The sequence below is a fragment of the Embleya sp. NPDC008237 genome (genome assembly GCF_042956465.1).
Taxonomy (GTDB): domain Bacteria; phylum Actinomycetota; class Actinomycetes; order Streptomycetales; family Streptomycetaceae; genus Embleya.
Genome location: NZ_JBIBGL010000001.1, coordinates 646,738 through 762,080, shown reverse-complemented (window position 1 = coordinate 762,080; position 115,343 = coordinate 646,738). Strand labels below are relative to the sequence as shown.

General features: G+C 72.0%; 94 protein-coding genes (1 of these 94 running past the window's edge). 27 read left to right on the top strand and 67 right to left on the bottom strand.

Going from position 1 to position 115,343, the window contains the following annotated elements:
- The 11 genes from ACFZBU_RS03115 to ACFZBU_RS03065 all read right to left on the bottom strand — a co-directional run.
- Positions 1-61, bottom strand: partial view of a DUF3159 domain-containing protein gene (locus ACFZBU_RS03115; RefSeq protein WP_391581703.1) — the beginning only. The gene continues 692 nt to the left of window position 1, outside the view; 61 of the gene's 753 nt are visible here — the first part of the coding sequence; its start codon is at positions 59-61; the stop codon falls past the left edge of the window.
- 4 nt (positions 62-65) lie between these two features.
- Positions 66-467 (bottom strand): OB-fold nucleic acid binding domain-containing protein, encoded by a 402-nt coding sequence (locus ACFZBU_RS03110; protein ID WP_360312941.1) that lies wholly within the window; start codon positions 465-467, stop codon positions 66-68.
- Between the two features lie 90 nt (positions 468-557).
- On the bottom strand, positions 558-1,232 hold the full coding sequence (locus ACFZBU_RS03105) for a response regulator (protein ID WP_360312939.1): 675 nt from the start codon (positions 1,230-1,232) through the stop codon (positions 558-560).
- Positions 1,229-3,793, bottom strand: a complete 2,565-nt coding sequence (locus ACFZBU_RS03100) for an ATP-binding protein (protein ID WP_391581702.1) — start codon at positions 3,791-3,793, stop codon at positions 1,229-1,231. The genes ACFZBU_RS03105 and ACFZBU_RS03100 overlap by 4 nt, the downstream gene beginning before the upstream one ends.
- A 78-nt stretch (positions 3,794-3,871) precedes the next feature.
- Positions 3,872-4,606 carry a potassium-transporting ATPase subunit C gene (locus ACFZBU_RS03095; RefSeq protein ID WP_391581701.1) on the bottom strand — a complete coding sequence of 245 codons (735 nt, stop codon included), beginning with the start codon at positions 4,604-4,606 and terminating at the stop codon, positions 3,872-3,874.
- Between the two features lie 5 nt (positions 4,607-4,611).
- A complete protein-coding gene (kdpB, locus tag ACFZBU_RS03090; protein WP_391581700.1) occupies positions 4,612-6,726 on the bottom strand; it encodes a potassium-transporting ATPase subunit KdpB in 2,115 nt (704 codons plus the stop codon).
- Positions 6,723-8,387, bottom strand: coding sequence for a potassium-transporting ATPase subunit KdpA (kdpA, locus tag ACFZBU_RS03085; protein WP_391581699.1), 1,665 nt, complete (start codon positions 8,385-8,387; stop codon positions 6,723-6,725). The genes kdpB and kdpA overlap by 4 nt, the downstream gene beginning before the upstream one ends.
- Entirely contained in the window at positions 8,388-8,477 is a 90-nt protein-coding gene (kdpF, locus tag ACFZBU_RS03080; protein ID WP_391581698.1) for a K(+)-transporting ATPase subunit F, read from the bottom strand.
- 382 nt (positions 8,478-8,859) lie between these two features.
- Positions 8,860-9,678, bottom strand: a complete 819-nt coding sequence (locus ACFZBU_RS03075) for a DUF3710 domain-containing protein (protein ID WP_391581697.1) — start codon at positions 9,676-9,678, stop codon at positions 8,860-8,862.
- A 1-nt stretch (position 9,679) separates the two neighbouring features.
- Positions 9,680-10,207 (bottom strand): dUTP diphosphatase, encoded by a 528-nt coding sequence (gene dut, locus ACFZBU_RS03070; RefSeq protein ID WP_391581696.1) that lies wholly within the window; start codon positions 10,205-10,207, stop codon positions 9,680-9,682.
- Entirely contained in the window at positions 10,204-10,785 is a 582-nt protein-coding gene (locus ACFZBU_RS03065) for a PaaI family thioesterase (RefSeq protein ID WP_391581695.1), read from the bottom strand. The genes dut and ACFZBU_RS03065 overlap by 4 nt, the downstream gene beginning before the upstream one ends.
- Positions 10,786-10,883: 98 nt before the next feature.
- On the opposite strand from ACFZBU_RS03065, the gene ACFZBU_RS03060 reads away from it, so the two are divergent.
- Together ACFZBU_RS03060 and ACFZBU_RS03055 are read left to right on the top strand one after the other, a co-directional pair.
- Complete coding sequence (locus ACFZBU_RS03060; RefSeq protein ID WP_391581694.1) at positions 10,884-11,777, top strand: SDR family oxidoreductase; 894 nt, start codon at positions 10,884-10,886, stop codon at positions 11,775-11,777.
- Between the two features lie 32 nt (positions 11,778-11,809).
- Positions 11,810-12,259 (top strand): DUF3093 domain-containing protein, encoded by a 450-nt coding sequence (locus ACFZBU_RS03055; protein WP_391581693.1) that lies wholly within the window; start codon positions 11,810-11,812, stop codon positions 12,257-12,259.
- 279 nt (positions 12,260-12,538) lie between these two features.
- Here ACFZBU_RS03055 and ACFZBU_RS03050 read toward each other — a convergent pair whose 3' ends face one another.
- Complete coding sequence (locus ACFZBU_RS03050) at positions 12,539-12,835, bottom strand: DUF4193 domain-containing protein (protein WP_020555852.1); 297 nt, start codon at positions 12,833-12,835, stop codon at positions 12,539-12,541.
- Between the two features lie 248 nt (positions 12,836-13,083).
- Between ACFZBU_RS03050 and ACFZBU_RS03045 the strand changes: the two genes are divergently transcribed.
- The 3 genes from ACFZBU_RS03045 to ACFZBU_RS03035 all read left to right on the top strand — a co-directional run bounded on the left by ACFZBU_RS03045 (position 13,084) and on the right by ACFZBU_RS03035 (position 15,824).
- On the top strand, positions 13,084-13,602 hold the full coding sequence (locus ACFZBU_RS03045) for a gamma carbonic anhydrase family protein (protein ID WP_391581692.1): 519 nt from the start codon (positions 13,084-13,086) through the stop codon (positions 13,600-13,602).
- Positions 13,603-13,725: 123 nt separating this feature from the next.
- Positions 13,726-14,631: an ABC transporter ATP-binding protein gene (locus ACFZBU_RS03040; protein ID WP_391581691.1), complete on the top strand. Its 906-nt coding sequence runs from the start codon at positions 13,726-13,728 to the stop codon at positions 14,629-14,631.
- Positions 14,628-15,824 (top strand): ABC transporter permease, encoded by a 1,197-nt coding sequence (locus tag ACFZBU_RS03035; protein ID WP_391581690.1) that lies wholly within the window; start codon positions 14,628-14,630, stop codon positions 15,822-15,824. Before ACFZBU_RS03040 ends, ACFZBU_RS03035 begins: the two co-directional genes overlap by 4 nt.
- Before the next feature lie 75 nt (positions 15,825-15,899).
- Here ACFZBU_RS03035 and ACFZBU_RS03030 read toward each other — a convergent pair whose 3' ends face one another.
- The 3 genes from ACFZBU_RS03030 to ACFZBU_RS03020 all read right to left on the bottom strand — a co-directional run bounded on the left by ACFZBU_RS03030 (position 15,900) and on the right by ACFZBU_RS03020 (position 19,310).
- Positions 15,900-16,850, bottom strand: a complete 951-nt coding sequence (locus tag ACFZBU_RS03030; protein WP_391581689.1) for an acyl-ACP desaturase — start codon at positions 16,848-16,850, stop codon at positions 15,900-15,902.
- A gap of 217 nt (positions 16,851-17,067) precedes the next feature.
- Positions 17,068-18,648: a sensor histidine kinase gene (locus ACFZBU_RS03025; RefSeq protein WP_391581688.1), complete on the bottom strand. Its 1,581-nt coding sequence runs from the start codon at positions 18,646-18,648 to the stop codon at positions 17,068-17,070.
- Between the two features lie 8 nt (positions 18,649-18,656).
- Entirely contained in the window at positions 18,657-19,310 is a 654-nt protein-coding gene (locus ACFZBU_RS03020; protein ID WP_020555846.1) for a response regulator transcription factor, read from the bottom strand.
- Between the two features lie 331 nt (positions 19,311-19,641).
- Between ACFZBU_RS03020 and ACFZBU_RS03015 the strand changes: the two genes are divergently transcribed.
- Complete coding sequence (locus ACFZBU_RS03015) at positions 19,642-19,815, top strand: hypothetical protein (RefSeq protein WP_020555845.1); 174 nt, start codon at positions 19,642-19,644, stop codon at positions 19,813-19,815.
- Positions 19,816-19,958: 143 nt separating this feature from the next.
- On the opposite strand, the gene ACFZBU_RS03010 is transcribed toward ACFZBU_RS03015, so the two are convergent.
- The gene (locus tag ACFZBU_RS03010; protein WP_391581687.1) at positions 19,959-20,750 is read right to left on the bottom strand and encodes an inositol monophosphatase family protein; all 792 of its coding nucleotides are present in this window, start codon (positions 20,748-20,750) and stop codon (positions 19,959-19,961) included.
- Positions 20,751-20,771: 21 nt separating this feature from the next.
- The gene (locus tag ACFZBU_RS03005) at positions 20,772-21,905 is read right to left on the bottom strand and encodes a ferrochelatase (protein WP_391581686.1); all 1,134 of its coding nucleotides are present in this window, start codon (positions 21,903-21,905) and stop codon (positions 20,772-20,774) included.
- A gap of 150 nt (positions 21,906-22,055) precedes the next feature.
- On the opposite strand from ACFZBU_RS03005, the gene ACFZBU_RS03000 reads away from it, so the two are divergent.
- The gene (locus ACFZBU_RS03000; RefSeq protein ID WP_391581685.1) at positions 22,056-23,384 is read left to right on the top strand and encodes a D-arabinono-1,4-lactone oxidase; all 1,329 of its coding nucleotides are present in this window, start codon (positions 22,056-22,058) and stop codon (positions 23,382-23,384) included.
- Between the two features lie 22 nt (positions 23,385-23,406).
- On the opposite strand, the gene ACFZBU_RS02995 is transcribed toward ACFZBU_RS03000, so the two are convergent.
- Positions 23,407-24,375: a hypothetical protein gene (locus ACFZBU_RS02995; RefSeq protein ID WP_391581684.1), complete on the bottom strand. Its 969-nt coding sequence runs from the start codon at positions 24,373-24,375 to the stop codon at positions 23,407-23,409.
- A gap of 422 nt (positions 24,376-24,797) precedes the next feature.
- Here ACFZBU_RS02995 and sepH point away from each other — a divergent pair, with 422 nt between their 5' ends.
- Entirely contained in the window at positions 24,798-25,922 is a 1,125-nt protein-coding gene (gene sepH / locus ACFZBU_RS02990) for a septation protein SepH (RefSeq protein WP_391581683.1), read from the top strand.
- Positions 25,923-26,009: 87 nt separating this feature from the next.
- On the opposite strand, the gene ACFZBU_RS02985 is transcribed toward sepH, so the two are convergent.
- Positions 26,010-26,852 (bottom strand): sulfurtransferase, encoded by an 843-nt coding sequence (locus ACFZBU_RS02985; RefSeq protein WP_391581681.1) that lies wholly within the window; start codon positions 26,850-26,852, stop codon positions 26,010-26,012.
- A 110-nt stretch (positions 26,853-26,962) separates the two neighbouring features.
- On the opposite strand from ACFZBU_RS02985, the gene ACFZBU_RS02980 reads away from it, so the two are divergent.
- The gene (locus ACFZBU_RS02980; protein WP_391581680.1) at positions 26,963-27,742 is read left to right on the top strand and encodes a VOC family protein; all 780 of its coding nucleotides are present in this window, start codon (positions 26,963-26,965) and stop codon (positions 27,740-27,742) included.
- A gap of 438 nt (positions 27,743-28,180) precedes the next feature.
- Here the strand turns inward: ACFZBU_RS02980 and ACFZBU_RS02975 are convergent, their stop codons facing one another.
- From ACFZBU_RS02975 to ACFZBU_RS02965, 3 genes are all read right to left on the bottom strand, one after another.
- Positions 28,181-29,347, bottom strand: coding sequence for an alkaline phosphatase family protein (locus tag ACFZBU_RS02975; RefSeq protein ID WP_391581679.1), 1,167 nt, complete (start codon positions 29,345-29,347; stop codon positions 28,181-28,183).
- Positions 29,344-29,931 carry a DUF5998 family protein gene (locus tag ACFZBU_RS02970; RefSeq protein ID WP_020555835.1) on the bottom strand — a complete coding sequence of 196 codons (588 nt, stop codon included), beginning with the start codon at positions 29,929-29,931 and terminating at the stop codon, positions 29,344-29,346. Before ACFZBU_RS02970 ends, ACFZBU_RS02975 begins: the two co-directional genes overlap by 4 nt.
- A gap of 601 nt (positions 29,932-30,532) precedes the next feature.
- Positions 30,533-33,265 (bottom strand): GNAT family N-acetyltransferase, encoded by a 2,733-nt coding sequence (locus ACFZBU_RS02965; RefSeq protein ID WP_391581678.1) that lies wholly within the window; start codon positions 33,263-33,265, stop codon positions 30,533-30,535.
- 123 nt (positions 33,266-33,388) lie between these two features.
- On the opposite strand from ACFZBU_RS02965, the gene ACFZBU_RS02960 reads away from it, so the two are divergent.
- A complete protein-coding gene (locus ACFZBU_RS02960; protein WP_391581677.1) occupies positions 33,389-33,727 on the top strand; it encodes a VOC family protein in 339 nt (112 codons plus the stop codon).
- 30 nt (positions 33,728-33,757) lie between these two features.
- Positions 33,758-34,768, top strand: a complete 1,011-nt coding sequence (locus ACFZBU_RS02955; RefSeq protein ID WP_391581676.1) for a pseudouridine-5'-phosphate glycosidase — start codon at positions 33,758-33,760, stop codon at positions 34,766-34,768.
- A 58-nt stretch (positions 34,769-34,826) separates the two neighbouring features.
- Here the strand turns inward: ACFZBU_RS02955 and ACFZBU_RS02950 are convergent, their stop codons facing one another.
- A complete protein-coding gene (locus ACFZBU_RS02950; RefSeq protein WP_391581674.1) occupies positions 34,827-36,119 on the bottom strand; it encodes a four-carbon acid sugar kinase family protein in 1,293 nt (430 codons plus the stop codon).
- Between the two features lie 207 nt (positions 36,120-36,326).
- On the opposite strand from ACFZBU_RS02950, the gene ACFZBU_RS02945 reads away from it, so the two are divergent.
- Entirely contained in the window at positions 36,327-38,060 is a 1,734-nt protein-coding gene (locus ACFZBU_RS02945) for an AMP-binding protein (RefSeq protein WP_391581673.1), read from the top strand.
- Positions 38,061-38,157: 97 nt separating this feature from the next.
- Here ACFZBU_RS02945 and ACFZBU_RS02940 read toward each other — a convergent pair whose 3' ends face one another.
- On the bottom strand, positions 38,158-38,838 hold the full coding sequence (locus tag ACFZBU_RS02940; RefSeq protein WP_391581672.1) for a hypothetical protein: 681 nt from the start codon (positions 38,836-38,838) through the stop codon (positions 38,158-38,160).
- A gap of 174 nt (positions 38,839-39,012) precedes the next feature.
- Here ACFZBU_RS02940 and ACFZBU_RS02935 point away from each other — a divergent pair, with 174 nt between their 5' ends.
- Positions 39,013-39,423 (top strand): hypothetical protein, encoded by a 411-nt coding sequence (locus ACFZBU_RS02935; protein WP_391581671.1) that lies wholly within the window; start codon positions 39,013-39,015, stop codon positions 39,421-39,423.
- A 169-nt stretch (positions 39,424-39,592) separates the two neighbouring features.
- Here the strand turns inward: ACFZBU_RS02935 and ACFZBU_RS02930 are convergent, their stop codons facing one another.
- From ACFZBU_RS02930 to ACFZBU_RS02915, 4 genes are all read right to left on the bottom strand, one after another.
- The gene (locus ACFZBU_RS02930) at positions 39,593-42,061 is read right to left on the bottom strand and encodes an HAD-IC family P-type ATPase (RefSeq protein ID WP_391581670.1); all 2,469 of its coding nucleotides are present in this window, start codon (positions 42,059-42,061) and stop codon (positions 39,593-39,595) included.
- A gap of 78 nt (positions 42,062-42,139) precedes the next feature.
- Positions 42,140-43,504 (bottom strand): M16 family metallopeptidase, encoded by a 1,365-nt coding sequence (locus ACFZBU_RS02925; protein ID WP_391581669.1) that lies wholly within the window; start codon positions 43,502-43,504, stop codon positions 42,140-42,142.
- A complete protein-coding gene (locus ACFZBU_RS02920) occupies positions 43,501-44,835 on the bottom strand; it encodes a M16 family metallopeptidase (protein ID WP_391581668.1) in 1,335 nt (444 codons plus the stop codon). The genes ACFZBU_RS02925 and ACFZBU_RS02920 overlap by 4 nt, the downstream gene beginning before the upstream one ends.
- A 130-nt stretch (positions 44,836-44,965) precedes the next feature.
- Complete coding sequence (locus ACFZBU_RS02915; RefSeq protein ID WP_391581667.1) at positions 44,966-45,211, bottom strand: DUF2630 family protein; 246 nt, start codon at positions 45,209-45,211, stop codon at positions 44,966-44,968.
- Between the two features lie 250 nt (positions 45,212-45,461).
- Here ACFZBU_RS02915 and ACFZBU_RS02910 point away from each other — a divergent pair, with 250 nt between their 5' ends.
- Positions 45,462-47,930 (top strand): DNA topoisomerase (ATP-hydrolyzing) subunit A, encoded by a 2,469-nt coding sequence (locus ACFZBU_RS02910; RefSeq protein ID WP_391581666.1) that lies wholly within the window; start codon positions 45,462-45,464, stop codon positions 47,928-47,930.
- Positions 47,931-48,019: 89 nt separating this feature from the next.
- On the opposite strand, the gene ACFZBU_RS02905 is transcribed toward ACFZBU_RS02910, so the two are convergent.
- Positions 48,020-48,493: an HD domain-containing protein gene (locus ACFZBU_RS02905; protein WP_391581665.1), complete on the bottom strand. Its 474-nt coding sequence runs from the start codon at positions 48,491-48,493 to the stop codon at positions 48,020-48,022.
- 113 nt (positions 48,494-48,606) lie between these two features.
- Here ACFZBU_RS02905 and ACFZBU_RS02900 point away from each other — a divergent pair, with 113 nt between their 5' ends.
- Positions 48,607-49,557 carry a sucrase ferredoxin gene (locus ACFZBU_RS02900; protein WP_391581664.1) on the top strand — a complete coding sequence of 317 codons (951 nt, stop codon included), beginning with the start codon at positions 48,607-48,609 and terminating at the stop codon, positions 49,555-49,557.
- Here the strand turns inward: ACFZBU_RS02900 and ACFZBU_RS02895 are convergent.
- From ACFZBU_RS02895 to ACFZBU_RS02885, 3 genes are all read right to left on the bottom strand, one after another.
- Entirely contained in the window at positions 49,551-51,164 is a 1,614-nt protein-coding gene (locus ACFZBU_RS02895; protein WP_391581663.1) for a cation acetate symporter, read from the bottom strand. The genes ACFZBU_RS02900 and ACFZBU_RS02895 overlap by 7 nt on opposite strands.
- The gene (locus tag ACFZBU_RS02890; protein ID WP_391581662.1) at positions 51,161-51,541 is read right to left on the bottom strand and encodes a DUF485 domain-containing protein; all 381 of its coding nucleotides are present in this window, start codon (positions 51,539-51,541) and stop codon (positions 51,161-51,163) included. Before ACFZBU_RS02890 ends, ACFZBU_RS02895 begins: the two co-directional genes overlap by 4 nt.
- A 379-nt stretch (positions 51,542-51,920) precedes the next feature.
- Positions 51,921-54,041: a type IIA DNA topoisomerase subunit B gene (locus ACFZBU_RS02885; protein WP_391581661.1), complete on the bottom strand. Its 2,121-nt coding sequence runs from the start codon at positions 54,039-54,041 to the stop codon at positions 51,921-51,923.
- Positions 54,042-54,426: 385 nt separating this feature from the next.
- Between ACFZBU_RS02885 and ACFZBU_RS02880 the strand changes: the two genes are divergently transcribed.
- A complete protein-coding gene (locus ACFZBU_RS02880; RefSeq protein ID WP_020555816.1) occupies positions 54,427-54,657 on the top strand; it encodes a hypothetical protein in 231 nt (76 codons plus the stop codon).
- Positions 54,658-54,790: 133 nt separating this feature from the next.
- Here the strand turns inward: ACFZBU_RS02880 and ACFZBU_RS02875 are convergent, their stop codons facing one another.
- The 6 genes from ACFZBU_RS02875 to ACFZBU_RS02850 all read right to left on the bottom strand — a co-directional run bounded on the left by ACFZBU_RS02875 (position 54,791) and on the right by ACFZBU_RS02850 (position 62,766).
- The gene (locus ACFZBU_RS02875) at positions 54,791-55,564 is read right to left on the bottom strand and encodes a S1 family peptidase (protein ID WP_391581660.1); all 774 of its coding nucleotides are present in this window, start codon (positions 55,562-55,564) and stop codon (positions 54,791-54,793) included.
- 270 nt (positions 55,565-55,834) lie between these two features.
- Positions 55,835-57,451 (bottom strand): RNA polymerase sigma factor, encoded by a 1,617-nt coding sequence (locus ACFZBU_RS02870; protein WP_391581659.1) that lies wholly within the window; start codon positions 57,449-57,451, stop codon positions 55,835-55,837.
- A gap of 257 nt (positions 57,452-57,708) precedes the next feature.
- Entirely contained in the window at positions 57,709-59,346 is a 1,638-nt protein-coding gene (locus ACFZBU_RS02865) for a SpoIIE family protein phosphatase (RefSeq protein ID WP_391581658.1), read from the bottom strand.
- Between the two features lie 215 nt (positions 59,347-59,561).
- Positions 59,562-60,416 carry a FadR/GntR family transcriptional regulator gene (locus tag ACFZBU_RS02860; RefSeq protein ID WP_360312855.1) on the bottom strand — a complete coding sequence of 285 codons (855 nt, stop codon included), beginning with the start codon at positions 60,414-60,416 and terminating at the stop codon, positions 59,562-59,564.
- Positions 60,417-60,589: 173 nt separating this feature from the next.
- Positions 60,590-61,348 (bottom strand): hypothetical protein, encoded by a 759-nt coding sequence (locus ACFZBU_RS02855; protein ID WP_391581657.1) that lies wholly within the window; start codon positions 61,346-61,348, stop codon positions 60,590-60,592.
- Positions 61,345-62,766, bottom strand: a complete 1,422-nt coding sequence (locus tag ACFZBU_RS02850; RefSeq protein ID WP_391581656.1) for an ATP-binding cassette domain-containing protein — start codon at positions 62,764-62,766, stop codon at positions 61,345-61,347. Before ACFZBU_RS02850 ends, ACFZBU_RS02855 begins: the two co-directional genes overlap by 4 nt.
- Positions 62,767-62,955: 189 nt before the next feature.
- Between ACFZBU_RS02850 and ACFZBU_RS02845 the strand changes: the two genes are divergently transcribed.
- Positions 62,956-63,408, top strand: coding sequence for a hypothetical protein (locus tag ACFZBU_RS02845; RefSeq protein ID WP_391581655.1), 453 nt, complete (start codon positions 62,956-62,958; stop codon positions 63,406-63,408).
- Positions 63,409-63,550: 142 nt separating this feature from the next.
- On the opposite strand, the gene ACFZBU_RS02840 is transcribed toward ACFZBU_RS02845, so the two are convergent.
- From ACFZBU_RS02840 to ACFZBU_RS02825, 4 genes are all read right to left on the bottom strand, one after another.
- Positions 63,551-64,258, bottom strand: a complete 708-nt coding sequence (locus ACFZBU_RS02840; protein ID WP_391581654.1) for an NUDIX domain-containing protein — start codon at positions 64,256-64,258, stop codon at positions 63,551-63,553.
- Between the two features lie 118 nt (positions 64,259-64,376).
- Positions 64,377-66,320 (bottom strand): glycogen debranching N-terminal domain-containing protein, encoded by a 1,944-nt coding sequence (locus ACFZBU_RS02835; protein ID WP_391581653.1) that lies wholly within the window; start codon positions 66,318-66,320, stop codon positions 64,377-64,379.
- Between the two features lie 134 nt (positions 66,321-66,454).
- Positions 66,455-67,561 carry a DUF4192 domain-containing protein gene (locus ACFZBU_RS02830; protein ID WP_391581652.1) on the bottom strand — a complete coding sequence of 369 codons (1,107 nt, stop codon included), beginning with the start codon at positions 67,559-67,561 and terminating at the stop codon, positions 66,455-66,457.
- A 162-nt stretch (positions 67,562-67,723) separates the two neighbouring features.
- On the bottom strand, positions 67,724-68,704 hold the full coding sequence (locus tag ACFZBU_RS02825) for an aldo/keto reductase (RefSeq protein ID WP_391581651.1): 981 nt from the start codon (positions 68,702-68,704) through the stop codon (positions 67,724-67,726).
- 192 nt (positions 68,705-68,896) lie between these two features.
- Between ACFZBU_RS02825 and ACFZBU_RS02820 the strand changes: the two genes are divergently transcribed.
- Positions 68,897-71,044 carry a RecQ family ATP-dependent DNA helicase gene (locus ACFZBU_RS02820; RefSeq protein WP_391581650.1) on the top strand — a complete coding sequence of 716 codons (2,148 nt, stop codon included), beginning with the start codon at positions 68,897-68,899 and terminating at the stop codon, positions 71,042-71,044.
- A gap of 198 nt (positions 71,045-71,242) precedes the next feature.
- Positions 71,243-71,905, top strand: coding sequence for a hypothetical protein (locus ACFZBU_RS02815; protein WP_391581649.1), 663 nt, complete (start codon positions 71,243-71,245; stop codon positions 71,903-71,905).
- Positions 71,906-71,918: 13 nt separating this feature from the next.
- Here ACFZBU_RS02815 and ACFZBU_RS02810 read toward each other — a convergent pair whose 3' ends face one another.
- From ACFZBU_RS02810 to ACFZBU_RS02780, 7 genes are all read right to left on the bottom strand, one after another.
- On the bottom strand, positions 71,919-72,287 hold the full coding sequence (locus tag ACFZBU_RS02810) for a hypothetical protein (RefSeq protein WP_020554773.1): 369 nt from the start codon (positions 72,285-72,287) through the stop codon (positions 71,919-71,921).
- Positions 72,288-72,383: 96 nt separating this feature from the next.
- On the bottom strand, positions 72,384-72,971 hold the full coding sequence (locus ACFZBU_RS02805; RefSeq protein WP_391581648.1) for a hypothetical protein: 588 nt from the start codon (positions 72,969-72,971) through the stop codon (positions 72,384-72,386).
- 231 nt (positions 72,972-73,202) lie between these two features.
- Positions 73,203-75,782, bottom strand: coding sequence for a TerD family protein (locus tag ACFZBU_RS02800; RefSeq protein WP_391581647.1), 2,580 nt, complete (start codon positions 75,780-75,782; stop codon positions 73,203-73,205).
- Positions 75,783-75,945: 163 nt separating this feature from the next.
- The gene (locus ACFZBU_RS02795; RefSeq protein ID WP_391581646.1) at positions 75,946-76,857 is read right to left on the bottom strand and encodes a DUF2510 domain-containing protein; all 912 of its coding nucleotides are present in this window, start codon (positions 76,855-76,857) and stop codon (positions 75,946-75,948) included.
- Between the two features lie 78 nt (positions 76,858-76,935).
- Positions 76,936-77,622 (bottom strand): ribonuclease HII, encoded by a 687-nt coding sequence (locus tag ACFZBU_RS02790; protein ID WP_391581791.1) that lies wholly within the window; start codon positions 77,620-77,622, stop codon positions 76,936-76,938.
- Positions 77,623-77,886: 264 nt separating this feature from the next.
- Positions 77,887-79,392 (bottom strand): hypothetical protein, encoded by a 1,506-nt coding sequence (locus tag ACFZBU_RS02785; RefSeq protein WP_391581644.1) that lies wholly within the window; start codon positions 79,390-79,392, stop codon positions 77,887-77,889.
- Positions 79,393-79,645: 253 nt separating this feature from the next.
- Positions 79,646-80,170, bottom strand: a complete 525-nt coding sequence (locus ACFZBU_RS02780) for a winged helix-turn-helix transcriptional regulator (RefSeq protein ID WP_391581643.1) — start codon at positions 80,168-80,170, stop codon at positions 79,646-79,648.
- Between the two features lie 118 nt (positions 80,171-80,288).
- On the opposite strand from ACFZBU_RS02780, the gene ACFZBU_RS02775 reads away from it, so the two are divergent.
- Both ACFZBU_RS02775 and ACFZBU_RS02770 read left to right on the top strand, forming a co-directional pair.
- Entirely contained in the window at positions 80,289-81,665 is a 1,377-nt protein-coding gene (locus ACFZBU_RS02775) for an MFS transporter (RefSeq protein WP_391581642.1), read from the top strand.
- A gap of 82 nt (positions 81,666-81,747) precedes the next feature.
- Positions 81,748-83,352 carry a hypothetical protein gene (locus tag ACFZBU_RS02770; RefSeq protein WP_391581641.1) on the top strand — a complete coding sequence of 535 codons (1,605 nt, stop codon included), beginning with the start codon at positions 81,748-81,750 and terminating at the stop codon, positions 83,350-83,352.
- A 267-nt stretch (positions 83,353-83,619) separates the two neighbouring features.
- On the opposite strand, the gene ACFZBU_RS02765 is transcribed toward ACFZBU_RS02770, so the two are convergent.
- Positions 83,620-84,213, bottom strand: coding sequence for a TIGR00730 family Rossman fold protein (locus ACFZBU_RS02765; RefSeq protein WP_391581640.1), 594 nt, complete (start codon positions 84,211-84,213; stop codon positions 83,620-83,622).
- Between the two features lie 317 nt (positions 84,214-84,530).
- Between ACFZBU_RS02765 and ACFZBU_RS02760 the strand changes: the two genes are divergently transcribed.
- From ACFZBU_RS02760 to def, 3 genes are all read left to right on the top strand, one after another.
- Positions 84,531-85,076 (top strand): hypothetical protein, encoded by a 546-nt coding sequence (locus tag ACFZBU_RS02760; RefSeq protein ID WP_020554763.1) that lies wholly within the window; start codon positions 84,531-84,533, stop codon positions 85,074-85,076.
- A 155-nt stretch (positions 85,077-85,231) separates the two neighbouring features.
- Positions 85,232-86,851, top strand: coding sequence for a hypothetical protein (locus ACFZBU_RS02755; RefSeq protein ID WP_391581639.1), 1,620 nt, complete (start codon positions 85,232-85,234; stop codon positions 86,849-86,851).
- Positions 86,852-86,907: 56 nt separating this feature from the next.
- The gene (gene def / locus ACFZBU_RS02750) at positions 86,908-87,585 is read left to right on the top strand and encodes a peptide deformylase (RefSeq protein WP_391581638.1); all 678 of its coding nucleotides are present in this window, start codon (positions 86,908-86,910) and stop codon (positions 87,583-87,585) included.
- A gap of 173 nt (positions 87,586-87,758) precedes the next feature.
- Here def and ACFZBU_RS02745 read toward each other — a convergent pair whose 3' ends face one another.
- Entirely contained in the window at positions 87,759-90,611 is a 2,853-nt protein-coding gene (locus ACFZBU_RS02745) for a vitamin B12-dependent ribonucleotide reductase (protein ID WP_391581636.1), read from the bottom strand.
- A 120-nt stretch (positions 90,612-90,731) separates the two neighbouring features.
- Positions 90,732-91,235 (bottom strand): transcriptional regulator NrdR, encoded by a 504-nt coding sequence (gene nrdR / locus ACFZBU_RS02740; protein WP_391581635.1) that lies wholly within the window; start codon positions 91,233-91,235, stop codon positions 90,732-90,734.
- 583 nt (positions 91,236-91,818) lie between these two features.
- Between nrdR and lexA the strand changes: the two genes are divergently transcribed.
- Positions 91,819-92,574: a transcriptional repressor LexA gene (lexA, locus tag ACFZBU_RS02735; RefSeq protein ID WP_391581790.1), complete on the top strand. Its 756-nt coding sequence runs from the start codon at positions 91,819-91,821 to the stop codon at positions 92,572-92,574.
- Between the two features lie 137 nt (positions 92,575-92,711).
- On the opposite strand, the gene ACFZBU_RS02730 is transcribed toward lexA, so the two are convergent.
- The 9 genes from ACFZBU_RS02730 to ACFZBU_RS02690 form a co-directional block, all read right to left on the bottom strand.
- Positions 92,712-94,763: an ATP-dependent DNA helicase gene (locus ACFZBU_RS02730; protein WP_391581634.1), complete on the bottom strand. Its 2,052-nt coding sequence runs from the start codon at positions 94,761-94,763 to the stop codon at positions 92,712-92,714.
- 104 nt (positions 94,764-94,867) lie between these two features.
- Positions 94,868-95,836: an SGNH/GDSL hydrolase family protein gene (locus ACFZBU_RS02725; protein WP_391581633.1), complete on the bottom strand. Its 969-nt coding sequence runs from the start codon at positions 95,834-95,836 to the stop codon at positions 94,868-94,870.
- A gap of 140 nt (positions 95,837-95,976) precedes the next feature.
- Positions 95,977-96,834: a carbon-nitrogen hydrolase family protein gene (locus ACFZBU_RS02720; protein WP_391581632.1), complete on the bottom strand. Its 858-nt coding sequence runs from the start codon at positions 96,832-96,834 to the stop codon at positions 95,977-95,979.
- An 87-nt stretch (positions 96,835-96,921) separates the two neighbouring features.
- Positions 96,922-98,787 carry an IucA/IucC family protein gene (locus tag ACFZBU_RS02715; RefSeq protein ID WP_391581631.1) on the bottom strand — a complete coding sequence of 622 codons (1,866 nt, stop codon included), beginning with the start codon at positions 98,785-98,787 and terminating at the stop codon, positions 96,922-96,924.
- Entirely contained in the window at positions 98,711-100,183 is a 1,473-nt protein-coding gene (locus ACFZBU_RS02710) for a lysine N(6)-hydroxylase/L-ornithine N(5)-oxygenase family protein (RefSeq protein ID WP_391581630.1), read from the bottom strand. The genes ACFZBU_RS02715 and ACFZBU_RS02710 overlap by 77 nt, the downstream gene beginning before the upstream one ends.
- On the bottom strand, positions 100,180-100,860 hold the full coding sequence (locus ACFZBU_RS02705; RefSeq protein WP_391581629.1) for a GNAT family N-acetyltransferase: 681 nt from the start codon (positions 100,858-100,860) through the stop codon (positions 100,180-100,182). The genes ACFZBU_RS02710 and ACFZBU_RS02705 overlap by 4 nt, the downstream gene beginning before the upstream one ends.
- 28 nt (positions 100,861-100,888) lie before the next feature.
- The gene (locus ACFZBU_RS02700; RefSeq protein WP_391581628.1) at positions 100,889-102,658 is read right to left on the bottom strand and encodes an IucA/IucC family protein; all 1,770 of its coding nucleotides are present in this window, start codon (positions 102,656-102,658) and stop codon (positions 100,889-100,891) included.
- A gap of 150 nt (positions 102,659-102,808) precedes the next feature.
- Positions 102,809-104,368 (bottom strand): pyridoxal phosphate-dependent decarboxylase family protein, encoded by a 1,560-nt coding sequence (locus ACFZBU_RS02695; RefSeq protein WP_391581627.1) that lies wholly within the window; start codon positions 104,366-104,368, stop codon positions 102,809-102,811.
- Complete coding sequence (locus tag ACFZBU_RS02690) at positions 104,365-105,900, bottom strand: diaminobutyrate--2-oxoglutarate transaminase (RefSeq protein ID WP_391581626.1); 1,536 nt, start codon at positions 105,898-105,900, stop codon at positions 104,365-104,367. The genes ACFZBU_RS02695 and ACFZBU_RS02690 overlap by 4 nt, the downstream gene beginning before the upstream one ends.
- Positions 105,901-106,114: 214 nt before the next feature.
- On the opposite strand from ACFZBU_RS02690, the gene ACFZBU_RS02685 reads away from it, so the two are divergent.
- Positions 106,115-107,197 (top strand): trypsin-like serine peptidase, encoded by a 1,083-nt coding sequence (locus tag ACFZBU_RS02685; RefSeq protein WP_391581625.1) that lies wholly within the window; start codon positions 106,115-106,117, stop codon positions 107,195-107,197.
- 84 nt (positions 107,198-107,281) lie between these two features.
- On the opposite strand, the gene hflX is transcribed toward ACFZBU_RS02685, so the two are convergent.
- The 6 genes from hflX to miaA all read right to left on the bottom strand — a co-directional run bounded on the left by hflX (position 107,282) and on the right by miaA (position 114,527).
- A complete protein-coding gene (gene hflX, locus ACFZBU_RS02680; RefSeq protein WP_391581624.1) occupies positions 107,282-108,787 on the bottom strand; it encodes a GTPase HflX in 1,506 nt (501 codons plus the stop codon).
- A gap of 167 nt (positions 108,788-108,954) precedes the next feature.
- Positions 108,955-109,668 (bottom strand): DUF4097 family beta strand repeat-containing protein, encoded by a 714-nt coding sequence (locus ACFZBU_RS02675; protein ID WP_391581623.1) that lies wholly within the window; start codon positions 109,666-109,668, stop codon positions 108,955-108,957.
- A 224-nt stretch (positions 109,669-109,892) separates the two neighbouring features.
- The gene (locus tag ACFZBU_RS02670) at positions 109,893-110,636 is read right to left on the bottom strand and encodes a hypothetical protein (RefSeq protein WP_391581622.1); all 744 of its coding nucleotides are present in this window, start codon (positions 110,634-110,636) and stop codon (positions 109,893-109,895) included.
- Positions 110,637-110,751: 115 nt separating this feature from the next.
- A complete protein-coding gene (gene dapF / locus ACFZBU_RS02665; RefSeq protein ID WP_391581621.1) occupies positions 110,752-111,606 on the bottom strand; it encodes a diaminopimelate epimerase in 855 nt (284 codons plus the stop codon).
- 125 nt (positions 111,607-111,731) lie between these two features.
- The gene (gene ggt / locus ACFZBU_RS02660; protein ID WP_391581620.1) at positions 111,732-113,543 is read right to left on the bottom strand and encodes a gamma-glutamyltransferase; all 1,812 of its coding nucleotides are present in this window, start codon (positions 113,541-113,543) and stop codon (positions 111,732-111,734) included.
- A gap of 75 nt (positions 113,544-113,618) precedes the next feature.
- Positions 113,619-114,527 carry a tRNA (adenosine(37)-N6)-dimethylallyltransferase MiaA gene (gene miaA, locus ACFZBU_RS02655; protein ID WP_391581619.1) on the bottom strand — a complete coding sequence of 303 codons (909 nt, stop codon included), beginning with the start codon at positions 114,525-114,527 and terminating at the stop codon, positions 113,619-113,621.
- A gap of 232 nt (positions 114,528-114,759) precedes the next feature.
- Between miaA and ACFZBU_RS02650 the strand changes: the two genes are divergently transcribed.
- Complete coding sequence (locus ACFZBU_RS02650; RefSeq protein ID WP_391581618.1) at positions 114,760-115,236, top strand: antitoxin; 477 nt, start codon at positions 114,760-114,762, stop codon at positions 115,234-115,236.
- Positions 115,237-115,343: the final 107 nt, after the last annotated feature.

Sequence of the window (115,343 nt, the reverse complement as noted above, 5' to 3'; positions counted from 1 at the left end):
CGGTGGGGGCCGGCTGCTCGCCGGCCGCATCGGACGCGGGTTTTTCCATGTGGGCGGTCACTCGTTCACTCTCGGCCGACGGGGCGCAGCTCGTACCTGGGGTTGAACAGGACAGGGCGGCCCGCAGTGGTGCTCACCCGCCCGTGGGCGACCAATTGCCGCCCCGGCTCGATCCCGGCTATCCGCCGTCGACCGAGCCAGACCACCGACAGCGCGGCCGATCCGTCGTACAGCTCGGCCTCGAGCGCGGGCACCCCCGCCCGCGGCCGGAAGGTCACCGTCCGCAGCGTGCCCCCGACCGTGATCAGGTCGCGCTCGACCACGTCCACGATCTTGGTGCAGCCGAGCCGCTGGGTGTCGTGCAGCAGCTCCTCGGCGTGCAATTCCTCATGCGTGGACGTCCACCGATCCAGCATCCGCCGCAATCGCCCGGACCGACGCTCCACCCCGGCTGCGCTACCACTCATGCCGGCAAGGGTACCGCCTATCCGACGGCCCTCCGCTGCCCGAAAGCGCCCGGTCGGGCGGGCCGTCGCCGGACCGGGCGGGGCCGCGCACTATCCCTCGAAGCGATAACCCATCCCCGGCTCGGTCAGCAGATGCCGAGGGTGCGAGGGGTCGTGCTCCAGCTTGCGACGCAACTGGGCCATGTAGACGCGCAGGTAGTTCGTCTCCGTCCCGTACTGCGGCCCCCACACCTCCTGCAACAGCGCGCGCTGGCTGACCAGCCGACCGGCGTGCCGCACCAGCACCTCCAACAGGTGCCACTCGGTCGGGGTGAGCCGCACGTCGGCGCCGTCCCGGGAGACCCGTTTGGCCGCGAGATCCACCGTGAACGACTCGGTGACCACGACCGGCGCCTCCTCCTCGGGCACCGCGCGCCGCACCGCCGCCCGCAGCCGGGCGAGCAACTCGTCCATCCCGAACGGCTTGGTCACGTAGTCGTCCGCGCCCGCGTCCAGCGCCGCGACCTTCTCCGCCGACGCGTGCCGCGCGGACAACACGATGATCGGGATCCTGGTCCAGCCGCGCAGTCCCTTGATCACCTCGACCCCGTCGATGTCCGGCAGACCCAGGTCGAGCAGCACCACGTCCGGATGCCGATCGGCGGCGGCGGTCAGCGCGGCGGTGCCGTCCCCCGCGGTGTCCACGTCATAGCCTCGGGCCTTGAGGTTGATGGCCAGGGCCCGCACGATCTGTGGCTCGTCGTCGACGACCAGGACCCGTGTCATCGCTGTTCCTCCCAAGTGGTCCGCTCCTCGCCCGCGGGGGTTCGCCCCTCGGCTTCGCCCGCGCCCGCGAGCCCGGCCGTCCGCAACGCCAGCACCATCGTCAGTCCTCCGCCGGGGGTGTCCTCGGCCGTCAGCGAGCCGTCCATGGCTTCGGCGAAGCCGCGCGCGACCGCCAGCCCGAGTCCCACCCCATTGCCCTTCGGGGCGTCGCCCAAGCGCTGGAACGGCTCGAAGATCCGCTCCTTGGACTCGTCCGGCACGCCGGGCCCGCGGTCGGCCACCCGCAGCTCGACCCGATCCCTCAGCGCGCCCGCCGACACGTGCACCCGGCGGCCCGGCGGGTTGTGCTTGACCGCGTTCTCGATCACGTTGGCGAGCACCCGCTCCAACAGACCCGCGTCCGCGCACACCGCGGGCAGCGTCTCGGGGATGTCCAGCGCCACCCGGTCCTCGGCGACGCCGGCCAACGCGCCCGGCACCACCTCGTCCAAGCCGATGTCGCCCATCAGCGGGGTCACCGTCCCGGTCTGCAACCGGCTCATGTCCAGCAGGTTCCCGATCAGCGTGTCCAGCCGGTCCGCGCCGAACTCGATCGCCGCCAACAACTCGGCCTCGTCCTCCTCCGACCAACTCACGTCCTCCGCCCGCAGGCTGGACACACTGGCCTTGATCGTGGCCAGCGGCGTGCGCAGGTCGTGCGAGACCGCGGCCAGCAGCGCGGTCCTGATCCGGTTGCCCTCCTTGAGCCGGCGCGCCTGGGACGCCTCGGCCAGCAACTGCCGGCGCTCCAGCACCACCGCGGCCTGCGCGGCGAACGCACCGAGCACCCGGCGGTCCTCGGCGGGCAGCACCCGCCCCGACAACGCCAGCGCCAACGAGTCGGACACCGGCACGTCCACGTCGGCGTCCTCGGGCCGAACCGCCGGATGCGGCCCCACGCTGCCCACGCACAACCACGGGCTGTGGTGCTCCTCGCGCTGGAGCAGTGCCACCGACTCCATCCCGAACGTCTCGCGCACCCGGTCGAGCAGCGCCGGCAGCGCCTGCTCGCCGCGCAGCACACTGCCCGCCAGGAAGCTCAGCGTCTGCGCCTCGGCCTGACTTCGCGCGGCCTGATGCGTACGTCTGGCCGCCAGGTCCACCACCGAGGCCACCGACAGCGCGACCAGCACGAAGATGCCCAGCGCGAGCATGTTCTCCGGGTCGTCGATGGTCAGGTTGTGCAGCGGCGGCGTGAAGTAGTAGTTCAGCAGGAACGAGGACACCACGGCGGTGAGCACCGACGCCCACAACCCGCCGAGCAGCGCGACCGCGACGGTGACCGTCAGGAACAACAACATCTCGGTGGACAGGCCGTGGCTGTCGCGGGTCGCGTCCAGGGTGTAGGTGAGCGCGACCGGGCCGATCACGGTCACCGCCCACGACGCGATCCGCCGGCCGCGCCCCAGCGGGGAGCGCGTCGGGCGCAGCACCCGTCCCACGCCCGCGTGCTCGTGGGTGACGATGTGCGTGTCGATGTCGCCGGACTGCGCGGCGACGGTGGCGCCCACGCCCGGGCCGAACAGGTACTGCCAGGGCTTGCGCCGGCTGCTGCCGAGCACTATCTGCGTCGCGTTCACCCCGCGCGCGAAGGACAGCAGCGCGGTGGGCACGTTCTCGCCGACCACCGAGTGGAAGGTGCCGCCGAGCGACTCGACCAGCGCGCGCTGCCTGGCCAGCGACTCCGGGGAGGCGCCGGTGAGGCCGTCGCTGCGCGAGACGTACACCGCGAGCAGTTCGCCGCCGGAGCCGCGAGTCGCTATCCGAGCGGCCCGACGCAGGAGCGTTTCGCCCTCCGGGCCGCCGGTGAGCCCGACCACGATCCGCTCCCGGGCCGGCCAGGTGGCGTCGATCCGGTGCTCGCTGCGGTACTGCTGGAGGTATTCGTCCACCCGGTCCGCGGTCCACAGCAGCGCGAGTTCGCGCAGTGCGGTCAGGTTGCCGACCCGGAAGTAGTTGGACAGGGCCGCGTCGACCTTTTCCGGCGCGTACACGTTGCCGTGCGCCATGCGCCGGCGCAGCGCCTCCGGGGCCATGTCGACCAGTTCGATCTGGTCGGCCCGGCGGGCCACCTCGTCGGGCACGGTCTCGCGCTGTGGAACGCCGGTGATCGACTCGACCACGTCGTTGAGCGATTCGAGGTGTTGCACGTTCACCGTCGAGATCACGTCGATCCCGGCGTCGAGGAGTTCCTCGATGTCCTGCCAGCGCTTCTCGTTGCGCGAACCGGGCACATTGGTGTGCGCGAGTTCGTCCACGAGGGCGATTCTGGGCCGCCGGGCGAGGACGGCGTCCACGTCCATCTCGGTGAACGAGCCGCCTCGGTGGATCATGTCCCGTCGGGCGACGACCTCCAGGCCTTCGAGTGCCTCCTCGGTGGTGGGCCGGCCGTGGCACTCCACGAAACCGACCACGACGTCGCTGCCGCGCCTGCGCCGACGTTGTCCCTCGCCCAACATCGCGTAGGTCTTGCCGACGCCGGGCGCCGCACCGAGATAGATCCGGAGCTTGCCGCGTGCCATGTCACCCATTCTGTGCCTCGGGCCGGGGAGTACCGACACCGGCACTCCCCGACTCCCTGTCCACCACGACCGCCGGGGTCAGCCGGCGAGCCTGGCGAGCGCGATGTTGAGTTTCAGCACGTTCACGCGCTCCTGGCCGAGAAACCCGGCGTTGCGATCGTCCACGTGCTTGTTCACCAGTGCGCGCACCTCGGCCACGTTCAGGCCGCCGCGTTCCTTGGCCACCCGCTCCACCTGGAGCAGCGCGTACGCCTTGGAGATGTGCGGGTCCAGGCCGGATCCGCTCGCGGTGACCGCGTCCACCGGGACCCGGTCCTCGCTCACGCCGTTGAACTCGGCGACCTGTGCCTTGCGGTCGGCGATGAGCTTGACGAAGGTCGGGTTCTCGGGGCCGTAATTGGACGCCCCCGAGCCGAGGCCGTCGTAATTCGCGGCCGACGGACGCGGCTGGAACCACTTGGGGTCCGGCAGCGTGCCGACGCCTGCGGCCTGCTCGGCGGTGAGCGCGCCGCCGCCCTGGAGGTAGGTGTAGCCCTCGCCGTCCGCCGTGGCGATCACCTCGCGGCCGTCGGCGTCGAACCTGCGCGGGTTGCCTTGCGCGTCGACCAGGTCGAAGGACTGGCCGATCAGGCCGGAGCCGACGTCCTCGCCGTCGACGCCGACCATCGAGCCGTCGGCGTTGTCCTTGAAGAACGCCTGCGCGACCCCGGTCATGGACAGCGGGTAGAGGACGCCCAGGAGCACGGTGAGCACGAGGAAGGCCCTCAAGGCCGCGCCCAGGACGCGAATACGGGTACCGAAGTTGGTTGCCATCTGAATCAGCCGATTCCGGGGATGAGCGAGACGAGCAGGTCGATGAGCTTGATCCCGACGAAGGGGGCGATCAGGCCGCCGAGACCGTAGATCCGCAGGTTGCGACCGAGCAGCTTGTCGGCCGACATCGGCCGGTACCGCACGCCGCGCAGGGCCAGCGGGATCAGCGCGACGATGATCAGGGCGTTGAAGACGACCGCCGAGACGATCGCCGACTCGGGGGTGGCCAGGTGCATGATGTTGAGCTTGTCCAGCGGGGCGAGTGCCTCGGCGCCCTTGATGCTCGCGAACATCGCCGGGATGATCGCGAAGTACTTCGCGACGTCGTTGGCGATCGAGAACGTGGTGAGCGCGCCGCGGGTGATCAGCAACTGCTTGCCGATCTCGACGATCTCGATCAGCTTGGTCGGGTCGGAGTCGAGGTCGACCATGTTCCCGGCCTCTTTGGCCGCCGAGGTGCCGGTGTTCATCGCCACGCCCACGTCGGCCTGGGCCAGTGCGGGTGCGTCGTTGGTGCCGTCGCCGGTCATCGCGACCAGCTTGCCGCCCGCCTGCTCGCGCTTGATCAGCGCGAGCTTGTCCTCGGGAGTGGCCTCGGCGAGGAAGTCGTCGACGCCGGCCTCGTCCGCGATCGCCTTGGCGGTCAGCGGGTTGTCACCGGTGATCATCACCGTGCGGATGCCCATCCGGCGCAGTTCGTCGAACCGCTCCCGCATGCCCTCCTTGACCACGTCCTTGAGGTGGATCACGCCCAGGATCCGGGCGCCGTCCACGTCCTCGACCGCGACCAGCAGCGGCGTGCCGCCGGCGGCGGAGATGGCGTCGACCAGTTCGCCGGACCGGGCCGGGACCACGCCGCCGCGCTCGCACACCCACGCGTTGATCGCGGAGGCGGCGCCCTTGCGCACCATCCGCGCGCCCTTGTCGTCGCTCAGGTCCACGCCCGACATCCGGGTCTGCGCGGTGAACGCGATCCACTCGGCGTGCGCGAGCTCGCCCGGCCGGCGTTCGCGCAGCCCGTACCGCTCCTTGGCCAGCACCACGATCGAGCGGCCCTCGGGCGTCTCGTCCGCGAGTGAGGACAACTGCGCGGCGTCGGCCAACTCGGCTCCGCTCACCCCGTCCACCGGGACGAACTCGCTCGCCTGCCGGTTGCCCAGGGTGATCGTGCCGGTCTTGTCCAGCAGCAGGGTGGACACGTCGCCCGCCGCCTCCACCGCGCGCCCCGACATGGCCAGCACGTTGCGCTGCACCAGTCGGTCCATGCCGGCGATGCCGATCGCCGACAACAGCGCCCCGATCGTGGTGGGGATCAGGCAGACCAGCAGCGCGACCAGGATGATCATCGACTGCTCGGCGTGTGCGTACATCGCGATCGGCTGCAGCGTGACGACCGCGAACAGGAAGACGATGGTCAGCGACGCGAGCAGGATGTCCAGCGCGATCTCGTTCGGCGTCTTCTGCCGGGCGGCGCCCTCGACCAGGGCGATCATCCGGTCGATGAAGGTCTTGCCGGGCTCGGTGGTGATCTTCACGACGATCCGGTCGGACAGCACCTTCGTACCGCCGGTCACCGCGGACCGGTCGCCGCCCGACTCGCGGATCACCGGCGCGGACTCGCCGGTGATCGCCGACTCGTCCACGCTGGCCACGCCGTCCACGACGTCGCCGTCACCGGGGATGACGTCGCCGGCCTCGCACACCACGAGGTCGCCGATGGCCAACTCGGTGGCCGCGACCCGCTCCTCGGTGCCGCCGACCACGCGCCGGGCGACGGTGTCGGTCTTGGCCTTGCGCAGCGTGTCCGCCTGGGCCTTGCCGCGCCCTTCGGCGACGGCCTCGGCCAGGTTGGCGAAGACCACGGTCAGCCACAGCCAGACGGTGACCACCCAGGCGAAGACGCTCGGGTCCTTGATCGCCATGACGGTGGTGACGACCGACCCGATCTCGACCACGAACATGACCGGCGTGCGGACCATGCCCCGGGGGTCGAGCTTGAGCAGGGCTCCGGGCAACGACTTGAGCAGCTGCCGGGGTTCGAACAGGCCGGCCGAGACCCGACCGGGGCCGGTGGGCGACTCGATGTGTTCTGCGGTGGGGCGTATTGCGGTGTCTGTCATGCCAATCCCTCGGCAAGCGGCCCGAGAGCCAGGGCGGGGAAGAAGGTCAGGCCGGTGATGATCACGATCACGCCGACGAGTTGGCCCACGAACAGGGGGCGATGCGTGTGCAGGGTGCCCGCCGTGTCCGGAACGCTCTTCTGCTCGGCGAGTCGACCGGCGAGGGCGAGCACGAGGCAGATCGGCACGAACCGGCCGATCAGCATGGCCAATCCGATCATCGTGTTGTAGAACTCGGTGTTCGCACCGAGCCCGGCGAACGCGCTGCCGTTGTTGTTGGCGCCCGACGTGAACGCGTAGAGCACTTCGGAGATGCCGTGCGGCGAATCGGAGTTGAGGATCGCGGCCTGTTCACCGGGCAGCGCGATGGCGATGCCGGTGAAGGTCAGGATGGTGGCGGGCACCACCAGGATGTACATCGCGACCAGCTTCATCTCGCCGGCGCCGATCTTCTTGCCCAGGTACTCGGGCGTGCGACCGACCATCAGACCGGCCACGAAGACCGCCAGGATCGCCATGATCAGGATCCCGTACAGGCCCGAGCCGACCCCGCCCGGCGTGATCTCGCCGAGCATCATGCCCAGCATCGTGATCCCGCCGCCCAGTCCGGTGAAGGACGAGTGGAACGAGTTGACCGCGCCGGTGGAGGTCATCGTGGTGGACACCGCGAAGAGCGACGAACCGGGGATGCCGAACCGCTGTTCCTTGCCCTCCATCGCGCCGCCGGCCAGTTCCGGGGCCGTGCCGTTGCCGTGCGCCTCGGTCCACCACATCAGCAGGACGGCGACGAACCAGATCACGAACATCGCGGCGAGGATCGCGTAGCCCTGCTTGAGGTTGCCGACGAGGCGGCCGAAGGCGCGCGGCATCGAGAACGGGATCACCAGGATCAGGAAGATCTCGAACACGTTGGTGAACGCGTTGGGGTTCTCGAACGGGTGGGCCGAGTTGGCGTTGAAGAAGCCGCCGCCGTTGGTGCCCAGCTCCTTGATCACCTCCTGCGAGGCCACCGGGCCACCGGGGATGGTCTGCGACCCGCCGGAGAGTGTCCGCACGGTCTGCGGGTCGGCCAGGTTCTGGATCGTGCCGGACGCGACCAGCACGATCGTGCCGATGATCGCGATCGGCAGCAGGATGCGCACGGTGCCGCGCACCAGGTCCACCCAGAAGTTGCCGATCTCGCCCGAGCGGACCCGAACGAACCCGCGCACCAGCGCGATCGCGACCGCCATGCCCACCGCGGCCGACACGAAGTTCTGCACGGTCAGACCGACCATCTGAACCGTGTGGCCCATCGCGGTCTCGCCGGAGTACGACTGCCAGTTCGTGTTCGCGGTGAACGACGCGGCGGTGTTGAACGCCTGGTCCGGGGTGATCGGCTTCATCCCGAGGTCGAACGGGAGGCGGTCCTGGAACCGCTGCAGGGCGTACAGACCCAGCAGCGAGAACAACGAGAATCCGAGCACACTGCGCAGGTAGACGGTCCAGCGCTGCTCGGCGTTCGGATCGGCGCCGATCAGCTTGTACAGGACGCGCTCACCGCGCATGTGCCTGTCGCCGGAGTACACGCGGGCCATGTAGTCGCCGAACGGGCGATGGACCGCGGCCAGGACGGCTATCAGCAGGGACAGCTGAAGTATCCCCGCGAGCGTGACGCTCACCTAGAACCTCTCGGGGAAGATCAGGGCCAGGACCAGATAGCCGAGCAGGGCGATGGCAACGCTCAGGCCGACGATGCCGTCTGCGTTCACAGCTTCGCCACCCCCTTGGCGATCAGGACGACCAGCGCGAAGAACGCGATCGTCAGGAATACGAAGGCCAGATCAGCCATCGCGCATGCTCCTTGGGACGGACAGGCGCTTGATCGCCCGTAACGAGGACATTGATAGCACTTCCAAGCCATCAAAAATCACCATTAATCGGGCAAAACCGAAAGCGTTGGCGGCGTCCTGACGCGCCCGTATGCCTTCTTGATGCGCCCTTGACATCAAGATTCGAAGCACGCCGGAATCGGACCCGCACATCGGCCGCCGCCCGCCTCCCACGCCCCCGCGAAATCCGGTGCGGACACGCACGAAGCCCGGTCCCGCCTTTCGGCGAAACCGGGCTTCGGTGTTCTGGGGTCCTTCGCTGTTACCGGACCTCGGTGATCTCCGGGCCGCGCTGGAACGGGTCCAGGTCGCCCGCGAAGCGGTCCTCCTCGGCGCCCTGCGGCGGCACCGCGAGCCCGCTGTTCGGGTCGACCTGGGCGTTCTCCGGCAGGCGCAGCAGGATCGGGTCGCGCGGCGCCATCGGCTCGTTGCCGCGCACCACGACGGTGTCGCGGAACATGGTCTCCAGGTCGGCGCCCACGGTGGGGTCCACCGCGGCTCGACCGGAGATCACTCCGCGCAGGAACCAGCGCGGCCCGTCGCAGCCGACGAAGCGCACCAGCTGGTGGCCCTGCGTGCCGTCCGGAAGCTGCACCGGAACCTGGGCCCGCAGTTCCCAGCCGAGGCCGGCGTCCTGCTCGTCCACGATGCCACCCTGCTGGGTGATCCCGGAGGCGATCTCGGCGCGCACCTCGTGCCAGATGCTCTCGTTGCGCGGGGCGGCGAACGCCTGCAGTTGCAGACCGCTGTCCTCGAGCACCACGGTGGCGGCGATGATCAGGTCGTTGGAGACCTCGACCCGCAACTCCATCCGGGGGTCGCTCGGGATGAGCATCCCGCCGAGGTCGATGCGGTCCTCGTGCGGGTCCTCGAGTTCGTCGAAGTCCCACGGACCGTCCGGCCGGGGCGCGGGCGGGATCGGTCGGCTCAGCTCGTCGAGGTCCGAGTCGTCGGAGCCCGTCGCGGCCCCGTCGCTCGACGCCTCGTCGGCATCGCCCTCGTCCTCGATGATGCCGTCGAGGTCTTCGTGCTCCTCGACGGGCAGATCATCCTTTTCGCTGCGTCGGCGACGACCGAACACGTCACAGTCCTTCCCTGTCGGAAGCCGAGTCTTGCACGATGCCCGCGCTGCCCGCCGCCACGGCGTTCGAAACGCCGATCGCGGCGTGCCCGCCGGTGGATCCGAAGCCGCCTTCGCCGCGCCCGGAACCGGGCAACTCGGCGACCTCGTGGAACCCCGCTCGCTCGACCCGTTGGATCACGAGTTGGGCGATTCGGTCGCCGCGACGAAAAACGACCGGCGTACGCAGGTCGTGGTTGACCACGACAACCTTGATTTCGCCACGGTATCCCGCATCGACGGTGCCTGGGGCGTTCACCAGGGATACTCCGCACCGCGCGGCGAGTCCGGAGCGCGGATGCACGAACGCGGCATAGCCGTCCGGGAGCGCGATCGCGATGCCCGTGGGCAGCACCATGCGCTCACCTGGGGCGATCTCGGCGTCCTGCGCGGTCACCAGGTCCGCGCCGGCGTCGCCCGGGTGCTCGTATGCGGGCAGCGGAAGTTCCGGGTCGAGCCGGCGCACCAGGATGTCCACACTCGTGCTCACGGGTTCACCTCGAACGCTCGGGCCGCCTTCATCAGGTCGGGATTGTCCATGACGCGTTGTACGTCTTCCGCACGTCCATTGTCGACGAAGTGCTCGAGTCCCACGCTCACGAACAGCGCCGCCGCCTCGACCGCGATCGGACCGTCCGGGGCGTCGAGCCGGCCCACCGCGCGCGAGTAGATCTTGCGGCCGGCCACCGCCTCGCACCACGCGTGGATGTACAGCGTGGACCCCACCGGGACCGGGCGGCGGAAGTTCGTCTCCAGGTGCCCGGTCACCGCCGTGGTGTGCAGCATGTACCCGATCGCGCCGAGCGCCTCGTCGAACGCGCAGGTCAGCAGCCCGCCGTGGGCCAGGCCCGGGGCTCCTTGATGCAGCGTGGTGACGCTGAACTCGGCGTCCACGGACACGCCCTCGCCGGCGCGCGCGCGAATGCGCAGCCCGCCGGGGGCGGCCTCGCCGCAGCCGAAGCAGTCGCTGTAGTGCTCGCCCAGCTCGGTACCGGGAGAAGGCGCGTCCGGGTGGGGCTGGGGCACCACCGCTTCCGGAGGCGGGGTCAGGGATGTTGGTCGACTCACGCCGAAGGACACTACCGTCGTTCCGACCGACACCCGCGCAGCGGCTTGGGAGCCGCCGGCGCCGCGGCCCGAAAGGGGCGCGGGACGGAAGGAAGCGCATGACCAAGAGCGTGGTCGTCACCGGGGCGACCGGTGGGATCGGCCTTGCCATCGCCCTGGAGCTGGCGGGATCCGGCTTCGACGTGATCGGCACGGCCAGGACCCGGGAGCGGGCCGAGCGCCTGCGCGAAGCCGCCGAGCGCGCCGAGGTGGGCGTGCGCACGGTCCTGCTCGACGTCGCCGACGCCACGTCGACGGTGCGGGCCTTCACCGAGATCGCCCAGATGACCGCCGGTGGCCCGTGGGCCGTGGTCAACAACGCCGGGATCGCGCAGCCGGGCGCGATCGAGGACGTGGACGACGAGCAGATCCGCGCCCAGTTGGAGACCAACCTGATCGCGCCCGCGCGCATCGCCCGCCTGGTGCTGCCGCAGATGCGCCGGCGCCGGGACGGGCGGATCGTCAACATCTCCTCCCTCTCCGGCCGGGTCTCGAACCCGTTCCTGGGCTGGTACTGCGCGAGCAAGCACGGGCTGGCCGCGATCACCGACGCGCTGCGGATCGAGACCGCCGGGTTCGGTGTCAAGGTCGTGCTGATCGAGCCCGGCAGCTTCGGTACCGACATCCGGGAGCGCGGCATGTCCCGGCTGCCACCGCGCAAGACGTCGGCCTACAACGACTCCTACGACCTCGCCGACGACCTGGTGCGCCGGGCCAAGGCGCTGCCCGGGCCGGCGCCGGTCGCGCACGCGGTGCGCGTCGCGCTGAGCGTGCCGCGACCGCGACCGCGCTATCTGGTGGGCAACGACGCCCGGGCCGGTGCGCTGCTCGATCTGGTGGCGCCCACCGCTCTCGCGGATTACGCCAAAGGGGTCGCGACCGGGCTGCGTACGCCTCCGGAGCGGGTCACCCGCACCCTGGCCCGATTGACCCGGCGACACGGCCCGCGCTGACCCGCGTCGGCCGCGCATGACAGGCTGGTGCCATGCAGGCGTACAGCGAACGACTCGGCGTGCCGGCCTCCTGGTGGGCCCTGACCGTCCTGATGGCCGTCTCGGGCGGGCTGGTGGGCCTGGCCTTCGGGATCGCGGCGGCCTTCGTGCTCGCGCTGGCCCTGGGCGCCCTGACGGCGTGGGGCACCGCCGCCTACGGCGCGGCACGGATCACCGTGACCGAGACCGAGCTGTCGGCGGGTCGGGCCACGATTCCGCTGACCGCGCTCGGTGCGGGCGTCGCGCTCGACCCCGAGCAGGCCCGCTCGCTGCGGATGGAGAACGCGGATCCGCGCGCGTTCATGCTGCTGCGCGCGTACATCCCGGGAGCGGCGAGGATCGAGGTCACCGATCCGGCCGACCCCACGCCCTATCTCTATCTGTCCTCGCGCAACCCGCAACGTCTGGTCGACGTCGTGGCCGCGCTGCGCGCCCGCGCCTGACCGCGTCGCGGACGGGCTCGATCCCGGCTCGCGCGAGCCGGGGGTGAGCCGATCGTCCGGCGCCGAACCGGCCACCGGACAGTCAAGAACGCCCGCCGGTGCGTCGGCGGACGTTCGACTTCGTACGTCATGCGTGCGGCTTCATCACTTCCCACGCCTTCGTATCGTGTTCTCGCGTTCAAGGACGCTCGGCGAACGTCCACGGTCCAACTCCTGCCGATACCCGTATGGCGTGTGCAGGGTTGCCGTTCATCGCCGGTCGTCCTCGACCGCACACGATCAGGCGCAGTCGCTGCAGATCGCCTGGCCGTCCTTCTCCTTGGCCAGCTGGCTGCGGTGGTGCACCAGGAAGCAGCTGGAGCACGTGAATTCGTCGGCCTGCTTCGGGACGACCCGGACGGACAGCTCCTCATTGGAGAGGTCCGCACCGGGAAGCTCGAGAGACTCGGCCTGCTCGAACTCGTCGACGTCGACCGAACCGGCCGACTTGTCCACGCGCCGAGCCTTCAGTTCCTCGATGCTGTCTTCGTTGATGTCGTCATCGGTCTTACGCGGGGTGTCGTAGTCGGTTGCCATGTACCTCTCCCCCTCCGGGTGGATCTGCGGTGCTCAATCGTGCGACATCGCCCGAGGACCTTCGTGGACGATGCCTTCAGCGCACGTAACGCGCGAGGGGCCGGAGTTGTGCCCGACCCGAAGCGCAGATTTTGCCTTACATCAAGGCTCGTTACGCAATCGACACCCAACCGAACCCCCAAAGAGGTGACTTGGTTGGATGGGGGGCCACTGTAACCCCGTACCGCCCTGCACAACCAGGAGGAATCGTGACGGTCTACGCGCTGGGTGATCAAATACCCAAGGTGCACCCCGATGCTTATGTGCACCCGGATGCGGTCGTGATCGGCAGCGTGGAGATCGGCGCGGATTCTACGGTGTGGCCGGGGGCCGTACTGCGCGCCGATCACGGCCGGATCGTGATCGGCGAGCGCACGTCGGTCCAGGACGGGTGTGTACTGCATACGACGGCGCCGTGGCCGACGGTAGTGGGCGACGAGTGCGTGATCGGTCACATTGTGCATTTGGAGGGCTGCGTGATCGAGGATCGTTGCCTGGTCGGCAACGGCGCGGTGGTCATGCATCAGGCCGTGGTGCGCACAGGTGCCCTGGTGGGAGCGGGTGCGGTGGTCGGAAATCGGATCGAGGTGCCGTCCTACGCGATGGCGCTGGGGGTGCCGGCGAAGATTCGTGAGAACGCCGTTCCGCCGGGCGCGTTCGCGGAGGCGGTGCGCAGTTACGTCGAGAACGGTCGCCGTTTCCGTCGGGATCTGCGGCGGATCGACTGACCGGCGCGTGGTCCCGGGGCCGCCGGGGTGTGTCGGATCGCACACGTCCGCTGCGGTTTGAAGGCCCCGTTCGGCCCCGTATATAAGTGCGACACGGGGGCTGGGAATCACACGGGGAGTGTTGTGCTCGAGTTGGCCGGCCTGGACAAACGGTTCGGTGAAAAGGTCGTCCTCGACGACCTCTCACTGACCGTACAACCGGGCCAAATGTTTGGTTTCGTCGGCACCAACGGTGCCGGCAAGACCACGACCATGCGCATTGCGCTGGGCGTGTTGGCGCCGGACGCGGGCGAGATCCGCTGGCGCGGTGCGCCGGTGGACCGCGGCGTGCGGCGACGCTGGGGCTACATGCCCGAAGAGCGTGGCCTGTATCCGAAGATGCGCATCCGGGATCAGCTGGTCTACCTGGCCGAGCTGCACGGGATGACCCGCGTCCGGGCGCACGAGTCGGCCGAGCGCTGGCTGGACCGGCTCCAGGTCGCGGGCGGGCCCGCGGACCGGCTGGAGACCCTCTCGTTGGGCAATCAGCAGCGGGTCCAGCTGGCCGCCGCGCTCGTGCACGAGCCGGAGCTGCTGGTTTTGGACGAGCCGTTCTCCGGCCTCGACCCGGTCGGTGTGGACGTGATGGCCGGCGTGCTGCGCGAGCGCACCGCCGCGGGTGCCTCGGTGGTCTTCTCCAGCCATCAGCTGGAACTGGTCGAGTCGCTGTGCGACGCGGTGGGGATCATCAACAACGGACGCATGCACGCCGTCGGCACCGTCGCCGAGCTGCGCGGGGACGACCGCGCCGTGCGCTACCGGGTGCGGCTCGCCCAGGCACCGACGGACTGGGCGGAGGAGGTCACCGGGCTGAAGATGCTCTCCGCGCAGGACGACACGGTGCTGGTCGAACTGCTTGCCGGGACGAGCGAGCAGGTGCTGCTCGACGCGGCCCGGGCGGCGGGCCGGGTGCTGGCCTTCGCGCCCGCGACCCCCTCGCTCGCCGAACTCTTCCGCGAGGTCGTCAACGGGACGGAGGTCGGCGCGTGAGCACCGGCGGCAGCACGTTTTGGTCCGCCGTGCGCCTGGTCGCGCGCCGCGAGTTCACCGAGCGCATCCGGGACCGGGGCTTTCAGATCTCGGTCGGGGTGATGTTGGCGATCCTGCTCGCGTCGGTGGCCATCCCGGCCGCGCTCGGCGGCGGCTCGGACAAGTACGACGTGGCCTTCCTCGGCCCGCAGCAGACGCAACTGGCGCAGACCGCGCAGCGGCAGGCGACGCTGCTGGACGTGGACGTGCGGGTCGGCTCCGTCGCCGACCGCGCGGCGGCCGAGAAGGCGCTCGCGGACGGAAAGCTGGACGCGGTCGTGGACGATGGCCGGATCCTGGTGGACAGCGAGCTGGCCGACCCGCTGGCGGCCGTCCTGCAGAGCTCATGGGCCACCGTGGAGCGGGACCTGCGCCTGCACGCGGCGGGCATCGACCCGGGCGCGGTGAACCAGGCCTCGGCGATCGCGCCGATGCCCCGGACCACCCTGGATCCGGACGCCGACCAGCGCGACGCGCGCAAGGGCATCGCCTTCATCGGCACCCTCGTGCTCTACGGCATGCTCATGCTGTTCTGCATGTGGGTGGCGAGCGGTGTGGTCGAGGAGAAGTCCAGCCGGATCGTGGAGATCCTGCTCGCGACCGTGCCCGCCCGCGCGCTGCTGACCGGCAAGATCCTCGGGATCGGCCTGCTGGGCCTGCTCCAGATGCTGGTCACCGCGGTGGTCGGGCTGGTCGCCGCGTCCGCGCTGGGCACGATCGAGCCGACCGGCGACATGGTCTATCCGGTGGCGCTGGTGCTGCTGTGGTTCGTGGTGGGCTACGCGATCTACGCGTGCATGTTCGCCGCCGCCGCAGCCCGGGTCTCGCGCCAGGAGGACCTGCAGAACGTCATCACGCCGATGACCTCGCTGCTGATCGCCTCGTTCCTGGCCGCCGTCTTCCTCGGCCAGAAGGGCGGCACGCTCGCCCAGGTGCTGGCGTATGTGCCGCCGTTCTCGGCGATGCTGCAACCGGTCCTGACCGCGGCGGACGAGGTCTCCGTGGCGGAGAACCTGGCCGCCCTCGCGATCGCGCTGCTCGCACTGGTGGGCCTGGTCCGGCTCGCGGCCCGGATGTACGAGGGCGCGGTGTTGCGGATGGGCGGCAAGGTCGGCTTCCGGGAGTCGCTCGGCGGGTCCGCCCGCAAGCGCTGAGCCGGCGCGCACGTGCCCGGGCCCGCCGTCCCCGAGGGGGCGGCGGGCCCGGGCAGGTTCGGGCGGGGGTCCCGCTCAGCGGCGGTTGGCCGCCTTGCGGGCCTCCAGAGCGAGCCGGCGCTCCTCGAAGCGCACGACCTGGGAGTCCAGGCCGCCGAGGAACAGCGCGAGCTCCTCACGGGCCTTCTCGCCCTCCGGGCCCAGGTCCGTGCGCTCCATGATCTTGAGGTTGCGCAGCACCGGCAGGATCACGTCGTTCTGGTGGATCGGCAGGTTGTACACGCCGCCCACCGCGAGCTTGGCCGCCGCGCGCTCGAAGCCGCTGATCCCGTGCCCGGGCATCCGGAAGTCGGTGACCATCTCGGTGACCGCGCGCATCGCCTGGTCCGGGGCGATCTCGAAGGCCGCCTTGAGCAGGTTGCGGTAGAAGACCATGTGCAGGTTCTCGTCCGTGGCCACCTTCGCGAGCAGCTGCTCGGCGATCGGGTCGCCACACGTGCGGCCCGAGTTGCGGTGCGAGACCCGGGTGGCCAGCTCCTGGAAGGTCACGTAGGCGATCACGTGCAGCGGATTGTCCATGTGGTCGCCCTGATAGCCGGCCTCCATGTGTTCCATCCGCGAGCGCTCCAGCGCGACCGGGTCCACCGCGCGGGCGGCCATCAGGTAGTCGCGGATCGCGATGCCGTGCCGGCCCTCCTCCGCGGTCCAGCGGTGCACCCAGGTGCCCCACGCGCCGTCGCGGCCGAACATCGCCGCGATCTCGTAGTGGTAGCTGGGCAGGTTGTCCTCGGTCAGCAGGTTCAGCGTCAGCGCTATCCGGCCGACGTCGGTGAGGCCGGACTCCTCCGGGCTCCACGCCTCACCGCCGAGCACGCCGTCGAAGTCGCGACCGGCGCTCCACGGCACGTACTCGTGCGGGAACCACTCCTTGGCCACCGAGAGGTGGCGGTCCAGCTCGACGGCGACGACCTGCTCCAACTCGCGAAGCAGGTGCTCACCGGTCGGGGCGGGGGCGAGAAGGTTCATCGGCTCTCCAGGGCATAGGCAGACAACGTCGTACAGCGGCAGACACGGAGGACAACGCTGTGCATCGCCCGCACGACGCGTCCCTACGATTCCGTAACTTACGACAGCGTAGGTTGGTTCCACCCCAAGACGGAAATGTGATCCACGACTCTCGTACGTACGTACGACGAAATCGGGCCGCGGCGGCCGTCCGCACCGGGCCGGCCGCCGCCGTCGATCAGCCCGCCGGGAAGCCGATCCGCATCATCAGGCCTCCCTCTTCGTGCGGCTCGACCTCGATCCAGCCGCCGTGCGCGCGCACGATCGAGCGCACGATGGACAACCCGAGCCCCACGCCCTTGTCGCTGGCGATCCGCTCCGTGCGCAGCCGCCGGAACGGCTCGAACATGTTGTCCACCTCGTAGCCGGGCACCACCGGCCCGGTGTTGACCACGGTGAGCACCGCGACACCCGCGGTGGACTCGGTGGAGATGTCGACCGTGCCGTCGGGCCGGTTGTAGCGCACCGCGTTCTGGATCAGGTTCATCGCGACCCGCTCCAACAGCACGCCGTTGCCCTGGAGCACGGCGGGACCGAGCTCGTCGTGCAGGGTCACCTTGCGCTCGGCGGCTTCCGCGCCGGTCTGGTCCACCGCACGGCGGGCCACCTCGGCCAGATCCACCGGCTTGCGCTCGGTCAGCTCGTTGTCGCTGCGGGCCAGCAGCAGCAGGCCCTCGATCAGGCCCTCGCTGCGCTCGTTGGTGGCCAGCAGGGTCTTGCCGAGTTGCTTGAGCTCGACGGACGCCTCCGGATCGCCGAGCGCGACCTCCAGCAGGGTGCGGTTGATCGCCAGCGGCGTGCGCAACTCGTGCGACGCGTTCGCGACGAACTTGCGTTGCGACTCCAGCGAACGATCCAGCCGGTCGAGCATGTCGTCGAAGGTGTCCGCGAGCTCCTTGAACTCGTCGTCCGGCCCGTCCAGGTCGATCCGCCGGTGCAGGTTGGATCCGGCCACCTCGCGGGCGATCGAGGTGATCCGCTCCAGTGGGCGCAACACCCGGCCCGCCATCACGTACCCGAACCCGAAGGCGATCACCGACAGCAGCAGCAGCGCCAGCAGCGACTGCTGGAGCAGCGAGTTCAGCGCGGCGTCGCGCTGGTGGATCTGCTGGATGGTCTGCCACTGCTCGAACTGCTCGGGCGTCATCGGCACGCCGTTGATGGTCATCAACGTGTTCGGCGCCAGGCTGAGATTCAGCCGGCCCTCGGTCAGGCTCTGCCGTACGAGCAGGTAGACGGTACCGAGCAGCAGCACCCCGGCGATCAGGAACATTCCGCCGTACAGCGCGGTCAGTCGCATCTTGATGGTGGAGCGCAGCAGCGCGGGCAGCTGCGAGGGGGCCATCCGTGACAGCCGGGACATCTCCGCCGCGTCGTCGGCGTCCCGGCCCAGGATCAGTCGCCGGCCGCCCGCGGTCGGGCGCTGCGGGTCGCGGACGAGGTCGCGGGCGGGCTCGCGATTGGGCTTGGGCGGTGCGCCCGGCGGCCCACTGGGACGCGGCGGCTGGGGCGGCCGGCCCGGGCGTGGCGGTGGACCGGGCTTGGGCGCCGGGCCCGGCTTCGCGGGGGCCGCGGCAGGCTTCCCCGGCGCCGGGGCGGGCGTCGTGGGTGCCGGACCCGGCCCGGCCGGCGCCGGGGCCGGCTTCGCAGGTGCCGGACCCGGCTTCGCGGGCGCGGTCGAGGCGCCTGCGGCCGGCTTCGCGGAGCCGGCTGCGGTACTTCCGGCTTCCGCCGGGACGGCCCGAGAGCTGTCGTTCATGGCGGTCCTCAAATGCGGTATCCGGCGCCGGGCACCGTCAGGATGACGGGCGGCTCGCCGAGCTTGCGGCGCAGCGTCATGACGGTGACCCGGACGACGTTGGTGAACGGATCGGTGTTCTCGTCCCAGGCCTTCTCGAGCAGTTGCTCGGCCGAGACCACGGCCCCGTCGGCGCGCATCAGCACGTCCAGCACCGCGAACTCCTTGGGCGAAAGGTGCACCGGGACGCCCTCGCGCAGCACCTCGCGCCGGTTCGGGTCGAGCCGGATACCGGCCCGCTCCAGCACCGGCGGCAGCGGGGAGACGGCCCGCCGCCCGAGCGCGCGCACCCGGGCGATCAGCTCGCTGAAGGCGAACGGCTTGGGCAGATAGTCGTCCGCCCCCAACTCCAGACCCTCGACTCGATCGCTGACGTCGCCGGCCGCGGTGAGCATCAGCACCCGCATCGGAATACCGGTCTCCACCACCGCCCGGCACACGTCGTCGCCGTGCACGATCGGCAGATCCCGGTCGAGCACCACCACGTCGTAGTCGTTGACGGCGATCCGCTCCAGCGCCGCCTCCCCGTCGTACACGACGTCGACGGCCATCGCTTCCCGGCGCAACCCGGTCGCGACCGCGTCCGCCAGGAGCTGCTCGTCCTCGACTACGAGAACCCGCACCGGCTGTGCCTCCTGCTCGAAGAAAGGGGATGCATCCGTTGTCCATCTTCCCCCGCACCCCGGTAAAGCCCCGGTAAGCCGACCGGCGGTCCGGGCGGGCGGGACGGGGCCGTCGAGTCGGTCGGGTCTCGGACGTTACGGCACCCCCCGAGGGAGGGAAGGATTCCGGTACGCCCCGGAAAGTCCGACACTGCGCCGTTGGGCAGGAAAGTCCCCTGGTCAGACCCCTGGATCGGGCGTCGCCAAAGGCCGGGATCGGTGGTTTCCCCGGCGACGCACGGGGGGTAGGACAACCGAAACCGGCGACGACGAGTGACATTGGGGCGGCCTTATGGACGAATTCACGGCCGGCGTACTGCGACGCATACGTGAGACCGAACAGGCACTGAAGCAGGCGTGCGACACCGGCGACGATTTCCTCGTCGAGGTCGAACAGTCCGAGTTGGACGACCTCCTGCGGATGGCATCGGAGCACGGCGTGCGGGTGCTTCCCGAGAGCGCCTGACCCACCGCGACACCACCCGAACCACAGGCGCACCGGTTTCTTTCCCCCGGCGAGGTCCCCGAGCGGACGCCGGGGGTTCGGCTGTCGGGGCGAGGGTCACGAGGCCCGGATCGAAGGATCCGGGCCTCGCGCATGCTCCGGATCTACGCGTGCAGAGCGGCCAGGGCGGCCTCGAACTCGGCGCGCAGCCCGGCCGGCGCGGCCAGGCACAGGCTCGACCCGTCGGGCTCGGGCCACAGGTCCTCGATCACCTCGGCGCCGGCCTCGCGGGCGATCAGCGCGCCCGCCGCGACGTCCCAGGGGTTCAGGCCGCGCTCGTAGTAGGCGTCCACCCGGCCCGCGGCCACCGAGCACAGGTCGATCGCGGCCGAACCGCCCCGCCGCACGTCGCGCACGCGCGGCAGCAGCGCGCCGATCACCGCGGCCTGCCGGGTGCGCCGCTCGACGGTGTACCCGAATCCGGTCGCCACCAGCGCCCGGGCCGAGGGGGTCGCGGGGCGGCAGTGGATCGGCCTGCCGTTGCGGTAGGCGCCGCCGCCGCGCACGGCGTGGAAGGTCTCGCCGACCACCGGCACCTCGACCACCCCCAGCAGGGTGCCCTCCACCGTCTCGGCGGCGATCGACACGCACCAGCCGGGCAGGTCGTACAGGTAGTTCACGGTGCCGTCGATCGGGTCGATCACCCAGCGCACGCCGCTGCTGCCCGCACTCGCGTCGCCCTCCTCGCCGAGGAAGCCGTCGTCCGGTCGGTGTGCGCGGATGCGTTCGATGATCAGCTTCTCCGCGGCCGTGTCCATCTCGGTGACCACGTCGGTGGGGCTGCTCTTGGTCGCCGCGACGCCGAGGTCGGCGGGACGCTCGTGCAACAGGAAGCCGCCGGTGTGCCGGGCCGCATCGCGAGCGATGGCCAGGAGTTCCGCGGTGTCGATCGTCATGGGTCCATCCTGCCGGCGGAACTATCCCAGCAGGGCCGCCCCGCGGGGCGCCCGGGCGGCCGCCTCCGGGTCCGCGCGCAGCGCCCGCGGGTCGGGGCAACAACCGACCGGGCACACGTCGTGCGCGGCGCCGAGCGCACCGAGCGCACAGCGCGCGGGCGTCTCGCCGCGCACCGCGGCGGCGCGTTCCAGCACCAGTTCGCGCACCGCGCCGGCGAACCTGGGGTCGGCGCCGGTGGTCGCGGCCCGGCTCACCGGCAGCCCGATCCGCGCGGCGGTCGCGGCGGCCTCCACGTCCAGGTCGTAGACCACCTCCATGTGGTCGGACAGGAACCCGATCGGCACCAGCACCACCGCCGGCACCTCGTCATTGCCGCCCAGTTCCACGAGGTGGTCGTTGACGTCCGGCTCCAGCCACGGCACCTGCGGCGGGCCGCTGCGGCTGGAGTACACCAGGTCCCAGTCGTGCTCGCGCCCGAGCACCCGTGCGACGCCCTCGGCGACCAGGCGGGCGGTCTCCCGGTGTTGTGCGACGTAGCCACCGCCTGCCGGGCCCGCGGTGCGTGCGGTGACCGTGGGGATCGAGTGGGTGACCATCACCAGTCGGGCGCCGTCCCGTACCGGCTCGGGCAGTTCGGCCAGCGCGGCCACCACGTGGTCCACCAGCGGCTCGACGAAGCCGGGGTGGTTGAAGAAGTGCCGCAGCTTGTCGAACCGGGGGGCGTGATCGCCGACTTCGGCTCGGGCTTCGAGCAGGTTCTCGTGATACTGCGCGCACCCCGAGTAGGACGCGTAGGCGCTGGTCACCAGGACCGCGGCGCGGCGGATCCCGTCGTCGGCCATCCGCCGCACGGTGTCCGCCAGATACGGGCGCCAGTTGCGGTTGCCCCAGTACACCGGCAGCCGCACGTCGTGCGCGGCGAAGTCGGCCTCGACCGCGGCGATCAGGGCGCGGTTGTGCGCGTTGATCGGGCTGGCCCCGCCGAAGTGCGCGTAGTGGCCGGCGGCCTCCTGGAGGCGTTCGCGGGGCACCCCGCGTCCCGCGGTCACGTTCTCCAGGAACGGGAGCACCTCGTCGGGGGCCTCCGGGCCGCCGAAGGAGAGCACCAGGAGGGCGTCGAACGGAGTGGGGTCGAGGGCCCGGGTCGCGTGCATGCCTGTGATCCTCGCATCGCCGGCCCCGCGGTGCCCGACACCCCCGCCCGCACGGCGTGAGTTGCGGCGCAACCGTGCGCGACCCCTTCCCGGTCCGATGACCGGCGAGTAATGTCCGGCTGATCCCACGGCGACCCCAGGAGGAACCCGTTGAGCAGCGCCACCCCCGCCGTCTCCAAGACGCCCCCCGCCTGGCGGAACTGGGCCGGGAACCAGTCCGCCCGGCCGCACTCGGTGCTGACCCCGAGGTCCGCCGAGGAGATCTCGGCCGCCGTGCGGCGGGCCGCGGGGCAGGGTCTCGCGGTCAAGGCCGTCGGCGCGGGGCACTCCTTCACGTCGGTCGCGGTCACCGACGGGGTGCAGATCCGGCCGGAGGGGCTGACCGAGGTGCACGCGCTCGACCGTGCGGCGGGCACCGTCACGGTCGGGTCCGGGATGCGACTGAGCGACTTCAACACGCTGCTCACCGGCTACGGCCTGGCGCTCGCCAACATGGGCGACATCGCGGTGCAGAGCCTGGCGGGCGCCACCTCGACCGGCACGCACGGCACCGGGCGGGCGTCCGGCTCGTTGGCCGCGCAGATCCGGGGCATGGAGATCGTGCTGGCGGACGGCGAGATCACCACGTGCTCGCCGACCGAGAACGCGGAACTGTTCGCGGGCGCCCGGGTGGGCCTGGGCGCGCTGGGCATCGTGACCGCGCTGACGTTCGCGGTGGAGCCGAGCTTCCTGTTGGAGGCGCGCGAGGAGCCGATGAAGTTCGACGCGGTGCTGGCGGACTTCGATGCGCTGTGCGCCGACAACGAGCATTTCGAGTTCTATTGGTTTCCGCACACGGACAACTGCAACGTGAAGCGCAACAACCGGATCGAGGGACCGGCGAAGCCGCTTTCGAAGGCACGTTTCCTGTTGGACGACGAGTTGTTGTCCAACGGCGTGTTCTCGCTCGCCTGCCGGGTGGGCAGGCTGGCGCCCAGGACGGTGCCCTCGATCGCGCGGTTGTCCAGCCGCGCGTTGTCGGCGCGGACCTACTCGGACACCTCGCACAAGGTGTTCACCAGTCCGCGCCGGGTGCGCTTCATCGAGATGGAGTACGCCCTGCCGCGCGAGGCGGCGACGTCGGCGCTGGCCGAGGTGCGCGCGTTCGTCGAGGCCGCCGGTCTGCCGATCAGCTTCCCGGTCGAGGTGCGGGTGGCTCCGGCGGACGATCTGTGGATGTCCACGGCGTACGGCCGCGACACCGCCTACATCGCGGTGCACATGTACAAGGGCACGCCGCACGAGCGGTACTTCACCGAGGTCGAGAAAATCATGGTCGGGCACGGCGGGCGCCCGCACTGGGGCAAGATGCACACCCGCGACGCGGATTACTTCGCCAAGCTCTACCCGAGGTTCGCCGACTTCACGGCGCTCCGGAACCGGGTGGATCCGGAGCGCCGCTTCGGCAACGACTATCTGCGTCGGGTGCTGGGCGACTGAGCCGCGACGCCAGCCGACCGCGTTACGACCCGGAGCCGGCGTTCGACTTCGGGTCGGACTTCGCCGCGCCCTGACCGGTGCCGCCGGCGTCGTTGCCCGCCGCCGCTCCGCCGTTGCCCGCTCCGCCGTTCGCCGCGCCGCCGGGCGGCGTGGTCGCGGGCGGGGCCGTGGCCGGCGGCCGGGAGCCGGTCGGGTCGGGTGTGGGGGTGTTGCTCGGGCGGGTGGTCGGGGTGGTCGAGGGCACCGAGGTCGCGCCGTCGCCGCCGTGCTCGCCCGACGTGCCCTTGTCCCCGGTGTCCGGGCCGCGGGTGGGCGTCGATGTACCTGTGCCGGTCGGGTTCGGGGTCGACCCGGTCGGGGGCTTGGGCGGGTCGTGCCGGGCGGGCCGATCGTCGACGATCCGCGAGATGGTCGAGCCGCCGCCGTCACCGTGGCCGAACAGGCTGGCGAACGAGCGCCCGATCGCGGTCTCGGCGAGCGTCACGACGCCCATCGCCACGACGAACACGAGCACGGCTCCCACCAACGATCGGCCGAGCCACACCCGCCGGTCGCCGACGTCGCCGGGCGGGGCCTGGGTCCGGGCGGCGTCGGCCCGGGACGCTCCGCCCGGCGCACCCGCGTCCGGATCGAGGCGCTCGTAGTCGCCGACCGGCAGCAGCACCGTCTCGTCGAACGCCTGCCGTCGTTCGGCCACGCCGGTGGGCCGATTCGGCACCGCGGCGGGGTCCGGGCTCGGCCCGCCCTCGTGCGGCGGGCTCAGCGTCGCCCGCACGTCGCGCAGTTGCTCGCCGGTGCGCCGGAACAGGTGCACGTAGACCGCGCTCCCGACCGTGGCGACCACACTCGCGAGCGCGGCGCCGATCACGGTCCCGGCGACGCCGAGCGTGGAGAGCAGGAACGCCGAGGAGATGGCCGCCAGGGCACTGCCCACGACCTGCACCGCGTTGACATCGATCCGGCGACGTTCATTCTCGGCCCTTTCCGGCATCACTTTCCTTGCCCGTCCGAACTCGGACGGTGGTTAATCATGAAAAACAGGACTTCACCCTGGTTACGACCGAACAGCCCATCCACATCGTTCCGATCGGCCCAATCTTGTGATCGACATCACCCCGGACGGCCGAAAACGACTCGTCCGAACGGGACGCGCCGATGCGGCGCGGTGTGTCCCGGTAGAGCCCCCGAATGGAGTACTGTTCACGCGAGGTTCCGGAAAGACCTGTGCGCGAAGTGGGGAGGCGACCGACCGCAGAGGTCAGGGTGGGGCGCCGCCCCGGTATCGACCCGAAATGGTGTAACCAAGGCAATTCGGCCAGTCAGGTAATAAATCCGACACGCCGGACAACTCGGTCAGGTTGTGGCCATGCCGAGGCTGGGCAGGTCACACTCGTAGCGGGAGCAACGACGCAGGTGACGTCGGCAGGCACCACCCGGGAGGTCCCCATGCCCGAACTGCGTGTCGTGGCCGTCAGCAACGACGGCACACGGTTGGTGCTGAAGGCTGCCGACGGCACTGAGTACATGTTGCCCATCGACGAACGGCTCCGTGCCGCCGTCAGGGGCGACCGCGCCAGGCTCGGCCAGATCGAGATCGAAGTCGAAAGCCAACTGCGTCCGCGTGACATCCAGGCCCGGATAAGGGCCGGTGCCACCGCGGAGGAGGTCGCACAACTCGCCGGCATCCCGGTCGACCGCGTGCGGCGTTTCGAGGGTCCGGTGCTCGCCGAACGCGCCTTCATGGCCGAGCGCGCCCGCAAGACGCCCATCCGTCGTCAGGGCGAGACCACCGGTCCGCTGCTCGGCGAGATCGTCACCGAACGCCTGCACCTGCGCGGCGCGGACTCCGAGTCCGTGCAGTGGGATTCGTGGCGACGTGACGACGGCAGCTGGGAGATCCTGCTGCTCTACCGCGCCGACGGCGAGATGCGCTCCGCGAGTTGGAGCTTCGATCCGCCCCGGCGGCTGGTCACCACGAACGACGACGAGGCCCGTTCGCTGATCGGCGAACACCCGGCGGCGTCCGAGACCCCGTTCCCGTTTCGGCCGCGCCTGGCCACCATCCCGCGCGAGAGCGACGACGACGCGATCACCAGCCTGCTGGACGCGGTCCCGGGGCTGCGCGGCGAACCGCAGACCCAGTCGGTCTCCCCCGGTCCGATGCGCATCGACGTGACCGCGCTGGCCGAGCGCCCGCGGGTGGGCAGCATCGAGCGCTCCGAGCGCGCCGAACGCCCGGAGCGGATCGAACGCGTCGAACGCGGCGAGCGGATCGAACGCGTGGAGCGGCCGGAGCGCCCCGAGCGCGCCGAACCGATCGAGGAAGAGGAGACCCAGGCCCCCGCTGCGGCGGCGGGCGCGGGCAGCGCGTACGAGAACGTCCTGGTGCCGCGCGGCGTGGTCGGCCCGCATCGCGAGCGCCTGGTCGGCAGCACCGACCGGCAGGCCGAGGCGGACGGCGTGCGTCCGGGCCGCCGGGCGACCGTGCCCAGTTGGGACGAGATCGTGTTCGGCAGCAGGCGCAAACGCCGCGAGTGATCGACGAATACGGATACGCGAAGAGCCGAGGGCCCGGACGGGGCCCTCGGCTCTTTCGTTGCCGGCCACGAACGGGCGCGGGACCCGCTACTCGCCGGTGGCCACCGGGCGGTCCGGGTCGGTGATCCAGTCGCTCCAGGATCCGGCGTACAGCGCGGCGTGGACGCCGATCAGGGACAGCGCGAGCACCTCGTGCGCGGCGGTCGCGCCGGAGCCGCAGTACGCGGCGACCCGCGCACCGTGCACCGCGCCCCGAGCGGCGAAGTACTCCTTGAGCTCGGCGGGTTCGCGGAACCGGCCGTCGGCGTGCGTGTACTCGGTCGCGGGCGCGCTGATCGCGCCGGGGATGTGCCCGGCCTTGGCGTCGATCGGCTCGGTCTCGCCGCGGAAGCGCTCACCGGCGCGGGCGTCCAGCAGCACGCCGCCGGCGGCCACCAGCGCCGCGGTCTCGTCCGCGTCCAGCCGTGACATCCCGCCCGGACGCGGGACGAACGTGCCGGGCTCGGCGGGCCCCGGCACCACGTCGGTGACCGGCAGGTTCGCGTTCGTCCAGGCCCCGAAGCCGCCGTCGAGCACCCGCACCCGGTCGTGGCCGAAGTAGCGCAGCAGCCACCACGCACGCGCCGCGGCGACACTCTGGCCCGCGTCGTAGACGACCACGTCGGTCTCCGGGGAGACCCCCAGGCGACGCATCGCCGTGCCGAACGCGGCCGGCTCCGGCATCGGATGCCGGCCCCCGGCGCCGGTGGGGGTGTGCGGTCCGGACAACTCCGTGGCGAGGTCGACGAAGCGGGCGCCGGGTACGTGGGCGATCCGGTAGGAGTCGATTCCGGGCGGACCGCCGAGCTGCCAGGTGACGTCGAGCACCAGCGGCGGCGACGAACTCTCCAGGGCGGCGGCCAGGTCGGCCGCCTTGATCAGGGAACTCATACCCGCATCCTGCCTCGTGCGGCGGCCACCGACGCGCACATGTCCGACCCTGGTGGCAGCATCGGTTTCGGATCGTCCCGAATTGTCGGCATCTGCCCGAGGAGGCAGTGATGAGCGAGTGGACCTCGCGGTATCCCACCGGCGTGCCGTGCTGGGTGGATCTGGGCGTGCCCGACGTCGAGGCCGGACTGGCCTTCTATCGTGGTCTGTTCGGCTGGGAGGGGGAGATCGGGCAGGCCGACGTGGGCCACTACACGACCTGCACGCTCGGCGGTCGCCCGGTCGCCGGCCTGATGGGGCGCATGCCCGGACAGGAGGGGCCCGTCGCGTGGACCACCTACCTGGCGGCGGACGACGCGGATGCGGTGATCGACCGGGTCCGCGCGGCCGGCGGCACGGTGCTCGTGCCGCCGACGGACGTGCTGACGTTCGGCCGGATGGCGGTGGCCGCCGACTCGACCGGCGGCGTGTTCGGCGTGTGGCAGGCGGGCGACCACAAGGGCGCGGGTGTGGTCAACGAGCCCGGCGCGGTGGTGTGGAACGAGCTGTACACGCCGGAGAGCGCGCGGGCCAAGGAGTTCTACACAGCGGTGTTCGACTTCACCTACGAGGACATGTCCGACGCCGACTTCGACTACGCGACGTTCCATGTCGGCGGCGAGCTGCGCGGCGGCGTGGCGGGCGTGCGGAACGGCCCGCCGCCGCACTGGGCGACGTACTTCGCGGTGCGCGACGCGGACGAGACCGTGGACCGGGTGGACACCCTGGGCGGCAAGGTGCTGCGCGGCCCGGAGGAGTCGCCGTACGGCCGGGTGGCCGCGGTGCAGGATGCGCAGGGCGCGGTGTTCAACGTGATCGCGGTGGCGTCGAATCCGAATGATCCGCAATAGCCCGCCTGGCGCGAATCCGCGGCCGGCGCCCCGCGCAGGGCCCGCCACTCCGACCGGAAACCACTCCACCCTTGAGCCAAACGGGTGACGTAGAGTCGAGCTTGACGGGCTCCCGTCCGGAAACGGGGTCCGGGATCGGCGGGTTCCCGTGCGCCTACGTACACATGGGGCGCGTCGCCCGCGACCTTGCCGGTCGGGAGACGCATCTTCGTTCGACCATCGAGGGGATCCTTTTCCATGGGCAAGCTGTTCAAGATCGTCCTGCTGCTCGCCGCCGCCGCGGGCGTTGCCACGCTCGTGGCGTCCAAGAAGCGCAACCAGGCCTGAACCGGCCTCGGTTCGTGCCGAAGGGACGGTCTCCGCACGGAGACCGTCCCTTCGGCGTGAACGGGACCGCCCGCCGCGACCGGAGGTGTTCACCGGTCCTCGGCGCACGCTTCAGCCGCGCACCTCCAGAAGCGGAATCAGCTGTTCCGCCGAGGTCATCGACCCGTGCACGCCGGTGAGTCGCGATTCGCCCGGTTCGCGACGGGAGGCCACCACCGCGATGTCGCCGAAGGCCGCCGCGACGATGTCGCCGATGCGCGCCCGCACCCGGTCCTCGACGACCGGCCCGAACCAGCCCGCCTCGATCGCCTCGTCGCGGGTGAGCACCCACATCTGGTCCCCGAGCATGTCGTCCCAGATCGCGTGCACGTCCTTGGTCGCGCCCGGACGGGTATAGACGTGCCGCGCCCGGGACTCGCCGCCGAGGAGGGCGACACCGGCGGACAGACCGGGGTCGCCGTCCACGTCGACGCGCCGCTCGGGAGCCACGTCGACCATGCCGTGGTCGGCGGTCACGTACAGGACCGAATCCGCGGGCAGGCCCTCGGCCATCGCCCGCACGACGCCGTCGATCCGCCGCAGTTCGGCGCGCCACTCGGGCGAGTCGACGCCCATGCCGTGGCCGCAGCGGTCGAGTTCGCTGGCGTAGGTGTACACGAGCACGGGGCCCGGTCGGGCGAGTTGCCGGTGCACGCCCTTGACCCTGGGCTCGCCGAACTCGGCGCCCACGTAGCGACCGCCGCCGAGCACCGCCTTGGTCAGCGGGGTGTGCTCGAAGATGACGTCGTTGACCTGCGCGACGGTGATCCCGGCGGCGGCGGCCCGCTCCAGCAGGCTCGGGTACGGCTGCCAGTCCCGCGGGCGGATGTCGTCGGCCCAGCGCAGCTGGTTCATCAGGCGGTTCTCGCCCGGCACCGCCACGGCGTAGCCGACCAGTCCGTGCACGCCGGGGGTGAGCCCGGTGCCGAACGACGCGAGGCTGGTCGCGGTGGTCGCCGGGAAGCCGGCCGTCAGCGGCCTGCCGCTGCCCGCGAACGAGGTGCCCAGGAGCGAGTGCAGATACGGCGCCTCCAGCGGGTGTGCCCGCAGCAGGTCCCAGCCCAGGCCGTCGATCAGGAACACGCACGCGGCGCGCGCGGGCGCGAGATTGAGTGTGTTCGCCTCCCCCGGCATACCGAGGGAGGCGGCTATCGACGGCAGCAGGTCGGACAGCGCCCCGGTCCCGTAGCGAGGCAGCGGGACCGGGGGTTGTTCGTCGAACCAGACGGAAGCACTCACTGGTTGATGCCGGCCACTGCCTCGGACAGCGCACGGGCGAAGGTCAGGGTGCGCTCGACCGCTTCGGGGCCGTCGGCGGCTTCACTGACCCGCAGCGAGAGGTCGTCGGCGGTCAGCGAACCGGTGTAGCCGTGGTCGACCTCACAGTTCGGGTCGGCGCAACCGGCCGGTTCGAGGTCGATCCGACCGACCGCACCCCAGCCGATGGTGAGCACGGCTTCGCGCGGCGGGGCTCCCTGGACGTACTCGGCGGGGTTGCCCACGACGCGACTGACCACGACCGACTCCAGGCGGTCGATCCGCACCGTCTCGGTGGACGTCGTCGCGTACGGAGTGGGCGAGGTGTCGTCCGGTGCGTGTTCATCGGTGTGGCTGACCAGAAAACGGCCTGGTGTGAGCACCAGAACGGTGATGTGGCGGCGGACCTCATTGGAATCGAACGTGGTCTCCTGGTGCACCAGGAAAGCGTCGACCGGCTCGGTGCCGATCGTGGACTCGACCGCGTCGGCAACGAGGCTCGGGTAGTAACCGCTGCGCTCGATGGCCGTGCGCAGCCCCTGGGTCGAGGTGGTGGTCTTAGCCATACCCCCATCCTGGCATCTCCGAGGGCACACGTGCGCCATCCGCCCCGTGCGAAGGTCGGGTTGCGCACCTGCCGTTGCCAAATGGTGACGGTTTGTCGACGTAATGACAGGACCGAACGGGTGAGGTGGATGCGCACTGTTGGTGTGTCCTCTACGGATCGCCACCGTGCGCCTTCCGTGCGCCCTCCCGGTGCACGGCTCGGCGGGGTTGACTGATCCCTCGAGAGGCCCGACCGGGGCAACAGGGACGCGCCGTCGACACGGTGGCACCGGTGGATCTCTCGCGACACTCGTGCCCCCGGGCGGGGGAACGAGTGACACCGCCTCACCGCCGGGGACACTCGGGGAAACGACCGGCGCGGGGCGGCTCGGTCCGGAAAGCGTCGAACGGCATGAAATGCGCAGCCATGTGGAGGGTAGGCGCGGAGGGGCATGCCGCGGAGCGGATCCGGCCTGGAGCCGCCGCCGTACGTAGGTGCCACAGCTCGGGGTGGCATGTGAGTACGGCGGCGGTTCCGCATATGTGTACGGGCACGGCCCGGCGCCGGCGCGCACCGCGGCGGATTCCGCCCGCACCCGGGCGGTACGGCGCGATCACCGGTTACGGACGGGACAGCGACCTGGGGCCCAGGTCGGTGCGGGCCGGCGGGCGGGACAGGCGGATCTGCGCGCCCAGTACGTGTGCGCCCTCGGCCGCCACCACCACCGGGTTCAGCGCGATGGACGTCACCTGCGGCAGGTCGTCGGCCAGCCGGGACAGCCGCAGCAGGATGTCCTCCAGCGCGGGCACGTCCACGGGCCGTGCGCCGCGGTAGCCGAACAACATCGGCGCCGCCCGGACTTCGCGGACCAGGTCCGCCACGTCCTGATCGGTGGCCGGCACCAACCGGTGGGCCACGTCGCCCAGAAGTTCGGTGGCGGGGCCGGCCAGCCCGAACGAGAGCACCGCGCCGAAGGATTCGTCGTAGGTCAGCCCGAGCACGGTCGCGATCCCGTGCGGCGCCATCGGCTGCACCACCAGTCGGGCCTGGTCCGGGCCGCCCAGTCGGGTGGTCATCTCCCGGAACACCCGGCGCAGTCCGGCCTCGGCGCCGATGTCCAGCCGCACTCCGTCCACGTCCACCCGGTGTCGCAGATGTTCGGCGATCGTCTTGAGCGCGACCGGGTAGCCCAGTTCGGTCGCCGCGCGGATGGCCGCATCCTCGCTGTCCACCCGCACCGCGGGCAGCAGCCTGATGCCGTAGCAGTCCAGCAGCTCGGCGGCGTCCGCCGGGGACAGGCCCACCGCGTCCGCCGCGCCGAGCCGGGCCCGGACCAGCGCGCGGGCCTGATCGGTGCGCACCTCGGGATGTTCGGGCACCGAGCCGGTGGGCCGCCGGCGCCACGCGGCGTAGCGCACCACCTCGGCGAGCGCGCGGACCGCGTTCTCCGGGGCCGGGTAGGAGGGCACCGAGCCGAGCGCCGGCACGCCGTCCGCGTCCAGTCGGCGCAGTTGGGTGGGCAGCCCCTCGTGCGCGAGATAGGTGGTCAGCAGCGGCTTGCCGATCCGTGCCGCGCGCCCGGCCATCTCCGCGATCGCGCTCGCCACCTCGTCGCCCGACGTGGTCAGCGGTGGGATGAACACGGTGATCACCGCGTCCGTCTCGGCGGAGGCCAGTGCCTCGGCGAGCGCGTCGCGGAAGTCGTCGGCGGTCGCGGACGTGGTCAGGTCGACCGGGCGCCGCGGCTTCAGGCCCGCACTGGCGCACGCGTCCTGGGTGAGCAGGCCCAGCGAGTCGGAGTTGCCGATGATCGCGATCCGGTCGCCGGCGGGCAGCGGTTGGTAGGCGAGCAGTTGGCCCACGTCGAACAGCTCGGCGACGGTGGGCACCCGGATCACGCCCGCCTGCCGGAACAATGCGTCGACCGCCGAGTCGGGCAGGGTCAGGGTGCGGGTGACGTGCCCGAGCGGTACGCCCTGGGTGTGTCGTCCGGACTTGACCGCGACCACCGGCTTGGCCCGGGAGACCCGTCGGGCGAGCCGGGTGAACTTGCGCGGGTTGCCGATCGACTCCAGGTGCAGCAACACCACGTCGGTGGCCGGGTCGTCCTCCCAGTACTGCAGCAGGTCGTTGCCGGAGACGTCGGCGCGGTTGCCCGCGGACACGAACGTGGAGAGCCCGATCCCCCGGCTCACGGTGGACTCCAGGATGGCGATGCCCAGTGCGCCCGACTGGGCGAACATGCCCACCCGGCCGCGGCGTGGCATCCGGGGCGACAGGCTGGCGTTGACCAGCAGCTCCGGGTCGGTGTTGAGCACGCCCAGGCAGTTCGGTCCGATCACCCGCATGCCGCGCCGGCGCGCGGCGCGGACCAGGCGCCGCTGCCGCTCCCGGCCCTCGGGACCGGTCTCGGCGAAGCCGGAGGACACCACGACCAGGCCGTGCACGCCCTTGCGCCCGCACTGTTCGACCACCTGGCGCACCGCGTCCGCGGGGACCGCCACCAGCGCCAGGTCCACTCCCCCGGGGATGTCCAGCACCGAGGCATAGGTCGGCACGCCGTCGATCGGCTCGCTGCCGGCCCTCGGGTTGACCGCGTACAGGTCGCCGGTGAACTCGCCCGCACGCAGGTTGGCCAGGAGCGTGTTGCCGACCGTGCCCTCGTGCCGGCTCGCGCCGATCACCGCGACCGAGCGCGGGGTGAGCAGCCGGGCGATCGAGCGCGACTCGGCCCGGTGTTCGCGCCCGAGCATGACGCCGAGCGAGGTCTCGGTGGGCGCGAGTTCCAGGGTGAGCCGGACCACGCCGTCCTCGAACGCGGACTGCTGGGTGTAGCCGGCCTCGGTGAACACCGTGACCATCCGGCGGTTCGAGGGCAGTACGTCGGCCACGAAGCGGCGGATGCCGCGCTCGCGGGCGACCGCGGCGATGTGTTCGAGCAGGACCGACGCGACGCCGCGGCCCTGTTGGTCGTCCTGGACCAGGAAGGCCACCTCGGCGGTGGAGGAGCGGCCCTGCGGGCCGGTGCGCACCGCGCGCCCGTCCGGGCCGATCCGGTCGTAGCGCACGATCGCGACCAACTCGTCGCCGACGAACAGGCCCAGGCCGACCCGGTCCACCCAGTCGTGCGTGGTGAAGTGGCGCACGTCGCGGTCGGACAGTCGGGGGTAGGGCGTGAAGAAGCGCAGATACTTCGACTCGGCCGAGACGCGCGCGTAGAACTCGACGAGGCGGCCGGCGTCGTCCGGGCCGACCGGGCGGACGTGGGCGGTGGCGCCGTCGCGCAGCACGACGTCGGCCTCCCAGTGTTCGGGGGGCTTCGGTGGCACGTCTGCCGTGTCGGTGGGCTCCACGTTTGCGAGGCTAACCCCTGAGGCGCATCACCGGTGCTTTCCGGCCGCCCCGATTCGGTGGGTGTCCGCCGCACCTGATAGACCATCAGATACCGTGCCCGGTCTCGTCGCAGGAGGTAACCCATGTCCGCTCAGGGCCTGTCCGCCGCTTTCCCCGTCGCCGACATGGCCGCGGCGGTGCGGTTCATGACCGCGGTACTCGGCGCGGAACCGACCTTCGTCGACGGGGAGCGCTGGGCCCAGTTCGACGTGAACGGCGGCCGGCTGGCGCTGGCCGGCACCGACCGCGAGGGCGAGGCGGCCTCGGTGATGGTCAAGGTCGCCGACCTCGACGCGGCCCTGGTGCCGCTGCGCGAGAGCGGGTTCGGTGTGGGCGAGCCGGTCGAGGGGCCGCACGAGGTGCGGGTGCGGGTGACCGGGCCGGACGGCTGGGCCGCCGTGCTGTATCAGCCGCGGCGCTGACCGCGGGTCGCGACGGGACGGCGGATTGCCATGATCATCGGAGTATCCGAGCGCCGAGGCGAGGCCGAACCGCCGCGTCCCGGCGCATATGCCGTACCACTGCCGCCCGCGCCCGGTAGCGTCCTACCGGTGAACGGCTTGCGGATCCTGCCGGAGGTCGCGGACGCGCTCGCCGCGGGCCGACCGGTGGTCGCCCTGGAGAGCACGATCATCGCGCACGGGCTGCCGCGCCCGGACAACCTGCGGATCGCGCGCGAGATCGAGGGCCGGGTCCGGGCCGCGGGCGCGGTCCCGGCGACGATCGCGATCGTGCACGGCCGTCCGTCGATCGGGCTGGACGCCGAGACGCTCGAATTCGTCGCCACGTGTCCGGATGTGCTCAAGGCGGGCATGCGGGATCTGGCCCTGGTCGCCGCGCGGGGCGGGCACGCCGCGACCACCGTGGGGGCGACGGCGCACCTGGCTCACCAGGCGGGCATCCGGGTGTTCGCCACCGGCGGTCTGGGCGGGGTGCATCGGCAGGCACGGGAGAGCTGGGACGAATCGGCCGACCTGGTCGCGCTGACCCGGTGCGGCCTCGTCGTGGTCTGCTCGGGGGTCAAGTCGATCCTGGACGTCGGCGCGACGCTGGAGCGTCTGGAGTCGCTCAACGTGCCGGTGGTGGGTTTCGGCACCCACACGTTTCCGGGGTTCTACCTGGTCGACTCCGGCCATCGGCTGGAGTGGCGGGTGGACACCGCGGACGAGGTGGCCGACGTCGTGCGGGCGCACGAGGCGCTCGGGCTGGCACGCAACGCCCTCGTGGTGGCCAACCCGGTGCCGCGGGCCGACCAGTTGGACCCGCGGTTGCACGACCGGGTGCTGAACGGGGCACTGGCCGCGCTGACCGACGAGGGCATCGGCGGCAAGGCGGTCACCCCGTTCCTCCTCGACTTCTTCCACCGCGAGACCGCCGGCGCAAGCCTGACCGCCAACATCGCCCTCATCCTGAACAACGCCGCCCTGGCCGCCCGCATCGCCCAGGCCCTGACCATCACCTGAGCATCGACGAATCGAGCCGGTCACTCCACTGCGCACAGCGTGTTCGCACCGTCGTCCTTCACCGATCCCGCACGATCTCCCGGGTCGCGATCGCCGTCGGCGCGCTCGCCTGGACGGTGGCACTCATCCGCAGGTGCAGCACGCACGCCACCGCCGCGTGCGCGTCCCCGACCAGCCCGCCCTTCGCCGCGAACGGCAACCCGTCGTGCGGCCCGCCGACCAGCCGACCGGCCACCACCAGCGGCTGCACCTCGGTCTCCACCGCGAGTCCGTCCGCACCGAGCGCGGTGCACACCGCGCCCGCGATGTCCCCGCCCGTCGCGTACACCCCCGCGAACGGCGTGGCCGCCAGCGCGCGTTTGACCACCTCGCCGAGCAGCACCGGCAGCCGCGCGGCGCGCACCGGGTCGATCCGATCCGGGATCCGGGTGCGGACTCCGGTCAGGGCCGCGCCGGTGCGGGCCAGCGCCACCAGGTCGGCGGCGACCCGAACCGGATCGGGCGCATCGCCCACGTCCAGCCAGCGCGCACCCAGTCGGCGCTGGGTTTCGGCGATCTGATCCCGGCTGAGTCTGCTGAGACTGCCCGCGACGCCGAGCACTGGCGCACCGGTGGGCACCGCGCCCAACGCGCCGACCAGCGCCGCGCCGAACGGCCCGGGATCCACCGGCAGCCAGCGCACTTCGCCGCCCAGCGCGGCGGCCGCGGCGGCCAGCGCGAGCGTCTCCACGTCCGCCTCGGTGACCGCGTCGCAGACCAGCACCCGGGCGCCCGGGTCGCCCAGCGCCCGCGCCAGGCCGGACGCATCACCGCGCACCACGTCCAGCGGGACGTGCACGATCGGCCGCTCGATCACGCCGAAGGCCTCGATCACGCACGAGGACGTCACCGGGCACAACGGGTCGCGGCCGACCTCGCCGGCCGCGATCGGCACGCCGTGCACGAGCTGGATGCCACCTTCGGTGGTGCCGCCCGCCTCGGGATGGGCCGGCACCACGAGTGCGCGCACCGGCGGCCCCGGGCGGGCGTCCAGCACGTGCAGCAGCGCGGCGGTCTCCGCGCCCGGGTTGCCGCGCAGGGTGCTGTCCACCCGCTTGGTCACCAGCGGCGCGTTCGGGAACACCGAGGCGCCCGCGACCACCCGGCGGGCGGCCTGCTCGGCGGGCAGGTGGCGGGTGGCCAGATCCAGCACGAGTACGTCCGGCGCACTGACGCAGGCCCGCGGCGGCCCACCGGTGACCAGCGTGCGCATCCCGCGCCGGGCGAAGCGCACCGCGGTGGCGTTGGCACCGGTGAGGTCGTCGGCAAGGACGAGCACCCGCGGGTCGGATCGCCCCGTACTGTCTGTCAATTACGGTCCCGAATGTCGGATCAAGATCAACTTTGGTGGCTTTTGTGGTGGCTCCCGGAGTCTTGCCGCCCGGCGCGGCGACGGTCAATGCGCGGAGCCCGCGCGCGGTCGTTGACCGCTCGAACGGGTGATGCGAGGGTGCGTTCCGGTACCGACGACGCGATGCTGCGGTACGGCGATCCGCACGACAGACGGAGGAATTCGGCGATGACGACGGGTGCGACCGAGGCTTTTCGCGCTGCGCGCGACTTCCTGCTCGAACACCGCGAGGACCAGCCCACCGCGTGCCGGGACTTCCCGCGCCCCGAACCCACCGAATTCAACTGGGCACTCGACTGGTTCGACGCGATCGCCCGCGGCAACGACACGACCGCGCTGTGGATCGTGGCCGAGGACGGCACCGACACCGAACTCTCCTTCGACGAACTGGCCCGGCGCTCCGATCGGGTCGCCGGTTGGTTGCGCGCGCGGGGCGTGCGCCGCGGCGACCGGGTCCTGCTCGTGCTCGGCAATCGGGTCGAGTTGTGGGAGGCGATGCTGGCCGCGATGAAGCTCGGCGCGGTGATCATCCCGGCCACCACGATGCTCGCGCCCGCCGACCTGACCGACCGGGTCACCCGGGGCGACGTCGCGCACGTGATCGCCGAGTCGGCGGTGACCCCGGGCTTCGCCGAGGTGCCGGGCGCGTGGACCCGGATCGTGGTGGGCGAACCGACGCCGGGCTGGCTCTCGTTCGCCGACGCGCACGACGGTCCCGACGACGCGCACGCGGGGTTCGTACCGGACGGCCCGACCGCCGCGACCGACCCGCTGCTGCTGTACTTCACCTCCGGCACCACCGCGCAGCCCAAGCTGGTGGGCCACACCCAGGCGAGCTATCCGATCGGGCACCTGTCCACGATGTACTGGCTGGGCCTGCGTCCGGGCGACGTGCACCTGAACATCTCCTCGCCCGGCTGGGCCAAGCACGCCTGGAGCAACTTCTTCGCTCCCTGGAACGCCGGGGCCACGATCTTGATCGTGCGTCAGGAGCGGTTCGCCGCACGTCCGTTGTTGGACACGATGGTGCGCTGCGGGGCGACCTCGTTCTGCGCGCCGCCGACCGTGTGGCGGATGCTGGTCCAGGAGGACCTGGGCGCGTGGCGGACCGCGCTGCGCGAGGTGATCGGCGCGGGCGAGCCGCTCAATCCGGAGGTCATCGAACAGGTACGGGCCGCCTGGGGGTTGACCATCCGGGACGGCTTCGGGCAGACCGAGACCACGGCGCAGATCGGCAACGCACCCGGGCAGGAGGTCCGGCCGGGCTCGATGGGCCGGCCGCTGCCCGGCTACACGGTGGCCCTGGTCGACCCGATCTCCGGCGAGGTGGTCACCGGCACCGACGCCGAGGGCGAGATCTGCCTCGACCTCGCCGCCCGCCCGCTGGGCCTGATGACCGGATACCTCGACGACCCGGAGCGCACGGCCGAGTCGATGCGCGACGGCTTCTACCACACGGGCGACGTCGGCACCCGGGACGCGGACGGCTACATCACCTATGTGGGCCGCTCCGACGACGTGTTCAAGGCGTCCGACTACCGCATCTCGCCGTTCGAGCTGGAGAGCGTGCTGATCGAGCACGACGCGGTGGCCGAGGCCGCGGTGGTGCCGTCGCCGGACCCGGTGCGACTGGCCGTGCCGAAGGCGTACGTGGTGCTCGCGCCCGGGCACGAGCCGACCCGGGAGATCGCGCTGTCCATCCTGCGGCACGCCCGCGCCGTGCTCTCACCGTACAAGCGGGTCCGCCGGATCGAGTTCGCGGAGTTGCCCAAGACCATCTCGGGCAAGATCCGCCGGGTCGAACTGCGGGGTCGGGAGCGCGAATTGCATGACGGCGACCTAGCCGGGCGGGGCGCTCTGGAGTGGTTCGAGGAGGACTTCCCGGAACTCAAGGGCAACTGACCGCAGACCCGAGGCCCGGGCGCCGAGAGCCGAGGAGTCGAGAGCCGAGGCCGGGCCCGGGGCCGAGCCGACACCGGCTCGGCCCCGGGGCGGCGGGTCAGATCTTGTCGGCGATCAGCTTGGCGATCGCGATGTGCTGCCCGCGCGGCAGGTCCTTCGCGGCGGGTGCCAGGCTCACGTGCATGTCGACGATCAGGTCGCCGTGTGTCTTGGCGAAGTAGATCTCGGGGACACTGGGCGCCGGGTAGCTGCCGGTGCCCGGCACGTACAGCGTGGGGAACGCACCGAGGTCGGTGATCGGCTTGCCGTACTTCGACATTTCGTTCTTGGCCACGACGCTCTCCGGCGTGTCACCGGCCCTGCTGCTGCGGGTGAAGTACTGGAGGGTCACCACCGGCGAGTCGCCCGGTCCGTAGTAGCGGCAGGTGCGCAGCGTGTCGTCGTTCTTGGTGCGGGTGACCTCGCTGCCCAATACACCCTTGAGTTCGGCGGGCGTGAGCAGGTTGCAGAAGGCCTTGGGGTCGAGGTTGCCCGTACCGCCGGGCTTGTCCGTGGCCGGCGCCGTGGCGGGCGCGGTGCCCTTGCCCCCGCCGGGCTGCGTGGCCGGCGCGCCGGTCGCCCCGCCGGTCGATCCACCCGCCTGGGGCGCGGCCGTGGCCGGGTCCTTCTTCTTGTCGTCGTCGCCCTTGACCTTGTCGACCAGGCCGCATCCGCTGGAGAGCGCGATGACGGAAGCGGCGATCAACAGTCCCGGAAGGGCAGGCTTGCGCAGGTACAACGTGGTTCTCCATCCCCGTGGCGCGACCGGACGCCGCCACCCCCCTGGATGCGTGACGGGTCGTCACGATGGCGCCGATCCCGCGATGTCGCCGGTGCGTGTGTACGGCAGAGCGAGGCTAATGCACGAAATTGCCGGCCGCTGAAGTGCCGCGGGGACGATACCGTGACGGATGTGACGCGCACGCTACGTGATCCCGACGGCCTCATCCGCACGGCGACCTTCGGCTGGGCAGGTGCCCGGGCCGTGCTGGGCGTGGTCGCCCTGCTCGACCCGCCGCGGGTCTCCCGACCGTGGATCGGCGACGACGCGGACCGCACCGGGGCCCTCGTGTTCGCCCGCGCGCTCGGCGGGCGCGACCTCGCACTCGGCGCCGGCGCGATGTTCGCGGCCGCCCGCGGCGAGCCGATCCGCACCTGGGCGCTGGCGGCCTCGGCGGCCGATCTCGGCGACACCCTCATCACGTACCGGCATCGCGAGCAACTGCCTCGCGGCCGACGGGCCTTCATCGCGGGCCTGGCCGGGGGCTCGGCGCTGATCGGCGTGGGCCTGGCCCTGGCGGAGCGGCGCCGAGCCGGCAGGTAGCGGCGGAGGCCGCCGGGCCGGAGCGGGCGGCCCGACGTGACGTGACGCCGATCTCCGCACCGAATCGCAACGGGTGGGCCGGGTCGGCGCGACAACCGCCGACCCGGCCCACCCGCCACCGCCGCGAGCGCCCACGCCCCGACAACCATCGGGGCCATCCGGCAGGGCGTTAGGCCGCGACCTCGATCGCCAGTCGCCGCTTGTTCCAATAGGCGACGACCTCCAGCAGGATCCCCGCGACGACCGCAATTCCGACCGCGGTCCACGGCATCTTCGTGCCGACCAGCTTGAGTTCGAAGAAGTCCTGCAACCACGGCACCGAGAGCACCGTGGCGAACCCGGCCCCCATCACCAGCACCAGGCCTATCCGCCACCACGTGTACGGGCGGGCGATGATCGCCAGCACCCACAGGCCGACCAGGAACAGCGTGAGCGTCGCGATCGACGTCTCGGCCGTACGCGTGGCGTCCGTCGCGCCGTAGTCCGCACGGGCCAGCAGATACGCGGTGAAGGTCGCGGTACCGGCGATCACGCCGGAGGGGCCCGAGTAGCGCAGCACCCGCTTGACGAAGCCGGGGCGCGCCCGCTCCTTGTTCGGGGCCAGCGCCAGGAAGAACGCCGGTGTGCCGATGGTGAACCAGGCCAGCAGCGTCAGGTGCCGGGGCAGGAACGGGTAGGGCACGTTGGCGATCACGACCAGGATGGCCAGGAGCACCGAGTAGGCGGTCTTGGTCAGGAACAGGTTGGAAACCCGCTCGATGTTGCCGATCACCCGGCGGCCCTCGCCGACCACCGACGGCAGCGTGGCGAAGCTGTTGTCCAGGAGCACGATCTGCGCGACGCCCTTGGTGGCCTCGCTGCCCGAACCCATCGACACGCCGATGTCGGCGTCCTTGAGCGCGAGCACGTCGTTGACGCCGTCGCCGGTCATCGCCACGTTGTGCCCGCGCGACTGGAGGGCGGCGACCATGTCCCGCTTCTGCTGCGGGGTGACCCGGCCGAAGACCGTGTTGGCCTCCAACACGTCCGCGAGCTCGTTCTGGTCGGTGGGCAGCGTGCGGGCGTCCACCGGGTGTTCGGCGCCCTTGATGCCGAGCTTGGCGGCCACCGCGCCGACCGAGATCGCGTTGTCGCCGGAGATCACCTTGGCCGCCACGCCCTGGTCGGCGAAGTAGTCCAGCGTCGCGCCCGCGTCGTGGCGCAGCCGCTGCTCCAGCACCACCAGCGCGGCGGGCGTCACCTCGGCGCCGTCCGGGCCGCCGACGAGCGCATCGACGGTGTCCGCGAGCGAGGCGTCGGTGCGGACCAGCAGCAGCACCCGCAGGCCCTGTGCGCCCAGTCGCTCGGCGTCGGTGAGCAGATCGCCGTGCTCCCGCGTGTCCACCAGCACCTCGGGGGCGCCGATCAGCCACGTGGCGCGGGCGCCGGACACCTCGAACGTCGCGCCGCTGTACTTGCGGGCGGAGGAGAACGGCACGCTTTCCACCGACGTCCAGCCGGTCTGCGCCGGGCACTCGTCGATGATCGCGGCCAGGCTCGCGTTCGGCCGGGGCTCGGTGGTACCGAGCGCGCCGAGCGCGGCGCGCACCGGCAGGCCCTCGGCCAGTTCGCGCACCTCGGCGACGTTCATGCCGCCCTCGGTGAGCGTGCCGGTCTTGTCCAGGCAGACCACGTCGACCCGGGCCAGGCCCTCGATCGCGGGCAGTTCCTGGACCAGGCAGTGCTTGCGACCCAGCCGCACCACACCGACCGCGAAGGCCAGCGAGGTGAGCAGCACCAGACCCTCGGGGACCATCGGCACGATCCCCGCGATCATCCGGGTGACCGCCTCGCGCCAGGTGGTGTCCTCCAGCCGATACTGGCTGATGATCAGCGCGATCGAGGCCGGGAACAGGATCCAGGTGACGTACTTGAGGATCGTGCTGATGCCGTTGCGCAGTTCGGAGGCCACCAGGGTGAACTTGCTGGCCTCCTCCATCAGCTGCGCGGCGTACGCCTCGCGACCCACCCGGGTCGCGGTGAAGGCGCCGTTGCCGGCCACCACGAAGCTGCCGGACATCACCGGGTCGCCCGGGCGCTTGATCACCGGGTCGGCCTCGCCGGTGAGCAGCGACTCGTCGATCTCCAGGTTGTCCGCCTCGACGACCACGCCGTCCACGGCGGCCTTGTCGCCCGCGCCCAACTCGATCACGTCGTCGAGCACGAGGTCCGAGGGGGACAGCGCCACCGGCTTCCCGTCCCGGCGCACCACCGGCTTGGACTCGCCGATCACCGCGAGCCGGTCCAGGGTGCGCTTGGCGCGCATCTCCTGGATGATGCCGATCCCGGTGTTGGCGATGATCACGAAGCCGAACAGGCCGTCCTTGACCGACCCGACGGACAGGATGATCAGCCACAGCACACCGATCACGGCGTTGAACCGGGTGAAGACGTTCGCCTTGACGATCTCGGCCGTCGAGCGGCTCGACCGCACGGGAACGTCGTTGACGTCCCCTCTGGCGACCCGTTCCGCGACGTCCGCGGCGGTCAGTCCGATGCCAAGGGTCACGTCGGGTTCGCTTGCCGTCCCGTCGGGTCTGTCGACCGGCGGGATGGCTGTCGTCTCTCCGGGCCCGGCGCCCGGCAACGGCTGAGTCATGGGTCTACCGTAAGTGCCCCAAGAGATCGTGGTTGGCGGTGGGCCGACCGTTGTCGTCCGCCCACCGCCGGATCACGACTATTCGACGACCGTGACCGGTCCGAGTTCGAGTGCTTCGAGCGGTTCGCGAATCTTGTCCGCGTCGCCCACCAGGACCACCACGAGGTGCTCGGGATCGAACCCGGCGGACACCGCCTCGGCGGCGTCCTTGGTCGCGACCTCGGCCAGCCGCAGGTAGAGCTGCGGCAGGTAGTCGTCCGGCTGCCGCTCGGCGGCCATGTCGGCCAGCGAGTCGCACACCGCGCGCGGCGTCACGTACTTGAGCGGCGCGACGCCCACGATGCTCTGCACCGCCGCGTCCCGCTCGCCGTCCACCAGGCCCTCGGCGGCCAGCGTGCGCAGCACGGTGACCAGGTCCGCGACGGCCGGCCCGGTGACGTCGGTCTCCACCGAACCCTGGATCACCAACAGCGAGCCCTGCTGCAACGATTGGTTCGCCGCGCGCACGCCGTAGGTGTAGCCCTTCTCCTCGCGCAGCACCCGGTCCAGTCGCGAGGTGAGCGTGCCGCCCAGGCAGTACGTGCCGATCGTCAGGGCCGGCCACGTGGCGTCCTCGCGGCCGGGTCCGATCCGCCCGACCAGCAGTTGCGTCTGCACGCTGCCCGGTCGGTGCACGATCAGTACGCGGGCGTGGTCGTCGGCGAGCACGGGTGCGGGCTGCGAGGGCTCGGCGGTCGCCGCGGTCCAGGTGCCGAGCGTGCGCTCCAGCACGTCGGTGACGTCCACGCCGGCGAAGTCGCCCACCACGACCAGGGTCGCGGTCTGCGGGCGCACGTGCGCGGTGAAGAAGTCCCACACGGCCGCGCGGTCCACCCGCGCGACGCTCTCCGCGGAGCCGGCCCGCGGTCGGGACAACCGCATCGAGGCGTCGAACAGCGTGCCGCTGAGCGCGAGCGCGGCGCGCCGGGGCGGGCTGGCCAACTCGTGCACGATCTCGTCCTGCCGCTGGCGCACCAGCCGGTCCACCTCGGCCGCGGGGAAGGCCGGTGCCCGCACCGCGTCCGCGAGCAGCCCCAGCGCCCGTTCCAGACGCGAGGCCGGCACGTCGAGTGCGACCCGCACGCCCGGGTGATCGGCGTCGGTGTCGATCGTCGCGCCGCAGCGCTCCAGTTCGGCGGCGAACTCCTCGGCGCCCATCCTGTCGGTGCCCTCGGTGAACGCGCGCGCCATGATCGTGGCCACGCCCTCGCACTCGGCCGGCTCGGCGGCCAGCGGCGAGTCGAGCACCAACTCGACGGCCACCACCTTCTGGCCGGGCCGGTCCACGCGCAGCACCGCGAGGCCGTTGCCGAGCACGAAGCGCTCGGGCGCGGGGAAGGTCCACTCACGGGCCGGGCCCGCGCCGGGGCGCGGGTGGAACACCATCTCGCCGGTCTGGGTCACGCGACCTGCTCCTCGTCCTCGTCCGCGTCGTCGTCGGTCGGCTCGTCCGTCGGTTCGTACACCAGCACCGCGCGGTTGTCCGGCACCAGGCGTTCGGCGGCGACCGCCCGCACCTCCTCGGCGGTGATGTCCAGCAACCGCTCCAGCGCGGTGAACGCCAGGTTCGCGTCCCCGAACAGCGTCGCGTAGCGGCACAGTTCGTCGGCCCGGCTGCCCACCGTTGCCATCGTGTCCAGGTAGGCGCGCTCCAACTGGGCCTGCGCACGCTCGAGTTCGGCCGGGGTCGGCCCCTCGGCGGCGAACCTGGCGAACTCCTCGGTCAACGCCGCGTCGATCGCCTCCACCGCACCCGAACCGGACGCCTTCACGTCCAGCATGCCCACCGACGCGGTTCCGGCCTGGCGCATCAGGCCGACCCCCGCGTAGAGCGCGAGTTCGTCGTGCCGCACCAGGCGGGTGTTCAGCCGCGAGCTCTCCCCCTCGCCCAGGACGGTCAGCGCGATCTCCGCGGCGTCCGCCTCCCGGGTGCCGTCGGCCGGCATCCGGTAGGCGGCCATCAGCGCGGGCGAGGGCACGTTCTCGCGTACGACCTCGCGCAGCTCGGCGCCCAGGACCGGGGGCAGCGCACCGTCCGCGGGCACCGGCTTGCCGTCGTGCGCGGGGATCGTGCCGAAGTACTTCTCCACCCAGGCCAGGGTCTGCTCGGGGTCCACGTCGCCGACGATCGCCAGCACCGCGTTGTTCGGCGCGTAGTAGGTCCGGAAGAACGCCTGGCAGTCCGCGAGCGAGGTGGCGTCCAGGTCGGCCATCGAGCCGATCGGCATGTGGTGGTACGGGTGGCCCTCGGGGTAGGCCATCGCCACCAGGCGCTCCCACGCGGTGCCGTAGGGCACGTTGTCGTAGCGCTGGCGGCGCTCGTTCTTGACCACGTCGCGCTGGTTCTCCAGGCTTTCCTCGGTCAGCGCCCGGAGCAGCCCGCCCATCCGGTCCGCCTCCAGCCACAGCGCGAGTTCCAGCTGGTGCGCGGGCATCGTCTCGAAGTAGTTCGTGCGCTCGAAGCTCGTGGTGCCGTTGAGCGAACCGCCCGCGGACTGCACGAACTCGAAGTGCTCGTTGCCGTGCACGTTGGCCGAGCCCTGGAACATCAGGTGCTCGAAGAGGTGCGCGAGCCCGGTCCGCCCGGGCCGTTCGTGCCGTGAGCCCACGTCGTACCAGAGGCAGACGGCGGCCACGGGGTCGACGTGGTCCTCCGAGAGCACCACGCGGAGCCCGTTGCCGAGGGTGTGCGTGGTCGCGGTGAACCCCAACGATGCAGTCGCCGGTCCTGCCATAAGCCCATCCGTCCTCTCCTGGAGGGTGACCGCCGCGACGGCGGCCACCCTCACCCTAACGACGCGCGGTGCCCGATCGACTCCCGCTCGCGAGGGTGTTCGCGGTGGGCGAAGCGCGCCCGCAGCGCGCCTACTGCTGGTAGCCCTCGACCTCGCGCGCCGGGCGCGCGGCCGCGCTCGCCGGGTCCCCGCCCGCGTCGCGCAAAGCCTGACGCTGCCTCAGCAGGTCCCAACACCGGTCGAGTTCGGCCTCCACCTCGGACAGCCGACGATGCTCCTCGTCACCGGAGATCGTGCCTTGCGCAAGTTGGTCCCGCAGGGCACGCTCCTGCTCGACCATGTCGGTGATGCGTTCGCGAATCTGCTTGTCGTCCATCGCGAAACCCTTCTTTTTTCCTGCTCGGACGGCGGCCGGAGACTGCGGCACAACCGTGGGCCAAAGGGCTGTCCTTCCCTCCTCGCACGGCCCCCAAGCACGGTGTCACCCGGGTCGATGCACTCACATGTCGCAGCGGCGCGTCACAATGGGCACGCCGTGCGGGCCGTCCCCGGCCGCGCCGCCCTCGGGCGGACACGGGAGACACGGCCCGGCGCCGGCCCGAAGAAGCAAAGGAGCAACGCCGCGCATGGCCCGCCGTAGTATGAAAACTTCCGGTCCGCAGCCACCGGACGACTTCGAGGAACGCATCCTCGACATCGATGTCGTCGACGAGATGCAGGGCTCCTTCCTGGAGTACGCCTACTCGGTCATCTACTCGCGGGCACTACCGGACGCCCGCGACGGGCTCAAGCCCGTGCATCGCCGCATCCTGTACCAAGCCGCCGAGATGGGCCTGCGTCCCGACCGGGGGTACGTCAAGTGCGCCCGTGTCGTGGGCGAGGTGATGGGCAAGCTGCACCCGCACGGTGACGGCCCCATCTACGACACCCTCGTGCGGATGGCGCAGCCGTTCTCGATGCGCCTGCCGCTGATCGACGGCCACGGGAACTTCGGCTCCCTCGGCGGCGACGACCCGCCCGCCGCGATGCGATACACCGAGTCCCGACTGTCCTCCGCCGCGATGTTGATGGTCGACTCGATCGACGAGGACGTCGTCGACTTCGGCCCCAACTACGACGGCCAGGAACAGGAACCGGGCGTCCTGCCCGCCGCGTTCCCGAACCTGCTCGTCAACGGCGCGTCCGGGATCGCGGTCGGCATGGCGACCAACATGCCGCCGCACAACCTGGTCGAGGTGGTCGCCGCCGCGCGCCACCTGATCCGGCACCCCACCGCCACGCTCGAAGACCTGATGCGCCACGTGCCCGGCCCCGACCTGCCCACCGGCGGTCGGATCGTCGGCCTCGGCGGCGTCCGGGACGCGTACGAGAAGGGCCGCGGCACCTTCAAGATCCGCGCGACCGCGACGGTCGAGTCGGTCACCGCGCGCCGCAAGGGCATCGTGGTCACCGAACTGCCCTACAACGTCGGCCCGGAGCGGGTGATCGCCAAGATCAAGGAGTTGGTGCAGTCCAAGAAGGTCCAGGGCATCGCGGACCTGAAGGACCTCACCGACCGCTCGCACGGACTGCGCCTGGTCATCGAGATCAAGAACGGCTTCAACCCCGAGGCGATCCTCCAGCAGCTCTACAAGCTGACGCCGATGGAGGAGACCTTCGGCATCAACAACGTCGCCCTGGTCGACGGCCAGCCGCTCACGCTGGGCCTGAAGGAACTGCTCCAGGTCTACGTGGACCACCGCTTCGAGGTGATCCGCCGACGCAGCGAGTTCCGCCGCCGCAAGCGCCGGGAGCGCCTGCACCTGGTCGACGGTCTGCTCGTCGCGCTGATCGACATCGACCGCGTGATCGAGCTGATCCGCTCCAGCGACAACTCGGCGCAGGCCAAGGAACGTCTGATGGAGACGTTCTCGCTGTCCGACATCCAGGCGTCCTACATCCTGGACACCCCGCTGCGCCGGCTCACCCGGTTCGACCGGATCGAACTGGAGGCCGAGCAGGAGCGGCTGCGCGCCGAGATCGCCGAACTGACCAAGATCCTGGAGGACGACAAGCTGCTCCGAAAGGTGGTCTCGGACGAACTGGCCGCGGTGTCCAAGAAGTACGGCACCCCGCGCCGCACCGTCCTGCTGGAGTCGGCCGACGTGCCCGCCGCGGCGGTCCCGCTCCAGGTCACCGATGCGCCGTGCACGGTCCTGCTGTCCTCGACCGGTCTGCTCGCGCGCACCTCGACCGGCGGCCCGCTGCCGCCCGAGGGGGGCCGGGCCAACCACGACCTGGTGGTGTCCTCGGTCGCGGCCACCGTGCGCGGCGAGGTCGGCGCGGTCACCAGCACCGGCCGGCTGTTGCGGATCAACGTGGTCGACCTGCCCTCGTTGCCGGAGACCGCGACCGCGCCGAACCTGGCCGGCGGCGCGCCGCTGTCCGAGTTCGTCTCGTTGGAATCGCACGAACGCCTGGTGTGCCTGACCACGCTCGCCGCCGACTCCCCCGGGCTCGCGCTCGGCACCGCGCAGGGGGTGGTCAAGCGGGTCGTGCCGGACTATCCGGCGAACAAGGACGACCTGGAGGTGATCTCGCTGCGCGACGGCGACGTCATCGTCGGCGCGGTCGAGTTGCGCACCGGCGAGGAGGACCTGGTCTTCGTCACCGACGACGCCCAGCTGCTGCGCTTCCAGGCCGCGATGGTGCGGCCGCAGGGTCGCCCGGCGGGCGGCATGGCCGGCATCAAGCTGGGTGCCGGGCAGTCCGTGCTCTCGTTCACCGCGGTGGATCCGGGCGCGGACGCGGTGGTTGTCACGGTCGCCGCCTACAGCGGCGACGCCCTGTTCGGCTCGGAGCACGGCACCTGCAAGGTCACCCCGTTCGCCGAGTACCCGCGCAAGGGCCGGGCCACCGGCGGCGTGCGCTGCCAACGCTTCCTCAAGGGCGAGAGCACGCTGCGCCTGGCCTGGGCGGGCCCGGCACCGGCCCGCGCCTCGGACGCCAAGGGCCGGCCGGTCGAGCTGCCCGCCCTGGACCCGCGCCGCGACGGCTCCGGCACGCCGCTGGCCAAGCACGTCGACGCGGTCGGCGGCCCGCCGGGCACCGTCTGAGTCGACCCATCGACGAGGCCCCCGCAGCGTCCCTCGCTGCGGGGGCCTCTCCCGTTCCGTCACCGGGCGTACCGGCGGCGATCGACTCGTCAGCGTGCCGCGAACTCCTCCAGGAGCTCGATCGAGCGCGCGTACTTCCTCCGCAACCGCACCTGCGTCCTGGCGTCGAGCTGGCCGAGCCGGGCCTCGGAGCGGTTGTCCGCGATGTCCGCCCGCTTGACCACGAGCGCGATCGGGTCCGCCGCGGCGCGCTCGATGCTGACCTCCAGCGGTTCGCCGGGCAGCTTGGACAGCGCGATCACCGCCGCCACCACCCGCTCCGGCACACCCGCCTTACGCAGGTCGTCCGCACCCACCGGTGTGTCTTCGATCACGTCGTGCAGCACCGCCGCCATCTGCGTGTAGGTGCCCTCGACCTGTTGCATCACCCGCAGCGGGTGCGTGATGTACGGATGGCCACCCTTGTCCAACTGACCGTCGTGCGCGGCCCTGGCGAGCGCCACCGCGTCGTCCAACGTGAAGCCGGCTATCGCCGCGCTCCCGTCGGTCCGTCCCTGGGGCATGGCCGCCTCCCATCGTTACCGTGTGCAACAACCGTACCGGGATCACCGGATCCGGGCGCTCGGGGCGGCACCGATCGGGCCGGCGGCGGGTGAAAGCTATACGGTGCACAGTCGTGGAAACCTGCGTCTTTCTCTCGCACGAACTCGCCGAGCCGATGGCCGGCACCGCTCCGACCACGCGTGGTTGGTTGCTCGTCGAGCACCCCGGGCCGTGGGCCGCCAAGGCCCTGACCGGCAGTCGCGGGCTCGACGACGGGGTGGGCGCGGAGTTGGACGAGCGGGCCGCCCGGGCCGGTTTCCGCGCCGCGCTCATCCGCCGGCCGGACGAGACCGGCCGCCGAATCGACGAGGCGGCGGGCCCCGGGGGCAACGAGAGCGAGCGCGCCCCCGACGGTCTGCGGACCGTCTTCCTGGCCTGGACCGAGCCCGGCGGCACGTGGCTGCGCCGGTTGCGCGTACGCACCGCCGCCGACGCGCTCGCGCTCGACCTGGCCGCGCTGGCCGGACCGGTCGAACCCTCGGTGGGCGAGGCGACGGCCGAACCGCTCCTGCTGGTCTGCACGAACGGCAAGCGCGACCGGTGCTGCGCGGTCGCGGGCCGACCACTGGCCGGCGCACTCGCCGTGAGCTTCCCCGAGGCCACCTGGGAGGTCACCCACCTGGGCGGGCACCGATTCGCGCCGACCGCCCTCGTACTGCCCCAGGGCTACCTGTACGGGCGCCTGGACCCCACCTCGGCCCGAGCCGTGGTCGCCGCCGCCCGGCGCGGCGAGATGTTGCCGGACCGCTGCCGGGGCCGGGCCACCTACTCCCGGGCCGGGCAGGCCGCCGAACTCGCGGTGCGCGCGGACTGCGGCGAGCGCCTGGCCGACGCGCTGTCGGTCTACGACGAGCGCGCCGAGGACGACGGCGGCTGGACCGTGCGGGTCGACCACCGCGACGGCCGTACCTGGACCGTCGCGGTGGACGCCCGCAAGGAGGCCCCCGCCCGGCCGGAGAGTTGCGGCAAGGACGAGGGCCTCCCGACGAGCATGCGCGCCCGCCTGTTGTCGCACCGTCAGTAGGCGCCCGCCCCGGTCAGCGAACGGACCTCCATCTCGGCGTACTTGGCGGCGTCCGCCTCCTCGTCCGAGCGCAGCGTGCCGATCCAGCCGCACAGGAAGCCGATCGGGATCGACACGATCCCCGGGTTCTCCAACGGGAACCAGTGGAAGTCGATCCCGGTCACCAGCGGCGTTTTGCCCCCGGAGACCACCGGCGAGAACAGCACGAGCACCAGCGCCGAGCCGAGCCCGCCGTAGATCGCCCAGACCGTGCCGTTGGTGTTGAACCGGCGCCAGAACAGCGTGTACAGCAGCGTGGGCAGATTCGCCGAGGCGGCGACCGCGAAGGCGAGGGCGACCAGGAACGCGACGTTGAGCTTCTGTGCGGACAGGCTCAGCCCGATCGCGATCCCGCCGATCACGATCGCCGAGAGCCGGGCGGCCCGCAGTTCGCTCTTCTCGTCGGTCGCCTCCTTGCGGATCACGTTGGTGTACAGATCGTGCGCGAAGGACGCCGAGGAGGCCAGGGTCAGCCCGGCCACCACCGCCAGAATGGTCGCGAACGCCACCGCCGCGATCACCGCGAGCAGCACCACACCGCCGAACGTGTTCGGACCGCCGCCGAGTTCCTCCGCGAGCAGCGGCAGTGCGGTGTTGCCGGCCGCGTTCGACTTGCGGATCTTGTCCGACCCGAGCACCGCCGCGGCGCCGAATCCGAGCACGATGGTGAGCAGGTAGAACGTGCCGATCAGGGCGATCGCCCACATCACCGAGTGCCGCGCGGCCCGCGCGGTGGGCACGGTGTAGAACCGCACCAGGATGTGCGGTAGCCCCGCGGTGCCGAGCACCAGGGCGATCGCCAGGCTGACGAAGTCCAGCCGACTGGTCAGGTTCTTCCCGTACTTCAGCCCCGGTTCGAGGAACTCCTGTCCGTGGCCGCTGGTGTGCGCCGCGGTGTCCAGCAACTCGTCGAGATCGAAGTGGAAGCGCAGCAGGACCAGGATCGTCATCAGGATCGCGCCGCCCAGCAGCAGCACCGCCTTGACGATCTGGATCCAGGTGGTGCCCTTCATCCCGCCGAAGGTCACGTAGACCACCATCAGCGCGCCCACGCCGACGATCGTCCAGGTCTGCGCCGAACCGCCCGTGTCGCCGAGGAGCAGGGCGACCAGGGTGCCCGCGCCGACCATCTGGGCAATCAGGTAGAAGATCGAGACCACGATCGTCGCGGCTCCCGCCGCCGTCCGCACCGGCTTGCGACTCATCCGGAACGCGACCACGTCGGCCATCGTGAACCGGCCGCAGTTGCGCACGAGTTCGGCCACGAGCATGAGCACGACCAGCCAGGCGACCAGGAAGCCGATCGAGTACAGGAAGCCGTCGTAGCCGAAGAGAGCGATCAGTCCGGCGATGCCCAGGAAGGACGCCGCGGACATGTAGTCGCCGGCGATGGCCAGTCCGTTCTGCGACGCGGAGAACTCCCGTCCGCCGGCGTAGAAGTCGTTGGTCGTGCGGTTGTTGCGACTGGCCCACACGGTGATGCCGAGGGTGATCAGCACGAAGACCACGAACAGCAGACCGGTCAGACCGCGGTGGCCGCCGGCCGCCGCGAGGTTGGCAGGGTTCACCGGAACATCTCCTGGGTCTCCCACCGCAGGTTGAGCGCGGCCCGGTCGCGCTTGCCGCGCGCATTGCGGGCGTACGACCACGTGATCAGGAACGTGCTCGCGAACTGGAGCAGGCCGAAGGCGAGCGCGACGTTGAACGCGCCCAGGATCCGGTGTGCCATGAAGCCGCGCGCGAAGGTGGACGCGAATACGTAGAGCAGGTACCACGCGAGGAACGCGAGCGACATCGGGAAGACGAAGTCGCGATAGCGGCGCCGGATCTCCTGGAACTCCGGGCTCGCCTGCACGCGTAGGTAGATGTCCGCGCGCGAATCCGGCTCCGGGTCGCCGAACGGCACACCCTGGGTGGGTGTGGGTCGGTACGAACTGGTCGTCACCGTAGCTCTCCTCGTCGATTGCCGAACCGCGCGGTTCCGTCCGGTCCGAACCCCCGAGACAGGCGTTCGATGGGACTGGTGTTCAGCATGGGCAGCGGGCGCGGGCCGCACGGCCAGGTTCTGCGCGATTCACCTGTACGGATGAACCGCCGGCACGGCTGCACACCTGGCCCCGCCATGCGTCGTGGAATCGTCTGGCCAACGAGGATCCGAGCCCTGCCGATACGGGATGTGTGACGGTCACACGCCAATGAGTGACATTCGTCCTTCTATCCCAGATATACGGACCATTTGGCCCGGATATGGTGATCATGAAAAAAGCCGGGCCCGAAGGGACGAATCCCTTCGGGCCCGGCGAACGACCGGCAGGTCGGTGTGCTCAGGCGTCGATCCGCGAGCGGTCGAGCAGCGACGCGGAGTTGGTGATGAACTCCTTGCGCGGCGCCACCTCGTTGCCCATCAGCAGGTCGAACACGCGCTCGGCCGCCTCCAGGTCGCCCAGGTTGATCCGGCGCAGCGTGCGGTGCCGGGGATCGACCGTGGTCTCCGCGAGCTGGTCGGCGTCCATCTCACCCAGGCCCTTGTACCGCTGGACCGGCTCCTTCCAGCCGATGCCCTTGCGCTGGTACTCCAGCAGCGTGCGCTTCAGCTCGGCGTCCGAGTACGTGTAGACGTACTTGTCCTGACCCTTCTTGGGCCGGGACAGCTCGATCCGGTGCAGCGGCGGAACTGCGGCGAAGACCCGGCCGGCCTCGACCATCGGACGCATGTAGCGCTGGAAGAGGGTGAGCAGCAGGCAGCGGATGTGCGAGCCGTCGACGTCGGCGTCCGCCATGAAGATGATCTTGCCGTAGCGGGCCTGGTCGATGTCGAACGTGCGTCCGGAGCCCGCTCCTATCACCTGGATGATCGCGGCGCATTCGGCGTTCTTGAGCATGTCCGAGACGGACGCCTTCTGCACGTTCAGGATCTTGCCCCGAATCGGCAGCAGTGCCTGGAACTCCGAGTTGCGCGCGAGCTTGGCGGTGCCCAGCGCCGAGTCGCCCTCGACGATGAACAGCTCGCTGCGTTCGACGTCGTCGCTGCGGCAGTCGGCCAGCTTGGCCGGCAGCGCCGAGGTCTCCAGGGCCGTCTTGCGCCGCTGGGCCTCCTTGTGCTGACGCGCGGCGATCCGGGTGCGGGCCGCGGAGACGACCTTCTCCAGGACGGCGCGCGACTGCGCCTTGTGGTCGCGCCCGGTGGAGGTCAGGAACGCCTTGAGTTCCTTGGACACCACGTTCTGCACGATCCGGGCGGCGGCCGAGGTGCCCAGCACCTCCTTGGTCTGCCCCTCGAACTGCGGCTCGGCCAGCCGCACGGTGACCACGGCGGTCAGGCCCTCGGTCGCGTCGTCCTTGGTGATGTCGTCCTCGGCCACGCGCAGCAGCTTGGTCGAGCGCAGCACGTCGTTGACCGTGCGCCGGAGCGCCTGGTCGAACCCGGCGACGTGGGTGCCGCCCTTGGGCGTGGCGATGATGTTGACGAAGGAGCGCAGGGTCGAGTCGTATCCCGTGCCCCAGCGCAGCGCCACGTCCACGCCCAGCTCGCGCTGGACCTCGGTGGCCACCATGTGCCCCTGCTCGTCGAGCACGGGCACGGTTTCCTTGAAGGTGCCGGAGCCGGTGAAGCGCAGGACGTCGCACAGCGCGCGGTCGGGGGCGAGGTACTCGCAGAACTCGCTGATCCCGCCGGAGTAGTGAAAGACCTGTTCGTCTACTTCGCCCGGATTCGCACCATTACGCTCGTCGCGAACAACGATCGTGAGTCCGGGTACCAGGAACGCGGTCTGCCGGGCCCGCGAGTACAACGATTCCAGGTCGAGCGCGGCGTCCTTGAGGAAGATCTGCCGGTCCGCCCAGTAGCGGACCCGGGTGCCGGACTTGGCCTTGGCGATCTTCTTGATCTTGCGCAATCCGTTACCGGCACTGAACGGAGCGTCCGCACCGAGCGTGGCGAACTCGCCGGGCACGCCGCGGCGGAACGAGATGGCGTGGGTGTGCCCGCCGCGGTCCACCTCGACGTCGAGTCGGGCGGACAGGGCGTTGACCACGGAGGCGCCGACGCCGTGCAGGCCGCCGGAGGCGGCATAGGATCCGCCGCCGAACTTGCCGCCTGCGTGCAGCTTGGTCATGACGACCTCGACACCGGACAGGCCGGTCTTGGGCTCCACGTCGACGGGGATACCGCGACCGTTGTCCCGAACCTCCACCGAGCCGTCAGCGTGCAGGAGCACCTCGATCCGGTCGCCGAAGCCCCCGAGGGCCTCGTCCACCGAGTTGTCGATGATCTCCCACAGACAGTGCATCAGGCCCCGACTGTCGGTGGAGCCGATGTACATGCCGGGCCGCTTGCGGACCGCGTCAAGACCCTCGAGAACGAGGAGATGCCGCGCGGTGTAGTTCGAGTGGTCGGGCTCGCCCGCCAGGAGCGCGGTGGACTGCGCGGTCGTCTGGGCGGTCACGCGGTGCAACTCCTCGCATGTAGTCGCGTAGTCGAATCGCCGCGAACGCGTCGATCCGTACGGCGCGGCGGCGGTGTCCGAGCCCACGAAATCGGGCCCGGTGATCACCCTCGTCGCGCCGGAGAGCAAGGCTACCGGGGCCGGAAGACAGCCCGGCGACGGCTCGCCGCCGCATCCTAGCCGGCATCCGAACACATCTTCGACCACCCGATCGGGTGGCCGGCATGAACCGTACGCGCACAGGGCACGTCCTATGCACAAGGAATGAGTTGCAGAAGGGGTGTGCCGAGAAGCTGTTGAACATGACACGATCACCCCGGGAACGTTCGAGGCTGATTTGATGTTGGACATCGATGAAGGCTTCGTCGAGTAGAGAAGAGGCGACGTGAATTCGGTTCTGACACCCGCCAGTCCGTTGACGGCCGCCGACCGTTGTGATCGGTGCGGCGCCCAGGCATACCTTCGGGTTGTCCTTTCCAGCGGCGGCGAACTGCTGTTCTGTGCGCACCACGCCCGCAAGTTCGAGCCTGAACTTCGGAAGGTGGCCGTGGAGATACAGGACGAGACCGACCGCCTCACGGCGGTCCCCGTTACCGCACCGGACGACGACAACTGACCAGACAGCCGACCCTCTGAGATCCCGACGAGCAGACATCGCGCCGATGGCGGCCACCGCGAGGTGGCCGCCATCGGCGTCTGTCATGGTCACCCACGGGGGCGGCCGGCGCCCGAAAGGCGCGTGATATCCCTCACAATCCGGCGGCATCCCGGATGTCCCGGGCGAACGCGGCGACCCGGGTGTAGACGCCCGGTTTACCCGGCAGGGCACATCCGTCGCCCCACGAGACGATCCCCGCGACCCGGCCGGCCACCAGGAGCGGCCCGCCGCTGTCCGCACTGCATGCGTCCTTGCCACCCTGCCGCTCACCGGCGCACACCATCGCGGCGGCGTCGTACGTCCCGAGCCGCCCGCCCGGGTACGCGGTCCCGCAGGTCGCATCGGACACCAGTGGCACGGTGACCTGTCGCAGTGTCGAGGAGTAGTCGCCGTTACCCGTGGTGTCACCCCACCCGACCACGGTCGAGGCGGTGCCACTCGCATAGACGCTCGCGCCCTGTTCCACCACCGATGCGACGCCGGTGCCGAGCGGCTCGTCCAGGGTGAGCACCGCCCAGTCGCCGGAGATCGAACCCGGATCGAAGGACGGATTCACATACACCTCGCCGACCGCCACCTCGCGGCCCTGCGTGGTGCGCAGGTCGGTCCGGCCCTGGATCACCTTCAGGTCCGGGCGGTCGTCGCGCCTGCCGTTCGCGTCGTACATGCAGTGCGCGGCGGTCAGCACCTTGGTGGGTGCGATCAGCGTCCCGCCGCAGAACTGTCCCGATCGTGCGGAGCCGTACTCGGCCCGACTGGACAGGGCCACCGCCCACGGATAGGTCGCGGTGTCCGCGGGGGTCCCGCCGACCACCACGCGCGGCGGGCCGGAGGGCGTGGCGCCCGTCAGGACTCCCGCCGTCACGACCGCGGCAAGCGCGACCGTCGATCCTCGTCTGTACCGCCGGAAATTGCTGCGTCTGTTCCGCTCGGGCGCTCGCACCATCATGGGGAACCTCTCGCCGGCTACCGTCAGGTAGAGGCCGGTGCCCCAGCGTGGCCGTCCGGAACCCTCGCTCTGCGCGAACGGGTGATTTCCTCGCCGAACGCACACACGCAGGCCCCGGATGGTGTATCCGGGGCCGATGTCGTGCGTCGTGCGGTGCGCCGCGGCCCGCCGGGGCCGCGCCGACGCTCAGTCGAGGTAGTCGCGCAGCACCTGGGAGCGGGACGGGTGGCGCAGCTTCGACATGGTCTTCGACTCGATCTGGCGGATCCGCTCGCGGGTGACCCCGTAGACCTTGCCGATCTCGTCGAGCGTCTTGGGCTGACCGTCGGTGAGCCCGAAACGCATCGACACCACGCCCGCCTCGCGCTCGGAGAGCGTGTCGAGCACCGAGTGCAGCTGTTCCTGGAGCAGGGTGAAGCTGACCGCGTCGGCCGGCACGACCGCCTCGGAGTCCTCGATCAGGTCACCGAACTCGCTGTCGCCGTCCTCGCCGAGGGGGGTGTGCAGGGAGATCGGCTCGCGGCCGTACTTCTGCACCTCGATGACCTTCTCCGGGGTCATGTCCAGTTCCTTGGCCAGCTCCTCCGGGGTGGGCTCGCGGCCCAGGTCCTGGAGCATCTGGCGCTGCACGCGGGCCAGCTTGTTGATCACCTCGACCATGTGGACCGGGATGCGGATGGTCCGCGCCTGGTCGGCCATGGCCCGGGTGATCGCCTGACGAATCCACCAGGTGGCGTACGTGGAGAACTTGTAGCCCTTGGTGTAGTCGAACTTCTCGACCGCCCGGATCAGACCCAGGTTGCCCTCCTGGATCAGGTCCAGGAAGAGCATGCCGCGGCCGGTGTAGCGCTTGGCCAGCGAGACCACCAGGCGCAGGTTGGCCTCCAGGAGGTGGTTCTTCGCCCGGCGGCCGTCCTCGGCGATGATCTCCAGCTCCATCCGGAGCTTGGGTTGCAGCTTGTCGCCGGAGCCGAGCTTGTCCTCGGCGAACAGGCCGGCCTCGATCCGCTTGGCGAGGTTCACCTCCTGCTCGGCGTTGAGCAGCGGGACCTTGCCGATCTGCTTGAGGTAGTCCTTGACCGGGTCGGCGGTGGCGCCCGCGGCGGCGACCTGCTGTGCGGGGGCGTCGTCCTCGTCGTCGGAGAGGATGAAGCCCTTGCTCTCCGGCTCGTCGGGCACCGCGTCCTCGACGACCGCCTCGGGGTCGTCGGGCAACTCCTCGGCGTCGGCGTCGGGTTCGCCGGCCTTGCCGGCGGTCTTCTTGGCGGCGACCTTCTTCGGCGCGGCCTTCTTGGCGACGCCTGCGGCCGCGGTCTTCTTCGCGGCGCTCTTGCGCGGTGCGGCGCTCGCTGCGGGCGGGGTGGGCGCGGCCGCGGCGCTCTCGACCACGGCGGCGCCGGCCGGCGCGGCGCCGGTGTCGGGCGCCGCCGGTTCGGCCGGTGCCGTCACGGTGCCGGCACTGCCGGGGTTGCCGGGATTCCCGGCGCGGTTGGAGACGACGGTCTTGGTCGCGGTCCGCTTGGCAGCGCTCTTGGCGGCCACACTCTTCCGGGTGCGCTTGGGCGCCGCCGAGTCCGCGGCACTGACCATGATGGTCACACCCTCCTGGTCGAGGACCTGGTTGAGGCTGCGCAGGACGTTCTTCCACTGAGTGGCCGGAATCTGGTCGGCCTCGAACGCCTGACGCACCTCGTCGCTGGCGATGTACCCCTGGGTCTCACCCCGCTCGATCAACGACTTCACGTTGACGAATTCGGCGATCTCGGGCGGGAGCGAACGGGATGTGCTGGCCGACACAAACAACCTCTCGACGATCTGGACGGCGTCACGGCCTGGTGCACAGGCAGGCGCCGCCAAGCGAACGACACTCGGGCGGACAGCGTGGTTCCGGCAAACCGATTGCGCTCGGATCAGCGCAGCGGCCTGTTTTGCTATTCCCGAACGGCTGCCACCTTCGTACTCATCGGGCCAGGCGAAGAAGTGTTACGCACCCGTTCGGTGGTGCAGCTCACACGGTTCCCCCTTGCGGCGCGCGCCACACCCTGTGTGAGGGATCCGACTTACGCGTCACCGGTGATCCGCACCCCCAGGATGGTCACGTCGTCGTCTCGATCCCGGTCCCCGAGCAGCCCTTCCAGGATGTCGGTGAGCAGCGCCTCCAGGCCCTCGTTGGTCCCGCGGGCGATCTCCACGAGGTCGGCCAGGCCCTCGTCGAGACCGCGCCCGCGGGTCTCCACGAGGCCGTCCGAGAAGCCGATCAGGATGTCTCCCGGATCGAGTCGGATGGTGTGTTGCGTCCGCCGTTCCGCGACTCCCAGGGGCGTCGACTCCTCGCCGATCTCCACGAGTTTGGCCGTTCCGTCGGCCGAGACGAGCACCACGGGCAGGTGGCCGGCGTCGGCGAGGTCGAGCAGGCCGGTCGCGGGATCCACCACGGCGTACACCAGTGTGGTCAGCGACTCGTCGTCCTCGGTCGCGGTGAACAGCCGGTCCAGGCCGGTGAGTACGGCGGCCGGTTCGGGGTCGGTGAAGGCGAGCGCGCGCAGGGCCGAGCGGACCCGGCCCATGCCGGCCGCCGCGGTCAGGCCCTTGCCGATCACGTCGCCGACCACGATCGCCACCCGCCCGTCCGGCAGTTGGAACACGTCGTACCAGTCGCCGCCGACCTCGAAGTCGGGTGCGCCGGGCAGGTAGCGGAAGCCGAACTCGACGCCGCGCACCGCCGGCAGGCGCTCGGGCAGCAGGCTGCGCTGCAGTGCCACGGCGGTGCGGTGCTCGCGCTCGTACAGCCGCGAGCGCTCGATGGCCAGCGCACACTGGCCCGCGAACGCCTCCAGGAAGATCCGGTCGTCCGGGTCGAACACACGGCCGTCGTCGAAGGTGTAGCGCAGTACGCCCAGCGGGGCGCCGGAGCCGACCAGCGGCAGGATCACCCGGGACGCGCCCGGGCCGTCGTTCGAGGTGTACTGCGCGATGCCGTCGGTCACCGCGGCCACCAACTCCGCAGACCAGTGTGCGGGCAGGCCGCGGCGGCGGGCGACGGTGCGCTGTGCGGGCACGTTCGGCCACGGGTACACCGGCGCGGTCTCGTCCAACAGGTAGGCCTCCGAGCACACGGCGGCGATGCCGGCGCCCAGGTCGCCGACCGCCTCCTCCACCTCGGGCACGCTGAGCGTGCCGGCGATCCGCGCGGTCATCGCCTGGAGTCTGGCGGTCCGCCACTGGCTGGACCGCAGGAGGTCCTCACAGCGCCGCTGCTCGGTGATGTCGCGCACCACCAGCAGGACGCCGATCACCGGACCGGCCTCGTCCACCGGGTCGCGCACCGGCAACCACTGGGATTCGTACGCCCGTTCGCGTCCGTCGGGGCAGGCCGCGCCGACCGGGTCGACCGGGTCGCCGCCGTCGTGGGCGTGGCCCGCGTGGGTCTCCACGTGCGGTTCGCCGCGGGTCAGCACGCGGGAGAGGGCCGCCTCGATCCGGCGGGCCCGGGCCGGCGGATGGACCTCGTCGGGACGTCGGCCGAGCAGGTCCTCGGCCGCACGGCCGGCCAGCCGGGCGAGTGCGCCACTGACCCGCCGACAGTGCAACTGCCGGTCGTAGAAAGCGAATGCCGTCGATCCCTGGCTGGTCAAGGTTGCCAACAGCGCCGCGTCGATCCCTGCGGGCCGCTCGCATCCGACCTTGTCGTCGTTCATTGCCTCACAACCCCACCTGTTGGCAATTCCGGGCCGGCGAGTCAGATATCGAGAGTACGCACGCGAACCCCCTCACCGTGAGTTTTGGCCCGAACTCTCCGTACATCGGATAAGCGGACGGACTCGGACATACGCGCGCCCCCTCGTCGACCCGTGCGTCGGGTCGGCGAAGGGGCGATGCGTGCCTCCCGCGTGGCGCTGTCCCCGGTTGCGGATCAGCCCTCGCGCGGGGCGGGGAACTGGCGGTCCACTTCGGGGTGCACGGCCAGCAGGGAGCGCATGGCGGCCTCGGCGCTCTCGCCGTCGCCGGCGGCGACCGCGTCGACCAGGCGCGCGTGCAGCGCCACCGACGCCTCGGAGAGGTGCTCGCAGCCGGCCACGTGCCCGCCGGACACCTGGAGTGCGGCGGCCAGGATGCTCGCGAGGTGGTCGAGCATCCGGTTGCCCGCGACCTGGAGCAGCAGACCGTGGAACTCCGCGTCGGCGCGGCTGAAGGTCAGCGGGTCGGGCTGGGCGACGGCCCGCTGCATGATCTCCACGACGTCGCCGAGTCGACGGACGATCTCCGGGTGGTTGCGACACGCGGCCATGTGCGCGGCGAGCGGCTCGATGCCCCAGCGCAGTTCGAAGAGTTCACGGCGCTGCGAGTCGCGCTGCGGGCCGCATGCGCGCCACTCGATCACGTCAGGATCGAGCAGGTTCCAGTCGCTCACCGGGCGCACCCGGGTGCCGACGTTGGGCCGGGCGCTGACCAGGCCCTTGGCCTCCAGGACTCGGAGCGATTCGCGCACCACGGTCCGGGACACCTCGAAGCGCTGGCCGATCTCCTCGGGCACCAGCGGGCGTTCGGCGCCCACCTCGCCCGCGACGATCATCTGGCCGAGCTGCTGGACGAGTTGGCCGTGCAGGCCGCGGCCGCGGCCGACGCCGGGTTTGCGCACGGCGCGGGCCGGTTCCAGGTCGGGTCCGTCCCACACGTACGGCCGGCGGGACATCGGGTCGGTGCCGGCGGCGCCCGGCTCGCCGGCGCGGAACGCGTCGGCCGAGCCGCTCGCCGGGGCGTGGGTCATTGTCTGATGGGCAGCGATACTCACGCTCTCCATCTCGGCCTCGAACGGGCCCGGCTTGAGCGGCAAACCCGCTCTCGGCTGAAAAACACACGAAAGGGTGATCTACCTTGCGGGTCGATCGTCCGAAAGTGTGACGTCCGCCGGCCCCGGCCCCACCCGTCCCGGGGTCGGTCCTAAGCCCGTCGGCGGGTGAACGTGATCAACGCGAGGACGGTGAGCACGAGCGTGGTTGCGGCCAGGACCGAGCCGCCGACCATCGGCGACAGGCCGCCGTCGGTGCCGGCGAGCATGCGGTCCGCGGCGCGGAACGGAAGGTAGCGCACGAGGTCCCGGTGCGCCGGCGGGACACCGGCCGAAACGGCCGCCGCGATCAGTCGTTCGGCCCCGGCGGGCAGCGCCGCGGCGGCGATCGCGATCAACGGGGCACCGCGGGACAGCGTGCCGATCGCCAGGCCGAGGACCGCGGCGAGCAGCACGTAGGCGACGAATCCGGCCAGGATCCGCGGTGCCGGGGCCTCGATCGCCGCGGTGTCGGGAAAGGTCGGACCGAATACGGCGCGGGCCGTGCCGACGCTCGCGGCCACCGCCAGGACGGCGACCACGACGGCCGCGAGCGCGGTGCCGACCAGCTTGGCCAGGTACACCCGCCCGCGCCGGGGCAGCGCGAGCAACAGGGTGGGCAGCGCGTCCCGACGCTGCTCGCGCGCACAGGCGAGCGCGGTCGCCAGCATGATCACGGGGATCAATACAGGGGTGCGGCCGGGCCCCGCGGTGACCAGGCGAGCCGCCTCGGCGGAGCCGATCGGGACGGCGCCGGCCTGGCGGGCCGCCACCCATGTCGCGCCGGCGGCGAGCGCGAGCAGGCCCAGGAGGCCCCACCATGTCGTGCGCAGGCTGCGGGCTCGCACGAGTTCGTACCTGATCGCGCTCATGCGCTTCTCACCTCGTCGGTCTGCTCGGCGCGCTCGGTGGAACGCCAGGTGCGGGCGAATCGGCGCCTCGGCGGCAGTGCGGCGGGCGCCTCGTTCGGATCCGGCTCGCCGCTCCGGCCGCTGCCGGTGGCGATCTCGTCGATCGGGCGCGTGTGCGGCGCGACCGGCGTCCGGGGGTTCGGGTCGACGGCGGGGGTGATGCCGGGGTCGATGTGCGACTCGATGACCCGAGGGGCCTCGGGTACGGCCATGGCGGCGGTGTCGCGGCCGGTCGCCGGTGTGGTTGCCGGCGGGGCCTGCGCGTGCTGCCGGGCCGGGTGCGGCTCGGGGTCGGGGCCGGGATCGAACCCCGTCCCGAGCACGGTCGTCGGCGCCGCGCCGGCGAGCGCCGCCGCCGGTGCCGCCGCGCGGACGAACTCGGATCCCGGTCCGACGAGTTCCTCGGTGGGCCGGGTCGTCGGGTCGATCCCGCCCGGGTCGATCCCGGTCGATCGCTCGACGCGGGCGTCCTCGTCCCCGGCGAGCTGCGTCCGCTCACGCCGGCGGGTGATCACATCGGTGAACGCGTCGCCGACGCCGGGCTCGCGTTCGGCCAACTCGTGCAGCAGGATCCCGCCGCGGAAGGCGATCTCGCCGACCCTGGCCCGGTCCGCGCCGGTCACGGTGAGCGTGGTGCCGCCGGAACGGGCGGCGTGCACGCCCTCGGCCTGCAACAGCGCGGACAGTCGGGCCACCTGCGGGGTGCGCACCGAAACGCCGGCCCGTACCCCGCGACGCAGGAAGTCGGCCGCCGATTCGTCCGCGACCAGGCGACCCCGGCTGATCACCAGGACCCGGTCCGCGCAGTGCGCGGTCTCGGCCAGGACGTGCCCGGCGACCAGGACCGTCCGGCCGTCGGCCGCGTAGGCGCGCAGGAAGTCGCGCAGCCAGCGCACTCCTTGCGGGTCCAGACCGCTCGCCGGTTCGTCCAGCACCAACGTGCCCGGATCCCCGAGCAGGGCGCCGGCCAGCCCGAGTCGGCCGAGCGCGCCCGCGGAGAGCACCCGGACCCGGGCGCCCGCCACCGGGGTCAGCCCGACCAGGTCGAGCACCTCGTCCACCCGGCGCGCCGGGATCCGGCCGGCCGCCGCGAGCATCCGCAGGTGCGCCCGCACCCGGCGTCCCGGATGTGCGCCCGCGGGGCCCACGCAGGCGCCGACGCGGGCGGCGGGGCGGCGCAGCCGGCGGTAGCGCCGGCCGTCGTACAGCGTCTCGCCCCCGCCGCGCTCCAGGTCGAGCATCAGCCGCAGGGTGGTCGACTTGCCCGCGCCGTTGGGCCCGAGCAGTGCCGTGACCTTGCCGGGGAGCACGTCGAAGGACAGGTCGTCGACGGCCACGATGCCGCCGTATCTCTTGGTCAGCGCGCGTGTCTGGATCATCGCCATCGCTCCTCGGCACCCCGAATACGGGAGATCTATGGATCTTTGGCAACATACCGGCGAAACCATAATTTTCCCGGCATTTGCCGCCGTATCGGCGAGCTGCGGAAAAGTCCGCCGAACCTGGACAGGCCGCCCGGTCCTGGAGGACCATCGAGAGACCGCCGAGTACCGCCTCTGGAGGTCGGCATGTCTCTTCCCGATCCGGGCGTCCTGGACGCCGTCCGCCGCAGGCGGGGCGACCTCGACGACGCGTTGTTGATCGTTCGTGACGGTCTGGTCGCCGACCCGGCGGGCCCGCGCCGGGTGGCCGCGCTGTGCGCGGGGCTGCGGCAGTTGCGGGCCGACCTGTACGAACATGTCGCGGTCACCGAGGGGCCGGGCGGTCTCTACGACGAGGTGCGCCGCGCGGATCCCAGGTTCGAACCCGCGGTGTGGCGGCTGCGGGGTGAACACACCCGGCTCGGCCTGCTCTTGGACGACCTCCTGGCGGGCATCGCACACCAACCGCAGGGCGTCGCGGGTTGGCCCACTCTGCGCCCGCAGGTGGTGGAGCTGCTCACGCTGCTCGGTCGCCATCGCAGCCGGGACGCGCAGCTCGCATACGACGCGGGCGGCCTCGATCTGGGCGGCCAGGACTGACCGAACAGCCGCCCGGCACCGACGCGGAGCGGCGATCCCAGGACGGCGGGCAGCGGGCAACGGCAGCGTCGGCGGCAGGCAGTGCGGGCACCGGGCGGCGGACTTCGGGCAGCGCCGAAGAGCGTGGCCGCGGCCGGGTCGGTCAGGCCTCGGGGCGCAACATCGGCGGGTTGAGCTTCTCCGCGGAGCCGCGGCGGAACAGTTGGGCCGGCCGGCCGCCCTGTCGGGTGGTGGTGCCACCGGTGGGCACCAGGAAGTCGGGCGTGCCGGTGACCTTGCGGTGGAAGTTGCGCGGGTCCAGGGCCACGCCCCACACCGCCTCGTAGACCCGGCGCAGCTCGCCGACGGTGAACTCCTCCGGGCAGAACGCGGCGGCCAGCGAGGAGTATTCGATCTTGGAGCGGGCGCGCTCGACGCCGTCCTCCAGGATGCGCCCGTGGTCGAAGGCCAACCGGCTGCCGTCGCCGAGCAGTTCGCCGACCGAGGACCAGCGGGCGCCGGCCGCGTCGCCGCCGGGGCGCGGGGCGGGCAGATCCGGGGCCAGGACCAGGTAGGCCACGCTGACCACGCGCATCCGGGGATCGCGGCCGGGGTCGCCGAACGTGGCGAGCTGCTCCAGGTGCACCGGCAGCCGGTCCAGGCCGGTCTCCTCGGCGAGTTCGCGTGCCGCGGCGGCCTCCAGGCCCTCGCCCTCGCGCACGAAGCCGCCGGGCAGCGCCCATGCGCCCTGGAACGGCGGTTCGCCCCGGCGGATGGTCAAGGCGCTCAGCGCGTGCTCGCGCACCGTGAGGACGACGAGATCCACGGTGACTCCGAAGGGCGGAAAGAGCGAGGTCTCGGAGCGCGGCATGGGGCGATCCTAGTGCCCGGAGGGCACTAGCTGTCTGGCTGACGATAAAACGGATTCCCGATCGCTCGGCATACCCCGCGCATGCGGGTGGTGGCGTCGCGTCACCGGACGGTCGGGTTCAGATCGCCAGTTGCATGCCTTCCGCCGCCTCCTCCACGATCGCCTGCCCCGCCCGATTGACCCGCACCGTGAACGGTTCGCCGGCCACGCACAGGTCGCGCAGTTCGAGTTCGCCGATGTCCAGCGGGCCGGCCGGGCGCACGGTGACCCGGCCGGCCGGGACGTCCGGCCGAATCCCGGCGAAGGCCACCAGCACCGGCAGGATCGCCCCTGCCGCGCGCGCCAGCGGCCGGCAAGCCAGGGGGTGGGCCACCGGAGCGTGGCCCTCCGCGCGCTGTTCGCCCGCGTGCATCTCCGGCATTCGGTACTGGAACCACGGTGCGGCGTGCAGCAAACCGGCGAACAGCTGTTGTGCGGCGTCGAGATGGCCCGCGTCGGCGAGTCCGGCCGCGGCCACGCACGTGTCGTGGGCGCGCACCACGCCGCCTCGGACGGCGAGCGGGTGGTAGCCGGGCATCCGGGCCGAGGTGCCGCGCAGCCCCCAGCCGCAGTCCAGGTCGGGGGCGGTCAACCGGCGGGCCACCGCCCGATTGCCGGTGTCGTCCAGGATGCCGCTGCCGGGCAGGTGCGCCATCGCGGACGAGGCCACGGTGATCGGTCGGCCGGCGGGATCGAGCGCCGCCGCGTAGTACTCCCCCGCCGCGTCCTCGGCGCGAAACGCCCGGCGGAAGGCGACGCCGAGTTGCTCGGCCCGCTCGCGCAGTGCCCCCGCGCCCGGCAGGCCGTGCGCGTCCAGCAGCGCCGCACCGTGCCGCGCGGCCTGGTAGGTCTGCGCCTGGAGCTCGCACGGCGCGGGCCCCCCAGGGCCGAGCCGAACGAAGTCGTTTGGCCGCTCGCCCATCGTGCGGGACAGGTGTCCCAGCGCACGGCCGAGCGCGGGCAGCAGCGCGTCGGCCTCGGCGGCGGGCAGTCCCCAGCGCCAGGCCTCGCCGAACAGCGTGACGAACAGCGCGGTCGAACCGGCGCAGTCGTAGCGGTCCGGTTCGCCGGCCCGGCCCAGGGTGTGCGGGATCCGCCCGGGGTCCTCGCCGCCGCGCGGCTGCGCGCGCACGCCCTGGCGTGCGGCGAGCAACCGCAGCACACCGCCGGCGAATCGGGTGCCCAGCGGCAGCAACATCCGGGCGGTCCACAGCGCGTCGCGCCCGGTGGGGGCCAGTTGCCACGGCGCGCCGGCCACGGGCAGCGGCGCGGTCGGCAGCTCGGGATCGGGGACCACGAGCAGCGCCCGCAGGTCGCGCAGCCCCTGGTCGAGCCAGGCCGCGACCCGCATGTCGTCGCAGCGCACCCGCGGCTGCGCCCACGGCGGCCCGCCGGAGAAGGCGCGTGCACCGGGTCGGCCGGGAGCCGGTTCGGCGACCACCCGCAGTTCGACCGCCCACGAGCGGGCCGGCTCCAGCTCGACGTCCCAGCGCAGCGTGGCGGTTCCGGCCAGCGCGGTGTCCGGCGCGGGCTCGGCGCTCGCCCGCACGCTCGTCCCGTCCGGTGCGCTCCAGCCCAGACCGGCCGCGGCGACCCGGGCCGGCAGCTCGGGTGGACGGTGTCCGGCCCGCAGCGCGTCGAGCGGGATCAGGTCGGTGCCCAGGGCCAGTTCGACCGGGAAGCGCAACGCCCGGCGCCCGGTGTTGCGCAGCACGAGCCGCTCCCGGCCGGCGGCGTGGCGGGTGCGCTCGATCACCAGACCCGGATCGGGCGAGCCGTCCGCGGTGAATCGGCGCATCGCGAGGTAGCGCACGGTGTAGGCCGCGACCACGTGTCCGGACAGCGGTTCGGGCTCGGTGCCGCCGATGGTCAGCACGATCCGCGAGAGGATGCGCCGCCCGTCGTGGTAGATGCCCTGCACGCCGTGCCCGCGCAGTTGCCCGTCGAGCCCACTGATCGCCATGCCCGGCGCGTCCACGCAGACGAGCGCGTCGTGCGCGACGGGATGTGGGGTCGTGCTCACGCTCACCGCTCTCGTCTCCCGCTTCCTCGTGGGCCCCGCGCGGGCGGGGCTCGGGCTCTCCCGCGGCAAGGCCGGCCGCGGTCCGCCCCGCCGTCGACCGGTCGGTCGACATGTGGCCCCCGGCCCCCCAACGGTCACGGCGCCCGGTTGGTCACGGCATCGCGGAAGATCCTTCGGCGCACCTCGGCCGCGCTCAGCGGGCTGTTGATCGCCGAGTGCAGCAGCCGTGCCATCGTGTATCCGGCGTCGGCCCGCAACGCCCGGGTCACCGCGACCCGGGCCAACACCCCGTCGCCGATCGTCCACGCGGCCCATGCGGCCAGGGTGAGCGGCGGCGCGGAGGCGGGCGCGAAGGCCCGGCGGGCCAGCGCGGTCCACAGCGTGAGCAGGGCCGGGTCGTCGGCGTCGCCCGGCTGTTCGCCGTGCCAGCCCATCACCTCGTCGCGCACCCGGGAATCGCCCAATCCGAGCACCAGCCGCGCCGCCTCGGCCGGTTCGATCGTGGTGTCGCCGGCCCGGAACCGTGTCCGGTGACCGGCCAGTGCGGTCAGCGTGCGCCGCGCCGCGAACCCTTCGGGTTCGGCCCGCACGCTCTCGTACGCCCGCAGCATCAGCTCGCGCATCGCGTACTCCGGCGGCCGGAAGCGGCGCACCAGATCGGCCAACGACACCGGCTCGGGCAGTCCCGCCCAGACCGCCGTCGCGGCGACCGTCGAGCTGCGCTCGGTGCGCAGCGGGGTGCCCTCGGTCGGACAGCACCGGGCATCCGTACAGCCGTAGGACCACCAGCGCTCGGCGGTCACGCACACCGCCTCGCGCACCTCGATCGTATGCGTGCCACACGCGCGGGCGATCGCCGCGTGCAGCGGCCGCAATCGCTCGACGGCCGCCGCCGACCCGTCCTCGGGCGCCGTGCCTTCCGTGACCGGCGCCGTCGCCTCGGCGCCGTCCGGATACATCGCCACGGCCACGCCGCGCGCGCCGGTGCGCACCAGCAGTCGGGCGAAGTGCCGGGCGGCGGGCTCGAAATCGGCCGGCGGCGGCAGGTCGTGCCGCAACACCGGGCCGACCCGGCTGCGCTCACCGGGCAGGATGCCCAACAGCACCACGCTGTCGGTGGGCCGCACCCCGATCAGATACGGCACCGCCTCCACCAGGTCCGCGGGCGAGCGCACCCGCAGCACGGACTGCGGGGACATCGCCACGAAGGGGGCGCGGTCGAAACCATCGGTGTCGTTCATGCGGCGAGCCTGCGCCCGCCCGCGACCCGAGCCCGGCACGGGCCGACGGCCGGTGCACGACTCGGGCGCTGTGCGCACACAGCTTGACGAACCAGGTCGAACCCACCCGATTCTCCACTCTCGGCGGCCGCACCCGTCGGGCCACCGGCCGGCCCGTGCGCGTCAATGCACCGGCGCACTCCGCGACTCGTCCCGTGCGCGTGAACGCAGCGCGTCCAGACCCCGAAGCGGTGCGAAGACCTCCGCCTGTGCCGTCAGCGCCCGGTACTCGTCCTCACCCAGTTCGATCTCCGCCGCCGCCACGTTGTGTTCCAGTTGCTCGATCGTGGAGGCCCCGGGAATGGCCACCACCGGCCCCCGATGCAGGGTCCACGCCAACGCGATCTGTGCGGGCGTCGCGTCGTGTGCGACGGCCACCTCGCGCAACAGCTCCAGCAGCGGGCCGGCCCGGCGCAGATTCTCCGGCCGGAACAGCGTCGTGTGCGCACGGAGCCCGGCCGGCCGGTTGTACTCGTCGTAGCGCGAGCCGAGCAGGCCTCGGGCCAGCGGGCTGTGCGCGATCACCAGGCGCCGATTGTGTTCGGCCCACGGCACCAGATCGCGCAGCGGTCCGGGCGCCGCGAGGCTGAACTCGACCTGGTCGGAGAGCACCCGTCGACCCAGCGCGTGCTCGGCCCGGCGCCACCGGGCGAGGTCGTGGTTGCTCACCCCGACCTCCTCGACGATCTTCTCGTCCTGGAGTTCGCCGAGCGCGTGCATCATCACGTCGATCGGCACCAGCGGATTGGCGACATGGGCCTGGTACAGCGGGATCCGGTCCAGGCCCAACCGGGCCATGCTGCGATACGCCCGACCGCGCAGCACGGGGGTGGTCGGCAGCGCCGGCACGAACTTGGTGGCCACCACGACCCGGTCGGCGTCCGCCCCCAGCGCCTCGCCCAGGATGCGTTCACCGCGCCCGAGCCCATAGATCTCGGCCGTGTCGAACAGGGTCACCCCCAGTTCCAACGCCCGGCCGACCAGGGCATGGGCGGTCACCGACGCGTACGCGTCGCCGTAGCCCCACACCCGTGAGCCGAACTGCCACGTGCCCAGTCCGATCCGACCCACCGGGGGAAATCCGTCCACTTCGAGGTAGCGCACGTCGCGCCTCCGTCGCCGTAGGGGTTTCGGTCCCTTCCACCATCGCGCGCCGACCGCCCGCCGGCCAGGGTGTCCCGCGTGCCCCGAGCCACCCGGGCGGCTCGGGGCCGCGCCGCGCAGGCAACACGTTTCTGCACAAATCGCCCCGGCCTGCTTTTCGCGATGTCGCCGCCGGCGACTACAAAGGGAGGCATGACCGAGGACCGCTCCACCGCCCCCGATGCCCGCCCCGCCCCCGCGACGGACCTGCGCACCCGCGCCGACGCCGTGTTGCGGGACCTGGCGGGCGGCGACGCGCGGCTGCGCGAGGACCAGTGGCGCGCGGTCGAGGCGCTGGTCGCCCACCGTCGCCGGGTCCTGGTGGTGCAGCGCACCGGCTGGGGCAAGTCCGCGGTCTACTTCGTGGCCACCGCACTGCTGCGCGAGCGCGGCGCGGGCCCCACCGTGATCGTCTCGCCGCTGCTGGCCCTGATGCGCAACCAGGTCGACGCGGCAGCCCGCGCCGGGATTCGGGCCCGCACCATCAACTCGGCCAACGTCGACGACTGGGACGCGGTGCAGGCCGAGGTGGCCGAGGGCGTCGTGGACGTGCTCCTGGTCAGCCCCGAGCGGCTGAACAACCCCGACTTCCGGGACAACGTGCTGCCCAAGCTGGCCGCCACGACCGGCCTGCTCGTGGTCGACGAGGCGCACTGCGTGTCCGACTGGGGACACGACTTCCGTCCCGACTACCGCCGGCTGCGCACCCTGTTGGAGGAGCTGCCGACCGGCGTACCGGTCCTGGCCACCACCGCGACCGCGAACGCGCGGGTGAGCGCCGACGTGGCCGAGCAACTCGACCCGGCCGGCGACGCGCTGGTGCTGCGCGGCACCCTGGACCGGGAGAGCCTCTCGCTCGGCGTGCTGCGCCTGCCCGACGCGGCCGACCGGCTGGCCTGGCTGGACACCCACCTGCCCGAGCTGCCGGGCTCGGGCATCGTCTACACACTGACCGTGGCCGCCGCCGAGGAGGTCACCGCGTTCCTGCGCTCGCGCGGGCACGCCGTCGCGTCCTACTCGGGCCGCACCGAGGACGCCGAGCGCCGGGTCGCCGAGGCCGACCTGCTGGCCAACCGGGTCAAGGCGCTCGTGGCCACGTCGGCGCTGGGCATGGGCTTCGACAAGGGCGACCTGGGCTTCGTCGTGCACCTGGGCGCCCCGCAGTCGCCGATCGCCTACTACCAGCAGATCGGCCGGGCCGGGCGCGCGGTGGAGCGGGCCGACGTACTGCTGCTGCCCGGGCGTGAGGACGAGGCGATCTGGCGCTACTTCGGCTCGCTGGGCTTCCCCGCCCGCGAGCAGGTCGAGCGCACGCTGGCCGCCCTGGAGGGCGCCGGTCGCCCGCTGTCCACGCAGGCCCTGGAACCCCTGGTGGACCTGCGCCGCAACCGCCTGGAGCTGATGCTCAAGGTGCTCGACGTGGACGGCGCGGTCCGGCGCGTGCGCGGCGGCTGGACCGCGACCGGCCGTCCCTGGGAGTACGACGCCGAGCGCTACGCGCGAGTGGCCGCGGCCCGCGAGCACGAGCAGCAGTCGATGCGCGACTACCAGGCCGACGGCACCTGCCGGATGGAGTTCCTGCGCCGCTGCCTGGACGATCCGAACGCCGCCCCGTGCGGGCGCTGCGACACGTGCGCGGGGCCGCGCCACGACGCGCGGGTGGATCCGGCCTCCCGGGACGCGGCGCGCGCGGCGCTGGGCCGGCCGGGCGTGGAGGTGGAACCGCGCCGGATGTGGCCCACCGGCATGGCGGTGGCCGGCGTCGAGCTCAAGGGCCGCATCCCGGACCGCGAACAGGCCGCCGCCGGCCGGGCCCTGGGGCGCTCCTCGGACATCGGGTGGGGCAACCGGCTGCGGCCGATCCTGGCTCCCGGCACTCCCGACGGGCCGATCCCGGACGCCGCGTTCGACGCAGTCGTCCAGGTCCTGGCCGCCTGGGGGTGGCAGCGCCGACCCGGCGGCGTGGTGACCATCGCCTCGCACACGCGCGGCGCACTGATCGACAGCCTCGGCGAACGGCTTGCCGGCGTCGGCCGACTCCCCTGGCTCGGCCGGGTCGAATACGCACCCGGTGCGGGTGGTCCGGCGCCGCGCAGCAACAGCGCGCAGCGCCTGCGTGCGATCGCCGACGCGTTCGTGTTGCCCGAGGCACTCGCCGAACGGGTGGCCGCCCTGGACGCGCCGGTCCTGCTCGTCGACGACCGCACCGACACCGGGTGGACGCTCACCGTGGTGGCTCGCCTGCTGCGCCGGGCCGGCGCCCCCGAGGTGTTGCCCCTGGTGCTCACGATGGAGGGGTGACCGGCTCCGGCCGACCCCGCGCCGTCACGCGAACGTATCGAATGATCACATGTACGTGTTGCCGAGTTCGCGGGCGTCACGCAAGAATCGACAAGGCGTTCCCTTCACATTCCCGTGCGGGCCCCTCGGCGCCGCTCCGCCGCGAGCCGCCCGCAGTCGGAGCGTGCGCCGCTGTCCGTTTTGGACGGAAGGAGGATCGTGCACATCGCCGCAACCGCCTCCACAGCGTCCGCTCGCCACGGCGCGCCCACGAGCGGGCCCTCCCGCTCGCTCGACCCGGAATCCTGGCACGCGCGCCGGGTCCCGTTGCTGCGCGACCCCCGCACGCTGATCAAACGCCTGTACGACCTGCACCGACCGGGCGCGCGCACGGCGGTGGTGGCCGTCCTGGATCGATCCGAACGCCCGGTGGCCAGTGCCTCCTTCGGCTTCGGCGAGGGTCGTACCGACGGCTGGCGCTGCCGCAATCTGATCCTGGCGAACCTGCGCCTGATCGTCCCGGACGACCTGCGTCGGACCACCCCGACGCACACCACGGTGCTGGCGATACACCGCGAGGGCACCCGCGAGTGGGAAGCGGACGACGGCCGCTGGATGTGGGGGCTGCACGACGCGTGCGTGCTGCACGGACTGCGCTGTGGGGCGTTCGCGATCGTCGCGCAGGACGGCTGGCGGGTGATCGCCGACGTACGCTCCGGGCGTACCCCGGCGCTCGCCGCGGGCCGCGGCGGCGGTCCCGGCGGCAGCGGGCCGATCAGGGCAGCGGGCATCGCCCCGGCCCGCCCCGCGACTGAACTGCCGCAGGTGCGTTACCTGCCGGAGACGGGGCCCACTCCCCTGGTACGACCTTCCGCGTCCTGACGGACGCTCCGGATCAGGCGGTGAGACCGCGCTCTGCGAGCCAGTCGACCAGATCGGTCGTGACCGTCAGTGCGTGGTCCTGGACGAGCTCCGGGCTCTGCAACCGCGTACGCAGATGTTGCGCGTGGAACGGCTTGATCCCGGCGATCAACTTGCGCACCCCGAACACGTTGCAGAACGCCCGGTCGTCACCGGCCGAGAAGGCGCGGTCCCATTCCTGGCGTTCGGCCCCGATCAGGGTGGTGTAGGCATACCGGTTGAGATAGCCCGACAACATGTCGATGACGGTGCTACAGGCCCGGTACTGCTGTATTTTCAGCCGGTCCTCCTGGTCGCTGAGGAACCGGTCAAGGAGCTGCGCGATCGACGGCGATTCCGACATGGCAACGAACCGTAGCCGACCTTCGGGTTTCGCGGGGCAGGGGGCCCGAGTTCGGTCGGACCGGACCCGGATGGGCCCCCTGCGTGCTACGACGTGCTATGCGACACCGGTGAGGGCGCGCACCCGCTCGATGTCGCCGCAGACCGTCACCGACGCCCCGGCGGTCAGTGCCGCGGTCAGGATCTGCGCGGCGTTGTCCTGGTCGGCGAATCCGTTGACCACGACCACGACCGCGGCCCGGCGCAACGGACGCGAGGCGGGCAGCGACGCGTAGAAGACGTCCTTGCCCTCGTCGTATTGACGCCAGTACTGCGCGGCGCCGAACGTCTCCTCGTGCTGCTGCCACGGGTGCGGCCCACCGGTGGTCAGCACCAGGATCGAGCCGGGCTCGGTGCCGGCCTCCAGGAGCGCGTCCACCGCGTCGTCGGCGGCGTCGAAGACGTTCTCCTCGGTCGCCGGGATCAGCGTGACCCGCGGCGCGGCCGGAGCGGCCGGAGCGGGCTTGCCGGGCTTGCCCGGCTTCGCCGGGGCGGATCCCGCGGTCGCCTGACGCGGCACGGCGGGCTTGGGCGGGCCCGGCTTCGGGCCCGGACGGGGTCCGGGCTTGGGCGCCGCGCCGGACGGGCGCGGCACGGACGGGGTTTCGGGTGCGGACGTCGCGTCCGCGGTGTTTTCGGCAGTCACCGGATTCACAGTCATGTCTGGGGAAGGCTCGGTTCGTTCGTGGCGGTACCGGGATGCCCGGCGGTGAGGAGACGCGGGGAGGGATCGGTGGAGTCCCGTTCCCCGGAGAACACGCGCGGCATGGTGGCAGTCCTATCAAAGCCGCGCGGGGCGTGCCCACCCAGGGTGCTCCTGGGGTGTGGCCCGGGCGTACGACGGCGCATCCTACGATGCCCCGTCAGCTCGGCCGGATCAATCGTCCACCACCACCCCGTGCTCGATCACCAAAGCTGCCAGGCCCTCCGCATAGCCCTGACCGACCGATCGCAGGCGCCAGGAGTCGCCGCGCCGATAGACCTCGGCCAGGATCATGACGGTCTCATCGCCTCCGCTCAACCGGAATTCGGCGAGTCGACGGCAGGTCACGGGGTCGACGATACCGACGGTGACGGGTACCTGGGCGAAGGTGGTGCCACTGCCGGCGTCCAGCGCGAGTGCGACCAGTACCCGACTGCGGCCCGGAGGCAGCGTGGTGACGTCGATCTCGACCGAATCCGAGCCCGGTTCCACCTCGTTGGTGGTCCCGGTCTGCAGCTTGCCGGCCAACCGCACGGCGCCGCTGGCGTGTACGGGCTGATTGAAGAACACCAGGTCGCCGTCGTCACCCACTCGGCGGTCGTCGTCCAGGACCAGGGCCACCGTGTCGCCGTCCGCCTGGCCCGGCGCCCACCACGCCGCCTCGATCCGCACCGTGCCCGCGAACGGGCCCAGGTCCTCGATCGTGACGGCCTGCCCGCGGGTGAGCTCCCGCGGCGGCGCATCCGCCGGCCGCGGCACAACGGCGGCCGGGGGTGTGTCCGTGGGCCGGGGCGGCACGGCGGTCGGTGGGGCATCGGCCGGTCGCGGCGGCACGACCACCGACGATGCCCCGGACCCGCCGGCGGCGGGCGTGGCCGCGGGCACCGCCGGCATCGGCTGCGGCGGCGTCTCCGGGCCCGGCACCGGCGGTGGCGTGGTCGGCGCGGTGTCGTGCGTCGCCGGCACCTCCGGCGGCGGCGGGAGCACGTCCGGGACGGTGGCCTGGAGCACCTCGGCGGCCGAGGAACCCGGCGCCACCGGCAGATCGGCGGCGGTCGGCGGCGGCGGGATGCTCGGCAGCGTGACGCCCGTGACCGGCACCGGCGCCGGCGTGGTGGCCGACGCGGACGCCGACCCGGACACCGGCGTGGCCGGCGCGGTCTGCGCCTCGGTGATCTCGAACGCCTCGGTGGGCGCGAAGGCTTCGGCCGATCCCGGGGCCTGGGTCGACGCGAACGCCTCGGTCGGCAGCACCTCCGAGACACCGTCCACGGGCGTGTCGTAGGGCCGGTAGGGGCTCGGCGCGAAGGATCCGGCGGCGGCCGGCACCGCGGCGCCCGGCCGGGGCAGCAGGAAGCCGCTCGTGGTGCGCGGCGCCCCGGGCACGACGTGCGCGAGCGAGGCGGCGGCCACCTGGGAGGCCGCGTCGGCCGCGCTGCTGCGCCCGCGTTCCAGGTCGGCCAGCAGCGCCAGGAACACCGGCTCGATCAGCACCCGGATGCCGCGCTGGCGGGCCCAGTAGGTGCGGTCCGCGGATTCGTCCGGGTCGGCCACCACGAGCACGTCCACCCGATCGTGGATACCGGACGCCACGGACAGGTCCGCGCGGGCCATCCGGCGCTCCAACTCGCCCCGGGTGACCGCGAGATAGCCGTGGAAGAGCACGTGCAGGCCCGATTCCAGCGGACGCCCGCGGGCCAGGATGCGCGGTCCGCCGTGGCCCTGCTCGACCGTGGAGCGGGCCATGCCGACGATCTCGTCCAGCGCGGTGCGCGGGATGCCCAGTTGCGCGGCGACCCGGGTCAGGTCGGCCCGCTCCTCGCGGTCGACGGGTCCGGCCGCGACCATGGACGCGGCCAGCGCGGTCACGTACAGCCGGTCCAGATCCTTGCGCTGCGCCTCGGAAATGCCCAGGGACACCGCGAGTTCGGCCAGGTCGATGGCCTCCTGCGGGGTGATCACCCGGTCCTCCAGGGCCGCGTCCAGCACCGCGAGGTAGCTGTCCGGGCCCTCGCCCACGCCGGTGGGCGGACCGTACGCGCGGGCCTTCTCCAGGTACGACACCGCGTCCCGGCGGCGCACCTGCTCGGCCTCCTCGCGTGCCCGTCGGGCCACGTGCGCGTCGTCGCGGGTGAACATGCGCGGTACGTCGGCGCCGCGGCGCGGCCAGTTCAGCGTGGCCGCCACCGTCCGGGCCTGTTGCCAGTGCCGGGCCTCGCCCGCGCCCTGACGCAGGTAGTGCTCCAGGAGCCGCGCGGTGCCCATCGCCTTGGCCGCCGCGCCGTGCCCGCCGTCCACCGGCACCTCCGCCGCCTCGCAACACGCGAGCAGGGTGAAGCGCGGCGCCTCGGGCAGGTGGTGCGGTGCCTCGCGCATCGTGCACAGCGTGGTCAGCGGCGGCACGGTGGGTCGACCGCGGCGCTGGAACTCGCGCTCGACGAAGCCGATGTCGAAGCGCGCGTTGTGGGCGACCACGACCCGTTGCCGGAACAGGTGTGCCAGCCACGGCGCGACCTCGGCGAACGTCGGGGCATTCACCACGTCGTCGTCGAACAGGCCGTGTGCCTGGAAGTCGCCTGCGGGACCCTGCGGGTCGAGCAGGGTCGCGAAGAACTCGGTCACTCGTCCGTCGAGATCGCATTGGGCTACCGCGATCTCGATGATGCGATGTCGATGTGGGGACAATCCCGTCGTCTCCACGGCCACCACCGAGTAGCCGGGGCATTCGAGGCGATCACCGATGCGCACAGTCACCCCCCAATGATGATGTGCCCGGTGCGGCCTCCTTCAGTCGCATCCCGGCAAGCCCGACCTGCGGCGCGCGTCCACGGTACGCGCTCGCGACCGGTGCGGGGTACGGCGCGACCGATCGGGCGTACCGTACCGCTGGTGACGTCTCGTCAGATATGACGCAGGGTCAGGATGTGCTCTCCGAGGGCTGCGGCGTGCCCACCTTGATGCCCTTGAGCACGGTGTCGAGCGTGGACTTGTCCGGCGCCGAGGGGGAGATCTCCAGCTTGAGCAGCACGCAGGGGAATTCGCCGTCCGCGTTCTTCTCGTCGATCACCACCGCCTGCGCCCAGGCGGTGTCCGAGTCCATGTTCAGGTCCTCGGGCTTGCCCTTGACCTTGGCCCGCAGGACGTAGCCCGGGTGGCCGTCCACCGTGATCGCCTTGTCCAGTTCCAGGGTCTCCAGCTTGATCCTGCCCTTGGTGCCGGTCACGTCCTTCTTCAGGTCGGCGACCAACTCCTCCAGGGTGTCGGCCTTGCGGGTGTCCAGCGTCAGGCCGGCGCGATAGCACTTGCGCTCCGCCTGCAGTGCGGTCTCGGCCGCGGCCCCGCTCGACCGGGTCGCGGACCTGCTCGGACACGGGCGCTCCACCGCCTGATCCGCGGGATCGTCGTCCGGGTCCGGGACGACCCAGCCCTTGAACCTGGGCACGGTGAGCCCGGTGGCGGGATCGGTGAGTGTGCCGTCCGTGGCCGCCGTCTTTCCGCCGCCGTCGTCGTCGTCCCCGCCCAGGATGACGATCAGCGCGGCGATGATGCCGCCCACCACGACCAGGGCCAGCACGCTCAGGCCGATCGCCTTGCCGCGGCCGGGTCGGGCCGCTCCGGGCGGCGGGCCGACCGGCTGATAGCCGCCGGGATACCCGCCCTGGGGATAGCCGACCGGCCCCGCGGCCGGCGGCGCGCCCATCGGCGGTGGCGGGATCTCCCCCTGTGCGCGGGCGCGGGTCGAGGCGGTCCACTGGGCGCCGTCCCACCAGCGCTCGGAGCCCGGGGCCGAGGGATCGTCGTACCAGCCGGGAGGAATCGAGGCAGTCACCCGCGTGACGCTACAACCGGCCGCGGGCGGCGCACGAGCGCCTCCGGGCAAACGTGACCGTTCGGAAACCGAGGCCGATCAGCCCAGATCGAAGCCGAGTTGCCCGTCGGTGACCGGTTCGACCCGGGGTCGCTTGAGGTGCCGCCACGCGGGCAGGTCGTCCCAGTACGCCCAGGACATCCGATGGTGCGGCGTGGGGCCGTGCTCGGCCAGTGCCGCCCGATGCACCGGCGCCGGGTATCCGGCGTTGCCGGCGAAGCCGTACGCCGGATAGCCCGCGCCGAGATCGGCCATCAGGGCATCGCGGTGCACCTTCGCCAGCACCGAGGCCGCCGCCACGCTGATGCAGGACTGGTCGCCCTTGATCACGCAGCGCACGGCCCACGGCGCACCGAGGAAGTCGTGCTTGCCGTCCAGCACGATCGCGTCGGGGCGCACCGGCAGTGCGGTCAGCGCGCGTTCGGCGGCCAGCCGCAGTGCGGCGGTCATCCCGAGTGTGTCGATCTCCTCGGGATCGGCCGACCCGAACGCGTAGGCGCGCACCCACGGGTCGACCGCGGCGGCGACCTCCTCGCGGCGGCGCGCGGTGAGCAGCTTGGAGTCGGTGAGCCCGGCGGGCGGCACGGTCAGGTCGGTGATCGCGGCCGCGACCAGCACGGGGCCGGCCCAGGCGCCGCGGCCGACCTCGTCGACCCCGGCGACCACCTGTGCGCCCCGGGCGATCAGTTCGCGCTCGACGTCGTAGCTGGGCGGGGCGATCCGCACGGCGGGCTTGCGCTGCGCGACGACCTTCTTGGCGGCGACCTTCCTGCCGGACACCTTCTTGGTGGCGACCTTCTTGGCGGCAACCTTTCTTGCCACCGCCTTCCCGCCCGAACCCTGCTCGGCGGAAACCTTCTCGGCGACATTCCCGTTCGCCGCGACCGTGCGGTCGGCGGTCGGCTTCGCGGCGGCTCGCTCGGGCTCGATCCCGGGGCCGCCCGCCTGTTCGGTGCTCGGCTGCTTCACACCACCACCGTAGGTCACCGATCAGCGGTGGCCGACCACCGTCTCCCGCTCCCCCTCGGCGATCGACACCGGCGGTCTGGGCTCGAAGTACGTCGAGACGCCGGCCGCGGTCAACCGCTCGCGCAGCGCCCGGGCGCCGGGCCCGCCGGCGAGCGCCGCCTCGGCCCAGCCGAGCAGGTCCAGGTCGACGCCGAGGTGGTCGGTGACGGCGCCGCTGCCGGCCCAGGTCGGCCGCGATCGGCCACGCCCGGACTCCACCCACGCACACCCCAGCAGGGCGGCCAACGCCCCCGCGGTGTCCGCGCCGTGCCGGGCCGCCAGTTCCGCTCCGCGCCCCTCGACCAGCAGCGCCAGCACCCCGCCCAGGGTCACCGGGTATTCCACGCCCGCCCGTCGCGCGGAGATCCCCAGCGCCGCGGCCCGACGGGCCCGGACGAAGCCGACCAGGTGCTCCAGGAACGCCTCCTCGGGCAGTGTCACCAGGCCGTCCAGCGCCGCGAACCCGTGCCGGCCCAGATGCCCGTCGTCGTCGGTGACCAGCAGGTACGGATGCACGTGCGCGAGCAGCCGGAGCGGCTCGACCAGCAGCGAGCCGCCGGCCAGGTCGGCGCCGCCGGGGGTGCCCCGCCCGTCCAGGGGTCGAGCCAGGAGACGCTCGACCCGGTCCGCCATCGCCTCTTCGGAGCCGGCCTCGACCTCGCCCCATGCGGCCCGCAGATCCCGGAAGGCCAGGAAACCGGCAATCGGGTCGCTCGGCACACAGCCCGCCTCGGCCGCCGGGGTCAACACGTCGTCCCGGAACCGGTCCCAGTCCGCCCGGACCTGCGCCAGCTCGGTCAGCGCGTCCGCCACCGCGTCGGTGCCGTAGGCGCGGGCCGCGGCCCGGTCGGCGGCACGCTCCTCGAAGCCCACCACCGGGGCGGTCACCCGCCGGTAGAGCACGGCGTAACGGGCCGCCGCCCGGCCCGCACCGCCGTTCCCGGCCAGCGCCTCGGCCAGCCCGATCACCGCGTCCACCCCGTGGCAGGCGATCCGGTCCGCGAGCGGCGGTCGGCGACGGCGGCCGTGTCCGAGCGCATGTGCGATCGCCACCCGCAGCCGCCGGCCGGTCAGCACATGCGGCAGCACGGCGCCCAGCACCAGATGGCGGTGCAACCACGTCCCGGGACGGCGCACCACCCGCAGCTCGCAACCGGCCCCGCCGGTCAGCACGATGCCGTCCGGCACGGGCACCCGCAGATCGGCGGCCACGTCCTCGACCAGTTCCCACAACACCGGCTGCGCCCGGGCGTCCACCGCGAGCCCGGCCGGCAGCTGGCGCGGACCGGTCAGCTCCAGCAGCAGCGCGACCAGCGCGACGACGGCCAGCCCCCACAACACCGCGGCACCCGAGGTGAAGAACCGCCCCTGGTCGACGATCGCTCCGGTCACGAAGGCCACGAACAGGAGCGGCAGCGCGAGCACGACGTACAGCACGCCCAGGAGCAGCACTCCGGCGAGTGCGCGTAGCCCCGTCCCAGCGCCCATGGATCCCCCTCGAAGCGATGACTCACCCGTTCGAGGACGACCCTAGGGCCTGTGTCTCGGCCACCGCCGGATCCCGCACGATCCGACCGAACCGGCCACGTCACCGGCCCGGGATCACCCGCCGGGGCGCCTGCCGCGGTCGCCGACGCAGATCACTTCCGCGCGGCGTCTGCCGGCGCCGGCTGCCCCGGTATTCCCGCCCGGGTCATGTGCCCCGCCTCACCTGTCCCGTCCCATCCGGCCCGGGCCGATGTCAGGGCAGCAGCGGCTCCAGCAGGCGATGCGGCCGGCGCATCGCGCGGGTGACTGCGTCCTCGCGCCGCAGCACGTTGGCGCCGGGCCCCGGGGCCACCTCGGTCTGCTCGGGGGCGACCACCTCCGCGCAGACCGTGCAGATCCCGGTCGGGTCCACCGTCCCGCCGCAGCCGTGGTGCCGGAAGATTCGGCAGGGCACCCCGTTCTGCACGTGCTTCTCGCCCCAGCGGGCCATGGTGCGGATGATCGGCCACAGGTCGATGCCGCGTTCGGTGAGCACGTACTCCTCCCGAGGCGGCGACTCCTGGTAGCGGCGCTTGTCGAGCACGCCCGCGTCGACCAGCGTCTGTAGTCGGCCCGACAGCACGGCGCGCGGAATGTCCAGGTGAGCGAGGAAGTCGCTGTAGCGCCGGACGCCGTAGAAGGCGTCCCGCACGATCAGCAGCGTCCAGCGCTCGCCGACGAGTTCGAGGGTGCGGGCGAGCGCACAGTCCTGCTGCCCGTAGTCCTTGCCCAAAGCCATACGAGCACTTTAACCCCGGGTCGGTTCATTCATCGAACCTTTGAGTGCTACGTTCTTCGAGCACCAAGGTTCATTCACCGAACCTACCCGCCGAAATCGCAATCCGGGGAGCACAGCCATGTCCCTCACCACGTCCATCGCCCCGCGCACCGCACCGAAGGCGCCCGGCCCCGCCGCCGGCGGCGGTTCCGCGGGGGCGACCGTCCCCGTGGTGGCCCTGGGCACGCTGCTGCTCCTGGCCACCTACACGATGCCGATCGCGATCGTCCCGGACACCGTGCGCGAGTTGCATGCGGGCCCCGGCGGCCCGGCCTGGATCCTCAGCGCCATCGGCCTGGGCCTGTCCGCGGCCCTGCTGATCACCGGCAGCCTCGCCGACGACTTCGGCCGCCGCCGGATCTTCACGGCGGGTGCGCTGGGCCTGGCGGTGTCCTCGGCGCTGACCGCCCTGGCCCCCTCGCTGCCGCTGTACGTGGTCGGCCGCGCGCTCCAGGGCGTCGCCGGGGCGGCGATCATGTCCGCCGGGCTCGGCCTGCTCGCGCACAACCACCAGGGCGCCGCGCGCGGCCGGGCGATGGCCGCGTACGGCTCCTCGATCGGCGCGGGCATGGTCGTGGGCCCCCTGCTCGGTGCCGGACTGGCGCTCGTGCACCGCTCCGTGCCGTACTGGTTCGCCGCCGCGGCCGCCCTCGCGGTGGCCGCCGTCGCCCGCCGGATGCCCGAATCGCGTGCCGAGCACCCGCGCCGGCCGGACGTGTGGGGCACGCTGACTCTGGGCCCCGGTCTGATCGCGCTGACCGCCGCGCTGATCGAGGGCCGACAGGGGTGGCACCGGCCCGTGGTCGACGTGCTGATGGTCGTCGCGGTGCTCCTGCTCGCCGGCTACGGCGCGACCGCCCTACGCGGCCGGGCACCGATGCTCGACCTGCGCATGTTCGCCCGCCCCGCGTTCGCCGTCGCCACCTTCGGCGCCCTGATCGTGGGCGTCGCGGTGATCGCCATCGCCGCCTACCTGGGCACCGTCTTCCAGGGCACGCTGGGTGTGAGCGCCCTGGGCGCCGCCCTCCTGCTCGGCCTGTGGTCGGCTGCGGCCGCGATCACGTCCTTCGCCGTCGGCCGGGTGCACGTGCTGCCCGATGCCCGACACCGCTTCGCCGCGGGCCTGCTCGTCGCCGCCGTCGGCTTCCTGGGCCTGTACGGGCTCACCCCCGCCGACTCGTGGGTACGCGCGGTGCCCGGCCTGCTCGTCGGCGGCTTCGGCGTGGGCCTGGTCAACACCGCGCTCGCCCGCCTCGCGGTGGAGAGCGTGCCGGTCGACCGGGCGAGCATGGGCTCCGGCGCCAACAGCACCGCGCGCTACATGGGCGCCTCGATCGGCGCGGCGCTCGTGGTCGCCCTGGTCGACGCGGGCGGCATCGACCTGGCGATCCTGGTCGCGGCCGGCCTGTCCGTACTCGGCGCACTCGTCACGCTCGGTCTGCACCAAAGCGAATAAACCCACAAAACCTCCCATCTCCGGCATCCACCGGCGACGTCGGGCCCCGCGTCTGGAAAACTCGGGTCATGTGACGAGCGATGTGCAAAGCCCAGCGACGGATCGACCCGCAGCGCCGGCGGGTCGCCGCCGTTTTCGGGCACTCGCGGACGCGATAATCGAGCGGCCGTACCTGATCACCGCCGGCCTGATCGGCCTGATCATCGTCACCGGTGTGAACGGCCCCGACTGGCCGGCGCAGTACTTCCGGACCTGGCTGATCCGCGACCACGGCACGTACCTGTGGAACAACCAGTGGTACGGCGGACACCTGCTCCCGGGCTACAGCATCCTCGCGCCGGTGATCGCCTCCAAGATCGGCACCGCCACGCTGACCGCGCTCTCGTGTGTGACCTCCGCGTGGGCCTGGGACAAGCTCCGGGTGGGCGGGAACGACTTCGCCCGCAAGGTCGGCAGTTGTTGGTTCGCGGTGATGTGCAGCGTCGACTACCTGATCGGCCGCACCCCGTTCGCACTCGGTGTCGCCGCGGGCATGCTCGCCATACTGGCCGCTCGCCGCCGACACCCGCTGTGGGCCGGTTTCGCCGCCCTCCTGTGCGGGCTCTCCAGCCCGCTGTCCGGCGCCTTCCTGATGCTGGTCGCGCTCGCCTGGGTGCCCAGGGAACGGGTCTGGCCGACCCGGCTGTGCTTCGCTCCCGCCGCCGTGGGCCTGGTCGCCGCGCTCGCCTTCCCCAACGAGGGCATGTTCCCGTTCCCTTGGTGGCGGTTCCTGCCGATCCTGGCCTTCGCCGCGGTCGGCCTGCTGATACTGCCCAAGGAGCAGCAGAGCGCCCGGCGCTTCCTGTGGCTCTACGCGGCGACCGCGGTGATCTTCTTCTTCGTGCCGACCTCGCTCGGCGGCAACCTGGCCCGACTCGGCGAGCTCACCGCCGGCCCGCTGATGGCGGTCGTGCTGCTCTCCGCGGGCCGGCGTCGGCTCGTGGTGCTGCTGGCCCTGCCACTGCTGGTCTGGCAGTTCCAGTCCGCCGCGCTGGCCATCACCCACGACATCAAGGACTCGCCGGGCGAGAAGCCGCAGTACTACGCGGGCATGCTCGACTTCCTGCAGAAGAACAACACCCACCCGCTGGGCCGGGTGGAGATCCCGTTCACGCGCGGCCACTGGGAATCGGTGTTCGTCGCCGAGAAGATGCCGCTGGCCCGCGGCTGGGAGCGCCAGCTGGACCGCAACTACAACGCGGTGCTCTACCAGGAAGACCTGACGATCCAGGAGTACCGCGACTGGATCGACGACACCGGCGTGCGGTTCGTGGCCCTGCCGGACATCCCGATCGACCCGTCCGCGATCCCCGAGGCCGAGCTGATCCGCAAGGGCATCCCCTGGCTCAAGCCGGTCTACTCCGACAAGGACGGGCACTGGCAGGTCTGGGAGGTGGAGAACCCGACGCCGATCGTGATGGGACCGGGCGAGCTGACCGAGCTGACGCCGAGCAGATTCTCCTTCGACGCGCACGCAGCCGGAACGTTCGTGATCAAGATCCACCCGACCTTCTGGGTGACCCCGGACCGCCCCGGGATCGTGATCAAGGCGACCGAGGACGAGTGGAGCGAGATCACCGTCGACCGGCCGGGACCGGTCACCGTCTCCGCGCGCGACTCGAAGCTCTTCAAGGGCAAGAACGGCTAGGCCGTGTCCGGTGGATCCTGGTGGATGAGGTCGCGTCGTCCGGTGCCGTGGCTCGGCGTGCCGGAGAAGCAGCCGCATGGTGGTTCCCTTCGGCTGTTTCTCCGGTGCGGCGAGACGAGCGCAGCGAGGAGCCCGAAGGGCGGATGCCAGGCGGCGCGGCCCCACCAGGATCCACCGGACCCGGCCTAGGCCGCGCCGGCCCGACCGCCGGCCGGGCCCCGGCACCGCGTCGACGGGCCGGTCCGTGGGCGGGCCGGCCCGGACCGCTCACGGCTTCGGCGGCGCCGCCGGGTCCAGGCCGCCCGCCCACTTGGGCAGCGGCGGTTGCCACCCGTTCGTCCGGGCCAGCAGGTCCGCGCCGTCCCGGGCCACCAGCAGGGTCGAGCGCAGCTCCGGCTTGAGGAAGCCGTTCGCCGTCATCGTGTCCAGCGCGTCCAGGAGCGGCCGCCAGAAGCCGTCCACCTCCAGCACCGCCACCGGCTTGGCGTGGATCGCCAGGTGTTGCCAGGTCCACACCTCGAAGAGTTCCTCCAGGGTGCCCGCGCCGCCGGGCAGCGCCACGAAGGCGTCCGCCTGCTCGGCCATCGCCGCCTTGCGCTCGTGCATGGTCTCGGTGACCTGCAGCTCGGTCAGGCCCAGATGGGCGATCTCCCGGTCCACCAGCGAGCGCGGCATCACCCCGATCACCTCGCCGCCCGCCGCCAGACACGCGTCCGCCACCGCGCCCATCAGGCCCACGTGCCCGCCGCCGTAGACGATCCCGACGCCGGCCTCCGCGAGGGCGCGACCCAGCTCGATCGCCGCCTCCCGAAACCGCGGCGAGACACCCGACGCCGATCCCGCGAACACCGCTACCCGCATGTCAGGCTCCCTGCACTGCCGACCACCGAAGTGATTCGTATCGAACCGGTTCGCCACGAAGTCTGCCAAGCCACCGCCGGGGCACGGCGCCTGCCCCGGCCCGTCGACCGACCCCTCGACCGACCCGGCGATCGGCGCCGCGCGGCGCGGCCGGCGAATCGGTATCGCACCGACGGCGAATCGAGTCGATGAATCGTCTATCCCGCACCGGAGCGGCGGTACAGTCCCGGCATAGAAGGGCAAACTCGGCCATCGTCGGCGGCGGTCACACAACCCGACGTTGACGGGAAGACCCCCCGCCACGGCAGAATGCCCGCGTGCCCGCCACCGAGCGCCCTGCCTCGGACATCCCGTTCGAGCGGCTGTTTCCCGATCTCGACGACCATGGCCGCGAACGCCTGGTCGCCGCCGCTCAAGCGCTCGATCTGCGCCGCTCCCTCGACGATCCCGCGCGCTGGTTCTGGAACGAGCCCGACCCGCTGAGTCCCGAGCCCGAGCCCGAGCCGTCCCCGCACATCCTGGGCACCGCGCTGCTGCTGTACGAGGCCGACGGCGACTGGCTGGAACTGGGCCTGGACGTGTGGCAGCTGGACGGTCCGTTCGTCAGCGTCACCGCCACGGTCGAGGTGGCGTGCTGGTGCGACACCGATCACAACATGCACGCCGTGCAGCGCGCGGAGTGGCCGGCGTCCACCGCGCAGGCGTTCCTGGAGGCGTTCCACACCGCCGCGCTCTCGGTGATCCGCCGGATCGAGGGTCCGCGCGACCCGCGCGACCTGCGCGCCCGTGCGGGGCTGCCCAACCCGCCCGAGCCACCCCCTGAGGATGACCTGCCCGGCCCCCCATCCGGCCCCGTGGTCTGAACCGCCGTTTCATCCGAACGAAGGATTTTTTCGCGCCGCACCGGTGATTCCACGGTGGACATTGCGCCATGGCACGCCATACATCGGACAATCCGGCGTCCTACCTCAGTGCCCACCTGCACCACTTCGGCCCCGATCTGAAAAACTAAGCCGTCATGACACATGCTCTGGACGGCCGCATACCCCTCGGGGAGCCCAAGTCGGATGCCGGCGGCACCACCCGCCGCGCCTGGCGACGGCACCTGCGCGGGGTCCTGATCGCGGTCGCCGAGCATCCCTACGTGATCACCCTGGCCCTGGTCGGGCTGCTGACCGTGCTGGGCATCAACGGCGCCGACTGGCCCGCGCAGATCTTCCGTGCCTGGCTGGTGCGCGACCACGGCGCGGTGCTGTGGAACAACCAGTGGTACGGCGGCCACCTGCTGCCCGGCTACAGCGTGATCACCCCGGTCCTGGCCGGTGGGATCGGCACCCGCCTGCTCACCGCCATCTCCTGCGTGGCCGCCGCGTGGGCGTTCTCCCGCCTGCGCCTGGGCCGCGGCGACCTGGCTCGCCGGGTCGGCAGCTGCTGGTTCGCGGTGATAGTCAGCATCGAGTACCTGATCGGCCGCACCCCCTTCGTGCTCGGCGTGGCCGCCGGGCTGATGGCGATCCTGGCGGCCCGCACCGGGCATCGTGCGTGGGCCGCGGTCGCCGCCGGGTTCTGTGGCCTGGCCAGTCCGCTGGCCGCCGCGTTCCTGCTGATGATCGCGCTCGCGTGGGTGCCCGCCGAGCGGGTGTGGGCGACCCGGTTCAGCCTCGCCCCGGCCGTGATCGGCCTGGTGATGTCGCTGATCTTCCCCGGTGGGGGCGACTTCTCCTTCCCGCTGTGGCGGTTCGCCGCGATCCTGGGCTTCGCGGGGGTGGGGCTGGCCTTGCTCCCGCGCACCGAGGTCAGCGCGCGCCGCTTCCTGTGGCTGTACGCGCTCTCCTCCACCGTGCTGTTCCTGATCCCCAGCGCGGTGGGCGGGAACGTGGCCCGGCTCGGCGAGTTGTGCGCCGGCCCGCTGATGGCCGTGGTGCTGCTCTCGCTGGGCCGCAGGCGGCTGGTGGTGCTGCTCGCCATCCCGCTGCTGGCCTGGCAGTTCTCCTCGGCCGGCAAGGCGGTCGCGTTCAACAACCAGGACAGCACCGGCAAGAACTCCGCCTACTACACCGGCATGCTCGACTTCCTGGAGCGGGCCAACCTGCCGGTGGGCCGGATCGAGATCCCGTTCACCCGCGGCCACTGGGAAACGGTCTACGTGGCCGAGCACATGCCGCTCGCCCGCGGCTGGGAGCGCCAACTCGACCGCGCGCACAACGCGGTGCTCTACGGCCCGACGCTGGACGAGGGGGAGTACCACGGCTGGGTGCGCGAGACCGGCGTGCGCTTCATCGCCCTGCCCGACGTGCCGCTGGACCCCTCCGCCAAGCGCGAGGCGGAGATCCTGCGCGCCGGCGCCGACTGGCTGGTGCCGGTGTGGTCCGACCCGCACTGGGTGATCTGGGAGGTCGCCGACCCGGTTCCGCTGTTGGACGGCCCCGGCCAGCTCGTGGACATCACCCCCAGCGGTTTCACGCTGCTCGCCCAGCAGGCCGGCACGTTCACCGTGCGCATCCACCGAACCAGCTGGTTCGTCGCGAACAAGCCCAACACGAGCATCGGCGAGACCGAGGACGGCTGGACCGAGATCACCGTCACCGAGCCCGGCGAGGTCACCATCACGGCCAAGGCGTCGGCAGTCCTGCCCTGACGGGTGCGGGTAGGGTGATTCGGGTTCATGCCCTGGTGGAAAGGTAAAGCAAACCGATGGCCGAGCACCACGACCACTCCAGCCACGATCACCACGATCACGAAGAAGGCCGGATCTTTGTGATGGGCCGCCCGGTGGACTCGTACCCCGCCATGGCGCCCGAGGCCGCCCGCGGCAAGGTCCTGCGCGTCACCGTGGTCGGCGAGGACGTCCTGCACCGGCCCTGCGCCGAGATCACCGAGTTCGGCACCGAGGAACTGAACACGCTGATCGACGACATGTTCCTGACCATGTACGTCGCCGACGGCGTGGGCCTGGCCGCGAACCAGGTCGACGTCGGCATTCGGCTGTTCGTGTACGACTGCGTGGACGAGGACGGCCACCGGCACGTCGGCCACCTGATCAACCCGGTCCTGGACGAACTGCCCGCGACCGAGCGGCACCTGGAGGAGGCGGGCGAGGGCTGCCTGTCCGTCCCCGGCCCGCACGAGGACCTGGCCCGCCCGGACCGCGCGATCGCGCGCGGGGTGGACAAGGACGGCAACCCGCTGGTGATCGAGGGCGAGGGCTACTTCGCCCGCTGCCTCCAGCACGAGACCGATCACCTCAACGGATACCTGTACATCGACCGCCTCTCCAAGCGCGAGCGCAAGAACGTGCTCAAGGAGATGGAGTCGATGCGCGACGAGGTCTTCGCCAAGCGCGACGCGAAGGCAAAGCAGCTCGCGGGCTGACCCGCCGGGGCGGTGCGCGAGCCGACCCGCCGGGGCGATCCACCGCACGCGAGCCGAACCGTCGAGCACGTAGGGCCCGCACCACCGCGCCGCGTGCCCACCGCGCCGAAAGGGGCGGGGAACCGAACTCGGTTCCCCGCCCCTTTCGGGCGTTCACGTCAGCGACGCTCGGGTCAGCTGCAGCCGCTGGTCGAGCCGCAGCCCTCGCACACGTAGCAGCTGCCGGCCGGGCGCATCTTGATCCCGCAGGAGAAGCACAGCGGGGCGTCCGCGCTGCGGCCCTGGCGGGCCTCCAGCAGCTCGGTGGAGGAGTGCACCGCGGCCGGGACCGGCTTGAGGTCCGGGGCCTTGGGCGCGGCGTCCACCGGCGCGGACTGCGCGAGCGTGCGCATGTCCTCGACGGCGGCCGGCTCGTCCGGCTCGTAGGAGCCGGTCTCCAGGTGCCGGGTGCGCTCCGCGGCGGAGTGGATGCCCAACGCCGAGCGGGTCTCGAACGGCAGGTGATCCAGCGCCAGGCGGCGGAAGATGTAGTCGACGATCGACTGCGCCATCCGCACGTCCGGGTCGTCGGTCAGACCGGCCGGCTCGAAGCGCATGTTGGTGAACTTGGAGACGTAGGTCTCCAGCGGCACGCCGTACTGCAGGCCGACCGAGACCGCGATCGAGAAGGCGTCCATCATGCCCGCGAGGGTCGAGCCCTGCTTGGACATCTTCAGGAAGACCTCGCCGAGGCCGTCGTCCGGGTAGGAGTTGGCGGTCATGTAGCCCTCGGCGCCACCCACCGAGAAGGACGTGGTGATGCCGGGCCGGCCCTTGGGCAGGCGCTTGCGCACCGGGCGGTACTCGACGACCTTCTCCACCACGGCGGCCGCGGTCGACTTGCCGTCGTCCGCCTTGCCCTTGTTCTCGCCCTTGCCGGCCGACAGCGGCTGGCCGACCTTGCAGTTGTCGCGGTAGATCGCCAGCGCCTTGATGCCGAGCTTCCAGCCCTGGAAGTAGATCTCCTCGATCTCCTCGACGGTGGCGTCCTCGGACATGTTGACCGTCTTGGAGATCGCGCCGGAGATCCACGGCTGGATCGCCGCCATCATCCGCACGTGGCCCATCGGCGAGATGGTGCGCTCGCCCATCGCGCAGTCGAAGACCTCGTAGTGCTCGAGCTTGAGGCCGGGCGCGTCCACCACGTGGCCGTGCTCGGCGATGTGCTCGATGATCGCCTCGACCTGCTCGGGCTGGTAGCCCAGCCGGCGCAGCGCCCGGGCGACCGTGCCGTTGACGATCTGCATCGAGCCGCCGCCGACCAGCTTCTTGAACTTCACCAGCGCGAGGTCGGGCTCGACACCGGTGGTGTCGCAGTCCATCATCAGGCCGATCGTGCCGGTCGGGGCCAGCACCGAGGCCTGCGCGTTGCGGAAGCCGTTCTTGTCGCCGAGCTTGGCGACGTCCTTCCACGCCTTGGTCGCCAGGTCCCACACGGGGGCGTCCAGGTCGTCCATGCGCTTGCCCGCGTCGTTGGCCTCGGCGTGCTGGCGCATGACGCGCTTGTGCGGCTCGGCGTTGCGGGCGTAGCCCTCGTACGGGCCGACGATGGCGGCGAGCTCCGCGGAGCGCTTGTACGCGGTGCCGGTCATCAGCGAGGAGATCGCACCGGCCAGTGCCCGGCCGCCGTCGCTGTCGTAGGCGTGACCGGTGGCCATCAGCAGCGCGCCCAGGTTGGCGTAGCCGATGCCCAGCTGGCGGAACGCGCGGGTGGTCTCGCCGATCTTCTCGGTCGGGAAGTCGGCGAAGCAGATCGAGATGTCCATCGCGGTGATGACCAGCTCGACGACCTTGGCGAAGTTGACCGCGTCGAAGGTGTCGTCCTCGCGCAGGAACTTCATCAGGTTCAGCGACGCGAGGTTGCACGACGAGTTGTCCAGGTGCATGTACTCCGAGCACGGGTTGGACGCGGTGATCCGACCCGACTCGGGGCACGTGTGCCACTTGTTGATCTCGTCGTCGTACTGGATGCCCGGGTCGGCGCAGGCCCACGCGGCCTCGGCCATCTTGCGGAACAACGCCTTGGCGTCGACCGTCTCCAGCACGTCGCCGGTGAGCCGGGCGCGCAGGCCGAACTCGCCGCCCTGCTCGACCGCGTTCATGAACTCGTCCGAGACGCGGACCGAGTTGTTCGCGTTCTGGTACTGCACCGACGCGATGTCGGCGCCACCGAGGTCCATGTCGAAGCCCGCGTCGCGCAGCGCGCGGATCTTCTCCTCCTCCTTGACCTTGGTGTCGATGAAGTCCTCGATGTCGGGGTGGTCGACGTCGAGGACCACCATCTTGGCCGCACGGCGGGTGGCGCCGCCCGACTTGATGGTCCCGGCCGAGGCGTCCGCCCCGCGCATGAAGGAGACCGGGCCCGAGGCGTTGCCGCCGGAGGTGAGCAGCTCCTTGCTGGAGCGGATCCGGGACAGGTTCAGGCCGGCGCCGGAGCCGCCCTTGAAGATCAGGCCCTCTTCCTTGTACCAGTCCAGGATCGAGTCCATCGAGTCGTCGACCGACAGGATGAAGCACGCGCTGACCTGCTGCTTCTGCGCGGTGCCGACGTTGAACCAGACCGGCGAGTTGAAGCTGAAGATCTGGTGCAGGAGGGCGTACGCGAGCTCGTGCTCGAAGATCTCCGCATCGGCGGGGCCGGCGAAGTAGCCGTTCTCCTCGCCGGACTTGCGGTAGGTCTTGACGACCCGGTCGATCAGCTGCTTCAGGCTCCACTCGCGCTGCGGCGTGCCCACCGCACCGCGGAAGTACTTGCTCGTGACGATGTTGACCGCGTTCACCGACCAGGAGTCGGGGAACTCGACACCACGCTGCTCGAAGTTGATCGAGCCGTCGCGCCAGTTGGTCATGACGACGTCACGACGCTCCCAGACCACCTCGTCGTAAGGGTGGACGCCGGGGGTCGTGTACACGCGCTCGATCCGCAGGCCCTTGCCGGGTCGTGACCGGCCGGAACCGCGGGCCGATCCGCTCGTCGTCTCTGTCATGCCGTCTCCTCTTTTGAACAACGCCGTGGGCAGGCCGGAGCATCCCGGGGGATGTCCCGCCGACCGGTCGGGTGGTCCGTCGTTCGTGTGCTACCGAAATTGATTTCTGGTGATCCGCGGTCAGTCCGAGGTGGGACCGTCCGCCGCGTCCACGGGCACCGCGGGCTGCGCCGACTCCGCGCGACCGGCGCGCAGCAGGGCGACTTCGGCCTCGAAGTCCTCCAGCGACTCGAAGGCTCGGTACACGGACGCGAACCGCAGGTAGGCGACCTCGTCGAGCTCCCGCAGCGGGCCCAATATCGTCAGGCCCACGTCGTGGGTGGTCAACTCGGCGCATCCGGTGGCCCGCACCGCCTCCTCGACCCGTTGACCGAGCAGGGCCAGCGCGTCACCGGTGACCGGGCGGCCCTGGCAGGCCTTGCGCACGCCGGCGATGACCTTGTCCCGGCTGAAGGGTTCGGTGACGCCGCTGCGCTTGATCACCGTGAGCGAGGCGGTCTCGATCGTGGTGAACCGCCGTCCGCAGTCCGGACACGATCGTCGGCGCCTGATCGCGGCGCCGTCGTCGGTGGTCCGGCTGTCCACGACGCGGCTGTCCGCTCGCCGACAGAAGGGGCAGTGCATGCGGTTCCTCTCCCCCTCGTTGAGACGCAGGTCGTACGTGTTGCCCGTGCGTGCCGCGCGCGGTATGGCGAAGCGTGCCCGGTCGTTGCCGCGCCCTCGCCCCGAGGGCCGCCGCGAAGGGGCCCGTCCGGTGCGCTCCGGGAATATGGTATATACGGCAACCACAACTTGTGGGTTCCTTCAACGCCCTCGACCACAAGATGTAGTGGCTACGGTAGACCGCGACCCCGAGCGCTGCAAGCCGACTCGCAGACACTCGGAGAGCCTTCGGTGACCTCTCGTCATCCCCGCAGGTCACCGCCCGCCGGCGGCGAGAAATTAACCCGGCCGGCCGCGTGTCGCGGCATACGGGTGACGGATGCGACATATCGGGCACTGGAAACGATGGCTTTTCCCAGTCGAATTCGAATGTATGTACGATTACTACAGCGGGAACCGAATGATCGCCACTGGATTGGCCTAAATTCACTCGAACGTGTGTTTGGCGCAACCTTTCGAACCCGACTACCGTTCTCCACGTGCGAGCAATCCGTCGAAAGGGCCAGCCGTGACCGGAGAAGCCACCGGAGCAATCCACCCCGGAATCCGCACCGAAACTCTCCCTGCGAAACACCCGCACAGCGCCTCCGTGCCACCCCCGACGCCTGCCCCGGGCACCGAGAACGGGCAGGTCCAGGGCGGTGTGACGCGGCGCCCGACGGGGGGGCTGACGCCGCGCCAGACGCGCGTCCTCGAAGTGATCCGCACCTCCGTGGAGTCCCGCGGATATCCGCCGAGCATGCGGGAGATCGGCGAGGCCGTCGGCCTCTCCAGCACTTCCTCCGTCGCGCACCAACTGATGGCCCTCGAACGCAAGGGCTATTTGCGCCGTGATCCGCACCGGCCGCGCGCCTACGAGGTGCGCTCGCCCGACGGCGGCCGGCCGCTGGCGCCGGCCGGGCCGCACGCCGAACGCGGCTCGCAGGCCGCGTCCTACGTGCCGGTGGTCGGCCGGATCGCGGCCGGTGGCCCGATCCTGGCCGAGCAGTCCATCGAGGACGTGTTCCCGCTGCCGCGCCAGCTCGTCGGCGACGGTGACGTGTTCCTGCTCAAGGTGAGCGGCGACTCGATGATCGAGGCCGCGATCATGGACGGCGACTACGTCGCGGTGCGCCGGCAGCCGGTCGCCGAGAACGGCGACATCGTCGCGGCGATGATCGACGGCGAGGCCACCGTCAAGCGCCTGCGCCACCGGGACGGGCACCGCTGGCTGATGCCGCACAACCCCGCCTACGAACCCATCCCGGGAGACGAGGCGACCATCCTGGGCCGTGTGGTGGCCGTCATGCGCCGGGTGTGAGATGAGCGGGGACGGCGACATACCGGCTGCGGGCGGTCGTGCGGCGAGATCTCGCCGCCCGACCGCCCGTCTCACGTGCGCGGCACGCCGGCGCCCGCGGTCGGGGCCCGGCTCGCCCCCGCCCTCGCGGTAGCGCTTCAGGCCGGCTCGCCCCGGCCGTCCTTGTCGATCGCGGCCAGCGAGCGGCGTACCTGATTGCGGTCCTCGGTGTACCACAGCGGCGGCATCGAGGCCCGGAAGAACCCGCCGTAGCGGGCGGTGGCCAGGCGCGGGTCGAGCACCGCCACCACCCCCCGGTCGTCCATCGCCCGGATCAGCCGCCCGGCGCCCTGTGCCATCAACAGCGCGGCATGCGTGGCCGACACCGCCATGAAGCCGTTGCCGCCGTTCTCCTGCACCGACTGCGCCCGCGCGCTCATCAACGGATCGTCCGGACGCGGGAACGGGATCCGGTCCATGATCACCAACTGACAGGACGGCCCCGGCACGTCCACGCCCTGCCACAGCGACAACGTGCCGAACAGGCACGTACGCGGCTCGGCGGCGAAACGGCGCAACAGCTCCGCCAACGAGTCGTCGCCCTGGCACAGGATCGGCAGGTCCAGCCGCTCGCGCAGCGCCTCGGTGGCCGCCTCCGCACCGCGCCGCGAGGAGAACAGGCCCAGCGCCCGCCCACCGGCCGCCTCGATCAGCTCGGCGAGTTCGTCCAGGGTGTCCGCGCTCATTCCGTCCCGACCGGGCGGCGGCAGATGCCGGGCGACGTAGAGGATGCCCTGTCGCGGGTAGTCGAACGGCGAGCCCACGTCCAACGCACGCCACCGCGCCAGGTCCGCGTCGGTGTCCGGATCCGCGTCGTCGTCGGACTCCTCGCCCTCGCCCGGCTGCACCGCCACCTCGGTGGGCACCGGCTCGGGCTCGTCGGTGAGCAGCCCCTCGGCGGTCAGCCCCAGGCTGCCGGCCACGCCCCGGAAGTCGCCGCCGAGCTTGAGCGTGGCCGAGGTGAGCACCACCGTGCGGTCCCCGAACAGCGCCTCGCGCAACAGCCCGGCCACCGCGATCGGGGCCACCCGCAACGACGCACCGGTGCGCTCGTTGCGCTCCAGCCAGATCACGTCGTGCGGCGAGTCCTTGAGAATGCGCTCGCACGTGTCGTGGATGTGCTCGACGCCGGCCAACGCCTGGCGACGGGCCGCGTCCTCGTTGCTCAGCGACTTGTCCCGGACCTCGCCGAGCGAGGTGATCACGCCGCGGCTCGCGTCGCGCAGCGCGGACACCGTCCAGCCCAGATCCGGGTCCAGCTCGCGCAGCCGACCGGGCTCGCGCCCCTCCATGGTCTTCTTGAACGCCTCCGAAGCGGCGTCCAGGTTGTCCACGGCGCTCTCGTTGGCCAGCTTGCCCGCGCGGCGCGCGGCCCGGTCCACCGCGCTCAGGCTCAGCTCGGCGGTGGCCACCCCAGTGGCCCGGCTCGCGAACTCGTGCGCCTCGTCCACGATCAACAGTTCGTGCTCGGGCAGCACCGGCGCGTCCTCCAACGCGTCGATGGCGAGCAGCGCGTGGTTGGTGATCACGATGTCGGCCTGCTTGGCCCGCTCCCGCGCGGCCTCGGCGAAGCAGTCGTCGCCGTAGGGGCAGCGCGAGGCGCCCAGGCATTCGCGCGAGGACACCGACACCTGGGCCCAGGCGCGGTCGTTGACGCCCGGGCTCAGGTCGTCGCGGTCCCCGGTCTCGGTCTCGTCGGCCCAGTCCCGCAGCCGGACCACGTCCTGTCCGAGCCTGCTCGTGGGCGCCGGGTCGAAGAGCACCTCGCCCTCGTCCGGCGGCCCGTCGTGCAGGCGGTGCAGGCACAGGTAGTTGCCCCGGCCCTTGAGCGTGGCGAACGTCGGTGAGCGGCGCAACAGCGGGCGCAGCGCCTCGACCGTGCGCGGCAGGTCGCGCTCGACCAGCTGCCGTTGCAGCGCCAGCGTCGCGGTGGCCACCACGACCTTGCGACGGGCGGCCAGCGCGGGGACCAGGTAGGCCAGGGACTTGCCGGTGCCGGTACCCGCCTGGACGAGGAGGTGTTCGGCGCGGGCGACCGCGCCGGAGACGGCCTCGGCCATGGACACTTGTCCGGGCCGCTCCGCTCCGCCGACGGCGGCAACGGCGGCGTGCAGGAGTTCGGTCAGCTCGGGACGGTCGGAGTCGCTCATCGGGCGACAAGCCTAGATGCTCCGCCGGACATCCCTTACCACGCGGCCCGCTTCGCCCGGCTTCTCCCGCGCCGCTTTCTGTCGCGGGAGAAGCCGGGCGAAGATCAGCCGAGCTTGGCGAGCACCGCCTTGGCCAGGCCCTCCTGGCCGAGCGCGTTGGGGTGCACCGGGGCGGCGGGCGACTCGGGCTTGATCCCCTCGATCCACTTGGTGCCCGCCGGCCGGCACACGTCGTGGCCGGCCGAGCCGGCGTAGGTGTCCACGTACTCCGCGCCCTGGCCGGCCGCCTCCTTGGCGAGCATGTCGTTCAGTGCGGGCACCACCTTGCGCAGGTAGGGCAGGTCGCCCTCGGCGACCGGCACCTGGGCGGGGCAGGTGCCGGTCTCCGGGAGGATCGTGGGGTAGCCGACGACCAGGATCCGCGCCTTGGGCGAGCGCTGCTTGATGCCGGCGATGGTGGCGGCGATCTTCGGGCCGGTCTCGGTGATGCGCTTGGCCAGCTCGTCGTTGCCGCCGGCGGTGTACTTGTCGGTGCACGGCTGTGTGGACGTGGTGCTGCGGCTCTGGATCACGCACGTCGTGACGATCTCGGAGAAGCCGATGTCGTTGCCGCCGATGCCCAGGGTGACCAGCGCGGTGTCCGGGCGCAGCGCGTCGAACTGCGGCGGCGGCGAACCCTGGGTCTGCTGGCCGGCCGTCATGTCCGGGGTGCGGGCACCGCCGCAGGTGGCGTCGACGAAGCCGGTGATGTTCTGCTGCCTGGCCACCAGGTGCGCGTAGTTGCTCTCCGAGCGGCTGCATCCGGGCGGCGCGGCGGGCACGATCACGGGTATCTTCACGCCCGCCGCGTACGAGTCGCCGAGCGCGACGAAGGTGGCCCCGCTCGCCGCGGCGGGCAGTGCCTTGGGGTTCGCCGGGGCGTCCTTGCCGCCGCCCGGGGCGCCGGGCGCGTTCGGAGCGGCGGCCTTGCGGTCGGCGGAGGTGTCGGAGTCGGAGTCGTCCGAGCACGCGGACAGCGCGACGAGCGCCGTCAGCGCGGCCAGGCCCGCGATCGCCCTGCGAGTTGTGCGCACGTGCGCTCCCCTCTCGTCGTTGCCTTCCACCATTACCCGTCGGTAGGTTGCGGTGATCCGGCGAGACTAGGCGCTTGCGCACGCGGATTCCAGCACCGACGGGCCCGGATCGGGTGGGATCGGATCGGATCGGGTGGGTCTCAGTCCAGCTTGATCGTCTCGCGACGCTCGCCCGGCCCCGCGCGCCGTGATCCCGGCAGGTCCTCCAGCATGGTCAGGCACTCGCGGGCGGCGTCGATCTCGATGTCCTGGAAGGTCGCGGCGACCACGTCCACCCGTTCCCCGTCGGCCTCGATCACCACCCGCCCGTCCGGGCCGTACACCCCGCTGCGTCCGCACGCCGGGCCCAGCACGGTGTCGCCGATGTGGTTGGCGACCACCGTGTAGCAGGTGTTCTCCAGGGCTCGGGCGGCGAAGTACAGGTCGCGGCGGTGCTCGCTGTCGCCGCGGGTGTACACGCCCGGGCACAGGTAGGCGTCGCAGCCGTCGTGCACGGCCGCGCGCACGTGTTCGGGGAAGCTGACGTCGTAGGCGCTGCCCAGGCCCAGTCGCCATCCGGCGATCTCGATGGTGCAGCCGTGGTCGCCCGGGCGGAACAACTCGCGCTCCTCGTGCCACAGGTGCTGGCGGTCGTAGGCCACGTGCGCGTCGCCGTCCCGGCCGACCACCACGAGCGAGATGGTCCGGGCGCCGGCGCGGCGGACCGCGGCGCCGACCACCGCGACCGTGCGGGTGGCGTAGCAGGCGGCCTGGAGCTCACCGAGCCGGGTGTCGCCGGGCACGATGTCGCACGGTTTCACGTCCGGCCGGAACAGATCGAGGTCATACCCCGACAGGAACAGTTCCGGCAACACCACCACGTCGGCGCCGGCCGAGGATGCGAAGCGCACGAGTTGCGCGGCCGTGGCGACATTCGCGGGGATGTCGCCCGGCCGCGCCTGGGCCTGTGCGGCGGCAACCTTCAGTGGTTGCCTCGCGTTTTCGGCGACGTCGGTCACCCGCCGCATTCTGGCATCGTGATGGGGATCACACCATCGGCAAACCGGACAGGTTGTCGGCGACCCTGTCGTGGTCCGATGTCGAGGTCACGGGCACAGCGCGTTGGGCACGCTGCCGTGTGCGCTCACGTGCGGGCGCGTGGGACGGTCCCGATAGCCGTCCAGGAGCAGCCGATTGCGGTTCAGGCACAGCCGGTCGATCCGCGGCGTGAGCAGGTCGAACAGCGCGTGCCGGTCCTTGAGTTCGGGGAACGCCCCCTGGTGGTCCAGGATTTCCTCGCGCACCAGCGCCCAGAAGCCCTCCTGCGGGATGCCCAGGTGCACCGCCGCGAGATCGGCCAGATAGCGGTGGTGCCCCACCAGCAGCGCGGCGTGGATGAACTGGCACAGGTAGTCGGGCCGCTCGCGCAGCAGCACCGCCGCGACCTCGGCCGGCAGGTCGGCGAGTTCCGGCAGCGGCTGGTCGCTGATGTTGACGTCGTCGACGAAGTCCTTGATCGCCAGCCGGACCGGCACGTCGTGCTCGTCGAAGATCACGATCGCGTTCTCGCCGTGCGGGGAGAACACCAGGCCGTACCGGTACAGGCAGTGCAACAGCGGCGGGAGCAGGGCGTGGAAGAGCCGACGCAGCCACACCCGGGGGGCCAGCCCCGAGCGTTCGACCAGTTCGAGCACGAACGGCCGGCCGGTCGGATCCACGTGCAGCAGGCAGGCGAGCGTGCGGGCGCGCTCGCCGGGATCCAGTCGCGGCGCCAGCGGCTCGCGCCAGATCGCGCCGAGCAGTTCGCGGTACTGGTAGGGCACGCCCGGCAGTTCCTCCAGCACCGGGTGGCGCACGGTCACCGACGCGGTCTCGCCCAGCATGATCACCCGGCACTCGTCGCGCAGGAACGGGTCCGCGTCGCGCAGTCCCAGCACCCAGTCGGTGACCGCCGGCGCGGCCAGCGTGCGCTCGCTGGGCAGGCCGCGCCACACCAGCGTGTTCAGCACCGACAGCGGGAGCTTGACGGTGCGCCGCGCGGGCCGGTCCAGATTCAGGAACGTACGCACGGACTGCTGCGCGAGGTGCCGGTCCTCGGCCTCGCCCAGCGCGATGATGCGACCGGCGGCGACCTCGGGCGCGAACAGCGTCGCGATCGTCTCGTCCCACTGCCACGGATGCACCGGCAACCACAGGAAGTCGTCCGGATCCAGTCCGCGCGCGGCCGGGACTCGGCGAAAGCCCTCCAGGGTCGCCGGGTCCAGTTCCTCGTCGTACAGCCGCTGTTCGCTCAGTCCCGGCACCGCCCGGTAGGCCGCCAGGTCCCGATGCACCGCGATCCACGGCAGCCGCAGCGCCCGCCGCGCCTCCGGGGCGTAGCGGCGCGCGTCGCTCGCCGAGAAGCCGATCCGGCCCTTGTTCGGCACGATCCACGGGTGGCCGGTCTGGTGGCCCTCCAACTCCGCGTAGCCCAGGTCGGCCAGCGTGGCCGCGCTCACCGCGCTCGCCGCACTCGCCGCGTCGGCGGCCAGCGTCGCGGTCAACTCGCGCACCAGGTGGCCGGCGGTGTCGCCACTCAGCCCGATCACGGTGTGCGCGTCCAGCAGGAACTGGAGCATGTCCTCGGCCGGGTCGGCGCCGCCCTCCCACTCGCGCACCACCGACTCGGGATCCACGTGCCACGCGTCGTAGGCGCCGCGCCGGGCCCGGAAGCGGTAGCGCACATCGCCCGAGACGTCCACGGTGTACGTCTCGCCGTCGGCGACCGGGGCCAGCAGTTCCTCGTAGGCGAACTCGGCGAGCGACTTGGCGATCATGTCCCGGTTGACCCGTCGCCAGACCTCCGGGTCGGTGGGGGGCACGCCGTGCCGCGCGCCGGGGACCCGGGAGGCGGGCTCAAGCGTGGCGGGTCCGGCGCCCTGGTGCGGCAGTTCGGCCTCGATGGGCTCCGCTGCCGGGTTCGACTGCGACATGGGGTACCTCTGCGGGGTCGGTCGCGTCCCCTCGCTGCGGTCGGTGCGCGGGCTCGGTGTCGCCCGCGGCCAGGCCGAACGTGGTGAACGCGGTGCGGATCGGCAGCCGGTAGACCGCGTCGCCGCACACGGAGTTGAGAATGGTCGCGGCCCGGTGCGCACCCAGGCCCAGGTCGGGGGTGCCCACGCCGTGCGTGTGCAACTCGGCGTTTTGCGTGTACAGCCCGCCGGTGACGTGTTCGGCGAGCACGACCCGGTGGTCCAGGTCGATCAGCGGACGACCGGCGTCGTCGCGCGCGATCAGGTCCTTCACCGGATCCAGCAGTGCGGGATGCCGCTGCGCGTAGCCGGTCGCCAGCACCACCCGGTCGGTGCGCACGGTGAAGGCGCGGTCCTGTTCGCCGTGCCGGCACCCCAGTTCCACGCCCTCGCGGGTGGTGCGCGCGCACGTCACGGTGACGTCGGGCATCAGCGTCGCACGCACCCGCCCGCCGGCGATGCCGCGCTCGTAGAGCTCGTCGTGGATGGCGGCGATGGTGTCCGCGCTGATCGCCTTGTAGAGCTGCCACTGCTCGGGCACCAGGCGGTCACGGACCGGTTCGGGCAGCGCGTGGAAGTAGCGCGTGTAGTCGGGCGTGAAGTGCTCCAGGCCGAGCTTGGAGTATTCCATCGGGGCGAACGCGGGCGAGCGGGTCAGCCAGGTCAGCCGTCGGCTGGGGCCGGTTCGCCGGCGCAGCAGGTCCAGGAAGACCTCCGCGCCGGACTGCCCCGAGCCCAGCACCGTGACGTCCTGCGCATCGGTGAGGTCCGCGCGATGGTCCAGGTATCGGGCCGCGTGCAGCACGGTGTCGCCGAGCAGACCCGCGAACGGCTCCGGCACCACCGGTTCGGTGCCGATGCCGAGCACCACGTTCCGGGCGTGCACGTGGTGCCGCTCGCCGGTCGCGGTGTCGCGGAACTCGACCCGGTACAGGTCGCCCTCCCAGGACACCGACCCGACGTCGCTGCCGAACCGGCAGGCCGGCAGCGCCTCGGCGACCCACCGGCAGTAGTGGTCGTACTCGCGCCGCGGCACATGCAGGCGCTCGGCGAAATAGAACGGGAACAACCGGTCGTGCGCGCGCAGATAGGCCAGGAACGACCACGGATTGGTCGGGTCGACCAGGGTGACCAGATCGGCCAGGAACGGCACCTGCAGGGTGGTGCCGTCCAGGAGCAGTCCCGGATGCCAACTGAACGCGGGAGCCCGGTCCAGGAACAGCGTGCGCAGCGGCTCGACCCGGTCGGCCAGCGCGGCCAGCGCGAGGTTGAACGGCCCGATCCCCACCCCCACCAGGTCGTACACCACCGCGCCGGGGTCGGCCGCCCGGCGCGGGGCGGGCAGGCGCTCGGTCACCGCCGCGCACCCGCTTCCCGCGCGGCGCGTCCGCGCATCATCAACGCGGCGCGCTTGTCCGGGAGTTCGACATCGCCGAAGCGGTGGAAGCCGGCCCGCGCGAAGGCCGCCAGCGACGCCTCGTTGCGCACGTCCGGCTCGGCCACCACCCGCATCGTGTCGGGGGCGGCGCGCAGCACCAGTTCGGTGACCGCGCGCAGCAGCAGCGAGCCGATCCCGCGCCCGCGCCACGCGGCCGGGCCGACGAGCAGATGGATCCCCACGTCGTGCGGGCGGGCCGGGTAGTGCCGGGCCAGGTTGTCCAGGTCCGCGCGGTAGAGCTCCCAGTAGCTGATCGGTTCGTCGTCCAGGCAGCCCAGGTAGGCGTGGTGGTGTGTGCGCACGGCCTGATTCGCCAGGTGTCGGCGCACCACCTCCTCGTCCCCGGCCAGCTCCCACCAGCGGGCGATGTCGGGGTCGTTCATCCACGCGTGCAGCAGCGGCAGGTCGCGCTTGGTGTGGATCTCGTGCAGCGAGAACCGGCCCGCGGGCAGCGGGACCGTGCCCCAGCGTGCCGCCTCGGCGAGCGGGCCGGCCTGCCCCGCTGCCCGCGACCCGGTGTTCAGGCGCACGGTCTGGGCCTCGGCGAAGTCGCTCCGCCGGGCATCGGCGGGCGACGACAGGAATGACGGGCTCATACGGGGACGGAACCTCCTGGGACCGGGCTCACGCGGGGGCGTCGGCGAGCGGGTTGCGGATGTGCACGTAGATCGACTGGGTCGCCACGGGGCCGACGAGCTCGTCGAGGCCGTGCAGTCGGGTCATCAGGTTGGCCTTGCAGCGCGGCCTGGGATCGGTGAGCAGCGTGCGCGCCGCGCCACTGGTGGGCGCGTGGGCGGCGAACAGCGTGCGCAGCCGCGCCAGCAACACGGACTCCTCGACCAGGCCCTGCGCACCGAACGCGCCGATCAGCCCGAGCAGGTTGTTCACGCCCAGGTAGTAGGCCAGCCGCTCGTCGGCGATCTCGTCCGCGACGATGGTGTCGCTGGCCACCCCCGCGGCGGGCAGCCGCCGGGCCAGGTCCGCGGTGCGCGAGGCACGGAAGTAGTAGCCCTGGTTGTCCCGGTAGCGTCCGCCCACGGGCAGGCCGTCCGCGTCCAGCAGGACCAGGGTGTTCTGCTGGTGCGCCTCCAGCGCGATACCCGCGTGCCGGTCCAGCCACAACACCGGCTCGGCCACCACCGCCAGGTAGCGCTCGAACCACTCCTCGGCGACCGAGGCCCGAGAGCGGCCGCTGCGCTCGGCCAGCGCGTGTACGTATCCGGCCAGCCGCGAGGGGCCGATCCCGGGCCGCTCGGCCACCAGCGCGGCCACGCAGGAAACCCGCTGGTCGGGCTTGAACGGATTGGCCCGCAGCACCAGTTCCAGCCCCGCGGCGGGCCGGTCCGGGCGCGGGAACGGCTCCGGCGGCGCGACCGAGATCCAGGCCGGATCGCGGACGATGTCGAAGGTGGGGTGCGCGCGGCGCAGTTCGTGCTCCAGGCCGGAACGCAGCAGGCGGTGCACCTCGATCCCGCGCAGCAGTTCCTTGGGCAGGTTCTCCCGGCGCGAGTTGGTGATCCGCAGGCCCAGCGAGAGCTTGAGCATCACCTCGGCGTCGGGTCGGTACACGGTGCGCACCGAGGAGGTGGGGTACCACGGGGCGCCCGCCGGGCCGAGCGCGCGCAGCCGGCCCGCGTCGAAGAGGCCCCGCAGGTGCGGGCGCCCGGGCAGGTCCCGGGCCTGCCACGGGTGGGCGGGCACCAGCACGGTGCCCTCGGGTGCGCGCAGGTCGCCGGCGAATTCGGCCAGCACGTCCGCGGCCTCGCGCCCCAGCGCGCTGTCCTGCCCGACCAGGTCGGCGTCGGCGGCGAACCAGTGCAGTGCGAAGGACCCGCGCAACTCGGGCGACCACGCGGCGTCCTCGGCCGGGTCGAGCCGGTCGCGGCTCTTGGGCGTGGGATGCATCGGGTGGCCCAGCACCAGCGACTGCTCGGCGGCCAGGAACGGCGCCGTCCCGGGCGGGTCCTCGGGGTGCGCTCGGTGATGGGCGATGTAGCGCTCGGTGTGGGTGACCGAGTCGGCGACCCGGATCGCGGTGTCCCCGCACGCCCCACCGGCCGCCGAGGCCCCGCTCGCGCTCGCCTCGTCGCCCAGCACCAGCGCCAGCGTGACCGCGTTCAACGGCCCCTCGTCCTCCAGATGCGGAGCGCCGAAACGGTGCCACCCGGACGGCGACCAGTAGCGCACCGGCACGGTGAGGGTCCGCCCGATCGCGGGCAGGTCGATGCTCAGCACGCTCGACTGCGGCCTGGGCAGCGCACGTTCGCGCACCCAGCAGCGGAGCAGGCACTCGACCGTCGCCCCGTCGGCGGCGCGCCGGGCCTCCGGCGCGTCGAGGTGGTCCGTTTCGGGATCCGTCCGCACGGCGGACGGGTCGGGACCCGCGATGGTCATCGCTGCTCCGTGTGGTGTCGATCGACCCGTGGTCGATGCCCGTGGATGAGGTTGCTCCCGATTGGGGAGATTTCGACCCGTGTCGATTGTTCGGCGAGGTCGGTCACAAACATGCGAGGCGCGCGGAAACGATTGTTTGTTGACGGAGCGTCAGCAGGGCGGCGCGCTTTCCGTGCGCCCCGCCTCGACCACGGCCGCCAGCAGGGCCGCCAGGTCCGCCGCGGTGGTGTTCGGGTTGAGCAGGGTGAGCTTGAGCCGCACCGCGCCCGGGCCTGGGCCCAGTTCGGTCCGGCCGACCACCGCGCTCCCCTCGTACAGCAGCCGGCGGCGCAACGCGGCGTTGACCCGGTCCGTCTCGGCCGCGCCCGCCGGTCCCGGCCCGTCCTGGCGCTGCGGGAGATAGCGGAACACCACCGAGGTGAGCACCGGCTCCGCGGCCAACTCCAGGCGCGGATCGGCGCGGATCAACTGCGCCGCGTGCCGGGCCAGGTCGTGGCAACGCTCGACCAACTCGCCCAGTCCGGCCCGGCCCAACGCCCGCAGAGTGACCGCGATCTTGAACACGTCCGCCCGCCGGGTGGTGCGCGGCGAATTGCCCAACAGGCTGAAGTAGCCGGCCTGTTCGTCGTCGTCCGGATTCAGGTAGGCGGCGCGCTGCGCGAGCGGGGCCAGCAGCGCCGCGTCGCGCACCAGGAAAACCCCGGCGGCGACCGGCTGCCAGCCCAGCTTGTGCAGGTCCAGGCCCACCGAGTGCGCCCGGTGCAATCCGGCCAGCAGCGGCGCGAGCCGGTCCGAGAACAGCGCGCCGCCGCCGTAGGCCGCGTCCACGTGCAGCCACGTGCCCAACTCCCGGGCCACCGAGGCGATCGCCTCCAGCGGATCGATCGCCCCCAGGTCGGTGGTGCCCGCGGTGGCCACGATCGCCGCGATCCGGTCGTTGCCGGCCCTCACCCGGCGGCCGGCCGCGGCCAGCGCGACCGGGTCCATGCGATGGTCGGCGCCCACCGGCACGGTGACCACGGCGTCCTCGCCCAGGCCCAGCAGGCCCGCACAGCGGCGGATGGAGAAGTGCGCGGCCTGCGAGCACAGGATCCGCCGCCGACCCACCCCCGGCCCCGCCGCGTCCCGCGCCAACAGCAGGCCCATCAGGTTGGACTCGGTGCCGCCGCTGGTGATCGTGCCGCCCGCCGCCTTCGGCGCGAAGCCGACCAGGCCCGCGAGCGCGGCGACCACCTCGACCTCCAGCGCGGTAGCCGCCGGCGCCTGGTCCCACGAGTCGAGCGAGGGGTTGAGCGCGGCGGCGACCAGATCCGCGGCCACCGCGACGGCCAGCGGCGGACAGTGCAGATGCCCCGCACAGTACGGATCGGCCGGATCCGCGGCCCCCCACGCCAGCAGCGCGGACAACTCGCCCAGCGCGGCGAACTCGCCCACGCCCAGCACCGGCAGCGGACCCGGGCCGACCGCGGCCGACCCGCGCGGGTCCGGCACGGAGCCCCCCGGGCCCACCGCGCCCGGACCCAGCACTCGGGCCACCTCGGCCGCGACCGCGACCGGTCCGCCCGGCGGCAGCGGCCCACTCCGCGCGCCCGCACCGCCCACCAGCGCGGCCAGCGCGACCTCGACCAGCGCGCGCAGCGCGTCGGCGCCCGCGACCCCGCCCGCGAGCGCGGCCCCGACCGGATGCCCGACGTGCCGCGCGGTGCTCACGCCGACTCCGATCCGCCGGTCGAGGTCGGCCGGCCGGCCCGGGCCGCCTCGATCGCGTCCGCCAGCCGCTCCAACACCGCGTCCGCCTGCACGTCGGTCATCGTCAGCGGCGGCAGCAGCCGCACCACGCTGTCGTGCCGCCCGCCCAATTCGACGATCAGCCCCCGCCCCAGCGCCTCGCGGCGCACCGCGAGCGCCAGCGCGGGCGCCACGGGCCGAGCCCCGCACGCGTCCGCGGCGGCTTCCGGCTCGACGATCTCCACGCCGAGCATCAGCCCACGACCGCGCACGTCGCCGATCGCCGGCTGACCGGGCATCAGGTCGCGCAGCGCGCCCGCGAGTCGGGCCCCCAGGCGGGCCGCCCGCTCGTGCAGGCGGTGCTCGCGCACGAAGGCGATCGTCGCGGTGCCGGCCGCCATCGCCAGCTGGTTGCCGCGGAAGGTGCCCGCGTGCGCACCGGGCCACCAGTGGTCCAGTTCGGCGCGATAGACCACCACCGCGAGCGGCAGGCTGCCGCCGATCGCCTTGGAGATCACCATCACGTCCGGCACCACGCCGGCGTGGTCCACGCCCCACATCGTGCCGGTCCGACCCAGACCGGTCTGTACCTCGTCGGCGATCAGCGCGATACCGCGCTCCGCGGTCAGCCGGCGCATCTCGCGCAGCCAGCCGTCCGGTGCCGGCAGCACCCCGCCCTCGCCCTGCACGGGCTCCAGGATCATCCCGGCGGGTACCGGCACCCCGCCGTCCGGGTCCTCCAGGAGCGTGCGGGCGTAGTGCGCGGCCACCCGCTCGCCCTCTGCGCCGCCGGTGCCGAACGGGCAGCGATAGCGCTGCGGGAACGGCAGCCGCACGGTGTCGCCGGTACCCGCGCCGGTCGCGTTGCGGATCGCGGTGTCCCCGCTGACCGCCAGCGCTCCCTGGGTCATCCCGTGGTACGCGCCGGTGAACGCGACCACCCCACGCCGACCGGTCGCGGTCCGCACCAGCTTCAGCGCCGCCTCCACCGCGTCGGTGCCGGCCGGCCCGCAGAACTGGATCCGGCCGTCCCGCGCCAACTCCGGCGGCAGCGTGGCGAACAGCTCCTCGACGAAGCGGTCCTTGACGGGGGTGGCCAGGTCGAGCACGTGCAGCGGCGCGCCGGTGTCCAACACACCGCGGATCGCCGCGAGCACCACGGGGTGGTTGTGGCCGAGCGCGAGCGTGCCGGCGCCGGAGAGGCAGTCGAGGTAGCGCCGGCCGTCGGCTCCCTCGACCGTCATCCCCCGAGCCCGCACCGGCACGATCGGCAACGAGCGCGCGTAGGTGCGCGCCGAGGACTCGCGGGCGGCCTGCCGACGCAGGATGCCCGGACCGTCGGCCGACGGTCCGGTGCGCTGGCGGCCGATCCGGCCGGTGTCCGCGGGAGCGGTGTCGACGGGTGTGCCGGGCACCGGCGCGGCGTCCCCGGGCGCGGTGGCCGCGGGCGGCGCGTCCGGCGTCGGGTCCCCGGTGCCGGAGCGGTCGTCCGGCCTGGTCAGGGCGGCGGTCATGACTGCGGCACCTCCACAAGGGCGATCGGAATTTAGGTAAGGCTTACCTTGGAATGATGACTCGGGGCAAAATGGTCACCACAACGAGTGACAATCGCCGCATCGACGACCCCTGTCCCAAACAACGACCGAACCGCCGCCCGATCACGGCCGAGGCCCCCTCCGATACTGTCGGGCGGTCATATACGCGGGGCGCACACGGGGAGGTAGGCGCTTGACGCGCGGCGTTCGCACGCTGTTCGTCACGCTGACGGTGGCGGTGTCGCTGCTGGTGACGGGCACCGTCATGGCACTGACACTCAACGGAGTCGGCAACGACGGCGGCAACGGGAGGGGTCCGGAGACACTCGCCGATCCCGGCGATCCCGCGCACTGGACCCCGGAACGCATGAGCCGGGCCAGGCCCCGCGACCCCAAGGGCGAGGACGGACCGCCCGCCCCGACCGCGGCGCCCGACCGACCCGGCCCGCAACCCTCCCGCGGCCCCCTGCCGGACGTGCTCGCCGAGGCCAAGCCGCCCCCCGTCCAGGCCCGCCCGGTGGCCCGCCCCTACACCGGCGCGGCCGGCACCGTCGCCGCCGGCAAACTCTTCTTCGAGGCCCCCGACGGCCCCTCCGTATGCTCCGGCACCGTGATCGCCGACCCCAAGCGCCCCGGCCGCAGCAACCTGGTCTGGACCGCCGGCCACTGCGTGCACGCCGGTCGCGGCGGCACCTGGTTCACCAGCCTGCAATTCGTGCCCGCGTTCAACAGCAGCGGCCAGGCCACCCTGGCCAACCTCGGCAACCCCGGCCCGGTCGCACCCTTCGGCCAGTGGTGGGCGACCTCGGTGTCCACCTCCGACCAGTGGCGCGCCGGCGGCACGAACTCCACGTCACCCGCCACCGCCTACGACTACGCGGTGGTCGAGGTCAAGAACCCCGACGGCAGCGCACGCAGCCTGGAGGAGGTCGTCGGCCGCGCCCTGCCGGTGTGGTTCGACGCCCCGCGCGACCTGACCGACGCCGGCGCGTACGGCTACCCGCAGGACGCCCCGTTCGACGGGCTGACCATGTTCGCCTGCACCCAGGACCCGCGCCGGTTGACCGTCGACCCGAACAGCCCGCCCCTGCTGCGGATCGGCTGCACCATGACCGCCGGCGCCAGCGGCGGCGGCTGGTATGCCACCGCCCCCGACGGCACCCTGCGGCTGATCGGCAACAGCGCGCTCAGCGGCGCCGGACACACCTGGATCGCCGGCCCCTACCTGGACCAGGACGCCCGCCGCATGCTGGACAACCTCAAACGCAAACACTGAGCGGCGCCCGGCCGTCCCCGGACACGACAAAGGCCCGGGCCGCACACGATGTTCGTGTGCGGCCCGGGCCCGGTCGACGCTCGCTCAGCGCTTGGCGACCACGAACCGCTCCAACTCGGCGGCGAGTTGCCGGCCCACCCGAGCGTGCAACCACGTGCCCGCCTCGCGGTGCTCGGTGGCCAACAGCTCACCGGTGCCGTGCACCTTGGCCACCAGGTCACCGCGCTCGTACGGCACGACCACCTCGACCTCGACATCCGGGCGCGGCAGTTCCTCGTCGATCAACGCCAACAACTCGTCCATGCCCTGCCCGGTGCGGGCGGACACCACGATCGCGTGCTTCTCCCGACGCAACAGCCGTGCCAGCACCTCCGGATCGGCCGCGTCGGCCTTGTTCACCACCACGATCTCGCGCACCTTGTGCGCCTCGACCTCGGTGAACACCTCACGCACGGCCGCCAGTTGGGCCTCCGGCGTGGGGTCGGAGCCGTCCACCACGTGCAGGATCAGGTCCGCGTCGGCGACCTCTTCCAGCGTCGAGCGGAACGCCTCGACCAGCTGGTGCGGCAGATGGCGCACGAAACCGACCGTGTCGGCGAGCGTGTACCCGCGACCGCTGGGCGTCTCGGCCCGGCGCACCGTCGGATCCAGCGTCGCGAACAGCGCGTTCTCCACCAGCACGCCCGCACCGGTCAACCGGTTCAGAATGGAGGACTTGCCCGCGTTCGTGTAACCCGCGATGGCCACCGACGGGATGGCGTTGCGCCGCCGCTCCTGCCGCTTGGTGTCCCGGGCCTTCTTCATGTCCGCGATCTCGCGGCGCATCTTGGCCATCTTCTCCCGGATGCGCCGACGATCGGTCTCGATCTTCGTCTCACCGGGGCCACGCGTGGCCATGCCGCCACCGCCGCCGCCACCCATCTGGCGCGACAGCGAGGCGCCCCAGCCACGCAGGCGCGGAAGCATGTACTGCATCTGTGCCAGCGAGACCTGCGCCTTGCCCTCTCGGGACTTGGCGTGCTGCGCGAAGATGTCCAGGATCAACGCCGTGCGGTCCACGACCTTGACCTTGACCACGTCTTCGAGCTGAATGAGCTGACCCGGGGTCAGCTCACCGTCGCAGACCACGGTGTCCGCGCCCGTGGCGATCACCACGTCGCGCAGTTCCTTGGCCTTGCCGGACCCGATGTAGGTCGCCGGATCCGGCTTGTCGCGGCGCTGGATCAGCCCGTCCAGCACCTCCGAGCCCGCGGTTTCCGCGAGCGCGGCAAGTTCCTTGAGCGAATATTCGGCGTCGGCGGCGGTCCCGTCGGTCCAGACCCCGACCAACACGACCCGTTCCAGGCGAAGCTGCCGGTATTCGACCTCGGTGACGTCGGTCAGCTCCGTGGAGAGACCGGCGATGCGGCGGAGCGCGCTGCGCTCCTCGCGGTCGAACTGGTCGCCGTCGTAGTCGAGCGGACCGACCCCGACGTCATCGCCCGTTCCGAATCCGTCGAAGGCCGCTCCGTCGTCGAAGCCGTCGGCATCGTCGAATGGGGGAGTCGGGTCCGTGTCGTCGTGTCCGGCGCGGTGTGAGCGAGAAGTCATATCGTCCTGTTCAACGTAGTCGGCGGGCCGCTCCATTCCCCGGGGCGGCCGTCACGATGGTCCCACGACCGCCCGCGCGCGGGCATCCGGGTTTTCGGCCGGTTCATTCCACCGGCCGGCCCGAACCGGGTCGACCCTCGATCGGCGACCTCGCCGAACCGTCGACCTCACGAGGTCAGCAGCCGCGCCTGCCCCGCGTCGGTGTGCACCTTGATCCGGTGCTGCGACTGGTCGTTGCGCGAGACCTTGACGTCGGTGTCGCCGATCGTGGTGGACACGTCCGCCGCGTACTGCTGCCCGCCCGGCACCCGCACCGTCGCCCGGCCCGCGTTGGTCTTGGCGTCCACATCGGTGGGCGGCTTGGTGAAGGTCAGATCTATCGACCCGGCGCTGGTCTGCGCGGTCACCTTCGCCGAGGTGACCCCCTCGCCGTCGATCTTGCCCGCGCTGGTGCGCAGGTTGAGCGTCCCGGTCACATCGCGCAGGGTCACGTTGCCCGCTTCGGTACGGATGTCGAGCGCGGCACCCCCGCGCGGGATGGTCACCTCGTACGCCACGAAGCAGGCCCTGTTGCTCGCGCAGTCGTAGTCCAGGACCAGTTGCCCGTTGCCGTCCACGTTGTGCGTGGTCGTCGGCGCGGTCTTGTCGTAGTGCTGTTTCTCGGTCACCTTGACCGTCTTGACGTCGGCCTCCGTCACCTTGACGTTGCCCGCGTTGCTGTCCACCTTGACCGAGCGCACGTTCTGCGAGACGTCGTAGGACGTGGTCTTCTTCTCCGACTCGTGTCCGTCGGTGTCCACGTTGAACTCACACGCGGTGAGCACCAGCGGAAGGGCGACCAGCGGGACCAGCAGAGCCAATCGACGGTTGCGGGCAGGCATCGTTTCTCCTTGGGTCGGGGCGGGGTCCGCCGCCCGAACGCACGACCACTCCCCCGCTTTACTGATGCCTCCAGGCTAGGAAGGCACACCCCCGCCCCGCGTCGGTCCGGCGTCGGGTAACGCGGGTCCTTCCCTGGCAGGAGAGACCCCCGGGACAGTCCACCTCCGGGAAGGACCCGCCTAGGGGTTCTCCCGGACCCCGGTACCGGGACCGTCGGCTCCCGTCAGTGCGCCAACCGGGCGCCCAGGGCCGGCGCGAGGGCGGTGAAGTCCGCAGCCTCGGCCTCGTCCAGAACCGCGTAACCGGCCGCCACGAGTTCGTCGGTCAGCTCTTCCGCGGCCCGATACCGCTCCGCCAGATCGGCCGTGACCTGCGGAAACGGCTTCTGGTGCCCATAGAACTCCAGGTACGGACTCCCCTCGGCCACCTGCGCCTCCAACGGGCTGAGCCGGTGTGCGGCCAGCGCCAGGATGTGCAGGCCGCCCCGGTGCTCCCGCAGCGTCTGCAGGTTCTGCGCGAGCCGGGCGGGCGCGTCATCCGGAAGAGGTACACCGCGCCAGGCCGAGTACAGCGGGGCCAGGCCGGCCAGGTCGTTGGCGCGCACGATCGAGGTGGTGATCCCGGCGAGCCGCTCCACCTCCGGCAGATCCGCGAGGTGGGTCCGCCCCCACTCCCGGGCGCACTCCGCGTACAGCTCGCCGACCTGCGCGGGCGGTGCGGCCTTGCGGCCCGCGGCCCACAGCGGGAGCAGGGTGTCGGCCGTGAAGTGGTGGAACGCGCGGACCACGGTGTCGTCGTCCACGTCCCCCAGGACCCCGCCGCGACCGGCGATGTACAGGGTCACCCCGTCCAGGCCCAGCTCCGCACCGCGCGCGACCGTGTGCGGCGCGAAGAAGAAGGCCCCCGCCGCCTGCACCGTCTTCTTCACCGCGCGGGTGGTGTCACGTGCCGTGTCCATGCTGCTCATGCTGGTGTCTCCCCATGACGGCATTGCTTGACCAGGTCATGCAAGACCTATCACGGAGCTTCGGGGCGTGCACAGGGCCGACGGACGCCACACGGCGACACCGGCGGGCCGGGCCTCACAACCGATCGAGGTCGACCCATCCCTCGGCGACGATCACTGCCGGACCGGTCATCTCGATGTGGCCGTCCACGCGCTCGGTGATCACCAGTCGACCGCCCGGGACGTCCACGGTGTAGCCGACCGGTTCGCCGGTCACCGCCGGCTCCGCGCCGTCGGCCCGCGCCGTGGCGACCATCACCGCACACGCCCCGGTGCCGCACGACCGGGTCTCCCCGGAGCCGCGCTCGTGCACCCGCATCGCCACGTGCCCCGGCGCCCGGCGCACCACGAACTCGACATTGACCCCGTCGGGATACGCCCCCGCGGGAGACACCGCCGGCGCCGTGAACAGGTTGCCCGCCTGGGCCAGATCCTCGACGAACACCACGGCGTGCGGGTTGCCCATGTCGACGTTGGTCGCGGGCCGCACCCGCCCCTGGACGTCCACCCCGATGCCCGCGGAGTCGGGCAGTCGGGGCACACCCATGTCCACCGTGACCGGGCCCTCGATCGGCACGGTGACCGTCTTGACCCCGCCGCGCGTGGCCACCCGCAGCTCGCCCGCCTCGGCCAACCCCTGCTCGACCAGGTGCCGGGCGAACACCCGCACGCCGTTGCCGCACATCTCGGCGATCGACCCGTCGGCGTTGCGGTAGTCCATGAACCACTCGGCCTCGCCGGCCATGTGCTCGGCGGCCGGATCCTTGGCCGAGCGCACCACCCGGAGCAGACCGTCACCGCCGATGCCCGCGCGCCGATCGCACAGGGCGGCGACCTGCTCCGCGGTCGGGGCGAACTCGCCGTCCGCGTCCGGCACGATGACGAAGTCGTTCTCGGTGCCGTGGCCCTTGAAGAAGTGCAGAGTGCTCACCCGACAATCCTAGGGCGTGACCGGGAGCGGCCCCGATGGGTTTCCACCGAGGCCGCTCCCGTGCGGTGTGTCGGGGCGCGTGGGGCGAGGTTCTTCGGGCGAGGCTTGTCGGGCGAGGTCCGTGATCAGTCGGGTCGGACCACGCCCGCCGCGCCGCCGCCCCGGCGGGTGGGCTCCGCCACGGCCTGGACCCGGCCCCCGGGGAGGAACTCCAGTGCGGCGGCGGCGCCGATCTCCGGATTCGCCTTGAGCACGTGCCCCCGTTGCTCCAGGGCCGCGCGCAGCGGGTCGGGCACCCCGGGTTCGACCTCGGTGGCCGCCCCGTTGCGCTGGGACAACCGCGGCGCGGCGACCGCCTGCGGCAACGACAGCCCCCGGTCCAGGCGCCCGGTCAGCACCTGGAGCACGGTGGTGATGATGGTCGCGCCGCCGGGCGAGCCGACCGCGATGAACGGACGACCGTCGCGGAGCACGATGGTCGGCGACATGCTGCTGCGCGGGCGCTTGCCCGGCGCGGGCAGGTTCGGGTCGAACACGCCGGGGGTGAGCGGCGCGAAGTTGAAGTCGGTCAGCTCGTTGTTGAGCAGGAAGCCGCGACCGGGCACGGTGATCGCGCTGCCCCCGGTCTGCTCGATGGTCAGCGTGTACGACACCACGTTGCCCCAGCGGTCGGCGGTGACCAGGTGGGTCGTGGACAACCCCTCGACCGGCTCGCTCGCCTCCGGTGTGCCGGTGGGCCGGCAGTCGCGGTCGTACGGCGGCGTCGGATCACCCGGCGGGACCGGGCTCACCGCGGCGTGGTCGGGGTCGATCAGGCACGCGCGTTCCTTCGCGTAGCCGTCCGAGAGCAGGCCACGAAGCGGCACGTCCACGGCGGCGGGGTCGCCGACGTAGCGGTTGCGGTCGGCGAAGGCGAGTCGGGACGCCTCCAGGTAGTAGTGCGTCGCGGTCGCCGCGTCCTGCCGACGCGGATCGGTGGTCTCCAGGATGTTGAGCGCCTCGCCCACCGTGGATCCGCCGGACGAGGACGGCGCCATGCCGTAGACGTCCAGCCCGCGGAAGTCGACGTGCGTGGGCCGCTGGTCCAGGACCCGGTAGCGGGCCAGGTCGGCGGTGTCGATCAGGCCGGGCCGGAAGACCCGGTCCGCGCCCGGTGCCACCGGCGGCTGTTGCGCGGTCCGCACCACCTCGCGGCCGAGCCGGCCCCGGTAGAACCAGTCCACGCCGTTGCGGCCCAGCTGCTCGTAGGTGCGGGCCAGGTCCGGGTTGCGGAACACGCTGCCCACGACGGGCGGCCGGCCGTCGGGCAGGAACAGCCGCGCGGTCGGGGTGATGTCGTCGAACCGGGTCGCGTTCGCCGCGGTCTGGTCGTGGAAGGTTTGGTCGACCACGAACCCGCGCTCGGCCAGCGCCCGGGCGGGCTCCAGCGCGGCGCGCAGGCTGGTGGTGCCCCACGTGCGCAGCGCGGTGTCCCAGGTCTGCGGAGTGCCGGGGACGCCCACCGAGAGCCCCGAGTTGACGCCCTGGTCGAACGGGATCGGCAGCCCGGTGGCCGGATCCAGGAACGCGTCCTTGCCCATCTTCGCGGGCGCCGTCTCCCGGCCGTCCAGGGTGCGCACCGTGTGGCTGCGCGCGTCGTAGTAGACGAAGTAGCCACCGCCGCCGATGCCGGACGAGTACGGCTCGGTGACGCCCAGGGCCGCGGCCGTGGCCACCGCGGCGTCCACCGCGTTGCCGCCCCTGCGCAGCACGTCCAGACCGATCCGGGTGGCGTCGGGGTCGACGCTGGAGACCGCACCGCCCCAGCCCGTGGCCACCGGCTGCTTGGGCGGCGGGCCGGCCGACTCGCCGGGGTGCGCGGACGCCACTCCCGGAATGGTCAATGCGAGCCCCAGCGCCGTACCCAGCGCCAGGACGCGACGAACGGAGCGGATCACGACCGCCTCCCCCGAGAAGGTTTGGGTATGTCACGGACCCCCCACCGTGCCACGCAGACCCCACCGGCAACACCCCTACGCGGGTCGGATCACCCGTTCGAGCGCGGCGTCCAGCAGATCGGCCCGGGAGTGCGCCAACCACTGGATCCGCGGGTCCCGCCGAAACCAGGTGTCCTGCCTGCGGGCGAACCGACGGGTGGTGCGCACGGTGTCCTCGCGGGCCGCCTCGTCGGTGCACTCGCCCGCGAGCAGCCGCAGCACCTGCGCGTAGCCCAGCGCGCGCGAGGCGGTCCGGCCCTCGCGCAGCCCGACCTTCTCCAGCTCGCGCACCTCCTCCACCAGGCCCGCCGCCCACATCCGGTCCACCCGCGCGGTGATCCGCTCGTCCAGCACCGGGCGTGGCACGTCCACCCCGATCTGCACGCTGTCGTAGAGCGAGCGGTGGGTGGGCAGGGTGGCGGTGAACGGGCGCCCGGTGAGCTCGATGACCTCCAGCGCGCGCACGATCCGCCGGGCGTTGCTCGGCAGGATCGCCGCAGCGGCGGGCGGATCGGCCGCGGCCAGGCGCTGATGCAGCGGCCCGGGCCCGACCCGTTCGGCCTCGGCTTCCAGGCGGGCCCGGATGTCGGGGTCGGTGCCGGGGAACTCCAGGTCGTCCAGCACCGCGCGCACGTACAGCCCGGAGCCGCCGACCAGCACGGGCGTGCGGCCGCGCGCCAGCAGGTCGTCCACCAGCGCCCGCGCGTCGCGCTGGTACTCGGCCACGCTGGCGGAGCTGGTCACCTCCCACACGTCGAGCAGGTGGTGCGGGACGCCGGCGCGCTCGGCGACGGTCAGTTTGGCGGTGCCGATGTCCATGCCCTTGTAGAGCTGCATGGAATCGGTGTTGATCACCTCCCCGTCCAGCGCACGGGCCAAGGCGACCCCCAGATCGGACTTTCCGGCCGCAGTGGGACCGACGACGGCAATGACACGGGGACTCACCCCCCAAGTCTGCCGGATCGGCGCACCCGGTCGTGCCGTCGCTCGTTGCGGTACGGCCGTGCGCGAGGTCGTGACCGGCCCCGCGCGCTCTCGTTGATCTCCCGCGACCCATGTACTCCGGGTGGCTGTACTCCGGGCGGCGCGGCGGTACCCCGTACGGCCCAGCGGACCGACCCCGCCCCGTCGCCGAAATGCACGACAACGACCACAGACATACGGTCTAGGAGAAATTGTGAGTGTTTTCGACTGGTTCAAGCGGCGTCCGAGCACGTCGGAGGAGAGCGGCTCGTGCTGCTCGCAGAACGCGGCGGGCACGGACACCGCCACGCTGGTCGAGGACCGGCCCGCACCGCGGACATCGGCCGGCGCCGAGGCCGAACCGGTCGAGGCGGCGGCCACGACGCCCGCTCCCCGGGCTCCCGGGGACGCGGTCGCCGAACAGGTCGCGACGGGCGCATCCGAGGAGGAGCAGGACATGGGCGTCTTCGAGAACATCAAGGCCAAGGCCGAGGGGCTGCTCGGTCAGCACGGCGACAAGGCCGACAAGGGCATCGACAAGGCCGCCGAGGCCGCCGATCGAAAGACCGGCGGCAAGCACACCGACCACATCCACGGCGCCTCGGACCGGGCCAAGGAAGCGCTGGGCAAGACCGGCGGCGACGCGCCCGAGGCGACGCCGCCCGGGCCTCCTGCCGATCCCACCGCGTGAGTCCGAAGCGGGCGGGGGGGGGGCCCCGGGCGGGGGGGGCGCCGCCCCCCCGGGGGGGGGGGGCGCAGGCCACGCGGCGGGGGGGGGGGGTTGGGCGGCGGCGCGGG

Bases quoted from the DNA above. Each gene is read 5' to 3' on its own strand.
- ACFZBU_RS03110 (WP_360312941.1), bottom strand. From the start codon at position 467: ATGAGTGGTAGCGCAGCCGGGGTGGAGCGTCGGTCCGGGCGATTGCGG.
- ACFZBU_RS03105 (WP_360312939.1), bottom strand. From the start codon at position 1,232: ATGACACGGGTCCTGGTCGTCGACGACGAGCCACAGATCGTGCGGGCC.
- ACFZBU_RS03100 (WP_391581702.1), bottom strand. From the start codon at position 3,793: ATGGCACGCGGCAAGCTCCGGATCTATCTCGGTGCGGCGCCCGGCGTC.
- ACFZBU_RS03095 (WP_391581701.1), bottom strand. From the start codon at position 4,606: ATGGCAACCAACTTCGGTACCCGTATTCGCGTCCTGGGCGCGGCCTTG.
- kdpB (WP_391581700.1), bottom strand. From the start codon at position 6,726: ATGACAGACACCGCAATACGCCCCACCGCAGAACACATCGAGTCGCCC.
- ACFZBU_RS03060 (WP_391581694.1), top strand. From the start codon at position 10,884: ATGACCAAGAGCGTGGTCGTCACCGGGGCGACCGGTGGGATCGGCCTT.
- ACFZBU_RS03055 (WP_391581693.1), top strand. From the start codon at position 11,810: ATGCAGGCGTACAGCGAACGACTCGGCGTGCCGGCCTCCTGGTGGGCC.
- ACFZBU_RS03050 (WP_020555852.1), bottom strand. From the start codon at position 12,835: ATGGCAACCGACTACGACACCCCGCGTAAGACCGATGACGACATCAAC.
- ACFZBU_RS03030 (WP_391581689.1), bottom strand. From the start codon at position 16,850: ATGAACCTTCTCGCCCCCGCCCCGACCGGTGAGCACCTGCTTCGCGAG.
- ACFZBU_RS03025 (WP_391581688.1), bottom strand. From the start codon at position 18,648: ATGAACGACAGCTCTCGGGCCGTCCCGGCGGAAGCCGGAAGTACCGCA.
- ACFZBU_RS03015 (WP_020555845.1), top strand. From the start codon at position 19,642: ATGGACGAATTCACGGCCGGCGTACTGCGACGCATACGTGAGACCGAA.
- ACFZBU_RS03010 (WP_391581687.1), bottom strand. From the start codon at position 20,750: ATGACGATCGACACCGCGGAACTCCTGGCCATCGCTCGCGATGCGGCC.
- ACFZBU_RS03005 (WP_391581686.1), bottom strand. From the start codon at position 21,905: ATGCACGCGACCCGGGCCCTCGACCCCACTCCGTTCGACGCCCTCCTG.
- ACFZBU_RS02995 (WP_391581684.1), bottom strand. From the start codon at position 24,375: ATGCCGGAAAGGGCCGAGAATGAACGTCGCCGGATCGATGTCAACGCG.
- ACFZBU_RS02985 (WP_391581681.1), bottom strand. From the start codon at position 26,852: ATGAGTTCCCTGATCAAGGCGGCCGACCTGGCCGCCGCCCTGGAGAGT.
- ACFZBU_RS02980 (WP_391581680.1), top strand. From the start codon at position 26,963: ATGAGCGAGTGGACCTCGCGGTATCCCACCGGCGTGCCGTGCTGGGTG.
- ACFZBU_RS02970 (WP_020555835.1), bottom strand. From the start codon at position 29,931: ATGGCTAAGACCACCACCTCGACCCAGGGGCTGCGCACGGCCATCGAG.
- ACFZBU_RS02960 (WP_391581677.1), top strand. From the start codon at position 33,389: ATGTCCGCTCAGGGCCTGTCCGCCGCTTTCCCCGTCGCCGACATGGCC.
- ACFZBU_RS02955 (WP_391581676.1), top strand. From the start codon at position 33,758: ATGATCATCGGAGTATCCGAGCGCCGAGGCGAGGCCGAACCGCCGCGT.
- ACFZBU_RS02945 (WP_391581673.1), top strand. From the start codon at position 36,327: ATGACGACGGGTGCGACCGAGGCTTTTCGCGCTGCGCGCGACTTCCTG.
- ACFZBU_RS02930 (WP_391581670.1), bottom strand. From the start codon at position 42,061: ATGACTCAGCCGTTGCCGGGCGCCGGGCCCGGAGAGACGACAGCCATC.
- ACFZBU_RS02920 (WP_391581668.1), bottom strand. From the start codon at position 44,835: ATGGCAGGACCGGCGACTGCATCGTTGGGGTTCACCGCGACCACGCAC.
- ACFZBU_RS02915 (WP_391581667.1), bottom strand. From the start codon at position 45,211: ATGGACGACAAGCAGATTCGCGAACGCATCACCGACATGGTCGAGCAG.
- ACFZBU_RS02910 (WP_391581666.1), top strand. From the start codon at position 45,462: ATGGCCCGCCGTAGTATGAAAACTTCCGGTCCGCAGCCACCGGACGAC.
- ACFZBU_RS02905 (WP_391581665.1), bottom strand. From the start codon at position 48,493: ATGCCCCAGGGACGGACCGACGGGAGCGCGGCGATAGCCGGCTTCACG.
- ACFZBU_RS02865 (WP_391581658.1), bottom strand. From the start codon at position 59,346: ATGAACGACGACAAGGTCGGATGCGAGCGGCCCGCAGGGATCGACGCG.
- ACFZBU_RS02860 (WP_360312855.1), bottom strand. From the start codon at position 60,416: ATGACCCACGCCCCGGCGAGCGGCTCGGCCGACGCGTTCCGCGCCGGC.
- ACFZBU_RS02855 (WP_391581657.1), bottom strand. From the start codon at position 61,348: ATGAGCGCGATCAGGTACGAACTCGTGCGAGCCCGCAGCCTGCGCACG.
- ACFZBU_RS02850 (WP_391581656.1), bottom strand. From the start codon at position 62,766: ATGATCCAGACACGCGCGCTGACCAAGAGATACGGCGGCATCGTGGCC.
- ACFZBU_RS02845 (WP_391581655.1), top strand. From the start codon at position 62,956: ATGTCTCTTCCCGATCCGGGCGTCCTGGACGCCGTCCGCCGCAGGCGG.
- ACFZBU_RS02840 (WP_391581654.1), bottom strand. From the start codon at position 64,258: ATGCCGCGCTCCGAGACCTCGCTCTTTCCGCCCTTCGGAGTCACCGTG.
- ACFZBU_RS02830 (WP_391581652.1), bottom strand. From the start codon at position 67,561: ATGAACGACACCGATGGTTTCGACCGCGCCCCCTTCGTGGCGATGTCC.
- ACFZBU_RS02820 (WP_391581650.1), top strand. From the start codon at position 68,897: ATGACCGAGGACCGCTCCACCGCCCCCGATGCCCGCCCCGCCCCCGCG.
- ACFZBU_RS02810 (WP_020554773.1), bottom strand. From the start codon at position 72,287: ATGTCGGAATCGCCGTCGATCGCGCAGCTCCTTGACCGGTTCCTCAGC.
- ACFZBU_RS02785 (WP_391581644.1), bottom strand. From the start codon at position 79,392: ATGGGCGCTGGGACGGGGCTACGCGCACTCGCCGGAGTGCTGCTCCTG.
- ACFZBU_RS02780 (WP_391581643.1), bottom strand. From the start codon at position 80,170: ATGGCTTTGGGCAAGGACTACGGGCAGCAGGACTGTGCGCTCGCCCGC.
- ACFZBU_RS02775 (WP_391581642.1), top strand. From the start codon at position 80,289: ATGTCCCTCACCACGTCCATCGCCCCGCGCACCGCACCGAAGGCGCCC.
- ACFZBU_RS02765 (WP_391581640.1), bottom strand. From the start codon at position 84,213: ATGCGGGTAGCGGTGTTCGCGGGATCGGCGTCGGGTGTCTCGCCGCGG.
- ACFZBU_RS02755 (WP_391581639.1), top strand. From the start codon at position 85,232: ATGACACATGCTCTGGACGGCCGCATACCCCTCGGGGAGCCCAAGTCG.
- def (WP_391581638.1), top strand. From the start codon at position 86,908: ATGGCCGAGCACCACGACCACTCCAGCCACGATCACCACGATCACGAA.
- ACFZBU_RS02745 (WP_391581636.1), bottom strand. From the start codon at position 90,611: ATGACAGAGACGACGAGCGGATCGGCCCGCGGTTCCGGCCGGTCACGA.
- nrdR (WP_391581635.1), bottom strand. From the start codon at position 91,235: ATGCACTGCCCCTTCTGTCGGCGAGCGGACAGCCGCGTCGTGGACAGC.
- ACFZBU_RS02730 (WP_391581634.1), bottom strand. From the start codon at position 94,763: ATGAGCGACTCCGACCGTCCCGAGCTGACCGAACTCCTGCACGCCGCC.
- ACFZBU_RS02715 (WP_391581631.1), bottom strand. From the start codon at position 98,787: ATGTCGCAGTCGAACCCGGCAGCGGAGCCCATCGAGGCCGAACTGCCG.
- ACFZBU_RS02705 (WP_391581629.1), bottom strand. From the start codon at position 100,860: ATGAGCCCGTCATTCCTGTCGTCGCCCGCCGATGCCCGGCGGAGCGAC.
- ACFZBU_RS02700 (WP_391581628.1), bottom strand. From the start codon at position 102,658: ATGACCATCGCGGGTCCCGACCCGTCCGCCGTGCGGACGGATCCCGAA.
- ACFZBU_RS02690 (WP_391581626.1), bottom strand. From the start codon at position 105,900: ATGACCGCCGCCCTGACCAGGCCGGACGACCGCTCCGGCACCGGGGAC.
- hflX (WP_391581624.1), bottom strand. From the start codon at position 108,787: ATGACTTCTCGCTCACACCGCGCCGGACACGACGACACGGACCCGACT.
- ACFZBU_RS02675 (WP_391581623.1), bottom strand. From the start codon at position 109,668: ATGCCTGCCCGCAACCGTCGATTGGCTCTGCTGGTCCCGCTGGTCGCC.
- ACFZBU_RS02670 (WP_391581622.1), bottom strand. From the start codon at position 110,636: ATGAGCAGCATGGACACGGCACGTGACACCACCCGCGCGGTGAAGAAG.